This window comes from Streptomyces sp. TRM49041, from assembly GCF_008271805.1.
Classification (GTDB): Bacteria; Actinomycetota; Actinomycetes; order Streptomycetales; family Streptomycetaceae; genus Streptomyces.
Genome location: NZ_VSRY01000172.1, coordinates 1 through 80805, shown reverse-complemented (window position 1 = coordinate 80805; position 80805 = coordinate 1). Strand labels below are relative to the sequence as shown.

62 protein-coding genes and 4 pseudogenes are annotated in these 80805 nt (G+C 71.4%); 37 read left to right on the top strand and 29 right to left on the bottom strand.

The annotated features are described in order from the left end of the window. From FVS66_RS35595 to FVS66_RS32580, 3 genes and pseudogenes are all read left to right on the top strand, one after another. Nucleotides 1–372, top strand: a pseudogene (locus FVS66_RS35595) (hypothetical protein); the annotation flags it as partial. 1137 nt (nucleotides 373–1509) lie between these two features. After that, nucleotides 1510–2013, top strand: coding sequence for a DinB family protein (locus FVS66_RS32585; protein ID WP_149184863.1), 504 nt, complete (start codon nucleotides 1510–1512; stop codon nucleotides 2011–2013). A 73-nt stretch (nucleotides 2014–2086) separates the two neighbouring features. Next, entirely contained in the window at nucleotides 2087–3394 is a 1308-nt protein-coding gene (locus tag FVS66_RS32580) for a VCBS repeat-containing protein (RefSeq protein WP_149184862.1), read from the top strand. Nucleotides 3395–3530: 136 nt separating this feature from the next. On the opposite strand, the gene FVS66_RS32575 is transcribed toward FVS66_RS32580, so the two are convergent. Beyond that, nucleotides 3531–4724 carry a LysR family transcriptional regulator gene (locus FVS66_RS32575; RefSeq protein ID WP_316248243.1) on the bottom strand — a complete coding sequence of 398 codons (1194 nt, stop codon included), beginning with the start codon at nucleotides 4722–4724 and terminating at the stop codon, nucleotides 3531–3533. 89 nt (nucleotides 4725–4813) lie between these two features. On the opposite strand from FVS66_RS32575, the gene FVS66_RS32565 reads away from it, so the two are divergent. From FVS66_RS32565 to FVS66_RS32545, 5 genes are all read left to right on the top strand, one after another. Further along, a complete protein-coding gene (locus tag FVS66_RS32565) occupies nucleotides 4814–6034 on the top strand; it encodes a S9 family peptidase (RefSeq protein ID WP_149184861.1) in 1221 nt (406 codons plus the stop codon). Between the two features lie 240 nt (nucleotides 6035–6274). Then, nucleotides 6275–7732 carry a glutamate decarboxylase gene (locus FVS66_RS32560; protein ID WP_149184860.1) on the top strand — a complete coding sequence of 486 codons (1458 nt, stop codon included), beginning with the start codon at nucleotides 6275–6277 and terminating at the stop codon, nucleotides 7730–7732. 12 nt (nucleotides 7733–7744) lie between these two features. Then, the gene (locus tag FVS66_RS32555) at nucleotides 7745–8617 is read left to right on the top strand and encodes a class II glutamine amidotransferase (protein ID WP_149184859.1); all 873 of its coding nucleotides are present in this window, start codon (nucleotides 7745–7747) and stop codon (nucleotides 8615–8617) included. Between the two features lie 195 nt (nucleotides 8618–8812). Next, on the top strand, nucleotides 8813–9643 hold the full coding sequence (locus tag FVS66_RS32550; protein WP_149184858.1) for a TIGR03619 family F420-dependent LLM class oxidoreductase: 831 nt from the start codon (nucleotides 8813–8815) through the stop codon (nucleotides 9641–9643). A gap of 19 nt (nucleotides 9644–9662) precedes the next feature. Beyond that, entirely contained in the window at nucleotides 9663–12257 is a 2595-nt protein-coding gene (locus FVS66_RS32545) for a bifunctional FO biosynthesis protein CofGH (RefSeq protein WP_187645800.1), read from the top strand. Nucleotides 12258–12312: 55 nt separating this feature from the next. Here FVS66_RS32545 and FVS66_RS32540 read toward each other — a convergent pair whose 3' ends face one another. The 4 genes from FVS66_RS32540 to FVS66_RS32525 form a co-directional block, all read right to left on the bottom strand. Next, on the bottom strand, nucleotides 12313–12906 hold the full coding sequence (locus FVS66_RS32540; RefSeq protein WP_149184856.1) for a sigma-70 family RNA polymerase sigma factor: 594 nt from the start codon (nucleotides 12904–12906) through the stop codon (nucleotides 12313–12315). A 140-nt stretch (nucleotides 12907–13046) separates the two neighbouring features. Next, the gene (locus FVS66_RS32535) at nucleotides 13047–13772 is read right to left on the bottom strand and encodes a hypothetical protein (RefSeq protein ID WP_149184855.1); all 726 of its coding nucleotides are present in this window, start codon (nucleotides 13770–13772) and stop codon (nucleotides 13047–13049) included. A gap of 275 nt (nucleotides 13773–14047) precedes the next feature. Then, the gene (locus tag FVS66_RS32530) at nucleotides 14048–14797 is read right to left on the bottom strand and encodes a permease prefix domain 1-containing protein (RefSeq protein ID WP_222947007.1); all 750 of its coding nucleotides are present in this window, start codon (nucleotides 14795–14797) and stop codon (nucleotides 14048–14050) included. Continuing rightward, nucleotides 14794–15138 (bottom strand): helix-turn-helix transcriptional regulator, encoded by a 345-nt coding sequence (locus tag FVS66_RS32525; protein WP_149184854.1) that lies wholly within the window; start codon nucleotides 15136–15138, stop codon nucleotides 14794–14796. Before FVS66_RS32525 ends, FVS66_RS32530 begins: the two co-directional genes overlap by 4 nt. Nucleotides 15139–15233: 95 nt before the next feature. Here FVS66_RS32525 and FVS66_RS32520 point away from each other — a divergent pair, with 95 nt between their 5' ends. The 10 genes from FVS66_RS32520 to FVS66_RS32475 all read left to right on the top strand — a co-directional run bounded on the left by FVS66_RS32520 (nucleotide 15234) and on the right by FVS66_RS32475 (nucleotide 24264). Further along, a complete protein-coding gene (locus FVS66_RS32520) occupies nucleotides 15234–15716 on the top strand; it encodes a DUF2269 family protein (protein ID WP_149184853.1) in 483 nt (160 codons plus the stop codon). A gap of 4 nt (nucleotides 15717–15720) precedes the next feature. Further along, entirely contained in the window at nucleotides 15721–16017 is a 297-nt protein-coding gene (locus tag FVS66_RS32515) for a DUF3817 domain-containing protein (protein WP_187645799.1), read from the top strand. A gap of 8 nt (nucleotides 16018–16025) precedes the next feature. Then, nucleotides 16026–17099 (top strand): ATP-binding cassette domain-containing protein, encoded by a 1074-nt coding sequence (locus tag FVS66_RS32510; RefSeq protein ID WP_149184852.1) that lies wholly within the window; start codon nucleotides 16026–16028, stop codon nucleotides 17097–17099. Then, nucleotides 17096–17956: an ABC transporter permease gene (locus tag FVS66_RS32505; protein WP_149184851.1), complete on the top strand. Its 861-nt coding sequence runs from the start codon at nucleotides 17096–17098 to the stop codon at nucleotides 17954–17956. The genes FVS66_RS32510 and FVS66_RS32505 overlap by 4 nt, the downstream gene beginning before the upstream one ends. A 196-nt stretch (nucleotides 17957–18152) precedes the next feature. Further along, nucleotides 18153–19196, top strand: a complete 1044-nt coding sequence (locus FVS66_RS32500; RefSeq protein ID WP_149184850.1) for a ParB N-terminal domain-containing protein — start codon at nucleotides 18153–18155, stop codon at nucleotides 19194–19196. A gap of 427 nt (nucleotides 19197–19623) precedes the next feature. Further along, complete coding sequence (locus FVS66_RS32495; RefSeq protein WP_149184849.1) at nucleotides 19624–20826, top strand: cytochrome P450; 1203 nt, start codon at nucleotides 19624–19626, stop codon at nucleotides 20824–20826. Between the two features lie 51 nt (nucleotides 20827–20877). Next, nucleotides 20878–22098, top strand: coding sequence for an FAD-dependent oxidoreductase (locus tag FVS66_RS32490; protein WP_149184848.1), 1221 nt, complete (start codon nucleotides 20878–20880; stop codon nucleotides 22096–22098). 88 nt (nucleotides 22099–22186) lie between these two features. Then, entirely contained in the window at nucleotides 22187–23338 is a 1152-nt protein-coding gene (locus FVS66_RS32485) for a nucleotide disphospho-sugar-binding domain-containing protein (RefSeq protein ID WP_149184847.1), read from the top strand. Nucleotides 23339–23345: 7 nt separating this feature from the next. Further along, nucleotides 23346–23990 (top strand): dTDP-4-dehydrorhamnose 3,5-epimerase family protein, encoded by a 645-nt coding sequence (locus tag FVS66_RS32480; protein ID WP_149184846.1) that lies wholly within the window; start codon nucleotides 23346–23348, stop codon nucleotides 23988–23990. Nucleotides 23991–24009: 19 nt separating this feature from the next. Next, nucleotides 24010–24264 carry a ferredoxin gene (locus FVS66_RS32475; protein WP_149184845.1) on the top strand — a complete coding sequence of 85 codons (255 nt, stop codon included), beginning with the start codon at nucleotides 24010–24012 and terminating at the stop codon, nucleotides 24262–24264. A 32-nt stretch (nucleotides 24265–24296) separates the two neighbouring features. Here FVS66_RS32475 and FVS66_RS32470 read toward each other — a convergent pair whose 3' ends face one another. Continuing rightward, entirely contained in the window at nucleotides 24297–27314 is a 3018-nt protein-coding gene (locus FVS66_RS32470; RefSeq protein WP_187645798.1) for a BTAD domain-containing putative transcriptional regulator, read from the bottom strand. A 473-nt stretch (nucleotides 27315–27787) separates the two neighbouring features. Here FVS66_RS32470 and FVS66_RS36405 point away from each other — a divergent pair, with 473 nt between their 5' ends. Both FVS66_RS36405 and FVS66_RS32455 read left to right on the top strand, forming a co-directional pair. Continuing rightward, nucleotides 27788–29197: a cytochrome P450 gene (locus tag FVS66_RS36405; RefSeq protein ID WP_262387333.1), complete on the top strand. Its 1410-nt coding sequence runs from the start codon at nucleotides 27788–27790 to the stop codon at nucleotides 29195–29197. Between the two features lie 120 nt (nucleotides 29198–29317). Then, nucleotides 29318–30358 carry an isocyanide synthase family protein gene (locus FVS66_RS32455; RefSeq protein WP_262387332.1) on the top strand — a complete coding sequence of 347 codons (1041 nt, stop codon included), beginning with the start codon at nucleotides 29318–29320 and terminating at the stop codon, nucleotides 30356–30358. A 141-nt stretch (nucleotides 30359–30499) separates the two neighbouring features. Here FVS66_RS32455 and FVS66_RS32450 read toward each other — a convergent pair whose 3' ends face one another. Both FVS66_RS32450 and FVS66_RS32445 read right to left on the bottom strand, forming a co-directional pair. Beyond that, on the bottom strand, nucleotides 30500–31471 hold the full coding sequence (locus FVS66_RS32450; protein ID WP_149184843.1) for a linear amide C-N hydrolase: 972 nt from the start codon (nucleotides 31469–31471) through the stop codon (nucleotides 30500–30502). A 760-nt stretch (nucleotides 31472–32231) separates the two neighbouring features. Next, nucleotides 32232–32732: a GNAT family N-acetyltransferase gene (locus FVS66_RS32445; RefSeq protein WP_149184842.1), complete on the bottom strand. Its 501-nt coding sequence runs from the start codon at nucleotides 32730–32732 to the stop codon at nucleotides 32232–32234. On the opposite strand from FVS66_RS32445, the gene FVS66_RS32440 reads away from it, so the two are divergent. Then, nucleotides 32658–33479, top strand: a complete 822-nt coding sequence (locus FVS66_RS32440; protein ID WP_187645803.1) for a hypothetical protein — start codon at nucleotides 32658–32660, stop codon at nucleotides 33477–33479. The genes FVS66_RS32445 and FVS66_RS32440 overlap by 75 nt on opposite strands. 136 nt (nucleotides 33480–33615) lie before the next feature. Here the strand turns inward: FVS66_RS32440 and FVS66_RS32430 are convergent, their stop codons facing one another. Then, entirely contained in the window at nucleotides 33616–35064 is a 1449-nt protein-coding gene (locus tag FVS66_RS32430) for a cellulose binding domain-containing protein (RefSeq protein ID WP_149184839.1), read from the bottom strand. Nucleotides 35065–35610: 546 nt separating this feature from the next. Between FVS66_RS32430 and FVS66_RS32425 the strand changes: the two genes are divergently transcribed. Continuing rightward, nucleotides 35611–36705: a glycosyltransferase family 2 protein gene (locus FVS66_RS32425; protein WP_262387341.1), complete on the top strand. Its 1095-nt coding sequence runs from the start codon at nucleotides 35611–35613 to the stop codon at nucleotides 36703–36705. Between the two features lie 31 nt (nucleotides 36706–36736). Beyond that, nucleotides 36737–36904, top strand: a complete 168-nt coding sequence (locus FVS66_RS35320) for a hypothetical protein (RefSeq protein WP_187645796.1) — start codon at nucleotides 36737–36739, stop codon at nucleotides 36902–36904. A gap of 164 nt (nucleotides 36905–37068) precedes the next feature. Here FVS66_RS35320 and FVS66_RS32420 read toward each other — a convergent pair. The 4 genes and pseudogenes from FVS66_RS32420 to FVS66_RS32405 form a co-directional block, all read right to left on the bottom strand. After that, nucleotides 37069–37909 (bottom strand): annotated as a pseudogene (locus FVS66_RS32420) (transposase); the annotation flags it as partial. Between the two features lie 49 nt (nucleotides 37910–37958). After that, nucleotides 37959–38459, bottom strand: a complete 501-nt coding sequence (locus FVS66_RS32415) for a copper chaperone PCu(A)C (RefSeq protein ID WP_149184837.1) — start codon at nucleotides 38457–38459, stop codon at nucleotides 37959–37961. Continuing rightward, the gene (locus tag FVS66_RS32410) at nucleotides 38456–40972 is read right to left on the bottom strand and encodes a heavy metal translocating P-type ATPase (RefSeq protein WP_149184836.1); all 2517 of its coding nucleotides are present in this window, start codon (nucleotides 40970–40972) and stop codon (nucleotides 38456–38458) included. Before FVS66_RS32410 ends, FVS66_RS32415 begins: the two co-directional genes overlap by 4 nt. Then, complete coding sequence (locus FVS66_RS32405; protein WP_149184835.1) at nucleotides 40969–41199, bottom strand: hypothetical protein; 231 nt, start codon at nucleotides 41197–41199, stop codon at nucleotides 40969–40971. The genes FVS66_RS32410 and FVS66_RS32405 overlap by 4 nt, the downstream gene beginning before the upstream one ends. A gap of 464 nt (nucleotides 41200–41663) precedes the next feature. Here FVS66_RS32405 and FVS66_RS32400 point away from each other — a divergent pair, with 464 nt between their 5' ends. Next, nucleotides 41664–43115: an MFS transporter gene (locus tag FVS66_RS32400; protein ID WP_149184834.1), complete on the top strand. Its 1452-nt coding sequence runs from the start codon at nucleotides 41664–41666 to the stop codon at nucleotides 43113–43115. A 32-nt stretch (nucleotides 43116–43147) separates the two neighbouring features. Here the strand turns inward: FVS66_RS32400 and FVS66_RS32395 are convergent, their stop codons facing one another. Beyond that, the gene (locus tag FVS66_RS32395) at nucleotides 43148–43837 is read right to left on the bottom strand and encodes an HAD-IA family hydrolase (protein ID WP_187645795.1); all 690 of its coding nucleotides are present in this window, start codon (nucleotides 43835–43837) and stop codon (nucleotides 43148–43150) included. Between the two features lie 587 nt (nucleotides 43838–44424). Here FVS66_RS32395 and FVS66_RS35590 point away from each other — a divergent pair. Then, nucleotides 44425–45162: a hypothetical protein gene (locus FVS66_RS35590; RefSeq protein ID WP_222947005.1), complete on the top strand. Its 738-nt coding sequence runs from the start codon at nucleotides 44425–44427 to the stop codon at nucleotides 45160–45162. 93 nt (nucleotides 45163–45255) lie between these two features. Here FVS66_RS35590 and FVS66_RS32385 read toward each other — a convergent pair whose 3' ends face one another. The 3 genes from FVS66_RS32385 to FVS66_RS32375 are packed head-to-tail and all read right to left on the bottom strand — an operon-like array spanning nucleotide 45256 to nucleotide 48259. After that, a complete protein-coding gene (locus FVS66_RS32385) occupies nucleotides 45256–46077 on the bottom strand; it encodes an ABC transporter ATP-binding protein (protein ID WP_149184832.1) in 822 nt (273 codons plus the stop codon). After that, nucleotides 46074–47180, bottom strand: coding sequence for an iron ABC transporter permease (locus FVS66_RS32380; RefSeq protein WP_149184831.1), 1107 nt, complete (start codon nucleotides 47178–47180; stop codon nucleotides 46074–46076). The genes FVS66_RS32385 and FVS66_RS32380 overlap by 4 nt, the downstream gene beginning before the upstream one ends. Beyond that, complete coding sequence (locus tag FVS66_RS32375) at nucleotides 47180–48259, bottom strand: ABC transporter substrate-binding protein (RefSeq protein WP_149184830.1); 1080 nt, start codon at nucleotides 48257–48259, stop codon at nucleotides 47180–47182. The genes FVS66_RS32380 and FVS66_RS32375 overlap by 1 nt, the downstream gene beginning before the upstream one ends. A gap of 188 nt (nucleotides 48260–48447) precedes the next feature. Between FVS66_RS32375 and FVS66_RS32370 the strand changes: the two genes are divergently transcribed. After that, complete coding sequence (locus FVS66_RS32370; RefSeq protein ID WP_149184829.1) at nucleotides 48448–49569, top strand: ADP-ribosylglycohydrolase family protein; 1122 nt, start codon at nucleotides 48448–48450, stop codon at nucleotides 49567–49569. A 286-nt stretch (nucleotides 49570–49855) separates the two neighbouring features. Here FVS66_RS32370 and FVS66_RS32365 read toward each other — a convergent pair whose 3' ends face one another. The 3 genes from FVS66_RS32365 to FVS66_RS32355 form a co-directional block, all read right to left on the bottom strand. Next, complete coding sequence (locus tag FVS66_RS32365) at nucleotides 49856–50056, bottom strand: DUF397 domain-containing protein (protein ID WP_149184828.1); 201 nt, start codon at nucleotides 50054–50056, stop codon at nucleotides 49856–49858. A 256-nt stretch (nucleotides 50057–50312) separates the two neighbouring features. Beyond that, nucleotides 50313–51173 carry a helix-turn-helix transcriptional regulator gene (locus tag FVS66_RS32360; protein ID WP_149184827.1) on the bottom strand — a complete coding sequence of 287 codons (861 nt, stop codon included), beginning with the start codon at nucleotides 51171–51173 and terminating at the stop codon, nucleotides 50313–50315. Nucleotides 51174–51402: 229 nt separating this feature from the next. Continuing rightward, nucleotides 51403–52137 carry a GPP34 family phosphoprotein gene (locus FVS66_RS32355; RefSeq protein ID WP_149184826.1) on the bottom strand — a complete coding sequence of 245 codons (735 nt, stop codon included), beginning with the start codon at nucleotides 52135–52137 and terminating at the stop codon, nucleotides 51403–51405. 418 nt (nucleotides 52138–52555) lie between these two features. On the opposite strand from FVS66_RS32355, the gene FVS66_RS32350 reads away from it, so the two are divergent. The 3 genes from FVS66_RS32350 (at nucleotide 52556) to FVS66_RS32340 (ending at nucleotide 57364) form a co-directional block, all read left to right on the top strand. Continuing rightward, on the top strand, nucleotides 52556–54754 hold the full coding sequence (locus tag FVS66_RS32350) for a D-alanyl-D-alanine carboxypeptidase (protein WP_316248242.1): 2199 nt from the start codon (nucleotides 52556–52558) through the stop codon (nucleotides 54752–54754). 77 nt (nucleotides 54755–54831) lie between these two features. After that, nucleotides 54832–56529: an MFS transporter gene (locus tag FVS66_RS32345; RefSeq protein WP_262387331.1), complete on the top strand. Its 1698-nt coding sequence runs from the start codon at nucleotides 54832–54834 to the stop codon at nucleotides 56527–56529. Nucleotides 56530–56614: 85 nt separating this feature from the next. Next, entirely contained in the window at nucleotides 56615–57364 is a 750-nt protein-coding gene (locus tag FVS66_RS32340; protein ID WP_149184824.1) for a hypothetical protein, read from the top strand. Between the two features lie 143 nt (nucleotides 57365–57507). Here the strand turns inward: FVS66_RS32340 and FVS66_RS32335 are convergent, their stop codons facing one another. The 6 genes from FVS66_RS32335 to FVS66_RS32310 all read right to left on the bottom strand — a co-directional run bounded on the left by FVS66_RS32335 (nucleotide 57508) and on the right by FVS66_RS32310 (nucleotide 67425). Continuing rightward, nucleotides 57508–59187 (bottom strand): FAD-dependent monooxygenase, encoded by a 1680-nt coding sequence (locus tag FVS66_RS32335; RefSeq protein WP_149184823.1) that lies wholly within the window; start codon nucleotides 59185–59187, stop codon nucleotides 57508–57510. A gap of 89 nt (nucleotides 59188–59276) precedes the next feature. Continuing rightward, the gene (locus FVS66_RS32330) at nucleotides 59277–60119 is read right to left on the bottom strand and encodes a methyltransferase domain-containing protein (RefSeq protein ID WP_149184822.1); all 843 of its coding nucleotides are present in this window, start codon (nucleotides 60117–60119) and stop codon (nucleotides 59277–59279) included. 258 nt (nucleotides 60120–60377) lie between these two features. Continuing rightward, nucleotides 60378–61238 carry a class I SAM-dependent methyltransferase gene (locus FVS66_RS32325; RefSeq protein WP_149184821.1) on the bottom strand — a complete coding sequence of 287 codons (861 nt, stop codon included), beginning with the start codon at nucleotides 61236–61238 and terminating at the stop codon, nucleotides 60378–60380. Between the two features lie 41 nt (nucleotides 61239–61279). Beyond that, a complete protein-coding gene (locus FVS66_RS32320) occupies nucleotides 61280–62578 on the bottom strand; it encodes a cytochrome P450 (protein WP_149184820.1) in 1299 nt (432 codons plus the stop codon). A gap of 60 nt (nucleotides 62579–62638) precedes the next feature. Continuing rightward, complete coding sequence (locus FVS66_RS32315; RefSeq protein WP_149184819.1) at nucleotides 62639–65899, bottom strand: ferritin-like domain-containing protein; 3261 nt, start codon at nucleotides 65897–65899, stop codon at nucleotides 62639–62641. Beyond that, a complete protein-coding gene (locus FVS66_RS32310) occupies nucleotides 65896–67425 on the bottom strand; it encodes an NAD(P)/FAD-dependent oxidoreductase (protein ID WP_262387330.1) in 1530 nt (509 codons plus the stop codon). The genes FVS66_RS32315 and FVS66_RS32310 overlap by 4 nt, the downstream gene beginning before the upstream one ends. Before the next feature lie 363 nt (nucleotides 67426–67788). Between FVS66_RS32310 and FVS66_RS32305 the strand changes: the two genes are divergently transcribed. The 3 genes from FVS66_RS32305 to FVS66_RS32295 are packed head-to-tail and all read left to right on the top strand — an operon-like array spanning nucleotide 67789 to nucleotide 71406. Further along, complete coding sequence (locus FVS66_RS32305; RefSeq protein WP_149184818.1) at nucleotides 67789–69090, top strand: glycosyltransferase; 1302 nt, start codon at nucleotides 67789–67791, stop codon at nucleotides 69088–69090. Further along, nucleotides 69087–70331, top strand: coding sequence for a cytochrome P450 (locus FVS66_RS32300; protein ID WP_262387329.1), 1245 nt, complete (start codon nucleotides 69087–69089; stop codon nucleotides 70329–70331). Before FVS66_RS32305 ends, FVS66_RS32300 begins: the two co-directional genes overlap by 4 nt. A gap of 10 nt (nucleotides 70332–70341) precedes the next feature. Continuing rightward, the gene (locus FVS66_RS32295) at nucleotides 70342–71406 is read left to right on the top strand and encodes a glucose-1-phosphate thymidylyltransferase (protein WP_149184817.1); all 1065 of its coding nucleotides are present in this window, start codon (nucleotides 70342–70344) and stop codon (nucleotides 71404–71406) included. Between the two features lie 98 nt (nucleotides 71407–71504). On the opposite strand, the gene FVS66_RS32290 is transcribed toward FVS66_RS32295, so the two are convergent. Further along, nucleotides 71505–74411, bottom strand: coding sequence for a LuxR family transcriptional regulator (locus FVS66_RS32290; RefSeq protein ID WP_262387328.1), 2907 nt, complete (start codon nucleotides 74409–74411; stop codon nucleotides 71505–71507). A 1144-nt stretch (nucleotides 74412–75555) separates the two neighbouring features. Here FVS66_RS32290 and FVS66_RS35315 point away from each other — a divergent pair. Beyond that, nucleotides 75556–75765 carry a hypothetical protein gene (locus tag FVS66_RS35315; protein ID WP_187645794.1) on the top strand — a complete coding sequence of 70 codons (210 nt, stop codon included), beginning with the start codon at nucleotides 75556–75558 and terminating at the stop codon, nucleotides 75763–75765. A gap of 73 nt (nucleotides 75766–75838) precedes the next feature. Further along, nucleotides 75839–77194 (top strand): chloride channel protein, encoded by a 1356-nt coding sequence (locus FVS66_RS32280; protein WP_149184815.1) that lies wholly within the window; start codon nucleotides 75839–75841, stop codon nucleotides 77192–77194. 147 nt (nucleotides 77195–77341) lie between these two features. Here the strand turns inward: FVS66_RS32280 and FVS66_RS32275 are convergent. Together FVS66_RS32275 and FVS66_RS32270 are read right to left on the bottom strand one after the other, a co-directional pair. Further along, nucleotides 77342–77485: pseudogene (locus FVS66_RS32275) on the bottom strand (SHOCT domain-containing protein); the annotation flags it as partial. 114 nt (nucleotides 77486–77599) lie between these two features. Beyond that, nucleotides 77600–77947 (bottom strand): carboxymuconolactone decarboxylase family protein, encoded by a 348-nt coding sequence (locus FVS66_RS32270; RefSeq protein WP_149184813.1) that lies wholly within the window; start codon nucleotides 77945–77947, stop codon nucleotides 77600–77602. 586 nt (nucleotides 77948–78533) lie between these two features. Here FVS66_RS32270 and FVS66_RS32265 point away from each other — a divergent pair. The 3 genes and pseudogenes from FVS66_RS32265 to FVS66_RS32255 form a co-directional block, all read left to right on the top strand. Continuing rightward, a pseudogene (locus FVS66_RS32265) lies at nucleotides 78534–78731 on the top strand (transposase); the annotation flags it as partial. A gap of 118 nt (nucleotides 78732–78849) precedes the next feature. Then, the gene (locus FVS66_RS32260) at nucleotides 78850–79656 is read left to right on the top strand and encodes a nucleotidyltransferase domain-containing protein (RefSeq protein WP_149184812.1); all 807 of its coding nucleotides are present in this window, start codon (nucleotides 78850–78852) and stop codon (nucleotides 79654–79656) included. Nucleotides 79657–79994: 338 nt separating this feature from the next. After that, nucleotides 79995–80805 (top strand): IS5 family transposase (locus FVS66_RS32255; protein ID WP_149181495.1); only part of this gene is annotated, 811 nt, incomplete at its 3' end.

The following is an 80805-nucleotide window of genomic DNA, read 5'->3' as shown; positions in this document are numbered from 1 at the left end:
GGCACTATCGCAACGGGCAAGGAGCTTCGTGCGTCACGAACCCCGTCACCACCCGATCCGGGCAAGATCGGAAGAGCTCACTCTTGTTCTTACGGTCGAGAAGAAGGTCGACGTAACCGTAAAAAGGAGATCGGTATCGACGCTAAGCTCATCTCGGTCGGCATGGGGTGGGATGTAACCAAGAGCTATGCCGTGAGTAACCAGACTCGTTATGAGGTACCCAAGGGCAAGTTCGGTACGGTACAGGCGTACCCTCTCTACAACCTGTACGAGGGCTGGGTCTACGAGGGGGTCAGCGGTAAGATCCCCACCTACAAGCGCGCCTGGGCTTACAAGCCCATCGGCGTCTGCTTCAACCAGTGGCTGTCCTGAGCAGTAATTGAGCTGCGGTAATAATGAGGTGTGGCCCCGTGAAATACAAAACTATGGCTCCGGTTTGCGGGGCCACCCTCGCACTCTTACTTGTCGGGTGCAGCGAAAGTCCCACCGTTGAACGCCCGGCCCTCAGCGCCGAAGCGAAGTATTCTCCGCTTAGCACGTTAGAGGCGATTGGCGTCGCCGGCGATCCACTGAAAGATGTGGTTGATCTCCCTGGAGGAGGACCGCCCAGGGTCCTCGCCGAGGTGCATACCGGACCATCTCGCCTTGTGGCGTACACGAGCGGCGCATCGTGCGGTCTCCTGATCATCCCTGCCGCCGGTCTTAAGGCTGACAAGATTCACCTTAATTCGGAATGGCCGATTGGCGGTGAGGGGAGTGTCGACTACCCGGCCGGGCCATACAATTCAGCCTCCGCCTCTGGCACGTCGTCCACATGGGCGTCGTTGGCCTGTAGCCAAAACGCCATGGTGATTAAACAGCAACCCGGCGCCGTAGAGGACATGCCAAAAGATCGCGGCAACGTTTCGGTAACCCGCATCCCGGAGCGCCCGTCAGACTTGCTCATCATTGTTGGGGAGTCAAAGACACGCAAGGAAATCTTGGCCCGACTGAACTCTCGGTGAACAGGCCGAATGGGTGGCTCAGGGCTTCGGCGGGTAGGCGGGATCAGAGATGATGCGTCGGCAGGCACGGTCTTCCACTTGGATCACGGGGCGTAGAGAACTCCGTGATTTTGGAAGCCGTGCCTGTCGCGTTCAAGGAGCTCCGCTGAGCCGGCAGTTCGCCACGAACCGGGCGTCACGCGACTACGCCGAAGCCCTGGCAGCCAGGGGCCTTATGGCGATGAATGAAACCCAGCTGCGAAGTTGACTGATCCGCTGATTGACGAGTGATGGGGCGTCAGCGGAGGTCGGCGCCTGCGAGGAAGGCGGGATACTGCGGCCGAGTGGCTGTCGACGGCGCCGCGATCCGACGGGATCGTGGTGGCGGCCCGGATAGGGCCGCCAGCACACCGTCGGCAGCCGCTCTGCTCTGGAGCCGGAAGAGTTGGCCGTACCGGCACGAGATCCCGGTACCTGGCGTTAACCGGTCGACACGCGTGCGTGCCGTCCGCCAGCATCCGTCCTCATGACACGCACCGACATGCCCACGACGTGGGACGAGCGCGCACACCTGACCACGTTCCTCGACTACGTACGGGACACCGCGCTGCTGAAGTGTGACGGCGTCTCGGCGGAGGGGGCGCGGAAGGCGCCTTTGCCGGAGTCGCCGTTGATGACGGTGGCCGGGCTGATCAACCACCTCCGCTGGGTGGAGTACTTGTGGTTCGAGGTGGTGTTCCTCGGCCGGGAGGACGAGGGCCCGTGGACGGAGGAGGACCCGGACCGGGAGATGCGGATCGCGGTCGATATGCCGCTGGCGGAGGTCCTGGAGGAGTACCGGGCGCACAGCGAGCGCTACCGGCGGCTGGTGGCCGAGCACGAGCTCGACGCGGAGGCGAAGCGGCCCGTCCGGGACGGGCGGCATGTCAGCCTGCGCTGGATCCTGATGCACCTCATCGAGGAGACCGCCCGCCACAACGGGCATCTCGACGCCATCCGCGAGCTGGCCGACGGGACGACCGGAGTCTGAGGGCCGTACAACCACGAGATCGGTTCGTGGGTCTCCTCTGTGTCCGGACAGTCGGGTGGGGCAGGGGAGACATATGTATAGGCAGGGGCAGTCGGGGTGGGGCCGCGGCGGGCGGCTCACCGTCGTCGCGGCAACAGCGGCCGCGTTGCTGGCGGGCGGTGGGGTCGCCGGTGCCGCGCCCGCCGCGACGGCCGATTCGGCGACCTTCGTGCTGGAGACGCCCGACGTCCCCGTCGGCGGCACCGTGACGCACACCATGAAGGTGAACGCGCCGGTGAAGGGGCGGTTCGCGCTGCACATGGAGCCGGCGCAGGGCTTCCGCTGGTGGGACCTCGCGAGCGAGGCGTCCGGCCTCCACCGGGGCCCGCTCGACGGCGGCCCGGACGCCGTGTGCCGTGAGGAGACGTACCCGAACGGGGAGCAGTTGGCGGTCTGCGACCTGCCCGCGGGCGAGAGCACGGTGACGTACTCGGTGGGCGCCGCAGCGGACATGGAGGCATGGGGGATCGAGGCGAAGGCGTCCTTCCAGCCGGACGGCGGCACCGCGAAGACGACGGCGATGAGTGTCTTCCACCTGCTCAGCGACGACCCGGTGGAGATGTCCTACCGCGTCTTCGGCCGCGACACGACGGGCTCCGGCCGGCTCTACTCCCACGAGACGCTCCCGATGGAGGTCGAGCCGCTGCTGCCGTGGTGGCGCCAGGACCACGGCTCGGGCTGGGGCGTGTTCGACGCGCTGACCAAGCTGTCCCCGATCGGCAAGGACAACCGGGGCGGCGGCGTCGTCGCCCGCGAGCCCTCCGGTGTGCTCTGGTACTACCCGGCCTCGGGCCAGAAGTGGAGCTCCGCCGTCTTCAAGCCGCGTGAGCGCGTCGGGACCGGCTGGGGCATCTACAACTCCGTGCGCGGCACCGGCGACGTCACCGGTGACGGCCACGCCGACCTGATCGCCCGGGACAAGGCCGGTGTGCTGTGGTTCTACCGGGGCACGGGCGTCGAGTCGGCGCCGTTCGCGGCCCGTACCAGGGTCGGGTCCGGGTGGCAGGTGTACAACGCCATGACCGGCGGCATCGACTCCACCGGCGACGGCATCGCGGACCTGTTCGCCCGTGACACGTACGGCGCGCTGTGGCTGTACCAGGGCACGGGCGACGCGGCGCGGCCGTACGAGGCGCGCATCAAGGTCGGCACGTCCGGCTGGAACGCGTACACCGCGATCATCGCCCCCGGCGACGGCTCCCCGATCGGCAAGGGCGCGCTGCTGGTCAGGGACAGGAACGGCGTCCTGTACTGGTACGAAGGCACGGGCAACGCGACGGCGCCGCTGATGAACCGGAAGATCGCGGCGCGGGACTCGCGGCCGTACACGGCCTGGATGTGAGTGGATGGCCCGGGAGGTACCTTTCCTCCCGGGCCGCCGGACGGGTCCGTGACGGCCCCGGTACGTCGTCGGCCGATCACGCGCCCGAAAGCCACGCCCGCGGCGGGCAGGCCGTTCTGGCCGGGCTGGTACGTCGTCACCGTGCCGGGCGCACCGATGCGGCCGTTGTTGGCGTTGCCCCACGGCAGGTCGCCGAACTTGTCGCCGACCGGAGGGTAAGAGGTCCCTCCGGCCGCTGCGCGCCGACGCCCCCGGAGCGACCGGGTGACGCCTCCGGCCCCGGTGACGGGAGCCAGTCGCGTGCCGGGTCGTACTCCAGCCAGCGGCGTGACCGTGCCGTGCGCGTGAAGGCGTCGAGGAGGGGGCGCAGGCGGGGCGGCGGGGTGGCCGCGCCGGGCGGCCCGTGCCAGACGAGCGACCAGGCGTAGAGCGGCGTCGGCTCCAGCAGGGGGACGAAGCGCACGCCCGCCCGCGCGCGTGCCTCCGGGGCAGCGTCCGCCGGGAACAGGGTGACGGCCGACGGATCGTCGCGTACGGCGGCCAGGAAGGGCTCCAGGCCCAGGTTGGGGCCGCCGGTGCGGCGGGTGATGCCGAAGTGGTCGGCGAACCGGCTCAGGAAGTCCAGGCGGGCCGGGTCGGCCGGGTGGTGCAGGGTGCTGTCGCGCAGGTCGGACGGGCGCAGCGCGGGGGCGCCGGCGAGCGGGTGCGCGGCGCTCATGACGGCGTCGAGGGGTTCGAGGCGCACCACCTGGTGGGTGAGGCCGGCGGTGGTCGCTGCCGTGGGGACGCGGCCGAGGCCGGCGTCCGTCTCGCCGCGGTGCAGTGCCTGGGCGGCCGACGCGTGGTCGCGGCCGGTGGCCGGTTCGACGTCCAGGGCCGGGGTGTCGGCGACGACCTGGGCAAGGGTGCGCAGCGGGGCGTACAGGTGGCCCCAGACGTCGATACGGAGAGGCGTGCCGGTACCGCCGCGCGCGGCCGCGACGGCCTCCCCGCCCGCGTCGAGGACCCTGCGGGCCGGCGTCAGAAACCGGACGCCCGCCTCCGTGAGCCGTACCCCGTGGCCGTCGCCGCGCTCCAGGAGGCGGACCCCGACGTGGGCCTCCAGGCGCGTGACGCGTTTGGACAGCGCCTGCTGGCTGATGCCCAGTCGCCCGGCGGCGCGGCCGAAGTGGCGTGCGTCGGCCACGGCCGTGAAGGCCCGGACCTGAGCCAGGTCCAGGTCCAGGTCCAGGTCCAGGTCCAGGTCCGGGTCCAGGTCAAGGTCCGGGTCCCCGACCGGCTCCGGAGCCGGCTCCCGGTCGGCTTGTGCGTCGTTCCGCCGCTGCCGCATGCGGCTCACCTTAGGCGACAACCAGGGGTTGTCGGGCAGCCCGGAAAGGTTGTTGGACGTGCGGGCCGCGGACGGGTTCCGATGGGCTCATGTCCGTGTTTCTCGAACAGCCCGGCGTCCTCGCGCCCTTCGTCTCCGGCAACCGTTCCCGCGCCTTCGGCGCAGGACTCGATCCGTTCGCCTACGAGCGCGTCACGGCGCGGTTGTCGTCCCTGTACGAATGGCCCGCCGCGTTCCGGGCGGTCGCGGAGGAGTGGATGCGCGCGGGCGAGGCGTACAGCGCCGAGGGGCGTGCCGTCTCCGCGGGTGACGCGTTCCGCGCGGCCGCCCGCTGGTTCCACTTCGCCGCGCTCGTCCCGCACCCGGACCGGGGGCTGCTCGCACGGACCGAGGCGGAAGCGGACGCCGCGATGCGCCGCGCCCTCGATGTCCTCGACCCCGGGGCGGTACGCGTCGAAGGGGACTGCTTCGCGGGGTGGCTGCGCCGGCCGGCCGGGACGGCGGATCCCGTACCCGTGGCCCTGGTCGTGCCGGGGCTCGACTCCTCCAAGGAGGAGTTCCACGACGTGGCGGAGGCGCTGCTGGCGCGCGGTGTGGCCGTGTGCGCGATCGACGGGCCGGGCCAGGGCGTCATGGCGGCGGCCCTGCCGCCGCGGGCGGACTACCACCGCGTGGTCGCCGGTGTCCTGGACGCGCTGGGCGGCCACGACGGCGTCGACACGTCCCGCGCGGGCGTGGTCGGCCTGAGCCTCGGCGGCTACTACGCCGCCGTGTCGGCGGCCCATGAGCCGCGGGTCCGCGCGGCCGTCGCGGTCAGCGGCCCGTACCGGCTGGCCTGGGAGGAGCTGCCGTTGTTCGTGACGGACACGCTGACGCGGCGCTGCGGCGGCGCGGACCCGGCCCGGGACTTCGCCCGGCGGGTCGACCTCCGCGCCGCGGCCCCGTCGCTGACCGGCCCGCTGCTGGTCGTCGAGGGCGGCACGGACGACATCCCGGGTGTGGAGAGCGGCGCGTCGCTGGCCGAGGCCGCCCCGGGAGCCGAGCTCCTCACGGTCCCGCACGGCGACCACCTCCTCGGCAACGCCCGGCCGGACTGGCTCCCGCGGACGGCCGACTGGCTGACGGGTCACCTCGTGCGGCCGCACGCCCGGTCGCGTGCGGCGACCACCGTGGGCGCCCCGGCCGCGCGGGGTACGGCGGCGAGCGCGGGACCCGGCGCGGCCGCGGAACGTACGACGGGGAGCACAGGAGCCGCCCCGGCCGCGGGGGGCACCACAGCGAGCACCGGACGGCCCGTCCCGGCCGCGTAGCAGCAGCAGGCCCACTCCGTGGCGCACCTGCGCCGAGGACATCCGGAGCAGGCAGCGAGTTTCGGCGGCCCGTCGGCTGTCCGGGGCGGGCCGGGCGGGGCGGGGCGGCTCGGCGGCGGGGTCGGGGGCGGGGGAGGCCCGTGCGTACGTCCGGGGGTTTTGCGCCGCCGCGGCTATGGCGGCGGCACCGGGCGGGAAAGGTCGTACGGGCCGGTCAGCCGAGCGAAAGGGGCCGGGACGATGCCTTTCAAGGAGCCCCGCCAGGGCGGGCACGCCAGCCGGGGCGTGGAACTGAACCCGCTGTTCAGCCGGGAGCCGGTGCGGGTCCCGCGCTATGCGCTGCCGCCCTCGGAGATGGCCCCGGAGACGGCGTACCAGCTGGTGCACGACGAGCTGATGCTGGACGGCAACGCGCGGCTGAACCTCGCGACGTTCGTGAGCACGTGGGCGGAGCCGCAGGCGCTCCGGCTGATGGGCGAATGCGCCGACAAGAACATGATCGACAAGGATGAGTACCCGCAGACCGCGGAGCTGGAGACGCGGTGCGTGCGGATGCTGGCCGGTCTCTGGCACGCCGAGGACCCGGAGCGGGCGGTGGGCTGTTCCACGACCGGTTCCAGCGAGGCGTCGATGCTCGCCGGACTGGCGCTGAAGCGGCGCTGGCAGCGGCGGCGGCGGGCGGAGGGGCGGGACGCGTCGCGGCCGAACCTCGTCATGGGTGTCAACGTCCAGGTGTGCTGGGAGAAGTTCGCCAACTACTTCGAGGTCGAGCCGCGGTACGTGCCCATGGAGGGCGACCGGTACCACCTGAGCCCGGAGGCGGCGGTCGAGCTGTGCGACGAGAACACCATCGGGGTCGTCGCGGTGCTGGGATCGACGTTCGACGGCAGCTACGAGCCGGTCGCGGAGATCGCCGCGGCGCTGGATGCCCTGCAGGAGCGTACGGGGCTGGACGTGCCCGTCCATGTGGACGGGGCATCGGGCGCCATGATCGCGCCGTTCCTGGACCCGGACCTCCGGTGGGACTTCCGGCTGCCCCGCGTCGCCTCGATCAACACGTCGGGACACAAGTACGGGCTGGTGATGCCGGGCGTGGGCTGGGCGGTGTGGCGGGACGCGGAGGCACTGCCGGACGATCTGGTCTTCCACGTCTCCTACCTCGGCGGCGACATGCCGACGTTCGCCCTGAACTTCTCCCGCCCCGGGGCGCAGGTGGTCGCCCAGTACTACACCTTCGTACGGCTCGGTTTCGACGGGTTCCGGCGGGTCCAGCAGACGTGCCGGGACGTCGCCACACGGCTGTCGGGGCGGATCGCGGAGCTGGACCCGTTCGAGCTGCTCACCGACGGCGGCGAGGCGCCGGTGTTCGCGTTCCGCATCCGTGACGGTGTGGACGGCTTCACGGTGTACGACGTGTCGGCGGCGCTCCGCGAGCGCGGCTGGCTGGTGCCCGCGTACCCCTTTCCGCCGCACCGCGACGACCTGCATGTGCTGCGCGTCGTCGTCCGCAACGGCTTCAGCCACGACCTCGCCGATATGCTGCTGGACGACCTTCAGCGCGTACTCCCGCGGCTTTCCCGCCAGGACCGGCCGCACCGCACGGCCGCCGACGCGGGCGGGTTCACCCACGGGGCGGAGAGCCGCGATCCGCACACCCGGCGCCCCGCCGCCGCGGCGCCGGCCCCGGTCTCGCCCTGAGGAGGTCCGCTGATGTGCCGTCTCTTCGGAATGAGCACCGCCCCCTCCCGTACGCGCGCCACCTTCTGGCTGCTGGACGCGCCCGACAGCCTCGCCGAGCAGAGCCACCGCGACCCCGACGGCACGGGACTCGGGTTCTTCGGCGCGGACGGCACCCCGCACGTCGACAAGGCGCCGATCGCCGCGTACGACGACCGGGCGTTCGCGCGGGAGGCGAGGAGCGTGGAGTCGGAGACGTTCCTCGCGCACATCCGGTACGCGTCGACCGGTGGTCTGACGGGCGGGAACACCCACCCCTTCCGGCGCGGCGGGCGGCTGTTCGCCCACAACGGGGTCATCGGCGATCTGCCCCGGCTGGACGCGGAGCTCGGCGCGGAGCTGCTGGCCACGGTCACGGGCGACACGGACTCGGAGCGGTTCTTCGCGCTGATCGACCGGGAGACGGAGGCGGCCGACGGTGACATCGGGGCGGGCATCACCCGCGCCGCCCGCTGGGTCGCCGCCAACCTGCCCGTGTACGCGCTGAACCTGATCCTGATCACCCGCGACGAACTGTGGGCGCTGCGCTACCCCGACACACACGGCCTGTACGTGCTGCGCCGCGGCGCCGGCGGCCACCACGGGGTGCGGCATCTCGACCACAGCGGCACGGCGGGCCGTATGCGGGTCCACTCCTCCGACCTGGCGGCCGCGCCCGCGGTGGTGGTCGCCAGCGAGCGCATGGACGACCACCCCGGCTGGCAGCCCCTGCGCCCCGGCGAACTCCTCCACGTACGCGGCGACCTGGAGACCGTGAGCCGCGTCGCCCTCCCCGACGAGCCCGCACACCGGCTGACCCCGGCCGACCTCGGCGCCGAGGCGGCGGCGTCACAGCAGGCGGTCTGACGGGGCAGTCCCACGTCAGAGTGCCGCCACGAGCGCGCAGTCGCCGAAGTGGGAATCCCCAACCCCTCGACCAGGGAGCGGACTTCCGCGCCCCTGCCCACCGCGCCGCCGACGGAAGGCCGACCGGGTCGGCGTCCATCCGGCGTACGATCCCCGGACGCACGCCCTCCGACGTACGGAAGGAACCGCGCCCGCATGCGCATCGCGACCACGATCTTCCTCACCGACGAGACCATCACCCCCGTCCGCCTCGCGCGCGAGCTGGAGGGGCGCGGCTTCGCCGGGCTGTATCTGCCCGAGCACACCCACATCCCCGTCGAGAGAGCCACCGGCTACCCGGCGGGCGGTGAACTGCCCCGTGAGTACGGGCGGACCCTCGACCCGTTCGTCGCGCTGGCGCAGGCCGCCGCCGTGACCGAGCGGCTGGGCCTCGGCACCGGGATCACGCTCGTCGCCCAGCACGACCCCATCGACCTGGCCAAGCAGGCCGCCAGCCTCGACCACCTCTCCGGCGGCCGCCTCACCCTCGGTGTCGGGTTCGGCTGGAACAAGGAGGAGGCCGCCGACCACGGCGTCGTCTGGACGACCCGGCGCGCCCGGGTCCGCGACCACATGGCGCTCATGCGGGCCCTCTGGGCGGCCGAACCCACCGCGTACGAGGGCGAGTTCCGGTCGGTCTCGGCGTCACTCGCCCACCCGAAGCCCGTACGGGGCGGCGCGCCGCGCGTCCTCGTCGGCGGGGCGGCCGGGCCGGTCCTGTTCTCGGACATCGCCGGCTACGGGCACGGCTGGATGCCGATCGGGGGCAGCGGCCTCACCGAGCACATCCCCGCCCTCCGAGAGGTCTGGGAGCGGGCCGGCCGGGACCCCGGGGACCTCCTCGTCGTGCCGTACGCGGTGCGGCCAACGCCCGGCAAGCTCGACCACTACGCGAGCCTCGGCGTCCAGGAGGTCGTCCTGCAACTGCCGCCCGCCGACGAGGCCGAGGTGCTGCGGGTTCTGGACGACTACGCGCAGTACCTCTGAGCAGGGCTCGTATCCTCGGGTGATGACCTCCACCGGAAGCGGAGCCGGACGCCGCCCCACCGAGAACGCCATGCGCCGCGCCCTCAAGCGCGCCCGGGACGGTGTCGCCCTCGACGTCACCGAGGCCGCCGTCCTGCTCCAGGCGCGCGGCGCCGACCTCGACGAGCTGGCCGCTTCGGCTGCCCGGGTGCGTGACGCGGGCCTGGAGGCGGCCGGGCGGCCCGGTGTCATCACATACTCGAAGAGCGTCTTCGTCCCGCTCACCCGGCTGTGCCGGGACAAGTGCCACTACTGCACGTTCGCGACCGTGCCCGGCAAGCTGCGCCGCGCCGGGCACGGGATGTTCCTGTCTCCGGACGAGGTGCTCGACATCGCCCGCCGGGGCGCCGCGCTCGGCTGCAAGGAAGCCCTCATCACCCTCGGCGACAAGCCCGAGGACCGCTGGCCGGAGGCGCGGGAGTGGCTCGACGCGCACGGCTACGACGACACGATCGCGTACGTACGGGCCGTCTCCGTCCGCATCCTGGAGGAGACCGGGCTGCTGCCGCACCTCAACCCGGGCGTCATGACATGGACCGACTTTCAGCGGCTCAAGCCCGTCGCGCCCTCCATGGGCATGATGCTGGAGACCACCGCCGAGCGGCTCTGGTCCGAACCCGGCGGGCCCCACCACGGCTCCCCCGACAAGGAGCCGGCGGTCCGGCTGCGGGTCCTGGAGGACGCCGGCCGCTCCTCCGTGCCCTTCACCAGCGGGCTGCTCATCGGGATCGGGGAGACGTACGAGGAGCGCGCCGAGTCGCTGTTCGCGCTGCGCAGGGTGTCCCGCGCCTACCACGGCATCCAAGAGCTGATCATCCAGAACTTCCGCGCCAAGCCCGGCACGGCGATGCGGGGCATGCCCGACGCCGAGCTCGACGATCTGGTGGCGACGGTCGCCGTCGCCCGCCACATCCTCGGCCCGTCCGCCTGCCTCCAGGCCCCGCCGAACCTCGTCGACGACGAGTACGGGCGGCTCATCGGCGCCGGTGTCGACGACTGGGGCGGTGTGTCGCCGGTCACCATCGACCACGTCAATCCCGAGCGGCCCTGGCCGCGGATCGAGCTGCTCGCCGAGCGGTCCGCCGCTGCCGGGTTCGAGCTGCGCGAACGGCTCTGCGTGTACCCCGAGTTCGTGCTGCGCGGCGAGCCCTGGCTGGACCCGCGGCTGCTGCCGCACGTCACCGCGCTCGCCGACCCGGAGACCGGCCTCGCCCGGGCGGACGTCCTGCCGGAGGGGCTGCCCTGGCAGGAGCCCGACGAGGCGTTCACCGCGCGCGGCCGCACCGACCTGCACCGCACCATCGACACCGAAGGCCGCACCCACGACCGGCGCGACGACTTCGACGCCGTGTACGGCGACTGGGACGCGCTGCGCGAGGCGGCCGCGCCCGGGCTCGCACCGCAGCGCATCGACACCGACGTACGGCAGGCACTCGCCGTCGCCGCGGACGACCCGACCCGGCTCACCGACGAACAGGCGCTGGCGCTGCTGCACGCCGACGGGCCCGCCCTCGACGCGCTGTGCCGGACCGCCGACGACGTACGGAGGTCGGCCGTCGGCGACGATGTCACCTACATCGTCACGCGCAACATCAACTTCACCAACGTCTGCTACACCGGCTGCCGTTTCTGCGCCTTCGCCCAGCGCCGCACGGACGCCGACGCGTACACCCTCTCCCTCGGCCAGGTCGCCGACCGGGCCGCGCAGGCGTGGGACGTGGGCGCGGTCGAGGTGTGCATGCAGGGCGGCATCCACCCCGACCTGCCGGGCACGGCGTACTTCGACATCGCACGGGCGGTGAAGGAGCGCGTGCCGGGCATGCATGTGCACGCCTTCTCACCCATGGAGGTCGTCAACGGCGCCACACGCACCGGGATGTCGATCCGTGACTGGCTGGGCGCCGCCAAGGAGGCCGGGCTCGACTCCATCCCGGGCACGGCGGCGGAGATCCTCGACGACGAGGTGCGGTGGGTGCTGACGAAGGGCAAGCTGCCCGCCGCCACCTGGATCGAGGTCGTCTCGACCGCGCACGAGCTGGGCATCCGCTCGTCGTCGACGATGATGTACGGGCATGTCGACCAGCCCCGGCACTGGCTCGGCCATCTGCGGACCCTGGCCCGCGTCCAGCAGGAGACCGGCGGCTTCACGGAGTTCGTGACGCTGCCCTTCGTCCACACCAACGCGCCCGTCTACCTCGCGGGCATCGCCCGGCCGGGCCCGACGGTCCGGGACAACCGCGCTGTCACGGCCATGGCCCGGCTCCTCCTCCACCCGTACATCCCCAACATCCAGACCAGCTGGGTGAAGCTGGGCGCGGAGGGCGCGGCGGAGATGCTCCGCTCCGGGGCCAACGACCTGGGCGGCACGCTCATGGAGGAGACCATCTCCCGCATGGCCGGGTCGGGCTACGGCTCCTACAAGTCCGTGCGGGACCTCGTCGCCATCGCGGAGGCGGCGGGACGTCCGGCCCGGCCGCGTACGACCCTGTACGGGGAGGTGCCGGAGGAGCGGCGCGCGGCGGCCGAGGCGTCGGACGGGCATCTGCCGGCGCTGCTGCCCGTCCTGTCGGACTGAGGCACAGAACAGAGCGGGGCGGCCCGGGACCGAGGAGGCCCCGGCCGCCCCTCCTTCACGCGGCGGACTCCGCCGACTTCAGCAGATGCGTCAGGTTCTGCCGGGCCCGGTTCACCCGGGACCGTACGGTGCCGATCGGGCAGCCCGCGATGGAGGCGGCCTCCTCGTAGGAGAGGCCCCTCACCTGGGTGAGGATGAACGATTCACGGCGCGGCCGGTCGAGCGACTCGAGCAGGTCGAGCAGCGCCACGCCCTCGTCGAACCCGGGCAGTCCGGTCTGCTGGGTGCGCTCGGCCGCCGCCTGCCAGTCGGCGGTGTCGGCGAGGCGGGGGCGGGCGGCGTTCGACCGGTAGCGGTCGACGACCACCCGGCGGGCGATCGAAAGCAGCCAGGTGCGGGCGTGGCAGCGGGCCGCGAACCGGGGGAGGCTGCGCAGGGCCCGCAGATACGTCTCCTGGGTGAGGTCGTCCGCGCTGTGGGCGTCTCCGCAGGCGCGGGTGATGAACCGCCAGACGTGGATGTGGGTGGCCGCGATGAAGTCCTCCGTCGCGGTGGCGTCGCCGCGGGCGGCGGCAATGGCCCAGTCGGTGATCTGGGCGTCGTCGGGAACGGCGGTGCGATGGCGTACGCCACTGAGGTGGGTGGGCATGGAAACGTCCTTCGGTGCTGCGCGCGCCGCGGCCGCGCGGGAATGACGACCGGCGCGGCGGCGCACGTGCGAGGGGTGAGGGGTGGGAAGTGGTACGCGCCGGTCCCTCGCCGAAGGCCACGCCGCCTGGCGGCGGCGGTTCAGCAGGGGACCGGGCACCCTCGCGGCGGTCCACGCCTGGACATGGCGTGCCGCAGCAGCAGATCGCGCAGTCCGCGCGGGTGTACGTCGACGGCCGTACGGCGCGGGCGCGGAAGGAGCCGTGCCCGGGGGAGCCCTGCCAGGGCGAGCCGCAGCGGCACGAACAGGGCGCAGTGCAGCGACCGGGCGATCGCGAAGAACCCGGTCTCGCCGCGCCACATCCACAGGCCGCACACGACGGCGGCGAGGACGTGGGCGAAGAACATGAACCAGGAGCCGTGGCCGACGAGCTTCGTCACGAACGCCAGGGGCGACTCGGGCCCGCCGACTGCCGTGCCCACGGCGGGCGCGGCGGTGTGCGCCTGCCACACCGCCTCCGCCACGGGGTCGGTGGCGCCACCCATGCACAGGCTCGGCGGCGGGGCGGCGGCTGCCCGGTGGTCCGCGCCGCCGCCGTGGTGGGCTGCCGGCGCGAACGAGAAGATGCTGTGCAGGGCCAGTTGGGTGCCGACGGTCGTACCCGTGATCTGGAGCGCGCCCCGCTCCACGCCGGTCAGCCACCAGGCCGATCCGGTGGTGAGGGCCATGGCGCCGACCAGGTAGTCCATGGGGAGGGGGCGCCCGGCCGCGAGGGAGTGGCCCAGCGCGGCGGTCACCACGCACACGGCGGCGAAGACGACGGCGCGGACGATCCGCAGGGCGGGGCCAGCTCCCGCAGGTGTCACCAACGCACGTCACCCCGCCTCGGAGTACTGGGGCCGGTCATCCGCGTGGCTTCGAGAGTAGGCGGTGGGCGGTCCGGGCGGGCGCGTTTCCCCCACCCCGCCCCTCCCCGAACCCGGTAGCTCCGCCACGGAACCCCTTGGGCGGGGACAACAGGACGGTGCCTCGGACGACGGGTCGTAAGACGCGGCGGGGACGCGCGGCGGCCCGGTGCGTGGCCTGCGGGCGCCGCGCCCTCCGGGCCGGGTGGCGGATCGTGTGGTCGTGCCGCACGTGCCTATGTGACCGGCAGACGTGCGCACTGCCGGCACATTCGGGCCGACGCGGCCACCACGGCGTGCGACGCCGCGGCGAGCGCCCCGGCGGCCACCGCCAGCGGCCAGTTGGTGACGACGACGGACAGGATGACCAGCACGAGCGCGGCGATCGCCATCGCGATGCTCGCCGCCGTACCGGTCCAGGCCACGGCGAGTGGCAGCCGGTGCGGGGTGGGCAGCCAGCGGGCGAGGCGCCCGGTCGCGGCCAGCGTCGCGGCGGAGAGCACGGACGCGGTGGCGGCGACGCCGACCAGATGCACGGTCAGCAGCGAGGTCGTACGGGGCAGTTGCCAGGCGCTGTCGTGGCTGGCGGTCCAGATCAGCAGCCAGCAGGCGACCGCGAGCGGCACGGCGAACGCGGCGGCGCGGGCGGTGTGCCGGGCCTGGGCGATGGTCAGCTCGTGCTGGAAGGTGGGCGCGAGCCGGTCGGGTGCGCCGAAGTCGCGTACGGCTAACTCGGCGGCGCGCTCGTAGGGCACGCCGGCGCGGGTGTGGGCGGCCACCGCGTCGTCGAGGCCGTCCCGTATCTCCTCGACCATGCGGGACTTGGCGCGGGCCGGGCCCTGGAGGGAGTCGGACAGCGCCGCGACATAGGCGTCGATGGGGTCGATGGGGTCGACGGGGGCGATGGGCTCGTCGGGGCGGTCTCCTGCGGCATGTGCCGCAGCCGCCGTACGTGCGGCGGCGCCGATGTCCGCCTCGGCACTCATGTGGCCAGTCCCGTCGACGGGGTCCCTGGATTCAGGACCGAGCCGATCGCGGTCGTGAACTCCTGCCAGGCGTTGCGCTCCTGGGCGAGGCTGCGCCGGCCCGTCTCGGTCAGTTCGTAGCAGCGGCGCCGCCGTTCGCCGACCGAGTCCCAGTTGCTCTTGAGCAGTCCGAGCCGCTCCAGGCGCTGGAGTGCCGGATAGATGGTGCCCGTGCGCAGTTCGAGCGCGCCCCCGCTGCGCTCCTGCACGGCCGCGATGATCGCGTATCCGTGCAGGGGGCCCGGTTCGAGCACGGCCAGAAGGAGTCCGTCCAAGTGGCCGCGCACCGCGTCTGTCCTCATGACCAGGAATTCTACCCAACCCTGGTGTAGGCGTGCTATCTATTGGTAGCCAATCTATTGAGGATTCGCTCCGGTACCGCTTGGAGGCACCTACCGTGACCAAGCTCCTGCTGTCCGTGCATGTACTCGCCGCCATCCTGGCGGTCGGGTCGATCGCAGTGGCGGCCTCGCTCTTCCCGCGCTACGCGAAGCAGGCGGTGACCGACGAGGAGGAGGAGCGGGGGCGTGCCGCCGGGATCGCGTCGTTCCTGCACCGGGTCTGCCGCATCTACGCCGTGGCCGGTCTCGTCGTGCCGGTCTTCGGCATCGCCACCGGCGCCCAGCTGGGCGTTCTCGGCGACGCCTGGCTGATCGTCTCGATGATCCTGACCGCCGCCGCCGCGTTCATGCTGGCGATGGCGATCCTGCCGAACCAGGAACGGCTGCTGACGATGGCCCGGCAGGGCGGCGGTGCCGCCGTCGAGGGGCTGAACGCGACCGCGTCCCGGCTGGGCATGCTCACCGGGGTCTTCAATCTGCTGTGGTCGGTCGTCGTGGTTCTGATGATCGTCCGCCCCGGCTCCACGACGGGGGTGTGACGGAATGAGCCTGAAGGTGCTGCGGATCGCGGCCGCCGTCGAGGCCGCCTCCATCCTCATCCTGTTCGTCAACCTGTTCACCATCCACGCCAGGCCGATCACCTCGCTGGGCGGTCCGACGCACGGCACGGCCTATCTGCTCACCATCGTGGCGACGTTCTCCCTCACGGTCGGCGGAGCGTCCGCGGGTGCGCGCTGGCGCGCGTTCGTGCCGGGCATCGGCGGGATGCTCGTACTCCAGCGGCTCCGGGCGCGTCCCGAGGCGGTCAAGCCGCCCGCCGAGGACCCGGTGCGGGGGTGACCGGACACATGACCGAACGCGCCACACCGCAGTCCCGTCCGTCGTCCCGTCCGTCGTCCCGTCCTTCGTCCGGGCCGGCCGTCGAGGCCGTGGGTCTGGTGAAGACCTTCGGCGCCGACCGCGCCGTCGACGGCGTCGACCTGACCGTTCAACCGGGCACCGTGTACGGGGTGCTCGGCCCGAACGGCGCCGGCAAGACCACGAGCGTGAAGATGCTCGCGACCCTGTTACGCCCCGACGGCGGCGAGGCCCGGATCTTCGGCCACGACGTCGTACGGGAGGCCGACACCGTCCGCCGCCTGGTCAGCCTCACCGGCCAGTACGCCTCGCTGGACGAGGACCTGACCGGCCAGGAGAACCTGGTCCTGCTCGGCCGGCTCACCGGCCTGTCGAAGCGGGCGGCGCGGCACCGCGCCGGGCAGATGCTGGAGGCGTTCGCACTGGTCGACGCCGCCGGCCGGCAGGTCAAGAACTACTCGGGCGGAATGCGCCGCCGCCTCGACATCGCCGCGTCCATCCTGAACACCCCCGACCTGCTGTTCCTGGACGAGCCGACGACGGGCCTGGACCCGCGCAGCCGCAACCAGGTGTGGGACATCGTGCGGGCCGTCGTCGAGCAGGGCACCACCGTGCTGCTGACCACGCAGTACCTGGACGAGGCCGACCGGCTGGCCTCGCGGATCGCGGTCATCGACAAGGGCCGGGTCATCGCCGAGGGCACCAAGGGAGAGCTGAAGGCGTCCGTCGGCGCCGGCTCCGTACACCTGCGGCTGCGCGACGCCGCACAGCGGGCGCAGGCCGAACACGTCCTCGCCCTGCACCTGGGCGCCGAGGTGCAGCGGGACCCCGACCCGCTGGCGCTGACCGCCCGGATCGGCAACACCGACGGGGACGGCGGTGACGCCGGCGACCGGGGCGCCGCCGAGCGGGCATCGCGGGCACTGGCCGAACTGGCCCGCCGGGGCATCACCGTCGACAACTTCTCGCTCGGCCAGCCCAGCCTGGACGAGGTCTTCCTCGCTCTCACCGACCGCAGGGCGGAATCCGCGTCCGCGGGTGTCAAGGAGGAGACAGCGGCATGAGCGCCACCACGTCCGGCGACACCACCGCGCGTGAGGACGAACTCGCGCCCGTCTCCGCCGGGTCCCTCGCCGAACTGCTCGTCACCGAGGAGCGGCCGCCCCGGCCCGGCCCGCTCGCGGCCTCGCTCGCGTTCGGCTGGCGGGCCATGCTGAAGATCAAGCACGTTCCTGAGCAGCTGTTCGACGTGACCGTGCTCCCGGTCATGATGGTGCTGATGTTCACGCACCTCTTCGGCGGTGCGCTGGCCGGCTCGCCGCGCGAGTACATCCAGTACCTGTTGCCCGGCGTGATGGTGATGTCGGTCGTGATGACCACCATGTACACGGGCATCGCCATCAACAACGACATCGACAAGGGTGTCTTCGACCGGTTCCGTACGCTGCCGATCTGGCGGCCCGCGACGGTGGTCGGCTATCTCCTCGGCGACGTGCTTCGCTACTCGATCGCCTCGCTGGTGATGCTGACGGCCGGGCTGCTCATCGGCTTCCGCCCGAACGGAGGCGTACCCGGCGTCATCGCCGGCATTCTACTCCTCATCGTCTTTGCCTTCTCCTTCTCGTGGATCGGGACCATGTTCGGTCTGCTGGTCCGGGACGAGAAGACAGTGATGGGCGCCTCGATGACGGCGATCTTCCCGCTGAACTTCCTCAGCGACATCTTCGTCGACCCGTCCACCATGCCGGGCTGGCTGCGGCCGCTGGTCCACAACAACCCGATCACGCATGTCGCCTCGGCGGTACGGGGCCTCATGGACGGCCGGTGGCCGGGCGTCGACATCGCCTGGACGCTCGGCTGGTCGGCCGCTCTCGTCGTGGTGTTCGGCTCCCTCACCACACGTCTGTACAACCGCAAGTGAACCCCGCTGCGAACCGGCCTCGGTGGCCGGTTCGCGGCCCCGCCTGTCTTCGCCAACTTCCTCTGAAGCAAGGGTAGTTGAGCCATTCGGAGTCGACTCACCCCACGCTCCGTGAACTTCTTGCTTTGGCCTGGAGACGGTTGCTAACGTGCAGACGTAGCACCATCGATCATGGCGGGGGAACGCGGGGGATTCGATGAGTAGCGGTGACGGCGACGGCATACGGCCTTTATCGCCAACCCTGAGCGCGGCGGCCCGCGCGGACGTACCGGTGGACGCGCTCCTGCCGGCGGACTCTCCGCGCACCGGCGGCCTCGACCAGGAGTATGTGGAGACGCTCGTCGCGCTGGCCGAGGAGTTGCCGCCCATCGTCGTGCACCGCCCCACCGGGCGGGTCGTCGACGGAACACACCGGCTCGCCGCCGCCCGCGCGCGCGGCGACCGCACCATCGGCGCCTACCTCCTGGACGTACCGGAGCACAGCCTCTTCGCCGTCGCCGTCAGCCTCAACATCTCGCACGGCAAGCCGCTCACCCATGGCGACCGGCTCGCCGCGGCCGCCCGGATCCTGCGGGAGAACCCCGCGCTCTCGGACCGGTACGTGGCGTCCGTCACCGCCCTGTCGCCACGCACGGTCTCCCGCGTACGGCGTTCAACCGCCGAAGTTGCCCACTTGAACACCCGCGTCGGGCTGGACGGCAAGCGCCGCCCCGCGGGCACGGCCGCCGTCGCCGGCCGCCGGCAGCGGGCCGGCGAGCTGCTGCTGGAACGCCCCGACGCGAGCCTGCGCGAGATCGCCCGCGCCGCCGGGATCTCCCTCGGCACCGCCCACGACGTGAAGAAGCGCGTCCTCCTCGGCCGGGACCCCGTACCGCGGGGCCGTGGCGCCGCCGCCGCCCGCTCCGAGCACGCCGCGGAGCACCGCGTGCCCGCCCAGCGCCGTCCGTCCCGGTCCGACGGCGGCCCGTCACTCCGCGAATCGGCCGAGCTGTTGGAGCGGCTGCGCAAGGACCCGGCGCTACGGCTCTCCCAGTCCGGGCGCTTCCTGCTGCGCTGCTTCGCGGTCCACGACGTCGACAGCTCCGTGTGGACGCGGCTCGCCACCACGGTCCCCCCGCACTGCGCCGACAGCGTCAGCAGACTGGCCCGCGAATGCGCGGACATGTGGAGCCGGTTCGCCGACCGGGTGGACCGGGAGGCCGGGACGGCCCGGCAGCAGCGCTCCCACACCAGCGCCTGAGCGACCCGTCCTCCGGCCGTTTCGGCCACCGAGGCACTCCCCTTTACCGCGCTCCTTTACCGCGCTCCTTTACCGCGCTCCTTTGCCGGGCTCCTTTGCCGGGCTCCTTTGCCGGGCTCCTTTGCCGGGCTCCTTTGCCGTGGCTCCATTCCCCTGCCGCTTTCACAGGCTCTACGCGGTCTGTTCGGGGGACGGAATCAGGACATCGAACACCGCCTCCACCGACGGGCCCCGTGAGAGGATTCCCTTACGAGAGGCCGGTTCGGCGTGCGCAGACGCACTGCCGTGCGAAGACTGATCAGTCCGGCCCGCAAAGCTTCGTTCCTCTTCTCCTCACCGTCGATCGCCGGGAATTCGCCGCAAGGCCCAGCACGGGTTTCGTGCTCCCTTTCCCGGTACGACGGACGACTCGCAGAAGGTGGCAACCATGACCGTCACAGATACCGCCGGGCCGTCGAACTACCCCTTCGGCCCGGTTGTCCGGCTCGACCTGCATCCCCGCTATCTGGAGCTGTGCCGCACCGAGCCGGTCTCCCGGGTGACGATGCCGTACGGCGGCGAGGCATGGCTCATCACCGGCTACCACGAGATCAAGCAGTTCCTCGCCGACCCCCGGTTCAGCTCGCACGCCGCGACGGCCCCCGACACCGCGCGGGTCACGCCGCTGCCGCTGCGCCCCGGCAACCTGCTCAGCATGGACCCGCCGGACCACGGAAGGATCCGCAAGGTCGTCGCGCACGCGTTCCGGCCGCGTATCGTCTCGCAGCTCGCCGACCGTATGCGGGACCTCGTCACCAGCGAGCTCGACGCCATGGAGCAGGCCGGCCCGCCCGGCGACCTGGTGCGGCGGCTGGCCGTGCCGCTCCCGGTCCGCATGATCGTGGAGCTGTTCGGTGTCCCGTACGAGGAGCGCGCCGAGTTCCGCAGGTACTCCGACGTCTTCGTCGCCACCTCCGCGCACACCGAGGAGGAGATCGACGAGGCCCGGGACGGACTTGAGGACTTCCTCCGCAGGCTGATCGCCAAGCGCCGCGACAGCCTGTCCGACGACCTCATATCCGTGCTGATCGAGGCGCTCGACGCCGGGCAGTTGGAGGAGATGGAGGCCGTACGGACCGGCATCGGCGTCCTCATGGCCGGCCATGAGACCTCGCTCAGCATGATCTCCAACGTCTGCTTCCTGCTGCTCGCCCAGCGCGATCTGTACGAGGGGCTGTGCGAGGACCCGAAGCTTCTGGACCCCGCCATCGAGGAGATGCTGCGCATCATTCCGCTCCGCTCGGTGGGCAGCTTCCCGAGGCGCGCCTCCGAGGATGTCTTGATCGGTGGCGTACGCATCCGCGAGGGCGAGACCGTCATCTTCCAGCGGGCCGCCGGCGACCGCGACGAACGGGTCTTCGAGGACCCGGAAACCATCCGTTTCGACCGGGAACGCAATCCGCATCTCGGGTTCGGCCACGGAATGCACTTCTGCCTCGGCGCGAGCCTCGCCCGCGCCGAACTGAAGGTGGCGTTGGAGGGACTCATGGCCAGATTCCCCACCTTGCGGCTGGCCGGTCCCCCGGAGAGTGTTCCGTGGAAGCCGGGCCTCATCGCGCGGGCGCCGGAATCCCTGCTCGTCGAATGGTGAATTCCGCCTGCGCGCGGACGGACGAATCCTGAGAACCGATTGAGGGAGACAATGGCATCAGGTCACACCACATGCGCCATCGCCGGCGCGGGGCCGGCCGGGCTGATGCTCGGCATGCTGCTCGCCCGCGCCGGGGTCGACACCGTGGTCCTGGAGAAGCACGGCGACTTCCTGCGGGACTTCCGGGGCGACACGGTGCACGCCTCCACCCACCAGCTCATGGTCGAACTGGGCCTGGGGGACACCTTCCAGAAACTGGCGCACCAGCGCATCCACTGCCTCCAGGTCGTCACCGACGACGGGCCGCACACCCTGGCGGACTTCCGCCGGCTGCCCGGCCGGTTCCCCTACATCACCTTCCTGCCGCAGTGGGACTTCCTCCACTTCCTCCTGGAGGAGGCGAGCCGGTTCCCGAACTTCAGACTCGTGCGGAACGCCGAGGTCACCGGCGTCACCACGGCCGGAGGACGCGTCAACGGCCTCCGCTACAAGGACGCCGACGGCGAACAGCACGAACTCCGCGCCGAACTGACAGTGGGAGCCGACGGGCGGCGGTCCGTGGTGCGCGACAGCGCCGGCATGCGGCCCCAGGTCTTCGGCTCGGGCATGGACATCCTCTGGTTCAGGCTGACCAAGGAGGACAGCGACCCGGGCGGCATGGTCGGGCGGCTCTCCGACGGCCGGCTCTTCGTCCGTATCGAGCGGCTCGGCCACTGGCAGGGCGCCGTCGCCGTCAGCAAGGGCGGATACGAGGATCTGCGCGCCAAGGGCCTCGACCGGTTCCGGGAGAGCCTCGCCACGCTCACCCCGTTCCTCGCCGGACGGCTGGAGGACGACCTGCGTACGTGGGACGACGTCAAGGTCCTCGACGTGCAGATCGACCGGCTGCGGCAGTGGTGGCGGCCGGGCCTCCTCTGCCTCGGGGACGCCGCGCACACCATGTCGCCCATCATGGGCGTCGGCATCAACCTCGCCCTCCAGGACGCCGTCGCCGCCGCCAACGTCCTCGCCGAGCCGCTGCGGGACGGCACACTCCGCAACGAGCACCTGATGCGGCTGCAGAAGCGCCGTATGCCGCCGACGGCAGCCACGCAGCGCATCCAGCGGTTCCTGCAGACCAGGTTCCTCGAACCCTGGGTCCGCGGCGAGGGCAAGTCCACCACGCCCGTCGTGCTGCGGGTGATGAAGCGACTGCCGCCGCTCCAGGGCGGCCCGGCCCGGGCGATGGCCATCGGGCTGCGGCCGGAGCACCCGGTCGAGCTGCTCCGCTGACGCCCGCCGTTCCCACCGTTGCCGCTGTTGCCGCTGTTCCCGCTGTTCCGTTCCTTCCGCGCCGCCGTTCCCCGAATGGAGACCTCCAGTGCGTGTACTGATGACGATCACCCCGGGTACGGGACACACCTATCCCATGGTTCCGCTCTCCTGGGCCCTCCAGATGGCCGGCCACGAGGTCCTGGTCGCCTCCTGCGGCCCGGGTCTCGCCCTCGGCGAGGCGGGTGCCCGCACCGTGGACGTCGCGCCCGGCCTGTCGCTGGACCAGATGGTGGGCGAGCTGGCGCGGCACCACCCGGAGGTCGCCGCGAAGCTGCTCCAGGAGGCGTCCGGCGTCCCGTACCCGGAGGCGGTGGGCGGCGCCGTCGCCGCGGCGCTGCGGCTCCAGCCGGAGATGGTGGACGCGATGATCCGTACGGCCGAGCAGTGGCGGCCCGATGTCGTCGTGCACTCGCCGCTGCTGACGCCCGGCATCGTCGCGGCCGCCAAACTGGGTGTGCCCGCCGTCCAGCACGGCTTCGGGTTCGTCAACCCGTCCGCCGAGACGATGAGCGAGCTGCACGCCGACCTCTTCGAGCAGCACGGCGTCACCCTGCCCGAGGCGCGGGCCACCATCGACATCACCCCGCCGAGCGTCGTCCCGGCCGAGCCCGGCATGTGGTCGATGGGGTACGTGCCGTACAACGGCAGCGGTCCGCTGCCCGGGCCGCTGTACGAGCTGCTCAACAGCAGGCCCGAGGCGCCCCGTATCGCCGTCACGCTCGGCAGCGGGCCGATGCCGGGGGAGGCCGCGGTCATCCTGGAGCGGGTCCTGGCGACGGCGCCGAAGACGGACGCCGAGTTCGTGGTCGTCCTGCCGCGCGTCGACCTGGAGCCGTTCGGGCCCCTCCCGGAGAACGTACGGGCCTTCGACTGGGTCCCGTACAGCGCGCTGCTGGCGGGATGCTCGGCGGTCGTCCACCACGCCGGTCCCGGTACGGCGCTGGGCGCGATGGTGCACGGACTGCCGCAGGTGATGCCCGCCTTCAAGGGCCTCGGCCGGCCGGTCGTCGCCCAGGCGATCGCCGACCGGGGCCTGGGCCGCATCGCGCAGCCGGACGACATCGGCCCGGAGCTGCTGGAGTCCGTCCTGGCGGACATGTCGATCCGGGCGGCCGCGGCGGAGGTGCGCGCGGAGATCGGCGCCATGCCGACCCCGCACGACGTCGTCACCCGACTGGAAGACCTGACGGGGTCCTGAAGCCGCCATGGACGTGCGTGAGTTGAGGACCGCGGGTGCCTTTCTCTTCGTGCCGCGGACCTTCTGCGACGCGCGCGGACATGTCGCCTCGCCCTATCAGGAGGCGGCGTTCGAAGCGGCCACCGGCAGCCCGCTGTTCCCCGTGCGGCAGGCCGATCACAGCCGTTCGCGGCGGGGCACGGTACGCGGTGTGCATTTCACACGCACACCGCCGGGCATGGCGACGTACACACATTGCTCGCGGGGCCGAGCGCTGTACATCGCCGTCGACGTACGGGTGGGATCGCCGACGTTCGGCGCGTGGGAATCCATCGTGCTGGACGCGGATTACCCGAGCGGTGTCTATCTGCCCGCCGGTATGGGGCACGCGTGCGTGGCCCTGGAGGAGACCGTCATCACGGATCTGCTGTCGGCGGAACACGCGGCGGAGAACGAGGAGGCGGTCTCGGTACTCGATCCGGATCTCGCCCTGCCCGTACCCGACGACTCGGAACTGATCATTTCGGAGCGTGACCGGAGGGCGGTGACGACGGCCGAGGCGGAGCGGAGGGGGATCCTGCCGGGCTATGAGGCCGCGCTGTCCGTGGAGCGGTCGCTGCGCGCGGCCGCCCGCGTCGCGTCCCGCCCGGCACAGCCCCCTGTCGTCCCGTGAGGGTGAGAGGAAACAGGAGATGTCCCAGCAGCAGGAGACGGAACAGGCCCGGGGGAAGTGGCGGATCGAGGTGGACCGGCTCGTCTGCGCCGGCAGCGGTCTGTGCCTCGGCACCGCGCACGGCCGGATGCGCCTGGACGGCGGCCGGGCGCGCCCGGTGGACGAGGTGGTCCCGCCGGACGACGGGGTGCGGGACGCGGCGGAGACCTGCCCGATGGAGGCGATCACGGTACGGGACGCCACGACCGGTGAGGTGCTGGCACCGCTGCGGTGATCACGGCGGGCCGACGGTCCCGGAGCGGGGCGTCAGTCCGTCGGGTGGGCCGTCGCGCACGCGCGGGCGCGGTACGACGCCGGGCCCGGGGCGGGGGGTGCGGGGGCCGCGCGGCGGGGCTCGTGTTCCTTGGCCTCGTGCGGGCCCTCGCTGTGCGCGCGGGCGTGGGCGATGCCGTCGAGGGCGAGGGCCAGTTCGCGGCGCAGCCCGGCCTGTTGGGCGAGACGGTGGGCCTTCCGGTGGTGGCCCTCGGCGCGCTGGTACTCGCCGCGGTCCCGGTGGACGGCGCCGATGACGTTGTGGACGGCGGCCGCCAGGGCGGGGCGGCGGACCCGGCGCAGCAGCTGCAGGGCCGCGTGGCCGGCGTGCAGGGCCTCGCGGTGGCGGCCCTGGCGGCGGTAGATGTCCGCGTACTGGGCGAGGATCGGCGCCTGGCCGTCCGGGGTCGCGGTGCGCCGGGCCAGTTCGGACGCGTCGGCCAGCCGGTCGAGGGCCATGTCGAGCTGCCCGGCGCCCGCGTAGGCGGTGGCCGCGCCCATCAGGCCGGTGATCTCCCCGTAGGTGTCGCCGGTCTCCCTGCTGTGGAGGATCACCAGGCGGCTGGTCTGGAGCGCTTCGGCGTGCCGCCCGAGCGCCGACTGGGCCTCGCCGAGGGACGTGAGGACGGCACTCTCCTCGGCGTGGGCGTCGGCCCGGCTGAGCAGGACGAGGGCCCGGTGGAGGGCGGCGATGGCGTTCTCGTGCCGGCCGAGGGCGTTGTGGAACATGCCGATCCGGCCGAGGCAGAACGCCGCGCCCACTCTGTCCCCGGCACGCTCGGCGAGGGACAGCGCCTCCTGCGCGCACTCCAGGCCCTCCTCGACGCGGCCCAGGTGTCCGTAGGGCGCGGCCATGTCGGTGAGGGCCGCGCTCTCCAGGGCGGGGTCGCCCAGGCGGCGTGCGGCGGCCACGGCCTTGCGGAGTACGCCGAGCTCGTCCTCGATATGGCCGCGCGCGTGCAGATAGTGGGCGAACGCCGACGGCAGGCGGGCGACGTACGAGTCGAACCCGGCGGCCTCGGCGTGGGCGAGGGACGCCAGCAGGTTGGCGCGTTCCGTCTCGAACCAGGCCAGCGCGTCGGCCGCGTCCCGCAGCGGCGGTGTGACGCGCGGGGTGTGCCGGAGCGGGGCGGGCCGCAGCCGTCCACGTCGGGGTCTGACCAGGTCGGCGGCCTGGTCGGCGACCGTCAGGTAGTAGTCGAGCAGCCGGTGCCCGGCCTCGCGGGCGGTGTGCGGTCCGTGGGCGGCGGCCTCGCGGGCCAGTGCGCGGACCAGGCTGTGGAAGGTGTAGCGGCCGGGCGTGTGCTGCACGACCAGCCGCGCGTCGAGCAGGTCCTCCAGGAGCGCCTCCGCCGTCTGCGGGGAGACGCCGGCCAGCGCGGCGACGGTGTGTCCGTCGAAGTCCGTACCGGGGTGGGCGCCGAGGAGCCGGAACAGTTCCTGGTGGCGGTGGGGGACGGCCGTGTACGACAGGTCGAGGGCGGCGCGGACGCTGCGGTGCTCGACGACCAGTTCGTCGAGGCGGGCCGTGTCGTCGCGGAGTCGGCCCGCGAGATAGGCGAGCGTCCACTGGGGGCGGTTGGTGAGCCGGGACGCGACGATGCGCAGCGCGAGCGGGAGGCGGCCGCACAGGGCGACGAGTTCGGCGGCTGCCTCCTCTTCGGCGGCGACGCGGCGGTGGCCGAGGACGTTGCGGAGGAACGCCAGGCCGTCGGTGGCCGTGGGCAGGGGCAGGGGCAGCGGCGTGGCGCCGTCGAGCTGGGCGAGGCGTGGGCGGCTCGTGACGAGGACCAGGCAGCCCGGTCCGGCGGGGATCAGCGGGCCTACCTGGTCCGAGGCGACAGCGTTGTCGAAGAGCAGCAGCATGCGGCGGTCGGCGGTCAGACCGCGCCATAAGCTCTCACGGTCGGGCGGGTCGCCGGGGATGCGGTCGTCGGGCACGCCGACGGCCCGCAGCAGGGTGCCGAGCGCGTCGTGCGGCTCGACGGGGGCGCTGTGCGGGCTGAATCCGTGCAGGTCGAGGAAGACCTGCCCGTCGGGGTACCGGTCGGCGACACGGTGTGCGGCGTGTACGGCGAGGGTGGTCTTGCCGATGCCGGCCATCCCGTCGATCGTGATGATCCGTACGGCCTGGTGGGCGTCGGCGGGGTGCGCGGGGTGCGCGGGGTGGGCCGGGACGTGGGACAGGAGCCGGCTGAGCTCGGCCTCGCGGCCGGTGAAGTCCGGCAGGTCGTGCGGGAGAGAGCGGGGCGGCCTCGGCGGGGGCTGCGCGGCGGCGGGCCGGTCGTGGCGGGTGGCGGCGGGCCGGTCGAGGCCGGGTTCGTTGCGGAGGATCTGCTGATAGCGGTGGTTGACGGCGCCGCTCGGGTCGATGCCGAGCTGTTCGGCCAGCAGATGGCGCAGGTCGTGGTAGACGCGGAGCGCGTCGGCCTGTCGGCCCACCCGGTACAGGGCGACCATCAGCAGCGCGCTGAGGGACTCCCGTAACGGGTGCTCGGCGACGAGCGGCAGCAGCTCGCTCACGGCGTCATGGGCGCGGCCCTGCTCCAGGCGGAGTTCCAGGAGCCGTTCGCGGGCGCCCAGACAGCGGTCCTCGAGGGCGGCAGCGGCGGCGGTGAGCACGGGACTGCGGCTGTCCGGGAGGACCTGGCCCCGGTACAGGCCGAGGGCGGTCTCCAGGGCGGCCACTTCGCCGTCGACGGTGGCGCAGCGGCGGGCCTCGTCGAGGGCCTGGTCGAAACGGATCAGGTCCAGTTGCCCGGCGCCGACGACGATGCGGTAGCCGGGCCCGTCGGTCAGCAGGATTTCCTGTGCGTCGGGAATACGCGAACGCAGATCCGCGACGATCTTACGAATCTGATGTTCGGCCGTCGCGGGTGGAACCCGTTCCCACACGGCTTCCACCAGATGGGAAATCGGCACCGGCCGATTCGCCTCCAGCAGCAGTGCGGCCAGTACCGCGCGGGCGCGCGGTCCGCCCAGGTGGAGTTGTTGTTCTCCGACCGAAACCATCAACGTGCCCAGAATGCTGAACCGGACAGCGCTCCCCCGTGAGGCCATCATAAAAACTCACTCTATGGGATGAACACGGTGGTCGACGCAACCATTTTGGCCAGTTGATTGGTGGATTCTGGTCAAGATTGAACAACTTGATGGATGAACAGATCGAACTTGACATGCCGACCTGTGGCCAAGAATACTCGTTCACTGTTGGTGACTTGTAAGCGTTGACGGTCCGAATGTGACCCCGCGCACAAGGCGGCCGGTTCTCCGGAAACGCGACTGACGGCCCGTTCGCAAGGGCCCCGTCCCGCGCACCGCGCTATCACCGGCCGGCCTGTCTCTCCAGGCATCAAGCAGTCCGACTCCTCGCTCTCGACGCTCCGGGCACGCCCTGGGGCCGCCTAGGCATGCCCGCGTGCGGAGCACTCGCACCACTCACACCAGTTACGCCAGTTACGCCAGTTGGAAGGAAGCACCACGCCATGCCACGTTCCGAACCGCTGCCTCTCTATGGCAAGGAGTACAAGACCGACCCCTATCCGCTGTACCGGGAACTCCGCGAGGACGGCCCAGTCCACCGGGTCAACTTCCCCAGCGGGGTCAACGCATGGCTGGTCACCGGGTACGAGGCGGCACACGGCGCCCTCAACGACGACCGCCTGGGCAAGAACCACGACCTCGGCAACAGCGCCTGGCGCGAGCGCGCGGCCATCATGCCGGAGCCGCAGCACTCCCAGCTCCAGGTCCATCTGCTGCACCAGGACCCGCCGAAGCACACCGTGATGCGGAAGTTGGTCACCGAGGCATTCACCCCCCGCAACGTCGAGCGGAAGCGCCTCCGGTTCGAGGAGATCGCCACCGAGCTGATGGACGCGGCACTCGGCGACGCGTCCGACGGCGCGGACGAGAGCGGTGTCGTCGATGTCGTGAGCACCTTCGCCGCGCACTTTCCGTTCCGCGTACTCGCCGAGGTCATCGGCCTGCCGGACGCCCTGGCGGCGCGCTTCGACCGCGACTGGGGGAAGGTCGTCCAGCCCGTCGGCCCCTCCGACCCGCAGCGACCCGTCTACGAGGGGCGGCTGCGCGGCCTGCAGAACTACATAGCCGAGGTCACCGACGACAAGCGCCGCAACCCCGGCGACGACCTCCTCACCAAGCTCGTCCGGGCCCGCGATGAAGGCGCGATCAGCAAGGAGGAGCAGGACTCCATCGTCTTCCAGCTGCTGGTCGCCGGACAGGAGCCGGTGACCAACCAGATCACCACCGCCCTCATCGCCCTCCTTCGCCACCCGGCCCAGCTGCGCCGCCTGCAGGAGGCTGTCGGCGCGGACGGAGGCGCGGACGGAGGCGCGGACGGAGGCGCGGACGGGGAGGCGGACGGGGACGACAGCGGTGACGGCGGGGACGGCGGGGACGGCGGTGACGGTGGCGGCAAGGCCGACCCGGGCCTGCTCGCCCGCGCCGTCGAGGAACTCCTCCGCTACGACAGCGCCTTCGAGCTGACGACCTGGCGGTTCTTCGCCGAGGACTCCGACCTCTTCGGCACCCGCATCCCCGCCGGCGACTCGGTGATCGTGTCGCTCTGCGCCGCCAACCGAGACCCCGAGCGGTTCCCCGACGCCGACACGCTCGACTTCGACCGAACGCCGAACCCGCATATGGCGTTCGGGCACGGTATCCACTTCTGTCCGGGCGCCGCCCTGGCCCGCGTCGAGCTGCAGATCGCTCTCCGCACACTCCTCACCCGGCTGCCCGGGCTGCGCCTGGCCGTGCCCGGCGAGGACCTCGCCTGGATCGGCGCCGTCCTGGCGCGCGGCGTCAACGAACTGCCCGTCGCCTACGGCCCGTCGGACGCCGCCGCGCCGCGCGGCGGCTGCCCCGTACAGCACTGAGCCGCGCGGCCCGTGCCGCCGCCGCTCCCACCGCACCCGCCCGGGCCCGCGAGCCCTCCCGGGGTGCCCACAGGACCACATCTCACGGCAACACGACTCACGGAAGCGAGCCGATCAACCATGTCCATGTCCCACTCCTCCACCACCTCCTCCACCTCGTCCGCCGCCACCACCGCGCTGACGCCCGAGGCCGAGCGCATCAGCCACGAGATCCTCGGGTTACTCCTGCCGCACAGGCGCACGGTCGAGCCCGACACGCACCTGGACACCACCGACCACTTCCCGGAGCAACTGAGGCAGATAGGCGACTTCGTCCGCAACAACGAGCAGGTGATCTTCAGCCTGCCCGGCTTCCCCTGCAAGTCGCCCAACCCGGACAAGGTCTTCAGCCACCTCCCGGACCACGGCGAGCGGCTCGCCATGCGCTTCCTCGACTCCCTCTGCGCCGAGATCGAGAAGGTCTACGCCCCCGGCGCCAGGGTTCTGATCTGCTCCGACGGCCATATCTTCGGTGACGTCATCGGCGTACCCGACGAGCACATCGACGCGTACGGCGACGAGCTGCGCGAGATGATCCGCGCCGAGGGCCTCACCGACCACCTCGGCACGTTCGACCTGCGCGACGTGTACGGGCCGGACCTGTCGTACGACGAGAAGCGCAAGCAGGCCGCGGAGAACCTCGGCCCGTCCATCGAGGAGCTCAAGGCCGAGGTGCGCGTCGACGACTCGACGCTGCGTATGTACCGCGGCATCACCCGGTTCCTCGTCGAGGACACCGCGAACTGGGAGGGCTCCCGGTCGGCGCTCCAGCGCGACTGCCGCCGCCGCGCCTACGAGGTCATCCTCCGCAGCCGGGCGTGGAGCGAGCTGATCGCCGAGAGCTATCCGCGCAACGTCCGGCTCTCCATCCACCCGCAGAACCGCGGCGAGATCAAGTTCGGCATCCGCCTCCTCGGCGCCGCCGACGCGTGGACCACGCCGTGGCACTCCGTCCTGCTCCACCACACCGACGGCAGCTGGGAGCTCATGCACCGCCGTGACGCGGAGAAGCTGGGCCGCGAGGTGTACCAGGACGGCCGCCCGAGCCACTTCGAGGCCGTCGGCGACGGCAGCGGCACGGGGACCGGGACGGGTACCGACGCCCGCCCCACCGCGGCGTAACAGCGGAGCAGGCTGCCGCGCCGCCCGCCGCGCCGCCGCCCGGCGTGGTTGTCGGCAGCGTGCCGCCCGGGTGCGGCGGGGGCTGCACGAAGGTCCCGCGGGCACGTGCGCAGCGGGCCGGGGGCGAGGTCACTCCGGAACTCAGGAGATGAAGCCGAACGGCTTCCGCGGCCGGAATGCGGCGGAGACCTCCCCGGCGAGTCCGTCGCGGACGACGTCGAGCGCCATCACGTCGGCACCGGTGCCCAGATCCAGCTGGTCCAGGTCCACCCAGACCACCGACGGCTCGACCGTCGACTCGAAGTAGTAGCGGCGGGCGTCGTGATCGGCGACTGTGCGCCACAACGTGGACGAGATATTGGGATGGTCGCGGTCCTCCATCCCCAAGGGCACGCCGATCGCCCGCATCTGGGAGAAGACCGATGCCACGGCCAGCCTCGGGTCCTCGTACTCCGGGCAGCTCTTGAGGTGGTAGCTCAGCCGCACGAACCGGTCCGCCGCACTGATCGTGCCGGGGAGCATGCTGTTCCCCCCGATCAGGTCCCAGTACGTGTTCAGGGCGAGTTGCTGATCGTAGACCGGCGAGTTCGTCATCACCCGGTGCTGCGGGCCGTGGTGGACGACCGGACGGCCTTCGAGGTACTCGATCACCGCGCAGTCGCCCGAGGCGTCCGACAGCGACAGGTGCGCCGTGGCCGCCCGCCCGTTCGGGAGCACCGGAGCGACGATGGCGAACGGATCGCCGCGCGTGGCGTCCACGGCCTCCGCGACGGTCGCGAAGTTGTCGAGGTAGTACTGCGACCACGCTCCGATCGAGATCGTCGGTCTGCCGTCCGTACCCGGCTCGCCGTACTCGGACTCGGCCAGATAGAGGACGTTGACCACCAGCCCCGCCGTGTTCATACCGTCGCACGTCGCCCCGCCGTAGAACGACGCCACCACCGACCCGAACCTCGACGTCCAGCCGATCGGGTCAGGCCCGGCAGTGCCGTCGCGTCGCATCCCGGCCGGGAGGGCCCACAACGCCGTCTCCGCCGTCGGATCGTTCCAGTCCATCCCCCGGCCCGTAATGAACGTTCCCGTACCCGTGCGATAGGTGATCTTGGAGCACATGCCGTCCTCCGCTCTCCCGCCTAGAGGCGTCGCCGGTCCGCCGAGGGCTCCTCCGCCCCGGTGCGGCCCGGCACGTCCCGGGTGCGCGTACCGGCGGCCCGTCGTGCGCAGATCTTCAGGCTACGGCGCGCACGGCGCCCCGTCCTTCCGAAGTCCCCGTGGCCGCCCTCCGCCGGAGCGCCCCCGCGCCGGAGACGCCCTGCACCGCTCCGCAGGACGAGACCCGGGGCCGGCTACTTCCCGCACACGTGGCTGACCTGGCCCGACAGCAGGTCGCGGCCCACCGCAGCCATGCCGCCCTCGGCCGGACAGAGTCACCCTGGCCCTTCCCCGGCGGCCAGCCCGGCCGGTCGATCAGCGGCTGGGCCATGGGCGAGAGGTCCGCAAACTCGGCATCCCGCTCGCGGAAGCCCGCTGGACTGCCCTGTTCCAGCTCGCCACCGAGCTGCCTGCCGCGGTCCTCGTCCGCACCCGCGGCATCGAAATCACCGTTGAGCGGCGAGGGCCGGCCCACGTCCTCATCCTTTATCTCGGGGCCCCCCGCGCGGAGCTGGGCGACCGCGGCGTCGTTGTTGCGGGTCGTCCACACCGTATCCGGGGCAAACGGGTGAATCGGTGCCGTATGTGGAGGTAGAACGGTTGCGGCGCGTCCGTAAGAGATCGGGGGTGGGGTCGGACATGAGTCCCTGCCGTGCCCTGAAGCCGATGCGGATATCCGTGTCTGCCTGGCGGGCCGTGCAGGCGAGCGTCAGCCCTCGGACTACGGGCGGATCCGGTATAGAACATTCCGACGCAGCGGCCCCTCGGGCACGCTGGGGTCGTCGAAGTCGTCGGCGGGGTCCCGGGTCATGCCGATTCGGCGCATCACGGCCTGGGAACGGAGGTTGGTGGCGGTCGTCACCGCAAGGATTTCCCGTAGTTCCAGGGTTTCGCAACCGTAGGCCAGGCTTGCCCGGGCGGCCTCGGTGGCGTAGCCGTGGCCCCAGGCCGAGCGGGCGAGACGCCAGCCGATCTCAACCCCCGTGAACGGCATTCCGTCATCTACCTGGTCCAGGCCGGTGAAGCCGATGAACTGGCCGGTGTCCAGTACTTCGACCGCCCACCATCCGTAACCCCGCTGGTCGAATTCGGCCTGGAATCGCGCCACCGAGGCATCGCTCTGCTCACGCGTAAGCAGGTCGCCCAAGTGCTCCAGAACCTCGGGATCGGCGTTCATCGCCGCCCACGGTTCGAGATCGGAGTCTTGCCATCGGCGGAGCATGAGGCGATCGGTACGCAGTCAGACATGCCGCCAAGCCAACGTGAGTCATGGTCGGCGAGTCGACCCGATTTCCTCGGGACTGCCGCTGTTCCGCACTGGGGCCTGGCTCACGGCAGCGCGGGCGTTCTGGCGCGGGCCGAGGCGGCGTCGCAGTTCGAGGTTCTCGCTCTGGGCGGCTTCCCTGGCCTGTCGCAGGGCCTGGACCTCGTCGCGGTGCCGTCGCTCGAGCTCGGCGAGCTGGGCGGTGGGGGTGCGCACGACGCTGCTGGGCGAGTCGTCGGTCGGTTGCGGGTCCGGTCGTGGCGGGCTTGGCTGTTGGTCCCGAAGCTGTTCGACGCGCTGGCGGATCTCGGTGCACCGGTAGAGGAAGTCGAGCGAGACGTCGGCGGTCTGGGCGAGTCCGCGGAAGGTGACGGGTGTCCGCGGCGGATCATCTCGCGCAGGCCCTTCTTCGCGCGGGCCTGGGCGGCGGCGCTCTTGCGGGCGGCGGCCTGGCGGCCCCACGGGGGGAAGGGCGGCGCCGGGGCCGAGTGCGGTCACTCTAACGCGGGGTCAGGTGACGGGGATGACGTAGGCGCGGGCGAAGTGGGTGCCGATGCGCGCCTGGTCGCCATCATGGCGGGCACCCTGGTGAGCACCGCACTCGTCATCCTCCTCAAGGGCATGTGCAAGCAGGCACTCGAGGCCGTACCCGGGGAGGGGCCGGAGGCGGCCCAGGCCGAGGCGAAGGTGGCCGTGGCGGCCTGACCGCCGGGACAGTCCGGCCCTTCCCCATCCCCCCGGGGCGGTTCGCGTCGCGAGCGCACCGCCCCTCACTCATGTCCTGTCCCTGCCCTGCCGTGCTCATCCCTTCCCGGTCGTGTTCCGCCGTGGGCGGGCCGGATCAGGACGTGGGCAGGGTGTTGACGTGGCGCGTACCGCTCTCGTAGAAGCCGTCCACGGCCTTCTGGACATCCGCCAGGGGCACGGCCTGATCGGCCTGGCAGTAGAGCCAGTTGACCTTCATGTCCCAGGTGCGGGGCCCCGTGAAGGGAAGGTCGACGAGCCACGCGCTGAAGTGGATGCCCATGTGCTCGCGAGGGAAGTACTTGCTGCCGCTGGTGAACAGCTCGCGACCGTCAAGGGAGTAGGTGACCTTGCCGTCCATGGCGGTGATCATCAGGGTGTGCCAGCCCTGGAGGGGCTTCTTCTTCAGCGCACGGGTGACGTTGTCCCCGTCCTTGCTGCTCTTCCAGGTCGTGGTGTCGAGCCGGGGTCCCGGGGCGCCCCAGCCGCCGTTCGGCATGTACTCGAAGTCGAGTTCGCTGTACTTCGGCGAGTTCTCCTTGTGCGAGATCGTGAAGAAGGACTCGTTGATGTGGTCGCCGTTGCTGCCGTCGGTGGGCTTGTCGCTGAAGTAGATCCGGGCGGCGCAGGTTCCGGTGAGGAATTGGGCCTTGTTGCTCTGCATCTCCGCCTGCTTGGTGCCCTGCTCGGTTCCGTCGGTGGTGACCCGCAGCCGCATCGCCTGGCCGCCCTGGGCGGATTCCGCGGCCGGGAAGCTGATGTTCTCGGGCGCCCAGGTGTCGCGGATCCCGGGTCCGCCCGCGCCGGTGCGCGCGGACCAGCCGTTGATGATGAGCGCGGGGTCGTCGTGGCCGCTGTAGCGGAAGTTGTCGAACAGGATCCCCGTCGGCGGCGCGGTCATGGCCGGCGCCGACGCGTAGGGCATGGAGTCCTGCCCCGCCGCGGAGGTTCCGGCGTTCGGCCCTTCGCCCCAGACGAGCACGCCACGCAGGTGCCCGGTCACCAGCTTCGACGGCGCGTAGTGGGTGACCTTGGCGTCGAACGAGTGGTCGTCCGCCTGGTTGAGCCGCTTGTGGTCGAGACGATAGAGCTGGAGCCCGATCCCCTTGCTCGTCTCACCGGGCTTCAGGCTGCCGGCGGCCTGCGTGAAGCCGACCTGGAGGTAGTGGCCGGCGGTGAGGGTCGGATCGGGCAACTCGACGATCTTGGTCGTGATGTTCGAGCAGTCGACATGCGTCTCGACGCAGTTGGAGCCGTAGGGGGCGGACTCGTCGGCGGAGAAGTAATACCGAACCGTCACGTCGCTCAGTGCCACGGTCTTCTCGGACGTGTTGACGACTTCCAGCCACGGCTTGGCGACGGTGGTCGCCGCCGGCGCGTCGGTCCGGTATCGGACCGTGAGTTCCGTGGCTTCGGAATCGCCGGAACTCCACTGGGGGTAGAGCTTGAAGCCGGCGAAGGACACGGCGGCGATTACGGCGACGAGGAGCAATGGTTTGAGCACGGACCACGCGCGGCGAGGGGAATTGCTGCGGCGACGGCTCACGGAAGCTCCTTGGCGAGACGCAAAGGCGGTACCGGGGCACACAGGCTTCGCATCGGACTTTACGACGGGTCATATGGCGGCGGCCATCGTAACTATGGTCTGCGTGAGAGCGGGAGCCGCCGACATGATCGCCGATTCGCCCGATTTGACCGCTTATGGCCGGGGCAGTGCATCTTTGCCGCGGGTTCGAAACGGGGCGACCTGGGGGGTCGTCCAGTGTGTCCTTGGTCACTATTCGGACGCGCGGGGGCTCTGCGGCGCCCGACTTGCCGAGTTTTGTCAGGTGCGAAGCCCGCGGAGTTCAGGTGTCGTTCAGCGGTGCGATCGCCGATCGTCGCAGGTCCGGCCCGTTCGGTCAGGCGATCGGACGCGCATACGGTACCTTCTCGGAAGGATTTCACAGGATCACCACGAGGTATCGGGCCTGTGAGCTTGACTTGGGGTGGGGAGAAGGATTTGTCAGGCACTCGTGCGCGTCGTGCGCGTCCTGAAGCGCCGCGCGCGTCGGGCAGCCGGCACCGCAGAGGCCGCGTATCACCCGACGAGATGGGCGGTGACGCTCTCTACGAAACCGTCGTCCTGGTTCCGGCACGGAACGAGGAAGTCGGGGTGTTCACGTCGCTGGCCTCGCTGTCTCATCAGACCCGGCGCCCTGACCTCGTGATCGTGGTGGTCAACAACTCGACCGACCGAACCGAGGAATACGCGCACCAGTTCGCGAACGACCAGTCCACGCCGCCGACAGTCGTCCTGAACTTCCCCAACAACCCGCACAAGAAGGCGGGCGCTCTCAACTACGGTCTGCGCTGGCTCAGGGAGGCCGTCGGGGGGCGGCTGTCCGGCGCGGTGCGGCACGTCCTGGTCATGGACGCCGACACCGAGCTGCACCCGAGGTTCATCGAGCGAGCCTGCAAGGTCATCGCGTCCGATCCGGAGCTCGGCGGTGTAAGCGCCACGTGTTTCGGCCGCACCGACCTGTGGCGCAACCCGTGGCAGCGCTATCTCCTCGGCATGCAGATTATCGAGTACGGCCGGGCCGCCAACCGCCGGTTTCGCAGCGATGTCCACACCATGGCGGGCGCCGGTTCCTTCTACCGGGCCGAGGCCCTGCAAAATCTGATCGACTGGCGGGGTGAGGTCTTCTGGGAAGACCACCGCAACCTGGTCGAGGACTACGAGACGACGCTGGCGCTCAAGGAGTCCGGCTGGAAGGTCACCGCGAATCATCTCTGCATCGCGTACACCGACCTCATGCCCACGCTGCGCGAGCTGATTCAGCAACGCGAGAGGTGGAGTCGCGGCACCGTGGACACCCTGCGTGCCCGTGGCTGGACGAAGTTCACCTGGCACTCCATCTCCATCATGATCCTGGGCGTTCTCGCCGCCATCTACATTTTCGGGTGGGGCTTGCCGAACATCGCCATGTCGTTGAAGCATGGATTCGCCGAGTATCCGATCTTCCTGGCGCTCTTCGCTTTCTGGATCATCTATCCAGCGGTCCAGGTGCGGGCTCTTGGGTGGAAGGCGGTCCTCGTCGCCCTCCTGCTGATTCCCGAGCTGGTGTTCACCGTCGTACGGACCTATTGGCTTTTTTCTTCCATCGTGAAGTCCTACGTGACCCGCGTGTCCGCGTGGAAATGAATCAAGGAGAGCAGTGAATTCCCTCAAGGGCTTGGGACTCTTTGTGGTGCTCGCAGTCGCCACCTACGCGATCTCCAAGTTGGCCAACATCTACGAGGTGGTCCTCGGCGCCACCGTCCTCTTCGTCAGCGTGTCGTCGTTCACGCTCGCGGCATCCTTCAGGCGCCGCCGGAGGGATCACCGCATAGTCGGTGACTGATCCGCCGCCGAAGCGCGCGAGGCTGAGGAACACCTCGAATATTTCGTGACGGCCCGTCGGATTCTCCGGCGGGCCGTTTCCGCTTCCGCGCCACGGGCCGGGGCCGACGACCGGCCGTCGGCCATGGGCATCTCCCGCGCCGGGGCGTCCCGCGCCCCCGGGCGACTTGAGGCCCGCTCCTCACCGCACGCGGGCTCGGTGGTACGGATTCCTTGTTTCCGCAGGTCGCGGACGTGGGCGAGGAAGGCTTTCGCGGATCCGGCGCTGTCGGCGCGGATGAGGATGTCGGTGCCGTATCGGTGGGCATCAGGGATCTGCGCGAGCGCTTGGTCGAGCACCGTGATGTGGTCGGCGGCGGTGTTGGCGCCGGCATTCCCGGGCCGCAGCCGCCCCGCCACGGCCTCTCCGTTGTTCGGCGAGGAAACACAGCAGCGGATGGAAGCCGAAGCCACTCTTATAGGTCGGGGCTGCCTGTTCCTCTTCCGAGCGGCAGGCAATCAGTGTGGCGTCGAGGTCCAGAACCAGGCCGGAAAGCTCTCGTCCGCCGACCCGGACAGCAGGTATGCCCTCGCCGGTCTGGGCGGCCTGCATCCAGGCGACTTCCCGGGCTGAGGCGCGGGCCACTCGCAGTGAGGCGAGTGCAGCCTCGTCGGTGTCGGCGAGCAGCCGCCAGGCCGTGGGCGTGGAGGCGACCGGGCCGAACACCTCGGCCTGGTCCCGCAGCACGGAGAGGTCCGCGATGGCCTCGCCGCCGTCGGCGAGCATCACCGCGAGATCTGTGGCGATCCGTCCCGGATCATGCCCGGTCCCGCGCGGCCGAAGCGGTCTGAGAGCGGCGGAGTACGCGGCGGTCAGCCCGGTGGCATCGGCAAGATCCGCCAGCAACCGTGCCCCGGCATGCCCGACTACCCCCGAACCATCGGCACTGACACAGATCTTGGGACGCAAACCGATACCCTGCACGTGGAAAGTGCCCTCCGCCTGGACCGATAGAACCGAAGGCACTTTCACGTTTCCGCCCCAAAGCCATCCGTACCCAAGTGAAACGGCGAGGCTAGCGGTAGGACCACTCTGAGTGCCGGACGACGACCGCCTCCGCCTCGATGTCGCCGCTCTCCTCGAAGCGCAGCACGAACGGGATGCGCTGGCCCAGCGTGACCGGCTCGCGCAGCTCCACCATGACGTCCGTGCCGTACGGGGTCATCTCCAGCGTCCCGCGCGCGGGGACCGTCGCCGAGGCGACCATCCGCATGCGGGCCGCGCCGGCGCCCACGTCGTCGTCGCGCGAGATCATCGCCTCGGTGACGGCCGGGGACGTCACGGACGTCAGCCGGTCGTCGGCGGTGCCGCTGTTGGTGATGGAGAAGACCACCGCGGTGGACTCCCGGCCGGGGAACGGCTGGAGCACGCGCGCGTGGGTGACCTTCAGCTCCGCCGGTGTCCCGGCGGCCCCCGCGGTGGTCCAGGCGGTGAGACCGCCCAGCGCGACCGCGCTCGCCACGACGGCGGCGAGCGCGGGCAGGGCTTTCTCGGCCCGGCGTCGTACCGGCGTCATGCGGGGGCCTCCGTGGTCGTCTCCGTCGCCTGCTCCGAGGCCCGTTCCGAGGCCGGTTCCGAGGCCGGTTCCGTGGTCCGCCGCGGTGTCCTGCGCGTGGCCGACGCCGGGCGTGCCGGTTGCCAGCCGCGCAGCCGCAGGCTGTTGGTGACGACGAGCACCGAGCTGACCGACATGGCGGCGGCCGCGACCATCGGGTTGAGCCAGCCGGTCGCCGCGAGCGGGATGGTGACCACGTTGTAGCCGAACGCCCAGACCAGGTTGGTCCGGATCGTGCCGAGGGTGCGGCGGGCGAGCCGTACGGCGTCGGCGACGGCCTCGATGTCCTCGCGGACCAGTGTCACGTCCGCCGCGCCGATCGCCGCGTCCGTACCGCTGCCCATCGCGATGCCCAGGTCGGCGTTGGCCAGGGCGACCGTGTCGTTCACACCGTCGCCCAGCACGGCGACCCGGCGGCCCTCGGCCTTCAGGGCGGCCACCAGCGCGGCCTTGTCCTCGGGTGTGCAGCGGGCGTGGACGTCCGCCTCCGGGATGCCCAGCTGCGTGGCGACGGCGTGCGCGGTGGCGTCCCGGTCGCCGGTCGCCAGCACGGGCCGCAGCCCGAGCCTCCGCAGCCGCTCCACCGCCCGGTACGCCCCGGGCCGCAGGGTGTCGCCCAGGGCGATCAGCGCGCGCGGGGTGCCGTCCACCTTGACCAGCACGGGGGTGTGCGCGGCCGCCTCCGCCGCCGCGAGCCCGGCGGCCAGCGCCTCCGGCAGTACGTCGTCCCCGGGGGCGCACACCTCGACGCGCCGCCCGTCGACCAGGCCGGTGACGCCGACCCCGGTCGTGGACACGAACGCGTCGACGCGGGGCAGCGCGTCGTCCCCGAGCGTCCGCCGCGCGTATGCGGCCACGGCCTTCCCCAGCGGATGGTCGGACCCCTGCTCCACGGCCCCCGCGAGCCGCAGCACCTCACGCCGCGCCGTGTCGTCGCCGCGGGTCCGCGCGACGGCCTTCGCGTCGCCGGTCTGTACGGTGGCTCGTGCGCCCGTCCCGCCGGCGGCGCCCTCGACGCCGGGCGCGTCCTCGCCCACCGCCGCGACGTCCGTGACGAGCAGCCTGCCCGTCGTCAGAGTGCCCGTCTTGTCCAGGACCACGGTGTCGACGCCGCGCAGGGCCTCCAGGGCGCGCGGGCCGTTGACGAGGATGCCGAGCTGGGCGCCCCGGCCGGTCGCGGCCAGCAGAGCAGTCGGTGTGGCGAGGCCCAGGGCGCAGGGGCAGGCGACGACCAGGACGGCCACCGCGACCGTCACGGCCGCCTGCGGGTCCGCGCCGGCGCCCAGCCAGAAGCCCAGCACCGTGACGGCCAGCGCCAGCACCACCGGGACGAAGACACCGGCGACCTGGTCGGCGACGCGCTGCGCCCGGGCCTTGCCCGCCAGCGCTCCCGTCACCAGCTTCGTGATACGGGCCAGCTGTGTGTCCTCGCCGACCGCGGTCGCCCGGACCAGCAGCAGCCCCCCGGCGTTCACGGCCGCGCCGACCGCCGGGGAGCCGGGCCCCACCTCGACGGGCTCGCTCTCGCCCGTCACCAGCGACAGGTCGAGGGCCGAACCGCCCTCCACGACCACGCCGTCCGTGGCGACCTTCTCCCCGGGCCGTACGACGAAGACCTGCCCCACACGCAGCTGCTCCACGGGGATGCGCCGCTCCCGGCCGGACTTCTCGCAGCGCACCGCGACGTCCTTGGCGGCCAGTTCGGCCAGCGAGCGCAGCGCGGCGCCGGTGCCGCGCTTGGCGCGCGCCTCCAGGTACCGCCCGGTCAGCACGAACAGCGGTACGGCGACGGCCGCTTCCAGGTAGACGTGCGCGACGCCCGTGGACGCGGACGGCAGCAGGCTGAACGGCATCCGCATGCCCGGCTGTCCCGCGCCGCCCAGGAACAGGGCGTATGTCGACCAGGCGAACGCCGCGATCACCCCGAGCGAGACGAGCGTGTCCATGGTGGCCGCCGAGTGCCGCAGCCCCCGTAACGCCTTCACATGGCAGGGCCAGGTGCTCCAGAAGGCGACGGGCGCGGCCAGCGCGAAGCACAGCCACTGCCAGTTGGCGAACTGCAGGGCGGGAACCATGGAGAGGACCAGTACGGGCACGGACAGCAGGGCCGTCACCAGCAGCCGGTGCCGCTGCGCGGCGTCCTCCGCGGCGGTCTCCTGGTCGCGCCGCTCCCGCCTGGCGGCCTCCGAGTCCTCCTCGGACGGAGGCGGGGCCGGCAGCTCGGCGGTGAACCCGGAGCGTTCGACGGCGGCGACCAGGTCCGGGACGGTGTACGTCGGCGGGTGTGTGACATGGGCCGTACCGGTGGCGAGGTTGACCGTGGCGGCCACGCCCTCCAGCTTGGCGAGGCCCTTCTCGACCCGGTTCACGCAGGCCGCGCACGTCATGCCGCCGATGACGAGGTCGGTGGAGGTGGTCGTGGTCGAGGTGCCGACCGTGCTCGTGGCGGCGGCCACGGGGCCGGGCGCGGTCATCGGCTCATCCCTTCCATGTCCATTCCGCCCATGTCCATCCCGCCTTCGCCGCTGCCGTTGCCTTCCCCCGCGCCGCCGGTGCCGTCGAGCGGCCGGCTCTGGCCGGGGTGGAGACCGGGCGCGACGGGACCGGCGAGTGACCCGACGGTGTACGAGACGGCGAGCAGCGCCACGAGCAGCGCCACGAAGCCGCTCAGGCCCACCAGCGGCCGCTGGGCATCTTTCATGATGTTCCGCTCCTGCACAGAAGCGCCCGCCAGCCACGACTCCCGGTACGGGGGATGGCCCGGACACGCGGCTGACGGGCCGACAAGGGACGGGCCGTGCCTGGGCGAGTGGTGATTTCCCGCGGCCCGGGCACTCATGCTGGCACGGAGAACCGGCGATTCGCCCCGGCTCGGCGGGAATCCCGTACGTGAGCATTCTCCCGTTCCCGTCCGGGAACCCGCCCGGGCCGCGGGCCGACTACCTGGAGAAAGCCTCCGCCGTTTTTCCGCAAGACCCCTGAAGAGGCCCGAAGAACACCGACGACCGTCGAAGACACCCGAGGACACCTGAAGACCACCGAAGGCCCACCGGCGACGTCCGTCCGATTCCGGCCGTTCGCCTCCGGGGCCTGGGAACCTCGCCCCGACTGCCCGCGACTATTGGGGTGTAGCCCGCCGCACGTCGGGCGTGAAAGGACCGAGCAATGCCGCACCGCGAACAGGATGGCGTACCGGGCACGGAGAAGCCGGAGAAGCCCCAGAACCCGTTAACGGGCGACCGGAGCCCATGGATCCTGGTCGCCATCGCGGGCGCGCTGTCGTTCACGGCAATGCTCGATATGAACGTCGTCAATATCGCCCTGGCGACGATATCCACCGATCTCGACGTCTCCGCTTCGATGGCGCAGTGGGCGGTCCTCGGCTACCAGCTGGCCGTCGTGTCGCTGCTGCTGCCGGCGGGCCGCTGGCTGGACGGCGGCGGCAAGGGCGGGGTGGGGCTGCGGTCCGCGCTGCTGCTCGCGATATCCGGGTTCGCGGCGTGCGGGCTGCTCGCCGCGCTCGCTCCGTGGATGGCCTGGCTGGCCGTCGCCCGGATCGCCCAGGGCACGTTCGGCGCCCTCCTGTTCGTCCTCATGCCCGTCCTGGTGATGCGCGCGGTGCCGCCGTCGCTGCGCGGCCGCGCGATGAGCGTCCCCGCCACGCTCGGCCCGCTGGGCGCGGTCACCGGCCCGGCCGTCGGCGGTCTGCTGCTGGACGCGTTCGGATGGCGGGCGGTCCTCCTCGTGAAGCTTCCCGTCTGTCTGGCCGCGCTCTTCGTCGTGCTGCGTGTCCTGCCGAAGAAGGGCGGGCTCACCGCCCCCGGCCGGCAGCCCCTCACCGACGCCGCGCTCGTCGGCAGCGCCGTCGCCGCGCTCCTCCTCGCCCTCACCCTCGCCCCCACGGTCCCCGCCTGGCTGCTGCTCGGCCTCGCCGCGCTGCCCCCGGTGCTGTGGTGGACGCGCCGCCCCGCGGCCCGGCCCGTCGTCGACGTGGTGCGCGCCTCGGGCGTGTTCGGGGTGTACGGCGCCGTGTGCTCGCTGGCCGCGGGCTTCGCGGCCATGCACTACGTGGTCGCCCTGCGGCTCCAGAGCGACAGCGGCCTCTCCGCGACCGCGACCGGTCTGACCGTCCTCGCCTTCCCGCTCGCCATGGGCCTCATGGGCCCGCTGGGCGGGCGCCTCGCCGACCGGTACGGGGCCCGGCCCACCGCGGTCGTCGGCGCGACCGTCACCGCGCTCGGCCTCACCCTGCTCGCCCTGATCGGCGGCGACGGCTGGACACAGGGCGACGTCGCCTGGCGGCTCGCCCTCGCGGGCGCCGGCATGGGCCTGTACGGCGGGCCGACGCAGACCCTCGTGATGACCGCCGCGCCGCCCCGTGCCGTGGGCATCGCCGGCTCCCTCGTCCAGCTCTCCCGCAGCCTCGGCTTCGCCATGGGGCCCGCGCTCGCCGGTGCCGCGTGGGGGCTCGCGGGCTCCGCGCAGGGCCCCCGGTACGCGCTGATGATCTCCGCCGGGGCGGCCTGGCTCTGCGTACTGCTCCTGGCCACGCGGCGCACCGCCGCCCGCACGCCCGCCGAGGCGCCCGCCGCCCCGGCGCCGACACCGTCCCGCTGACACCGGGGGCGGTGTCCCGTCGGGTCAAGCATTCATGGTGCCGATGCCGACGCGGTAGTGCCGTGGAGGCGGATGTGGGCGGCGCGCGCCGCGGACTCCAGCGCGTCGAGGCGGGGCAGCTCCAGGTCCGGGGCACGGTCGGCGTCGGGCCGGCCGTAACCGAAGCCGACCCAGGCGGCGGGCATTGCGGCCGCGTGGGCGGCGGCGAGGTCGTGTCTGCTGTCGCCGACCATGAGGCCGGCGGAGCCGCCGGCCAGCTTCAGGGCGTGGCGCAGGGGTTCGGGCGAGGGCTTGCGGCCGGCGGGCCCGTCACCGGTCACGACGGCGTCGAACCAGCCGTCGAGGCCCAGCGCCCTGAGCAGCTCGGCCGTGACGCCGCCCGCTTTGTTGGTGCACAGCGCGGTGCGGATGCCTGCCGCGCGGAGCCGGGACAGCAGGACCTCCGCGCCCGGGTACGGCCGGGACTCCTCGGCCGGGGCCGCGGCGTAGCCGGTCAGGTAGGACTCCTGGGCGCGGGCCACGAGTGCGGGGCCGACGGCGCGCCCCGACTTGCGCACCGACGCCTCGATCAGCGCCGTACCGCCCTCGCCGACCCGGTCCCTGACCTCCGTGCGGGAAAGGGCGGGAAGGCCGTGGTCGCGCAGTGCCGTGTTCACCGAGCGGACGATGTCGTCGAGCGTGTCGACGAGTGTTCCATCGAGATCGAAAAGGACTGTGTCCACGGTCCGGAGGCCGGTTTCCGTGGTTTCCGTGCGCGTGATGATGTCAGCCTCAATTCATGGGTGTGGCGGAAAATGTCATGCCGCTGGAGGTGGTTTCCGGCCATGGAGATCGGGCGGTGTCACGGGGGCGCGTCGAAGTGGCTCCGGAATCGACGCGGGCATCATGCCCATGGGAGCCGAAAGGACTTCGAGGCGGGCTTCAGCGCCCGGTGTCGCACATGCTGAACAGCGCCACTGACCTGGGCTGATGGGCGAGTTGATATGCGTCGAGCGCAATTCGTCAACGCCTCAGGCGGTGTTGACGCGATATTTACGGGAGGAACGCGTGAGCCCCCGTGAGCGCTGTCCGAAAAATGGCACGAAACACCAACCTGCAGTCCATCCTCTTGGCGCCTGTGGCCTTTTGTCAAGGGTTGGCCGGGGTGCCGGTGAGCGGGAACAGAATGGTATCGACCTGGTAGCCGGAACCCGCAGGCTTATTGGTGCTGTCGTCATCCGCTTGCAGAGGATGTCCTATGTCATGTGCCTCAATTCCTGCCTATAGTCCGAGCACTCAGGTGACCCGTCGGCGGATCACCAAGAATCTGGTGGCCCTTGGAGAGCTGTACAGCGAACTGACCCACTCCCTCACCTCGTCCCGGCCCTCGCGCGCGGTGGTCGAGCGGGTCCGGGAGCGCGGTGCTCCCGGTATCCCCCTCAACACCCGTGCCGTGGAGGTCCGGGACGAGATACGGGGGGTGCTGGCGAGCTGGGCCGCGGTGGTCCGCGAGGGGCGGCGGGTGCAGGCGCCGACCCGGAACACCGTCGCGCTGCTGGCCTTCCTCGGCCACCACGCCGGCTGGCTCGCCGGTCACGAGGCGGCGGAGGACCTCGTGACCGAGACCGACGAACTGGTGAAGGCGGCCTGGTCGGTGCTGTCCGGGCGTACGGACCGGCACATGGTGATCGGTCCGTGCGTACGGCCCGGCTGCCCCGGGACGCTGGTCGCGCACCTCGGCTCCGGCACGCCGTCCGGCCGGGCCGCCATCACGTGCTCCGCCGAGCGCGGGCACACCTGGTCGCCGGACTTGTGGCACACCCTGCACGAGACGCCGTCGCCCCCGCGCGCAGGCCGGGGCGATGCCGGGCTCACCGCCGAGGACATCTCCACCGGGTGGCGTATCGCCTCCGGGACGGTGTACTGGCTGGCCAACACCCATCGGTGGAGGCGGCGGAAGAACGGCCGCAGGGTCTTCTACGACCGGGACGACGTGCTGGCCACGATGCGTGCGCGGAGCGAGGCGGTGCGGGGCGCGGCCGACGAGGCACCCGGCCGCTCCGCATAGGCCCACGTCACCGTTGCCGTTCACGTCGTCCTCCTCCTCTCCACTGGTCACAGGGGCCGCCCTCTGCCAAGGGCGGCCCCCTCCGCTCGCCCGCTAGGGCACCCTCACGGGTACCGCTCCGGGCACGGTCCCGGCCGCTGCCCCGGCCGGGGAACGGTGGTCGAAGGCGATCAACGGATCGCCCGTCAGGGGGTGTTCGACCACCGCGGCCCGCACGCCGAACACCTCGGCGAGCAGCTCCGGCGTCAGCACCTCGTGCGGGGTCCCGGACGCCACCACCCGCCCCTGGTGCAGCACATGGAGCCGGTCGCACACCGAAGCCGCCGCGTTCAGGTCGTGCAGCGACACCAGGGTCGTACGCCGCTGGTCCCGCAGCAGGGCGAGCAACTCCACCTGGTGCAGTACGTCCAGATGGTTGGTCGGCTCGTCCAGGACGAGCACGTCGGGGTCCTGGGCCAGGGCCCGGGCCAGCAGGACCCGCTGTCGCTCGCCGCCGGACAGCGCCGAGAACGCCCGCCCCCGGGCCTCGGCCATGCCGACCTGCTCCAGGGCCGCCGCCACGACGGCCCGGTCGGTGTCGTCCTCGCCGGAGAAGGGCCCCTTGTACGGGGTGCGGCCCATCATGACGATCTCGCCGACCGTCAGCTCGAAGTCGCTGCCACGCTCCTGCGGCAGCGCCGCCACGCTCCGCGCGGCCCGCACCGGCGCCAGGTCCCACACGTCGCGGCCGTCCACCAGGACCCGCCCGGCGGCCGGCCGCAGATGCCGGTACACGGTGCGCAGCACACTCGACTTGCCGCTGCCGTTGGGGCCGACGAGTCCGGCGATCTCACCGTGCGCGGCGATGAGGTGGACCCCGGAGACGACGGCCCGCCCGGCGTAGGCGACGCTCAGCTCCTCGATGGTGATGTTCACGCGTTCCTCCCGAGCCGCCGGTCGAGCAGATACAGCAGCGCGGGCGCGCCGATCAGCGAGGTGACGACGCCGACCGGCAACTCCTGGGTGTCGAGCGCCGTACGGCACACGATGTCGACGACGACCAGCAGTACCGCCCCGAACAGCGCCGTCACCGGCAGCAGCCTGCGGTGGTCGGCGCCGACGAGGAGACGGCAGGCATGCGGGACCATCAGCCCGACGAAGGCGATGGCGCCGGACACGGCGACGAGGATGCCGGTCAGGACGCTGGTGACGACGAACAGTTCGCGGCGCAGCCGGGCAGGGCTCACACCGAGGCCCGCGGCCGTCTCGTCGCCCATCATCATGGTGTTCAGCGGCCGGGCCCGCGCCTGGAGCAGCAGCAGCGCCGACGGCACGGCCAGCGCGGGGACGGCGAGCGTGTCCCAGCTCGCGCCGCCGAGGCTGCCCATGAGCCAGAACAGCACGCCCTGCGTCTGCTGCTCGTCCCCCGCCTGGAGGACGAGGTAGCTGGTGAACCCGGTCAGGAACTGCCCGATGCCGACCCCGGCCAGCACCAGCCGCAGCGGCGAGAACCCGCCCCCGCGCCGGGCGATCAGCCACACCAGCGCGAAGGTGGCCAGCGCCCCCGCGAACGCCGCGCCGGACGTGCCGAGCCCCAGCGCACCGCCCGCGCCCAGCCCCAGGACGAGCGCGGAGACCGCGCCGAGCGAGGCGCCGCTGGAGATGCCCAGCAGATACGGGTCGGCGAGCGGGTTGCGTACGAGGGCCTGCACGGCCGTACCGATCACGCCCAGGCCCGCGCCGACGACGGCGGCCAGCAGGGCGCGCGGCAGCCGCAGCTGCCAGACGATCAGGTCGGAGGTGCCGGGCCGGGGCGCCTCGCCGGACAGCCGCCGCAGCACCACCGACCACACCTCGCGGGGCGGGATGTCCGTCGACCCCCATGACACGGCGAACGTCAGCGCGGCGAGCAGCGCCACGCCCAGCACGGCGGCGAGGACCCCGGCCCGCACCTGGCGTACGCCGGTCGTCGTCCGGGGCGCCGTCGGTTTCCCGTGGGCGGGGGCGGTCGCCTCCGCCTCGGCCTGAGCTGTCGGCATTACCGGTCGGCCTTCACCTTGCCGGGGTACAGCGTGGCGGCGATCCGCTGCACGGTGTCGGCGTTCCTTACGCCCGCGATGGTGGTCACCTCGGCGCCGATCCGCAGGAACCTGCCGTCCTTGACGGCCTTCAGGCCGCTCGTCGCGGCGTTGTTCTCCAGCCACTTCCGGGCCTCGTCGAAGGCCCTCTCGGTCTCGGCGGCGCTGCCCCGGTTCCGTACGGACAGCTGGATCCAGTCCGGGTCCGCGGCGACGACGTCCTCCCAGCCGACCTGTTTGAACGTGTCGTCGCAGCCGGCGAAGACGTTGCGGGCGCCCGCGAGGGTGATCACCGCGTGGCCGATCTGCCGGTTGCAGACGGCGACGGGCTGCTTGGTGCCGGCGTCGTAGTCGAAGAGGAAGTAGGTGGGCCGGTCCTTCTCGGGAGTGCCGCCGACGGCCTTCTGGACGGCGGAGACCTTCCGGCTCATCGCGTCGGCGAGTTCGGTGGCCTTCTCGCTCGTGCCGGTGACGGCGCCCAGCGCCTTGATGTCGTCGACGACCGCGGCGAGGTCGGTCACGGGGCCCTTCGCGTTGCCGGCGCAGGCCGTGGACTTGAGGTGGACGTGCTTGATGCCGGCCGCCTCGAACTCCTTGTCGGTGGGTTTGTCGCCCATGCCGTGGCCGCCGCGGTTCACCGTCGCGAACGTGTCGACGTACAGGTCGGCGCCGGACCCGAGCAGCTTCTCCTTGGGGATGACCGTCCGGCTGAGCACCGGCACCTCCCGCGCCCGCGCGTCGAGACCGTCGGGGAGGGCGCCCGCGCCGGGCGGGAAGCCGGTGCCGATGACCTTGTCGCCGGCGCCGAGCCGCAGAAGCAGTTCCAGACCGGCGGCGTTGCTGGTGACGATCCGCCGGGGGGCCGACGTGAACGTCGTAGGGGCGCCCTCGCAGTCCGTCATCTCCACGGGGAACCCGGCTTCGCCCCCCGCCCCCTTCGCGGCGCCGGCCGGCGACCCGGAGCTCTCGCCGCCTGCCCCGCAGCCGACGGCGACGAGCGCCAGGACGGCGGCGGTTCCGCACCACACGCGAGGTTGCATCAACACTCCTGACTCCGTCTTGCGATTCGGGGATCGTGAACGGCCCCGGACAGGTAGTCGGAGCGGTCTCCCTTCGAGTTCCCGGCGGGTCCGTTCCGGCGTCGCGCGGCACACCGCGGGGCGCCCGTGTGACCGGCACCCGTTCGATTACAGTGCTCGCCGGAGACGTCGTGGGGAGGGGCCTCTCGGTGAGTACCACAGCGGCAGCCGTCTGGGGCCGGGCGGAACAGCAGGACTACCGCGCCCGGGTACGGGGCTGCCTGCTCGGCGGGGCCATCGGCGACGCCCTCGGCGCGGCCGTCTCCGGCCTGCCCGTGGAGGCCATCCGGAAGGTCCACGGCGCCGACGGGCTCACCGACCTCGCCCCCGCGTACGGGCGGCGGGGCGCCGTCACCTACGCCACCCAGCTCAGCCTGTTCACCGTCGACGGACTGATACGCGCGCAGGTTCGCCGGGACACCGGGGCCTGGCATCCGCCCAGCGATCTGCACCGCGCCTATCTGCGCTGGGCCGCGACCCAGCGGGACTGGGGGCCCGACGAGCGGCGCGAGGGCGACGGCTGGCTCGCCCGGCAGGAGTGGCTGTACGCCCGCCGCGACCCGGCCCGCGCCTGCCTGACCGGTCTCGGCGACGACGTACTCGGCACCCTCGACGCGCCGAAGAACCCGGCGGCCCGGGACGCGGGCGCGCTCGTCCGGTCCGCCCCGTTCGGGCTGCTCGTCGGGTGGGAGCCGCATCTCGTGTGCCAGCTGGCGGTGGAGTGCGCGACGCAGACGCACGGGCACCCCGGCGCGTATCTGGCGGCCGGTGCGTACGCGGTCGTGGTGCACGGCGTGGCGCGGGGCCAGGACATCGAGTCGGCGGTGCGTGGCGCGCTCGCCCAGCTGGCGCCGCGGCCCGGGTACGAGCCGGTCGCGGAGGTCCTGAACCGGGCCCTCGGCGCCGTACGGCAGGGGGCGCCGACGCCGGACCGGATCGCGTCACTGGGCGACACGGACGGGGAGGCCGCGGAGGACGCCCTGGCGATCGCCGTCTACTGCGCGCTGGTCGGCGAGGACGTACGGCACGGGCTGCGGCTGTCGGTGAACCACGACGGCCCGTCGGAGGTGACGGGCGCGCTGACGGGTGCCCTGCTGGGGGCGCTGCACGGCGAGACCGCCCTGCCGCCGGCCTGGCTGGCCGAGCTGGAGGGGCGGCCCACGCTGCTGGAGCTGGCCGACGACTTCGCCATGGAGATGACCCAGGGCCCGGCGCTGCACGGCCCGTCGGCGGCCTCGCCGGGCTGGCTCGCCCGCTATCCGCGCGTCTGAGGAGCGGCCGCCTCGGGTGCCTCCGGGGCGGAACTGGAGGAGGACTGCGGGGCGGGCAGGGCGGAGCGGGTGAGCCGCCGAGGTCCGGAGCGGGGAGGCTGGACCTGCGGCGCCGTTCAGGGGTCACACTGCCGGGTACCCACCGGTATGTCGACCAACTTCACAGAAAGGGCCGGAAAAGGAACGGGCAAGGGGGCTTCGCGGGGTAAGGCCGAGCCCCCTCGGCCGGGACGGCGGACCAGTCGAGAGGGCTCATTCGTGGTGCGGGGAGGGGGAGGGCGGAGGCTCAGAAAGAGCCGGTGCTCACCTCGCGGACGAACGCGTTCCACGCGCCCGGCACGAACGTGAGGGACGGGCCCGTGGGAGCTTTGGAGTCCCGGACCGCGATCGACGCGACGACGGGGGACTTGACCTCGACACACGCGCCGTTTCCGCCGGAGTACGAGGACTTCGTCCAGGTGTCCGTGGCGCCCTGAATAATGGCCATGTTCTTCGCTCCGGTTCTGGCTGGTTCTGGGTGGTAGCAGTCGCGCCAACCCTTCAGGCTGGCGTGATCGACGCTACTCGCCCAACCTCCGTGCGCGGGACAGTCATTCACTCGACCGGATGGCATATTCAGGCTCGGTCTTCCGCTGGGAGCCGGTCGGGGTGTACCGTGCCGGCTTCCTCAACGACGGATCGGTCGATTCCGGAAATACCCGGGTGACTCGCGTGACTCGCGTGACTCCGACATCAGGGCGGATTCAACTCTCGGCGTGGTCCTTGGCGACCTGGGCGATGAACTGCCGGGTCTGCTCCACGCCGAGCGCCTGGGCGCGCAGATGCTCGTACATCACGCTGTACCGCTGCACGTCGTTCGGCTTCTCCAGGTACAGGTCACTGGTGACGCCCTCGATGTAGACGACGGACGAGTCGGTGGCGTCGGGGAACTCCAGGATCGCGTAGTGACCGCTGATGCCCGGGTGGGCGCCCATGTCGAACGGCAGGACCTGCACGGTCACATGGGGCAGGTGCGACTGCTCGATCAGCGACTCCAGCTGCTCGACCATGAGCTGCCGGGTGCCGACGACCCGGCGCAGCGCCGACTCGTCGATCACGGCCCAGAGCCGCAGCGGCGGGTCCGCGTCCTTGATCCGGTCCTGGCGGCGCGTGCGGACGTTGACGCGTTTCTCGATGTCCGACGCCGGCGCCTCGGGCAGCGCCCCGGTGATCACCGCCTCCGCGTACGACCTGGTCTGGAGCAGTCCGGGCACGATCTGCGGCTCGTACACACGCAGCGACGCGGCGTCGGTCTCCAGGCCGATGTAGACGCTGTACGGAATGTCGCCGAACGCGTGCCACCACCCTTGCTGCCGCGAATCCTTGGCCATCTGCATGAGCGAGTCGACGATGCGCCGGTCCTCGACCTCGTACACCCCGCACAGGTCACGGACGTCGCGCTGGCTGATGGACCGGCGGCCGTTCTCGAGGCGGCTGATCTTCGACTGCGAGACCAGCAGCCGCTCGGCCACCTCCTCCGCCGTCATGCCTTTGGCCTCGCGCAGTCGGCGGAGCTCCATGCCCAGTCTGCGTCGCCTGACGGTGGGATTGACATTGGACGCCACGGGAACTTGCACCTCCGGCTGCCTTGCTGTCGCTGGCGTTGCTCTGCGTATCTACCGCTCAGCAGACTGCCACCAAAGGGCGTGCCGCGCTGGAGAATTGCCACACGGGTGAGCAAACGGCGAACGCGCGGGACGGCCGGAAGGCCGTCCCGCGCGCCCGTGCGGCTTTCCGGACCGCGTCGTGTGGGGACGCCGGTGCGGTGCGGGACGTACGGGGTCGTGCGGAGGTTCAGCGCGCGGCGACGCGGGCCATGGACCCGGGGCGCGACGGCGCCCGCATCGGGACCGCGGCGGCCTGGCGGCCGACGCCTCCCGTTGCGGCGGCACGGCGCGGCTGCGCGGCCGCACCGTTCTGGACGTCCATCACGGCGTGCGCCACGAGGCCGCCCATCGGGTCGTGCCTGATCAGATCCCGGAGCCGGGAGCGCGACGAGCGCCCCTCGTTCCCGGGGTACAGGTGTTTGCCGAGACCGACGGCGTGCGCGAGCGCGGCCAGCGCGGCGGTCCGCGGGTCCGGCGGCACGCCGGTGCGGATCGCGTTGTCCAGCCGGGACCTGATCTCCCGGCTGATGGCCGTCTCCGTCGCCTGATAGCGCGTCGTCGGCAGTACCCCGCACATCTGGCTCTCGACGGCATGGACCATGCCGCACCGCTCCAGATGCGAGAGATACGTCTGACGCAGCCCCAGCCGGGGCCCGCCTATCCAGTGGACGGCCCGGACCGGACTGCCGCGCCTGCGCAGCAGTTCCAGTGCGGAGTCCAGCGTCGGATCTCCTGTCGGCCGTGGCATCACCACGGCGATACGATCCCCGTCAGGGGCTATCCGTCCTGCCAGAGCCAGCTCCACTAGCTGAGCTCCGGCGAGGCCGAGGTCGAGCGACTGCGGCTGCGCTGTGGTACCCGTGGCCGGGTCCAGAGCGAGCAGCAGAAGCTCCTCCGGAAGTGTTCTGCGGCTCTTGCCCATCCATGCCTCCCCGCGTGGATGAATGACAGGGTGACCCCTCTCACATTCATCTGTCGAGAGCGCCTGGGTGCTTCGTGCGGGAACCGGTAGGTATGTCGTTCTCGTCTTGCACGGGAGCCAAGTGCTCACACAGGACACTGGTACATGGTTCGGACAGTGCGTTGGTTGAGGAGGCACGGTGGCGGGCGAGTCCCCCGACAAGTCGGAGCAGCGGAAGTCTCCGGGGGAGACTGCTGCGGGCGGGCGCGATCCGCGGCTCGCCGTCTTCGGTGATGCGGAGACCGTGACCGGGGCGGCTGGGGTGGACCAGCCGACGGCCGTGTTCAAGGCGCCGAAGGCGGAGGAGCCTGCGGAGTCGGGAGAAACGGAAGAATCTGACAAGAGGGCTAATTCCGGCGAATCGGAAGAGGCTCCTGAATTGGACGAAAATCCGTCTGAAGTCGACGAAGCTTCTGACGCGCCGGAAAGCGAGGAGACCGAGGAGACCGAGGACGTCGAGGAGGCCGAGGAAGCCGAGGACGTCGAGGAAGCCGACGACGACTCGGAGAAGGCGCCAGCCACGCCGAAGGCCGGCGCGTCCGTGGATCAGCCCACCGCGGTCTTCAACGCCTTCGAGAGGCGCCCGCAGCCGGTTCCTCGGGTCGACCAGCCGACGACGGCGCTGACCCTCAAGCCGGAGCCCGAGCCCGAGCCGAAGCCTGAGCCCGAGCCTGAGCCGAAGCCCAAGGCTGAGCCGAAGCCCAAGGCTGAGCCGAAGCCGGACGCTGAGCCCAAGCCCAAGCCCAAGCCCAAGCCCAAGCCCAAGCCTGAGCCCAAGCCCAAGCCTGAGTCGAAGCCCGACGCTGAGCCCAAGCCCAAGCCCAAGGCTGAGCCCGAGCCCGACGCCGACTCCGAGCCGCCGGTGAACAAGTCGGCGCCGACCAGGCCCGCGCCCAAGTGGGCGACCGGTGCCGACGCCGACGCCGACGGTGACGCCGACGCCGAGCGGGCGAGCAGGTTCGTACCGCTGCGCTCCGACGACGTACGCCCCGCGGCTCGCACCCGCGCCACTCCCGCGCGAGCGACGACCGCCCCGGACAACGCGTCCGCGACGGCCGCCGAGACGAAGGGGCCCGGAGCGGGGTCGGCGGCGGCGTCCGCGCCCGCCTCCGCCAAGGCGCCGGCCTCCGCGTCCGCCTCCGCGCCCGCCTCCGCCAAGGCGCCGGCCTCCGCGTCCGCCTCCGCCTCCGCGCCCGCGTCCCCGGCCGAGTCCGAGGCGACCGCCACCGCTACCGTCGCGGCGCCGTCGCTCACCGAGGCCGAGCGGACGAAGCAGCAGCCCATGCCGCCCCTCCCGCCGCTGGACCTGCTGGCGGAGCTGACCAACACACCGCCCCCGCCGGAGACCCCGGTACGGACGCTCGTCCGCCGCGTCAAGATCTGGACGCCGCTGGTCCTGCTCCTGGTGATCATCTTTGCGACCGTGCAGCTGCTGCGGCCGCTGCCCGACCCGACCCTGAACCTCTCCGCCGACGCCACCTACACCTTCGAGGGCGGTCGGCTGGAGATGCCGTGGCCCACCGAGGGCCAGGGCGCGGTCGAGGTCGAGGGCGTCGGCATGATCGGCACCTACGGGCCGCAGCAGCCCGCGCCGACGGCGAGCGTCGCCAAGACGATGACGGCGTACGTCCTCCTCCGCGACCACCCGATCAAGGACAAGGACGCCGGTCCGAAGATCGAGATCGACGCGTTGACGGAGGAGCAGTCCCACAACCCGGACTGGTCGGTCGCGCCCGTGAAGGAGGGGCAGCTGTACACACAGGGTGAGCTGCTCCAGCTGCTGATGATCCCGTCGGCGAACAACGTGGCCCATCTGCTGGCCCGCTGGGACGCCGGCTCCGAGGAGGCGTTCGTCAAGAAGATGAACGACGCCGCCAAGGACCTCGGGATGACGAACACCACGTACACGGACCCCAGCGGCTTCGAGAAGACGACCGTCTCCACGCCTCTCGACCAGCTGAAGCTGGCCAAGGCGGCGATGAGGTTCGACGCGTTCCGCCAGATCGTCAACATGCCGAACGTCAACCTGCCCCAGATCGGCCGCCAGCTGGAGAACGGCAACACGATCCTGCTGAGGGGCGGCGTCGCCGGCATCAAGACCGGTACGTCGACCCCGGCCGGCGGCAATCTGCTGTGGGCCGCGTACACCAAGATCGACGGCAAGCTGCGGCGCGTCATCGGCATCGTGATGGGCGTCAAGAGCGGCGCGTCGCTGAGTGACAAGGCCACGCTGGCCATCAACACGTACAGCTACGGCCTCATCAAGGCCGCGCAGGACGGCGTCACTTCGGCGCCGGTCGTGAAGCAGGGCGACATCGTCGGGTACGTCGACGACGGCCTCGGCGGCCGTACCCCGGTCGTCGCCACGAAGGACCTGAAGCCGGTCGGCTGGGCCGGGCTCGAGGTGGAGCTCCAGCTCACCGACGGCGACAAGGGCCTGCCGCGCACCGCGGCCGACGGCACAGTCGTCGGCGAGCTGGCGGTCGGCACCGGCGAGGGCCGGGTCAGCGTCCCCGTGGCGCTCCAGCAGGACCTCAAGGAGCCGGGCTTCGGCGCTAAGCTCACCCGACTCGGCTGACGGAGTACGCACACGCGGCCAGGGCGCCCCGGAGCACCGGGGCGCCTTCGCATGCACCGGAGAGGGGGCTTGACGCGGTGACCACCTTCGAGGCGGAGCCGCCGGACGCGCGGGCGGGGCGCTGGTACACCACCCCGGTCGTGGCGGCGACGGCCCTGGCGGGTGTGCTCCACCTGGCGTGGTTCCTGTTCGTCGCGAACAGCGGCGGGGACCTCGCCGCGCAGGACGCGTGGGCGGACTTCGCGACCCGGCACCCGGACTCGGCGTACAACCTCGCCTGGTACGGCGGGATGCACCCGGTCTCGTACAGCGTGCTGTCGCCGTACGTGATGTCGCTGCTCGGCGTACGGACGACGATGATGGTCGCCGGGACGGTCTCGGCGGCGGCCACCGCGCTGATCCTGATGCGGACGCGAGCGGTCCGCAACACCCTCGCCTGCTCGCTGGCGGCGGTGTTCGCGCTGCTGTGCAACGCCCTGTCGGGGCGGGTGACGTTCGGGCTCGGCCTGATGTTCGCGCTGGGCGCGGTCGCGGCGGTGTTCTGCCGGCCGCGCCCGGGCCCGCCGCGCCGGTGGTGGGCGCGGCGCGGGGCGAGGGCCGTGGTGGCCGGGCTCCTGTCCGGCGTGGCGACGGCGGCGAGCCCGGTGGCGGGCCTGTTCCTGGGCGTCGTGGCGGCGGCCCTGTTTCTGAACGGCCGGCGGGCCGCCTCGTACACGCTGGGTGTGCCGCCGGTGGTCGTGGTGGCGGTGTCGGCGCTGCTGTTCCCGTTCTCGGGTACGCAGCCGATGGGCTTCGGAACGGCGGTGCTGCCGCTGGTGTTCGGCGTGCTGACGCTGCTGCTGGTGCCGAGGGCATGGCGCACGGTCCGTACGGCGGCGGCGCTCTACGCCGTGGGCACGCTCCTGACCTGGCTCATCGACTCCCAGATCGGCTCTAACGTGACGCGGCTGCCGATGCTGTTCGCAGGCGTGGTGCTGCTGGCGGCGCTGCCTTACGCGGCGCGGCGTGTCCGGTACGGGCTGCTGGCCGCGCTGGTGGTGTTCCACGCGTGGGTCGGCTTCAAGAGCGTCGACGACGTGGTGCTGACCGCGCCGCACGCGTCCTGGACGGACGAGGCGGCGCCGCTGGTCGAGGAACTGCGGCGCAGGGGCGCGGAGCGGGCCCGGGTGGAGGTCCTGCCGGCCCGCAGCCACCGCGAGTCCTCCGCGCTGGCCCCCTACGTCAACCTGGCGCGCGGCTGGAACCGCCAGGCCGACATCGAACGCAACCCGCTCTTCTACGACGACACCCTGAACGCCGACACCTACCGAGCCTGGCTGCACCGCTGGGCCGTCCGCTACGTCGTCCTCTCGACGGGTGCCTCTCCCGACACGGGCGCCCAGCGGGAGAAGGCCCTCATCGAGGCGGGCCTGCCGTACCTGGACCTGGTGTGGTCCGACGCCAACTGGCGCCTGTACGCCGTCCGGGACGCGACCTCGCTGGCGGGGCCGACGGCCGCCGTGGACAGGGCGGGCGCGGACGGCATGACCCTGCGCGTGGCGAAACCGGGCCGGATACTGATCAAGGTGCCGTACTCACCGTGGCTGTCCCTGGTGGACGAGAAGGGCGAGCGGCTGACGGCCGGGACCGCCGGCGGCGGGCAGCCCTGCCTCCGAAGGTCGGAGGAGACAGGGGAGGGCGACGAGTGGACCGAACTCGACGCCCCGGCCGCAGGCGTGTACCGCCTGGCGGCCCCGTACACCCTGTTCCCCCGGGGAACACCGTGCGCCCCGTAGGCGAAGCGTTATCACTTACGCCCTGGGGCGTGACCTTCCCCTACTACCGTCACACGCGGGAAGGACCGCGACGGGGGAACAGAAGATGCGCACGACCGACGGACGCCGCAGGCTGCCGGCCGCGACGGCGGCACTGGCTCTGCTGCTGCCGCTGCTGACTTCGTGCGAGGACGGCGACGGGACGGCCCGGAAGCCGACACCGACGCTCGCGTCATCGTCATCGTCGCCGTCGGCCCCGGCGACCCGGTCGTCGCCGCTTGTCTCCGAGCCACCGGCGACGAGCCCGGCCCCGAGCACCGCGGCGCCCACGTCACCCACACCGACCCCGGCCACTCCGACGCCGAAACCGGCGCGGACGTCGAAGCCGAAGCCCCCGCCCGCCCCGACCCGTCTGTCGATGTCGACGGCGACGCCCGGTGGGAAGATCACCCTGGTACGGGGCGGCGCGCCCCAGGAGTTCACGGTCACGCTCCGCAACGGCAACACCCACGCGTACACGCGGCTGCGCCTCGCCTTCCAGATGGAGATCCTGTTCGACGACGATCCCGCGGCCGACCGCCCGCCCCAGGACGGCTTCACCCTGGAGCGCTGGGACCCCGCGACGGGCACCTGGCGCCCCGAACAACTCCGCATCGCCAACGACTACATGCCCCCGAGCATGTACGAGGGCGGCACGCCTCTGGCACGCGACGCGGTCCGCACCGAGCGCTACCGCCTCCGGGCCCAGGCCAAGGGCCCGACGGGCAGCACGCCGCTGATGGTGAACCTCATCGACACCGCGGCGGACACGAGAGCGGCCGGCGCGATCCTGCCTCACACCACCACCAGAGGCTGACGGGTTCCCCGGTCGTCACGCGCGGCAGCGCGGCGTCTGCGTACGCCGGCGCCGGACACCTCCAGGGGGCCCGGGTCACCTCGACGAGTCCGGCCGCCCGCAGACACTTCTCGGATGACTGCCGCATGCCCACCGTGCCGTCCTCATGTGTGCTGTCCGCCGGTTGCCGTGTACGCGTACCGGTCACCGCGCACGGCCTCGGTCCGGTCACCGCGGACCGTGTCGACGAAGGCCGTCGGGTCCCGCGGCAGTTCGTCGCCGCGCCACGCCACGTACCCGTCCGGGCGGACCAGTACGAAGGACCGTTCGTAGAGCCGGGCGACATCCCCGTCGTCGCCCCCGTTCCGCACGGTGAGCGGTACGCCCCGGTCGGCGAAAGCGCGCTCGACTCCCGCGAGTCCGTCGTGATCGGCGGCGAAGCGCAGCAGGACGAACCCGTGCCCGAACAGGTCGAGCGTGGAGGTGGTGGAGTCCCACCACGCGTGCGCGGCGCGGTAGCCGGGCTCACTGCCGGGGCGCCAGTCGGCGTCCGGCGTGCCGTGGCGCACCGGCACTTCGGGGTCTTCGATGATGGCGGGGGAGCTGTAGCGCAGCCCGAAGTGGATCTGCGGGGCGTCGAACTCCCGCTGTACGTCGCTGCGCTCCAGCCGCTCCGCCATCTCCGCACGGGCCCGCTCGCCCTCGGGCCCGTCCAGGTGGACCTCGGGCGGTACCTGCCTGCGCATGGTGCGCTGCAGGTTGAGGTGGGCCTCCCGCAGACTCTCCACGGCGATCGGCCTGCGCTCGGTCTCGTATGTGTCGAGCAGCCGGTGCCCGGCCCAGCCGTTCAGCGTGGCCGCGAGTTTCCAGCCCAGGTCGGCGGCGTCGCCTATGCCGGTGTTGAGGCCGAAGCCACCGGAGGGCGACAGCGTGTGCGCGGCGTCGCCCGCGAGGAAGACGCGCCCGGCCCGGTACCGGTCGGCCACACGGTGGGTGAGATGCCACTCGCCGTCGCTCAGCAGCTCCACCGGGGTGTCGAGGGCGAGGGCGTCGCCGATCAGTGACCGCGCGTCGACACGGTCGGCGGCGGGGTCGTCCACGCCCACGACCAGGTTGTACAGGTCGCTGCCGTTCAGCGAGCGCATGGGGAAGCGCAGCGTGGACGACAGCATGAGGAAGTAGACGAGGGCGGCTCGGTCGCCGAGCCGCTCCTTGAGCTCGGGGGCGCGGAAGAGGATGTTGCGGAAGACCTGCGTACGGTGGCGGGCCGGCGCGTCGATGCCGCAGGCCCGGCGGACCGGGGAGGCGGCGCCGTCGCAGGCGACCACGAACCGGGCCCGGACGGTGCCGGTCGTACCGGTGGTGTGGTCGGTGAGGGTGGCGTCGACGTGGTCGTCGGTCTGCCGTACGCGGTCGACGGTGGTACGGAGCCGTAGCGGACCGTCCGGGTGGACGCCCACGGCCCGCGTCAACACCGGGTTCAGCCAGTGCGCCGGGCAGATCTGGTCGGGCTCGGGGGTGTGCGCGAAGGCCGGGCGGTTCCCGGCCGTCCCACGGCGGTACCGGTAGACCTCGTGGCCGCCGACCCGGGTGACCCAGGCGATGTCCAGGGGGTGGTCGGCCGGCCATCCCGCGCCGCGGACGGCTTCCGCGACACCCCAGCGGCGGAACAGCTCCATCGAGCGCGGTCCGATCGTGCTCACCTTGGGATGCCGGACCTTTCCGTCACCGGCGTCGACGACCATGCAGTCGATTCCGCGGTACGTCAGGTCCAGCGCCACCGCCATCCCGACCGGGCCGCCGCCCACGATCAGCACGTCGGTCCGATCAGCGGAGTGCGTCATAGCGTCCTCACCTTCCTTCGTGACGGTGGCGACGGGCGGGGCGCCCGCGCAGGGGCTCGCGCGGGCGACCCACCCGGCGCTTCAGTGGCTCACGGGCGTTCCGCGATGACCAGGAGGCAGCCGAAGTCGTCGACGCCCGCCAGGTCGGACGGCTGGAAGGCGTCGTCGGTGAAGTGGAAGTTGCCCTCGTCCATGGCCGCGGGGCGGTCCTCGACGGTCGACAGCTTCCCCAGCTCCTCGCCGAGGCGCAGCGTGGTCTGCTCCGTGATGTCGAGGATGCCGCGCAGCCGCAGGCCGGAACGGTGGATCAGCGCGACGTAGTCGTCGACGTCCGCCGTGGTCGACATGAGGTCGCGGCAGAACTTGTCGATGCCCGGGTGCCGTACCTCCTTGCGCGGGGCGCGCTCGAACACGTCGGTCAGGACGAGTCGGCCGCCGGGGACGAGGACCCGGCTCACCTCGGTGAGCACCTGCTGCCGGTCCGGCATGTGGCAGATCGACTCCAGGGCCATCACGGCGTCGAACGACCCGTCCGCGAAGGGGAGCTTCATCGCGTCGCCGTGCTGGAACACGGCTCGGTCGGCGACCCCGGCCTCGGCCGCCAGCCGGTTGGCGGTCTTGATCTGCTCCTCGCTGACGCTGATGCCGGTGACCCGCGCACCGGTGTGCGCCACGACCCGCAGACCGGGACCGCCCACCCCGCAGCCCAGGTCGAGGACATGGGACGCGTCGGTGATCCCCATCCGTTCGATGAACACATCGGTGAGCCGGTCCATCGCCTCCTCGATCGTGGCCTCGGAGTCCGGTGTGTCCCAGTAGCCGATGTGAACGTTGGGGTTGAAGGTGCCGTCGTTCATCGCGTTCAGCGTCAGCCGGTCGTACAGCTCGCCGACGGCTCCCGGCACGGGCAGGGTCTGGGCGGAGTCCTTCATGGCAACGGCCTTTCGGGTCGACAGGTGGAGACAGGTGGAGACAGGTGGAGACGGTGGAGATGAGGTGTGGTGCGGGGGCTGGTGGACGCAGGGCGTTCGCCGCCGCACGCCTCAGCATCACGCCGGGTGGGCCGCGGAAAGACGGACCGGACGAAAACCCCCTCGTTCACGCGGGGGGATGCGCGGCTGCTCCGGCGCGAACGGGTGGGCGGAACGCCGTTCAACCCATGCGCGCCCGAGCCGCTGGGGGATATGAAGTCAGGAGCGCCGCGCGGTGATCAGGACGTAGCCGGTGTGCGGGTGCTTCCCGAAGGACTCCATCAGGTCGGCCGCCGCCGTGATCTGCTCCGCCGCGGGGGCGTCGAGGGAGGCGGCGATCTCCCGGAAGGCGGCCGAGGCGTGCCCGTAACTGGCCCGGACCTGTTCGCCGATGTCCATCAGCTCCAGCAGCTCCCAGCCTCCTTCGGCCAGGCGTGCCCGGTGCTCGTCGGGCGTGTTGATCCCGGCGATCTCGTACACGCTCAGCATGCCGTCCAGTACGGCTCTGTCGTCACCGGTGAACGGCTGCCGTTGGCACAGGTCGGCGATGACCAGACGGCCGCCGGGGCGGACGACGCGGTGCATCTCCGCCAGGGCGGCGGCCTGGTCGGGCATGTGCAGCAGTGATTCGATCGCCCAGGCCCCGTCGAAGGAACCGTCCTCGAAGGGGAGATCCATGGCGTCCGCGAACAGGAAGGAGACCCGGTCACGGGCGTCGGAGCCGGCCGCCTCCTTCGCCGCCTTGGCGAGCTGCTGGTGGCTGACGGTGATGCCGGTGACGCGTACGCCCTGCGACGCTCCCGCGATGCGCAGGGCCGGGACGCCGTTGCCGCAGCCCACGTCCAGAAGGTGCTGATCCGGCCGGAGGGCGAGCCGGTCGGCGACGAGGTCGGTGAGGTGGTCGGTGGCCTCGGTGATCGGGACGTCGTGGTCGCCGTGGTCGCCGTGGTCGTCGCCCCAGTAGCCCACGTGGATGTTGCCGCCCAGGGCCGTCGTGGTGCCGGCGTCGGCGAACACGTCGTACGCCTGGCCGACGGAGTCGGGGGTGGTCTCGGAGGTGGTGTCGGACTGCTGCGTCATGGGTTCCTTCCTCTTGTACGGTGCCGGCGTGTCGCCGCGGGTCACGGGCGGTCGGACATGCCGAGGACCAGGCGTGTCGGCCCGTGGAAGACCATGTCGTCGGCGTAGTCGACCCGATGACCGCCGCGGCCCAGCCCGGGAACGCCGTCCAGCAGCGTCCTGAGGCCGATCTCGGCCTCGGCGCGGGCCAGCGTCGCGCCCAGGCAGTAGTGGATGCCGAGCCCGAAGCCCAGCTGCCGGTCGGCGGGGCGGCGCACGTCCAGAACGTCGGGGCGCGGGAAGCGCGCGGGGTCCCGGTTCGCCGAGCCCAGCAGGGCGACGACCCGGCTGCCGCGCGGCACCTCGTGCCCACCGAGGCGGGTGTCCTCGTACGCCCACCGCGTCACCGCCTGCACCGGCGGGTCGTAGCGCAGGAGCTCCTCGACCGCCCCCGGCGTCAGCTCGGGAGTGCCGCGCAGCTCGTCGAGGACCCGCGGGTGCGCCCGCAGCGCCAGCACCGCCTTCGCAAGGAAGTTGGTGGTGGTCTCGTGTCCGGCGGTGACCAGGTGGACACAGGTGCCCACGATCCCGTCCACGCTCAGCGGTGCACCACCGTCCCGGGCGCGGACGAGGAGCGTGAGAAGGTCGCCGCGGTCTTCCCCGCGCCGCCGACGCACCTCCTGCCGGAAGTAGCGGGCGAATTCGAGGGACGCCGCCTCGGCCCGCGCGTAGCCCTCCGTGCCCTTGCGTGACCGGGTGGTGCCGGCCTCCTGGAGAGCCACCGCGTTGGCGCGGAGCCATCCGTGGTGCTCTTTCGGAATGCCGAGCAGTTCGGAGATGACCAGGATCGGGAACGGCGCCGCGAAGCCCTCGACGAGGTCCGCCTCCCGGTGCCGTACGAACCGCTCCAGTAGCTCGTGCGCGATCTGCGTGACGCGAGGCCGCAGCCCGGCGACGACCGAGGGCGAGAACTCCGTGCCGAGCAGGGAGCGCAGCTCGGTGTGGCGCGGCGGGTCCATGAACACCAGCCAGTTCTCGACGATCGCCCGCAGGGCCTGGTACTCGGCGGGGATCGGGCCGGGCACCGCGCCGGCGTCGGCGGACGCCACGCGCGCGTCCCGGCCGAAACGCCGGCTCGACAGCACCCGGACGACCTCGTCGTAGGAGAAGACGTAGAAGGTGTCCGGCCCGCCCGCGCCCGCGCCCGTACCCGCTCCCGCGCCCGAGCCCGTACCCGCGCCCGACGCGCCGCGATGGACCGGCGCGGTCTCCCGGTAGCGCCGGTACACCGGGTACGGGTCGGCGATGTCCTTCCTGTCCCAGCCCTTGAGGTCGAACCGCGGCAGCGTCGCGGATGGCATGCGGTCTCCTTCGATTCGGCAGTGCGGCGCCGCCGTTCCGGGGGCGCCGCCGGAAGCGCCCTAGCCGCGCGGCAGCCGGAAGTGGTCGGCCCAGAAGGCGCTCATCTCCCCCACGCGAGCGGGCACCATGGGGTGCTTGCCGCATGCCGCCGCGAGGTGGTCGAGGCGCAGCGAGATGCCGCGCCTCGCCACGTCCGGACGGGACACGGGCGCGGGCTGCTCGGTCAGCTCGAACGACGGCCCGGCGGTCATGCCGCGGCGCCCCGACGGCAGGGTCACCAGCAGTTCGGCCAGCGGGCGCATCAGGCCGGTCATCATGTCGATCGCCGCGTTCATCAGGTCGGACCGCCGCAGGCTCTCGTCGGGGCGCTCACCGAAGTGCTGGGCCATGAGCTGCAGCGTCATGAAGTAGGAACGGTTGAACAGCTCCATGACCGACCGGGCGTCAGGGTCGGTGACCGTCTCCATGGCGGGGTTTCCGTGCCCGAGGGTCGGGTTGCGCACGACGGGATAGGCCGGGTTCCACCGTTCGCCGCCCGGGCGCGTCCCCGTGGCCGGTGCACCGCAGAGCAGATCGGAGATCCGCAGGAACGAGGCGTAGTGCGACCGCTCGGCGGTTCGCGGGCCGAGCACCCCTCCCTCTCCCTGCTCGGTGATGACGTCGATCGCGAACAGGGCACTGGAGAGGTCGTCGACCTCGAGCTGGTAGTCGGGGTGCTGCCGGTTGAGGGACTCCCGCAGGAAGAGGTGGTGCTCCCCGCCTCCTCTGCCCTTCTCCACCATGAAGAGGTCCGGGACGCGTTGCAGGCCCTCCCGGATGTCCGCGTACAGCTCGCTCAGCGAGGCGTACGGGTGCCGGTCGTCGTACGGCGCGGGGGCGGCCGCCGCCGTGTCGCCTCGCCGCACCTCGCCGACGAGGTCGTCCGGCCGCTCGATCAGCGTGAACCGCTCGACGCTGCCGAGTCCGAGCCGCTCCAGGGAGAAGTCCAGCGGCACCGACAGCTCCTGGTTGACGGTGCCGAAGTCGATCCGGGGCACGTGGAACGGCTCGCCCACCGCGGTGAGGATGTTGTTGACGAGGAGGAAGTGGATCATCTCCTCGCGGGCGATGTTCAGCAGCATGCTGCGGATGCCCTCGTCGAGGGTCTCCCCGCCGTCGCCGCAGGCGAGCCGGAGCTGCTCGGGCGTCCACACGCCCCGCCGCACGTACTCCAGACCGGCGCCGTGGGTGGGCACCGAGTAGGCCGCGTAGAGGTACTGGAGCATGACGGCCAGCTCGATCGCGGCGGCGTCGCGCAGCACCCCGACGAGTTCGCCGCGGGTGCCGATCCCCCTGCTCCTGCGGCCGGCGGCCGGCTCCGTCAGAAGGACCCCGTCCGGCACCTGCTGGGCCCGCAGGAACTTCAGCAGGAGCTGTGCCTTCGGCTCGGACAGATCCCGCGTCGGCGGCATGTAGTAGGTCTTCGCCTTGTTGCGCGGGTCGCACATCTGCCAGATCAGCTTCGCGTACGTCTCCACCTTGCACCGGTCCGCCAGGCTGAAGACCTCCGCCTTCATGAAGGAGTACAGGTGCTCGTAGTACGCGAAGACCTCCCTGTACACCAGGTCGAAGGTCACCTCGTCCTGGCCGGTCCCGGCCAGCCGCCAGTCGTCGGGAAGCACCCGCACCGACAGGTAGCCGGCGCCGGGCCAGTATCCGAGCGCGTCGTCGTGGTCGTAGCCGAGGGCCGCGGAGCCGGGGAGGTCCATGTCGCACGGCAGGTCACCGGCGCCGGCGGACAGCAGGACACGGGCGGTGCCGGCTGCCGCGCCCCGCATGGTGAACCACCCGCGTCCCGTGTGGTCCGTGTCCAGGGCACAGGCGCTCGACCACGCGCCGGTATCGTCCCGCCGGCCCGCGCGCAGCCGGACGATGTCGACGTCGGAGGACCGCGCCTCGGGGGAGCGGGCGGCCGGGTCGCGCGGGAGGGCGCCGGGGTTGAAGAACTGCCGTACGCCGATCTCGCCGACGGCTCCTGGACGGCCCCGCACGAAGGACCGTACGAGCACCTCGACGTCGTGGTCCGCGTCGTCCGGGCCCCGAGGGTGCTCCAGGAAGAGGCACGCGTCGTCGACCTGGACGTTGATCTCCTTCTCGCGCAGGTGCACCACCGGGCCGCCGGGGCCGGTGCCCACCAGGTGCAGCGCCTCCTCGGCCGCGGCGTGCGCCGGCAACTCGCTGGGAACCGTCACCAGGCCGCAGGCCAGGGCGTACTCCTCCCCGAGGTACGCCTGCCGGGGCACCCGGGCCACCAGTCGGCCGGTGTCCGCCGTACGCAGTTCGAGATCGCCGATGTCGACGAGCGCGGAGGGACCGGCGGCGGGCACCGCGGTGATCATGTTGAGGGTGACGTGTTCGTCCGTCACCTCGACGGAGAGGTTGTGCGGCCCGCCGGGAGCCCGGCCGGACACGCGGCGGTCCGGGACGAGCAGGCGGCCCGCCGGGTATGTGCGTGGCTCGTGCGGCCGCCAGGGGGCGATCGTCCCGCGCAGCTGCCACCGGCTCGGCCGGTCGGGGGCGTGCGGAACGGACAGGTGGCTGAGCGCGAACTGCACCACCAGGCCGCCGGCCTCCTCGGCGGCCACCGTGGCGCGCAGTCGCCGCACGGCCGGGGAGAGGGCCGCCTCGTCGAGCCAGGTCAGCTCCTCGTCCTCGGTCACGACGAACTGGTGGACCACGGACCGGCGCAGCCGCTTCGCCAGCCAGTGATCGCCCACGTCGCGGACGTGGTCGGCGTTGTGCCACCTCGGGGGCTGGAAGCCGCGGACGGCGCCGGTGGCCATGTACCCGACGTCGTGGGAGCGTCCGTCGCGCCCGAAGCAGAACTGTCCGACCATGAGCGTCGTGGTCCAGTCGGAGGACGGATCGATGTCGAAGACACGGGCCCGGTTGACCGTGGTGGCGAGGTACTCGTTGTAGTGCCCCCACATGTCGACACCGCGCCCGACCACCGGATCGGCGGTGTCGATGTCGCCCGCGCGGCCCTCGACGCCGACGATCCGCGCGTCGATCGAGAAGTGCCCGTTGCCGGCGAAGTCCTCGCCCTTGGCCGCGCTGAAGGGCCCGTCGGACGCCGGGCGGCCCGTGCTGTCGAACCGCGGTCCCAGGCGGTCGAGATGCTCGTGGTACTCGCCGGGTGGGCGGTGCGCAGGGAAGGGCAGGCCGTCCTCGGTGAGCGCCGTGTTCGTCGCCAGATCGACGAGACCGCTGCGCGGGCCGGTGGGCAGGTGTGTCGTCGCCGCTCCGCGGAAGTGCAGCCGGGGCAGGTCGAAGACGCTCACGCCGACTCGTCCGAGCGGCTCGGGCGGGTGGCGGCGAACACACGGCTGGCCCGCGGCTCGTACCACTCGATCTCGTGCGCGGCGTCGATCGCCGACTCGATGGCGCCCTCGATCCACGCGGGCTTCGACGAGCAGTGCTCGCCGGCGAAGAAAAGCCCCTTCTGCGGCCGGGCCGCCTCCCGCCGTTCCGCCTCGCGGAGCGCGGCTTCCTGGCCCCAGCGGACCGTGGCCGCTCCGGAGGACCATCGGCGCGCGCCCCAGGCCCGGCCCGCCACGCCCAGGACCATGCCCGGCCGGCGTAACTCGGGGTGCATCACGCTCAGTTCCCTGGTGACGACGGCGTTCCGCTCCGCCTCGCTGAGCCGGCTGAGCGCGTCGGCGTCCGGCCCGATGGTGTAGCTCGCGAGCAGCACCGCGCCGTGTGCCGGGTCGCCGTCGGTGGGCGGGTAGTAGGTCTGCCGCACGTGCCCGCCGGTGAAGGAGGCGCCCCCGCTGATGCCGTCCTTCTCCCAGAACGCCTCACGGCAGTGGAAGGCTATCTTCGTCGCCGCCCAGTACTTCGTCTGATGGACGATGTCCAGCTTGTTCTTGTCGAAGCCGGTCAGCCGCATCTTCCTGAGCACCGTGAAAGGAATGGTGCACACCACGTAGTCGCACGTCCTGGTGACGGTCCTGACGCCCTGGCGGATCCGCAGGACCACCGCGTCGTCGCGGACGTCGATGCCCACCACCTCCTGGCCGGTCGAGATCTCTCCCCGGATCCGTGAGGCGAGCCGTCGGGGGAGCGCGTCCATCCCGTCCCGCAGCCGCACGATGGTGGAGCTGGTCTCGTCCAGCACATCGTCGAGGAAGCGCTCGAGGCGCGGCGGGCAGAACGACCGCACCTGGGGGTGGTCGGCGAAGAAGGTGTGCAGATCGATCCTGTTCTTCGCGCTGCCGCACCGGTAGGGCGTCAAATCGATGTGATCGATGAGGTTCAGCAGTTCCACGCCTATCTCGTCGTGCAGCCCGTCGTAGAACTGGCGGGGGGCGATGGCTCTTATGCTGGCGTCCAGCCAGGCGCCGAACAGCAGCGTGTCACTGCGGTATCGCCGGTCGGGCAGCCCGGCGGCGAAGTCGTCGACAAGGGTTTCGTGTGCGTCGCGCACCCGAAGATATCCCGAGGAACTGGGCAGGTAGGCGGCGTCGTCGGAGAACAGCGTCCGAAATTCGCGAACCTGGTTCTGCAGGCCCAGTTCGGCGATGTAGTGCATGGTCAGCCGGTGTCCGGCGGGGATCCGCATCGCGCCGAGCTCCGCGAACGGCCCGGCCTGGCCGCCGCCTTCCGGTGGGCCGCCAGGAAAGCGATGGGTGTGAATCCGGCCGCCTATCTCGCGGCTTCCCTCGACGACCTGGACGTGATGTCCGAGGCGCTCCAATTCGTATGCCGCCACAAGACCGGCGATGCCGGCGCCGATGACGGTGACCTTCTTCGGTCCACCGATGGCGCCGTCCGGCCCGTCGATCTCCTGCAAGGGTGCCTTCACAGGTTTCCTCCAGTACGCGATGTCCAAGGCCGGGAGTGTGTCCTGGATGAACGCCAGCGCCTTTCCCCGTCCCGGAAGGGCGATGCCGGGGATTGCCTGTCGGCCATTCTTTGCGCGGTGACAGCGCGCCCGTATCCCCCGGCGGCCCTCGGCACGGATGGTTCGATCAGCGATCCGTCGGCGCGACCGGGGTGGCACGACGGCGCCATCCTGCGCGAACGCGCGGGGTTTTCCCCGCGCCGCCGTCCAGGGCCCGGGGCGAGGCGATGCTGGCGTGCGTGGCCGGACGGCCGGGTCCGCAAGCGCCCGGCCGGCCGGTGAGAACGGTGACACGCGACCCCGACGGAGGCGACGTTGACGCGAGTGTTGATCGCTACCACACCGGCACCGGGACACGTCGTCAGCATGCTCGAGGTCGCACGTGAACTCGCCCGGCGCGGACATGAGGTGCGCTGGTACACCGGTCGCGCCTTTCAGAAGCAGGTGGAGCAGGCCGGGGCGCACTTCGAGCCCATGAGCGCCGAACTCGACTTCGGCGGCAAGAGCCGGGAGGAGGCGTTCCCCGGCCACGCGGGGCTGACCGGGATCGCCAGTTTCAAGATCGGTGTCCGGGACATCTTCTACCGGACCGCACCACGCCAGATGGACGACCTGCTGGCGGTACTCGAACGGTTCCCGGCCGACTGCGTACTCGCCGACGACATGTGTTACGGCGCGTGCTTCGCCGCCGAGCGCACCGGCATCCCGCTGGCCTGGCTGAGCAACTCCGTCTACATCCTCGGCAGTAGGGACACCGCCCCGCTCGGACGAGGGCTGCAGCCGAGTTCCTCACCGCTCGGACGGGTGCGCAACGCGCTGCTCACCTTCGTCGGCGACCAGGTGGTGATGCGGGACCTGCGCAGGGAGGCCGACCGGACACGGGCCCGGGTGGGGCTGCCGCGGCTGAGGACGGGCGCCATGGAGAACATCGCGCGCCCCCCTGCCCTCTACCTGATGGGTACCGTGTCCTCCTTCGAGTTCCCCCGCAGCGACCTGCTCCCGGGAACCCACTTCGTGGGCGGGCTCCTCGGCCTTCCCCCGGAGAACTTCGACCCGCCCGGCTGGTGGGAGGAACTGCACGGCAGCCGGCCGGTGGTGCTGATCACCCAGGGCACCACCGCCAACGACGTCGACTGGCTGCTCGCCCCCGCCGTCCGGGCACTGGCCGGGCAGGACGTCCTCGTCGTGGTCACCACCGGGACCGACCTGGACGCCGACCGGCTGCGGCCGCTGCCGGACAACGTCCGGCTGGAACGGTTCGTCCCCTACCACCACCTGCTGCCGCACGTGGACGTGATGGTGACCAACGGCGGCTACAACGGCGTCAACGCGGCCCTGGCCCAGGGTGTGCCCCTGGTCGTCGCGCCGGGCTCGGAGGAGAAGCCCGACGTGGCGGCGCGGATCAAGTGGGCCGGGGCCGGTGTGGTCCTCGGACGGCGGGCCGTGTCCGAAGCCGGCCTGCGCGACGCGGTGAGCACCGTACTGAACGACGAGCGCTACCGGCGGCGGGCACGCGCACTGTCCCGGGAGTACAAGAGCTGCGACGCCCCGCGACGGGCCGCCGAGCTCATCGAGTCCATGGCCGATTCCCAGGGCCAGATTCCCACCGGAGGTGTCACACGTTGAACGTCACGACGGAAACCGGCGATGTCACGACGGAAGCCGGCCTGACAGAACCGCCCGAGACGACCATGCCGACGGACCCGGGCCCCTTCGACTGCATGCCCGAGCTGCTTGCGGCCGCGCGGGTGGCCCCGGTCGTACGCATCCCCTACCTCGGCAAGCACGCCTGGGTCGTGTGCGACCCGGAGCTGGTACGGATCGCACTCACCCACCCCAAGCTGGCCAAGGACATCACCCTGGTCCCCGACTTCATGCGCAAGCCGGGCCTGATGGTGGGCTCGCAGCCGCCCCCGGAGTACGCCCGCGCCATGATCATGAGCGATGGCGAGAACCACGCACGGATCCGGCGGGTGCACCAGCCGGTGCTGAGCCCACGCAACACCGAGAGGTGGGGCGAGCGGGTCAGCGTCAAGGTCGACGGCTTCCTGGACGAGCTGGAACAGTCCCGTTCCGCGGAGTCCCCCGAGGTCAACGTGGTCACGGACTACACCCACCGGGTGCCGCTGGCGTTCATCTCCGAGATGCTCGGTCTGCCCCTGGAGGCGGAGCGGCGGCTGCGCAGCATCACCGACGTCATGCTCTACTCCTCCGACTACCCGGCACGCAAAGAGGCGGTCGGCGCGCTGTTCGGGGCGGTCGAGGGCTGGGTGCGTGACCCGGCTCCGCTGCGGGACGGGGTGATCAGGGGGCTTCTGGCCGCCGCCGACGGGCCGGACGCGGTCACCGAGGGCGAGGTCGTCGTCTGGACGGTGGGGATGATCATCACCGGCTACGAGACGACCGGGAGCCTGATCTCCGCCTCGCTCTACGAGGCTCTGCGGCGGCCGGCGGACGAACGGCCGCAGACCGACGAGGACATCAAGGCGTGGGTCGAGGAGACCCTCCGCGTACACCCGCCGTTTCCGCACCCGACCTGGCGCTTCCCCACCGAGGACCTCGACATCGGCGGCTATCTGATCCCCAAGGGCGCCCCGGTGCAGGTCAACATCGCGGCGGCGAACCGGCAGCCGGACGAGGGGGCGGACAGCTTCGCCGCGGAACGGCAGGGACACGGGCACCTCTCCTTCGGACTCGGCGCGCACTACTGCATCGGCGCCTCACTGGTCCGGCTGGAGGCACAGATCGCGTTGCGCGGGTTCCTGCGCCGGTTCCCGAAGGCGCGGCTGAGCACCGGCACCGCCGTCGAGTGGGAGTCGGAGTGGATGATTCGGCGGATGAGCGTCCTGCCCGCGGTGCTGGACTGAAGGGGCGTCGATGAAGGCGCTCGTGCTCGCCGGCGGGTCCGGCTCCCGGATGCGGCCGATCACGCACACCTCGGCGAAGCAGCTCGTGCCCGTCGCCAACAAGCCGGTCCTGTACTACGGCCTCGAGTCGATCGCCGAGGCGGGCGTCCGTGAGGTCGGCATCGTCGTCGGCGACACGGCCGCCGAGATCGAGTCCGCGGTCGGCGACGGCTCACGCTTCGGCCTGGACGTCACCTACCTCCCGCAGGAGGCACCGCTGGGCCTGGCCCACGCCGTACGCATCGCCCGGGACTACCTCGGCGACGACGACTTCGTGATGTACCTCGGCGACAACTTCCTCGTCGGCGGCATCAGCGCGCTCGTGGGGCGCTTCCGGGAGAACCGCCCGGACGCGCAGATCATGCTGACCCGGGTGTCGGACCCGCGTGCGTTCGGAGTGGTCGAACTCGACCCCCACGGCCGGGTCATCGGCCTGGAGGAGAAGCCGAAGCGCCCGAAGAGCGACTTCGCGCTCGTCGGCGTCTACATGTTCACCGCCCGCGTGCACGACGCCGTGTCCCGGCTCAAGCCGTCGTGGCGGGGCGAACTGGAGATCACCGACGCGATCCAGGAGCTGGTCGACTCGGGTCGCCGCGTGGACTCGACCGTCGTGTCCGGGTACTGGAAGGACACCGGCAACGTCGCGGACATGCTGGAGGTCAACCGCCTCGTCCTGGACGGTGTCGAGGCCGACTGCTCCGGTGAGGTGCGCTCCAGCGAGCTGATCGGCCGGGTGGTGATCGAGAAGGGCGCGACGGTCACCGGGTCACGGATCGTCGGCCCGGTGGTCGTCGCGGCGGGTACGCGCATCCGTGACTCCTACATCGGTCCGTTCACCTCCATCGACAGCGACTGCGAGGTGGTCGACAGCGAGGTCGAGTACTCCATCGTGCTGCGCGGGGCGTCCATCGCCGGGGTGCGGCGTGTCGAGCGCTCGCTGATCGGACGCGAGGTCGAGGTGACGTCCACGCCCCGGACCCTGAGGGCCCACCGTCTCGTCCTCGGCGACCACAGCCGGGTGCAGGTCGGGTCATGAGGACTCCCGTGGCGAACCCGGAGCCCGTCGAGGCGCGGTCGGCGCCGCGCTTTCGACCGGAGCGGCCGGGGCTGCGCCTTCACCCGGAGCGGCCGGGGCTACGACGCCTTCAACCGGATCAGAGCCGTACGGGACCGGATGTCGAGCTTGCGGTAGATCTGCCGCAGGTGGAACCCGACCGTATGCGGGGAGATGAACAGATGGCGCGCGGCCTGCTGGTTGGTGAGCCCGTCGGCCACCAGTTCCGCCACCTTCCGTTCGGTCTTGGTGAGGCTCTCCCAGCCGGAGACCGGGCGCTTCGCGTGCGTCCAGTGCCGGCGCCGCACGCCGAGCCGGCGCAGCCGGGCCCGTACGCGTGCGGCATCCCGCTCACCGCCGAGCGCGCCGTAAGCGCTCATCGCACGGTCCAGCTCACTGATCGCGGTCTCGTGGTCGTCTGCGCCCCCGCGTTCGCCGCCCCCGCGTTCGCCGCCGCGTCCGCCGCCGGCGAGCAGGAGGCCGGCGTGGTCCTCGGCCGCCGCGGCCCGAGCCCACGGGTTCCGGTGCAGCCGGCCTGCCTGGGCGAGGGCGTCCGCGTCTCCTTCGACCAGGGCGCGGGCATGCATGGCCGCGGCGAACACCGCGGGAACGCGCGGGTTGCGCGCGCGGAGGTACTCCGTCGTTTCGACCACCGTCCGGGCGACATCCGGCATCTCCGCCGCGAGCGCGACGCGGACACACCAGGCCGCGGCGGCCGGATCCTCCAGAACGAGTAATCGGAGCGCACCGGAATGCGCGCCGATCTCCGACAGCACCTCCAGCGCCGCCCGGGAGTCCGCCTGCGCCTCGGCCAACTGCGCGTTCAGCAGGAGCCGTGCGGCCCACCAGGGACTGGAGGGGTGCTGGGGGAAGTTCTTCTCCAGGGTCTTCATATGGTCCTCGGCCTGGGCGAGCGCCCCGCGGCGCAGTGCGGCCATGGCCAGCACCAGCCACGCCTGCGGGGCGAGCATAGGCAGGTACGGGCGGCCGTCCGTTCCCACACCGGCCCTCGCCGCCTCCTCGGCCTCGTCCAGGCGTCCCTGGGCGAGATGCAGCGGTGCTCGCAGCACGGCCCGGACGGCGGCGGCCGGAGTCCCCGCCTCCGCGGCGGCCGTCCGGGCGGAGCACTGGACGATCGCCGCGGCCTCCTCGTACTCGTCGGTCCTGGTGAGCGCGAAGGCGAGGAACCAGCGTGGATCGAGGAACTGCCCTTCCGCGCCCCCGTCGCGGCCGAGCGCCACCGCTTCGCGCAGGGCTTCCACCGCATCGTCCACCTGGCCGTCGCGCCACTGGCCGAACGCGTGGAAGGTCATCGCGCCGACTCGCACGGGTCGTGCGTGCCGGTCGGGTGCGCTGAGGATCTTCCGCGCTCGTTCGACCGCCGTGCTGTCGCCGGTCAGGTAGGAGGCGGCGAGATGGGTGATCACGGCCTCGTGGTGCGGCAACCCGCGCTGGAGTCCGTCCTGGAGTCCGCGCTGGGAAGCGCCCTGGGAAGCTTCCTGGAAGCCCGGCGAGGCGTCTTGGAAGCCCGGCGAGGCGTCTTGGAAGCCCAGCGAGGCGTCTTGGAAGCCCAGCGAGGCGCCCCGGGATCCGCCCTCCTGCGCCGCGAGCGCGTCGCCTGCCGCCCTGCGCGCCGCCTCCGCGTCGCCCAGCAGCAGCAGCGCGGCCGACATCGATGCGCGCAGCGCGGCGACGTCGCCGGCCGGCGACTCCGACAACGGGGCGGCGAGCCTGGCGGTTTCGTCGATCGTGTCCTTGGCCAGGGTGATCGCCCGGTGCAGGTCGCCCGCCCTGGTGAACGCCTCGACGGCGGTCTTCGCAAGGCGCACGCGCTCGGCGTGCCCGGGCGCCAGCAGCTCCATACAGCGGGTCGCCAGCGACGCCGCGGCCGCCGGATCGGAGGCCAGCAGCCTTTGGGACCCTTCGGCGACGACGCGCAGTTCCTCCATGTTGCCGGGCTGGGCGATGTGCACCAGTTGGAGAGCCGCGCGTTCGATGCCGTCGGGACGCGACAGCAGCATCTCCGCCGCCTGCCGACGCAGCAGTGCGCACACCGGTGGCGGTACGGAGTCGAGCAGTACACGCCAGATCGGCTCGCTGCGGAACGCGAGGTCGTGCTCACCACAGACCAGGAGCCCCCGGCCGACCGCTTCGTCCACCGCTGCCAGCAGGCCGACGGGTGCTTCGCCGAGCATGGCCGAAAGATCCTCCGGTGCGAACGGCGATCCGAGCACCGCTGCCAGCCTGAGAGCCTTCATGGTGGGCTCGGAGAGCGACCGGAGATCCTTCTGGATCAGTGCGGAGAAACGTTTCGGTACCGGCGCGGGCATGCAGACCCGAGCTCCGACAGGTGCGCTGCCGACCGAGTCGGGCTGCAACCGCGAGGTCCCGTCGACCACACATATGTCGCCGTCCTCCACCAGCCCGCTCACCAGCTCGATCACCGCACGTGGAGCGCTGTCGACGCTCTCCGCCAGGGCGAGGAGCGCCGGGTCGGGGACGGCTCCGGCGCGGTCGGCGACCAGTTGTGTCAACGCGTCGCCCGAGAGCGGCCCCAGCTCCCGCACCGGTTCCACCGGAACCCTGCCGCGCAGCTTGCCGAGACAGCTCTTCACCGGCTCGTACGGCGCGGCGTCCTCGTCCGGGGTGAAGGCGAGCAGCCAGAGGACCCGGCGGCCGCTGAGGCCCACGATGAGGTCGTACAACGTTGTCAGCGAGGGAGGGTTCGCCAGATGCAGATCGTCGAGCGCGACGACGGCGCGGGTCTGTTCCGTGTCATCGCGCAGCCATGCCCGCGCGGCCTCGATGGCGTGGGACGCACTCGGGTGGTGGAATCGCGGTGCCGCGTCAGTACCGGCCGAGGCGCCGTTGAAGACCGCGAACCCGTCCCGGTCCGCGATGTCGACGGCTTCCAGGAGGAGGCGGGTCTTGCCCGCGCCGGGCGCCGCCTCCACCAGAAGGACCTTGCTCCGCCGGGCGCTTGTCACGCTGTGAAGGTTCGCCCTTATCTGTGCCAGCTGCTGTTCCCGGCCGCGCACCTGCGGTAACGGTCTTACCTTGGGGCTCATAACCCTCCGTATCACGGCTATGCCGTCTTTCCCCGGTCCGTGCTGCAATCCCGCATGCGGAGCGATTCGCGACCCCCATTCGCGGTCTCCTCGAAGATCACAGTCAAGGCTATGGCCGGGATGGTTCACGGGGAAGAGGGTAAATTCCGTCAGTCCGACGTCCTGATAACCCGCCATACTCCCTTGAAATTCGAAGGAAGGACGGGCCATGCCGTCGGATGCCCGAACGGGCAACACCATTTGCCCGTTTTCTTGGCCGAAGGCCCCATCGCCGCGCCTGAGCTGTGGGTTCAAGCCACCGGATGGACGCCTGGACGCATCACCGCCGGGCCGCCACCGATGCCGCCCACCGGCACGTCGCGTACCTGGAACGTTGCGCGGCTCCGGGTAAGTTGGCTCAACCGCTCCCGCTCGCCCTGGCCGGATCCGTACCACGCTCGGGAGCGCTCTCACCGTGCGTGTCCGCATACACCTCTTCCTCGCACAGTCGGCTCCGACGGCTTCCGAATAGGACGGTGAGTCCCGTGCCGTGGGCGGGAAAGACGTACATGCACCGAACCGTGTGGCCACATGGAGAAGGCGGACGCCGCTTCAATAACCGCTCCCCATCCGGGGACTGATCCTTCTCCTCGACCCCATAATGCAGAAGTCCGCTCACTGGGCCGCAGGTGCGCAATTCGTCGCTACTGAAGGCTCTGACGGGTTGCGGTCGGCTTGCCGCCCAAGGCCGACCGGCAAGTCGTCCGCGGACGCTGCTGGACCGGGACGGCGCGAGGGTTGCTGTACCTCTCCGCCGTACAGCCGGCACAGATCCACTCGGAGCCGTGGCTCATGCGTGTTCCGCGAAAGTTCCCTCCAAAAGGGTTGCGGGAGGCGCGTTGGACAGTGTCCAGAGGGTTTCCGAAGCCTTCAGCCGTCATATTGAAATGTGGCTCTGCGGGTGGGAAGCCCGAGCCCGCCCCGGGCCCGAAACCTGCGGGAGCACGACCGCGACCGACGACGGACTCCACATGCGCCCATGGTGACGTCATGAGAAGACCCCGGCAGGCTGAACGCTTCCCGCGTGCCTCGCCGTCGACTGCTGCTCTCGGCGGCCCGATCCTCGGTGACCGTGGTCCTGTCGGCGGTTGTCTACCACCTGGTGCCGCTGGACAAGGGGCCCGACATCGGTACAGCGATCGTGCCGGCCGTAAGCCCCGTACTTTTCGCCGGCGTGCTCGCCTGGCAGGTCTGTCCCCGGTCACGCGCCACTACCCGCATGGGAGCGGAGTGACAGGACGTCTCAGGTTCGCTGAGAGCAGCCGGTGAGACCACGACGAGGTCCGCATCGCGAGGAGGCAAAGCTCATGCCGGAGGCCAGGACGGGACCCGAGGGCGCGTCACCCCCAGACCCTCCGACGCTCCTTCGGAGCCGCGCGTACCTGGTGCTCCTGGCATTGGCCGCGCTCATCGGCGTGCCGGTGTCCGCGGCGGCGTTCGGCTTCCTCGCGCTGGTCAGCGAGGTTCAGCCACTGATCTACACGGATCTGCCCAAATCGCTGGGGTTCGACGGAACGCCACTGTGGTGGCCGTTGCCGCTGCTCGCCGTAGGGGGACTGCTTACCGGACTGACGATTCGGTACCTGCCGGGCCACGGCGGCCATGAACCGACAGCCGGGTTCAAGACCACCGGCCCGCCCACCCCCATCGAACTGCCCGGCATCTTCCTCGCCGCCTTGGCGACGCTCTGTTTCGCTGCCGTCCTCGGGCCCGAGGCCCCTCTCCTGGCCCTCGGCGGCGGGCTCGCCGCCGGCGCCGTGCGGATGGTCAGACGGGACCCCCCTGAGCAGGTGACCGCGGTGCTTGGCGCGGCGGGCAGTTTCGCGGCCATCAGCTCGCTGCTGGGATCACCGCTGCTCGGAGCGTTCCTCCTGATGGAAGCTTCGGGGTTGGGCGGGCCGATGCTGGCACTGGTGCTGGTGCCCGGCCTGCTGGCTGCGGGAATCGGCGCACTCATCTTCGTCGGACTCGGATCCTGGAGCGGGCTCGGCACCTACTCGCTGGCACTGCACGACGTACCCGAGGTCAGGGACCCGACCGCGGCGGAATTCGGCTGGGCTCTGGTCATCGGACTGTCGGCCGCGTTCGTGGGTGTGGGAATCCGATGGCTCGCCGTCCGGCTCGAGACACACGTCGAGAGACGACGGGTGCCGGCCACGTTGGTCATGGGCCTGGTCGTGGCGGGGCTGGCGATCGGCTACGCGGAGGGCACCGGCAAAGCGGCGACCGACGTGCTGTATTCGGGGCAGACGGCGCTGGGCCCACTCCTCACGCACAGCGCCGCGTATTCGGTGGGAGCTTTGCTGCTGCTGGTGTTGTGCAAGGGGCTGGCCTATTGCGTGTCGCTCAGCAGTTTCAGGGGAGGCCCGATCTTTCCCGCGATGTTCGTGGGAGCGGCGGGCGGCATCCTGTTCTCCCACCTGCCGGGGCTGAGCCTGGTCGGAGGGTTCGCGATGGGTATCGGAGCGATGAGCGCCGCGATGCTGGGACTTCCGCTGGTCTCCGTCCTGCTCGCGACGCTGCTGATCGGGACGCAGGGGCTCACCGTCATGCCCCTGGTGATCGTCGCGGTCGTGGTCTCGTACGTCGCCACGGCGTGGCTCACACCTCCTCCCGCCCCGGAGCCAGGGCCGGAAGCGAGGCCAGGCCGGCAGCAGCCGTGACCAACGGCTCAGGACCGCCCGTACGCGATCGGGCCCTACATTCATCACCCGTCAGTGAAGAGAGCGGCGAACGCACCGTCGGCTCCGCGGGCCCATGGGTGGCAGCTCCGGGCTCCTCCCTCCGGACGCGGCTTGCGTTGCATGCGGTTACGAGTGGAGGACCTTCTCCTTGGCCCGGCGGAACTCCTCGTCGGAGATGTCGCCGCGCGACCGGATCTCTGAGAGCTTGGCGAGTCGGTCCGCCTCGGCGGCGGGGCCGGTGGTGCCGACGGTCTCGCGGATGTAGCGGTCCGTCTCCTCCAGCCCCGATGTGCTCCCGTGCACGCCTGCCCATGCTTGCCGCAGGAGGGCCGACGGCCCCTTGCTGAGCCCTGCCGGGGCTCACGGCCCCGGCAGGGCCGGGCGTCACTGCTCTTCTTCTGTGGGAAGTTCCAGCCCGAAGGCCTCACCGATGGCGCGGGCGGCGGACACTACCCGGGCGCTGCCCACCACGGGGGCGATCGCCACGAGCGTTCCCTGGATCTTCTCCAGCGGCACGCCGACTTCCGCGGCGGTGCCGATGTTGAGCAGGTACGAGGGGGCGGAGGCATCCATGGCCACCAGAGCCGCGATGCGTGCCAGCAGATACGTCTCCTCATCCAGCCCGGACCGCTCGTACGTGTCGAGCGTCATCTGCACGAGCGTCTCGAACACAGGAGCGTTCGCTTCGGCGAGGGCGGTGACGCCGCCCGCCCCGGTCTCTTGCTCAGCCATGTCCGGCTCCTTTCCTGGGGTCGGGGTGCCGTACGTCTACAGGAGAGCCCCTGCGCGCGCCGGACTGCATCACCCGGGACGGGTGACCGGCCGGTCACCTGCGGCCGGGCGTCCGGTTGTGCCGGAGGCCGCGGCGAGGACGCCGCGGAGAGCCGGCCCGAGGACGACGATGCCGAGGACAAGTGCCACGGCCCCGGGGGTGGGGTAGTTCCACAGCCCACGGGGATGGGGGCGCTCCGGGGCCCTGTCGCGGATTTTCCATCAGCGGCGCTAAGGAGCCTGCGGTGCTCCTGGCCCATGGCGGCCCTCGGCACGAGGGAACCGCCAGACCCGACCGACATGCGGAGCCCACAGTCGGATGGTCCACTGGATGAGGCGGCGGTTCCCGCCTCCCCACCCGCTTTGGGCGAGGCTCAAGATCCCTTTCGGGCCGCTCCGGTCGCGGGCGGCGCTGACCAGGAAAGAAGCCGGAGCGCGGCCACACTCCCCGTTCGACCGGCATGATCTCGCGGCGCTGCACCGGCACCGCGCCGCGCTCACGCCTGCTCCCGTACCTGTGATCGCCATCTCGCGCAGCGGGACCGACAACCTCACCATCAAACCGGTCAGCCGCCCCAAGAACACCTCCGGCTTCGTCATACTTCCCCGCCGCTGGGTCGTCGAAAGGTCACTCGCGTGGATGATGCACGCCCGCCGACACGCCCGCGACTACGAACGGCTCATCCAGCACTCCGAGACCCTGATCACCTGGGCCGCCATCACCCTCATGACCCGCCGTCTCGCGTGAAAAGGCGCCACCCCCAGCTGGCCAAGGAAACCCGCATCGGCCGACACTTGAGAGCGCCGCTCCTCCCTCGAAAATCCGCTCGGCAGCACGCAGCAGCACAAGGCACAGTGGCCCCATGAATGAACGAGGGCTGAACCGCGACGGAACGATCGCACGCGAAGGCGCACTGGACCGAGTGCCGGCAGGGTTCGTCCCCGTCGTCGATGCCGCCCGCGCTCATATCACCGCAACATTCGGCAGAACGCGCCTGCACAGTGCCTACCTCTACGGCAGCATCCCCCGTGGCACCGCCACTCCTGGAGTCTCCGACCTCGACCTCCAGCTCGCTCTCCACGACGAGCCCACCGAAGCCGACCGCGCCGACGCCAAAGCGATCGAGGCCGTACTCGACCGTGCATTCCCGCAGATCGACGGCGTCGGGATCCTGCTGACCAGCACTCGGCTTCTGCTCAGCGACGTCGAACGTCACGACGGCGGATTCTTCATCGCCTGCCTCTGCACCCCGTTGCTGGGTCCTGATCTCGCAGAACAACTGCCCCGTTACCACCCCACAGCCCTACTCGCGCGGGAGACCAACGGTGACCTCGCCCGTGTGCTTCCACGCTGGCGTGCCAAGGCAGCCGAAGCCGCCACGGATGCCGATCGCCGGGTCCTCAGCCGTTTCGTCGGCCGTCGCATCGTCCGCACAGGATTCACTCTGATCATGCCCCAATGGGGCGGCTGGACCAGCGACCTCCATGAGTCCGCCGAGCTCTTCGGCCGCTACTACCCCGAGCGCGTCGAGCAGATGCGTGTCGCCGCGGCCGTTGGTCGTTCACCCTCGTCTGATCCGGCGGTGCTCGGGACGCTCATCGATGACCTCGGCCCTTGGCTCGCAACCGAATACACAGCCCTGCACGGCGAGAAGGCCCCGCGTCCTTAACGGGCAGAGCAGGACCAGGACGTCCCCATCTACGCAGCCATCCAGCAGAGAGCGGCCCGGCGCCACGCTAGCCGAACCGTCATCTGCCTGCAGATTAGAAACACGCACTCAGAGGTCGTTTTCATCTTCAATGCGCCGTTATCCCCGGTTTTCTGCGATGCACTGGTGTGATGTTGATGAGGCTATCGATGCGAGTGGGCCTTAGACGCTGGGTGGGGTGACAGCTGAGGCGGAATGCGGCTTGCGCCTGTCTCATCCCAAGACGCCGGCAGAGTGTGCTCCTGCCGGTCGCACTGCACGCCTGGGCGCACGCCCCCGAGCGGCGGTATGCCCGAGTCATGGCCGAACGTCGTGCGTATCCGAGTGATCTGTCCGATGCCCGCTGGGAACTGGTCGAGCCGGTGCTGAGCGCCTGGCGGACCGAGCGGCGCCGACGTGCGCTGAACATCGGGCGCCCGCCCGAGCACGAGCTGCGCGAGATCATGAACGCGATCCTGTACGTGGACCGCACCGGAGTGCAGTGGCGCTACCTGCCGCACGACTTCCCGCCCTGGGAAACCGTCTACGGCTACTTCGCCAAGTGGCAGAAGGACGGTGTGTTCGTCCAGCTCAACGGATTGCTGCGGGAGTTGGTGCGCCAAAAGGAGGGCCTCAACGCCCAGCCCTCGGCGTGTGTCATCGACGCGCAGAGCGTGAAGACCTCCGCCAGCGTGCCGGCCGCCGGACAGGGCACGGACGCGGCGAAGAAGATCGTGGGACGCAAGCGGAGCATCGTCACCGACACCCTCGGGCTGCTGCTGGCGGTGCTGGTCACCGCGGCGAGCGTGCAGGACTCCGACGCCGGCCGGATCCTCATCGAACAAGTCGCCGCAGAGCATCCCGCCGTCCGCAAGACCTGGGTCGACGGCGGCTACCGCCGACACCTCGTCGAGCACGCGGCCGCCCTCGGTATCGACATGGAAATCGTCCAACGCAACCCCAGGACCAGGGGTTTCACCCCGCTGCCAAAGCGCTGGACGGTGGAGCGGACCTACGGGTGGCTGATGCTCCACCGCCGCTTGGCCCGCGACTACGAAACCCTGCCCGCCCGCTCCGAAGCCATGATCCACCTCGCCATGACCGACCTGATGGCCCGCCGCCTCACCGGCG

Coding starts and splice junctions, on each gene's coding strand:
- FVS66_RS32585 (WP_149184863.1), top strand. CDS start 1,510: ATGACACGCACCGACATGCCCACGACGTGGGACGAGCGCGCACACCTG.
- FVS66_RS32580 (WP_149184862.1), top strand. CDS start 2,087: ATGTATAGGCAGGGGCAGTCGGGGTGGGGCCGCGGCGGGCGGCTCACC.
- FVS66_RS32575 (WP_316248243.1), bottom strand. CDS start 4,724: ATGCGGCAGCGGCGGAACGACGCACAAGCCGACCGGGAGCCGGCTCCG.
- FVS66_RS32565 (WP_149184861.1), top strand. CDS start 4,814: ATGTCCGTGTTTCTCGAACAGCCCGGCGTCCTCGCGCCCTTCGTCTCC.
- FVS66_RS32560 (WP_149184860.1), top strand. CDS start 6,275: ATGCCTTTCAAGGAGCCCCGCCAGGGCGGGCACGCCAGCCGGGGCGTG.
- FVS66_RS32555 (WP_149184859.1), top strand. CDS start 7,745: ATGTGCCGTCTCTTCGGAATGAGCACCGCCCCCTCCCGTACGCGCGCC.
- FVS66_RS32550 (WP_149184858.1), top strand. CDS start 8,813: ATGCGCATCGCGACCACGATCTTCCTCACCGACGAGACCATCACCCCC.
- FVS66_RS32540 (WP_149184856.1), bottom strand. CDS start 12,906: ATGCCCACCCACCTCAGTGGCGTACGCCATCGCACCGCCGTTCCCGAC.
- FVS66_RS32530 (WP_222947007.1), bottom strand. CDS start 14,797: ATGAGTGCCGAGGCGGACATCGGCGCCGCCGCACGTACGGCGGCTGCG.
- FVS66_RS32525 (WP_149184854.1), bottom strand. CDS start 15,138: ATGAGGACAGACGCGGTGCGCGGCCACTTGGACGGACTCCTTCTGGCC.
- FVS66_RS32515 (WP_187645799.1), top strand. CDS start 15,721: ATGAGCCTGAAGGTGCTGCGGATCGCGGCCGCCGTCGAGGCCGCCTCC.
- FVS66_RS32510 (WP_149184852.1), top strand. CDS start 16,026: ATGACCGAACGCGCCACACCGCAGTCCCGTCCGTCGTCCCGTCCGTCG.
- FVS66_RS32505 (WP_149184851.1), top strand. CDS start 17,096: ATGAGCGCCACCACGTCCGGCGACACCACCGCGCGTGAGGACGAACTC.
- FVS66_RS32500 (WP_149184850.1), top strand. CDS start 18,153: ATGAGTAGCGGTGACGGCGACGGCATACGGCCTTTATCGCCAACCCTG.
- FVS66_RS32495 (WP_149184849.1), top strand. CDS start 19,624: ATGACCGTCACAGATACCGCCGGGCCGTCGAACTACCCCTTCGGCCCG.
- FVS66_RS32490 (WP_149184848.1), top strand. CDS start 20,878: ATGGCATCAGGTCACACCACATGCGCCATCGCCGGCGCGGGGCCGGCC.
- FVS66_RS32480 (WP_149184846.1), top strand. CDS start 23,346: ATGGACGTGCGTGAGTTGAGGACCGCGGGTGCCTTTCTCTTCGTGCCG.
- FVS66_RS32475 (WP_149184845.1), top strand. CDS start 24,010: ATGTCCCAGCAGCAGGAGACGGAACAGGCCCGGGGGAAGTGGCGGATC.
- FVS66_RS32470 (WP_187645798.1), bottom strand. CDS start 27,314: ATGGTTTCGGTCGGAGAACAACAACTCCACCTGGGCGGACCGCGCGCC.
- FVS66_RS36405 (WP_262387333.1), top strand. CDS start 27,788: ATGCCACGTTCCGAACCGCTGCCTCTCTATGGCAAGGAGTACAAGACC.
- FVS66_RS32455 (WP_262387332.1), top strand. CDS start 29,318: ATGTCCATGTCCCACTCCTCCACCACCTCCTCCACCTCGTCCGCCGCC.
- FVS66_RS32450 (WP_149184843.1), bottom strand. CDS start 31,471: ATGTGCTCCAAGATCACCTATCGCACGGGTACGGGAACGTTCATTACG.
- FVS66_RS32445 (WP_149184842.1), bottom strand. CDS start 32,732: ATGCTCCGCCGATGGCAAGACTCCGATCTCGAACCGTGGGCGGCGATG.
- FVS66_RS32425 (WP_262387341.1), top strand. CDS start 35,611: ATGGGCGGTGACGCTCTCTACGAAACCGTCGTCCTGGTTCCGGCACGG.
- FVS66_RS32415 (WP_149184837.1), bottom strand. CDS start 38,459: ATGACGCCGGTACGACGCCGGGCCGAGAAAGCCCTGCCCGCGCTCGCC.
- FVS66_RS32410 (WP_149184836.1), bottom strand. CDS start 40,972: ATGACCGCGCCCGGCCCCGTGGCCGCCGCCACGAGCACGGTCGGCACC.
- FVS66_RS32405 (WP_149184835.1), bottom strand. CDS start 41,199: ATGAAAGATGCCCAGCGGCCGCTGGTGGGCCTGAGCGGCTTCGTGGCG.
- FVS66_RS32400 (WP_149184834.1), top strand. CDS start 41,664: ATGCCGCACCGCGAACAGGATGGCGTACCGGGCACGGAGAAGCCGGAG.
- FVS66_RS32380 (WP_149184831.1), bottom strand. CDS start 47,180: ATGCCGACAGCTCAGGCCGAGGCGGAGGCGACCGCCCCCGCCCACGGG.
- FVS66_RS32375 (WP_149184830.1), bottom strand. CDS start 48,259: ATGCAACCTCGCGTGTGGTGCGGAACCGCCGCCGTCCTGGCGCTCGTC.
- FVS66_RS32365 (WP_149184828.1), bottom strand. CDS start 50,056: ATGGCCATTATTCAGGGCGCCACGGACACCTGGACGAAGTCCTCGTAC.
- FVS66_RS32355 (WP_149184826.1), bottom strand. CDS start 52,137: ATGGGCAAGAGCCGCAGAACACTTCCGGAGGAGCTTCTGCTGCTCGCT.
- FVS66_RS32340 (WP_149184824.1), top strand. CDS start 56,615: ATGCGCACGACCGACGGACGCCGCAGGCTGCCGGCCGCGACGGCGGCA.
- FVS66_RS32335 (WP_149184823.1), bottom strand. CDS start 59,187: ATGACGCACTCCGCTGATCGGACCGACGTGCTGATCGTGGGCGGCGGC.
- FVS66_RS32330 (WP_149184822.1), bottom strand. CDS start 60,119: ATGAAGGACTCCGCCCAGACCCTGCCCGTGCCGGGAGCCGTCGGCGAG.
- FVS66_RS32325 (WP_149184821.1), bottom strand. CDS start 61,238: ATGACGCAGCAGTCCGACACCACCTCCGAGACCACCCCCGACTCCGTC.
- FVS66_RS32320 (WP_149184820.1), bottom strand. CDS start 62,578: ATGCCATCCGCGACGCTGCCGCGGTTCGACCTCAAGGGCTGGGACAGG.
- FVS66_RS32295 (WP_149184817.1), top strand. CDS start 70,342: ATGAAGGCGCTCGTGCTCGCCGGCGGGTCCGGCTCCCGGATGCGGCCG.
- FVS66_RS32280 (WP_149184815.1), top strand. CDS start 75,839: ATGCCGGAGGCCAGGACGGGACCCGAGGGCGCGTCACCCCCAGACCCT.
- FVS66_RS32270 (WP_149184813.1), bottom strand. CDS start 77,947: ATGGCTGAGCAAGAGACCGGGGCGGGCGGCGTCACCGCCCTCGCCGAA.
- FVS66_RS32260 (WP_149184812.1), top strand. CDS start 78,850: ATGAATGAACGAGGGCTGAACCGCGACGGAACGATCGCACGCGAAGGC.